The organism is Flavobacterium sp. FG68, from assembly GCF_057808895.1.
This window is the reverse complement of sequence record NZ_JBMDIY010000007.1, coordinates 1-115,343: the sequence shown is the minus strand read 5'-3', so window position 1 is coordinate 115,343 and position 115,343 is coordinate 1. Positions and strand designations below refer to the sequence as shown.

Genomic DNA, 115,343 nt, shown 5'->3' with positions numbered 1-115,343 from the left:
AAATTCAATCCTGAAACTAATTTAAATAATGTTGCAATCGCTATTACTTTTGCTAACGTACTCATTAAAGCAGTTGTTAAAGCTGGAGAACCTTCATAAACGTCTGGTGCCCAAAAGTGAAATGGTACAGCAGCAACTTTAAAGAACATTCCAATTGTCATTAAAATCATTCCGATAGGAAACCAGATTGGTAATTCAGCAGATAAAGAACTTTCGTGAATTTCTGCAATATCAAAAGTACCCATAGCTCCATAAATCAAACAAATACCGAATAAGATAATCCCAGATGCGAAAGATCCCATTAAGAAATATTTCATTCCCGCTTCGTTACTTTTAATATTTAAACGATCGCTCGCTGCAAGAACATATAATGCGATAGATAAAATTTCGATTCCAAGGAAAAACATCGCTAAGTTTCCGAAAGAAACCATAGCAACACCTCCGGCTAATAAAAATACTTTTATAGCGATGTAATCAGAGATTTTTGTCTGATGATTTTCGTAAAAATTATGGCTTAATGCTACAAGGAAAATAGTTAGAATAATAAACAATGATGAAAAAGCAGTCGAGAATTTACTCACTGTAATCATGTTATTGTAATAACTTGCTGTTGTTCCAAATTCGTAAAAGTTTAGTGCCAAAACTCCCAATAAACCTAAAATGGTAAACGGAACGATGCCTTTTCTAAAATTTAGAATTTCAAACAATAGGCAGAAAATACCCAATCCTGTTATAGCTATTAATGTATTCATTTTTGTTTTTTTGATTTAGGAAATCTAAAACGCCCTAATTTATTTTATTTAAAATATTAATTTTTATTGATAACGTTTAAAATCGTTTCTAAACTTGGAGTGATCAAATCTGTAATTGGTTTTGGATAAAATCCAAAGAAAATTAAAACAGCAATAATCGCAACTAAAGAAATTCCTTCGTTAACAGAAACATCTGCAAAAGTTTTTGAATTTGTTTCGCCCAACATTACATTTTGAAACATTTTCAACATATAGTAAGCTCCTAAAATAATCGTTGTTCCGCCTAAAACAGCAAACCAAATGTTTATTTGAGAAAGGCTGTATAATACTGTAAACTCTCCAACAAAGTTAAATGTAGTTGGTAAAGCAACAGATGCCAAAACCAAAATTAAAAACATTGAAGTGAATTTTGGAGATTGTGTACGGATTCCGCCTAACTCGCTAATATTTCTAGTTTCAAATCTTCTGTAGATAATTTCTGCAGCATAGAATAATCCAACAACCACAAAACCGTGAGCGATCATTTGTAAAACTGCTCCGCGGAAACCATCAAGGGTTAAAGTATAAGATCCCGCAGCAATTAATCCAACGTGAGCAAGAGATGAATAAGCTAATAATTTCTTTAAATCTTTTTGTCTCAAAGCTACAATTGAACCGTAGATAACACCTGCAATTCCTAAAGCAATAAAAATATTCATGTATTCTTTTGCAGCAAGAGATGCAATCGGCAACTGCCAGCGAATAACACTATATAATCCCATTTTTAACATAATACCAGATAAAAGCATTGTCCCAACAGTTGGTGCTTTTTGGTACACATTTGCCTGCCATGTATGGAAAGGAATAATAGGAATTTTGATTGCATAAGCAAGGAAGAAAGCAAGGAAAATCCAAAGCTGTTCGCAAGCAGATAATTGTACTTTGTATAAATCTTCAATTAAGAAAGAACCTGCTTTTTGGTATAAATAGATAAAAGCAGTCAACATAAACAATGAACCTGCAAGTGTATAAATAAAGAATTTAACCACAGCTTTTCTGCGTTCTTCAGCATCTCCGTTACCCCAAATAAGAGCAATAAAGTAAATAGGAATAAGAGCTAACTCCCAGAAAATATAATATAAAAGACCATCTGCAGCAAGGAAAGTTCCTGTCATAGCAAATGCCATAAATAAAATCAGAGCATAAAAAGCTTTTGAGTTTTTATATTCATTCCCGAAAGAAGAGAATATAATAATTGGAGTTAAAGCCGTTGTCAATAAAAGCATGGCAAGACCTAACCCGTCAGCATTTAGCGCAAAAGAAATTTTAGGCTGATTGATCCACGCATTGATAAGACTGATATTTTCTCCAGCATTAAAATGGTTTAACAATACAACCGAACAGCCTAAAGCTGCCAAACTAAAGAACAAAGCTACTTTTGAAGCGAGTTTGTCACCAGCAAAATAGGTGATAAATGCACCAACTAAAAGAATAATTAATATAAGAGAAACGTTCATAGTTATAAAATTATTGAGCTAAAAATATATAAGAAACAATCGCGCAAAGACCTAAAACGAAAGCAAAAAGATATAATCCAATACTTCCTGTCTGTAGTTTTTTACCCTGAAACGCCAATTCGTTTGCTGCTTTTCCTAATCCAAAAACAACTGCCGATAATCCCGTTTCAATATAGTCTCTAAAGAATCTTGATAATGCATTTACTGAGCGAACGAAAATCGCATCGTAAGCTTCATCTACATAATATTTGTTATACAACACTTTTGTTAAGCCTGTAATATTTTCGTCAGCTTCAGGAACATTGTCTTGTTTGAAGTATTTGATATAAGCAATTAAAATTCCTAACAATCCGCCTAAAACAGCAACTCCCATTAAAGTATATTCTGTTGCGCCCAAATGATGTTCTTCGCCAGCCACTTTTGTGAAAAGAGGTGCTAAATATTCATTTAACCAGCTGTTTCCAGGTAAACTAATTAATCCTCCAAAAGTTGCTAAAAGAGCTAAAATCATTAAAGGGAAAGTAATTAAACCGTCACTTTCATGTAAATGATGTTTTTGTTCTTCAGTTCCTCTAAAATCTTTAAAGAAAGTTAAGAACATCAATCTGAACATATAGAAAGCCGTCATAATTGAAGCAATAGATCCAACAACATATAATGGAATACTGTGGTGGAAAGCAGTCAATAAAATTTCATCTTTTGAGAAGAAACCTGAGAAAAACGGAACTCCAGAAATAGCCAATGAAGAAACCAACATTGTCCAGAAAGTGATTGGCATTGCTTTACGCAATCCTCCCATTTTACGCATATCCTGCTCACCGTGTAAACCGTGAATTACAGAACCAGATCCTAAGAATAAACAAGCTTTAAAGAAAGCGTGTGTGATTACGTGGAAAACTGCTACTTCATAAGCCCCAAATCCTAATGCCAAGAACATTAATCCTAATTGAGAAACTGTAGAATAAGCTAATACTTTTTTAATATCAGTTTGTACTAAACCAATTGTAGCAGCTACTAATGAAGTTATCGCTCCAATAATTGCTATTACAGTTTGAACGTCTGGCGCTAAATCAAAAACAAAGTTCAATCTCGTTACCATAAAAATACCAGCTGTTACCATCGTAGCAGCGTGGATTAATGCAGAAACAGGAGTTGGTCCCGCCATCGCATCTGGTAACCAAGTGTACAACGGAATTTGAGCAGATTTACCACAAGCCCCAATAAACAAACATAAAGCTGCTAAAGAAAGTAATGGTAAATTTAAATTTGTTGCTCCTGCGATTGCAGTTTTTAAAGTGGCATAATCTAAAGTTGAGAACATTGAACCAATAATGAACATACCAATTAAAAGACCTAAATCTCCAATTCTGTTCATGATGAAAGCCTTTTTTGCAGCATCGTTATAATCCTGGTTTTTATGCCAGAATCCGATCAATAAATAAGAGCAAAGTCCAACACCTTCCCAACCGATAAATAAAACTAATAAGTTGCTTCCAATTACAAGCGTAATCATAAAGAATACGAACAGATTTAAATACGCAAAAAACTTGTGCATATTTTCATCATCATGCATGTAACTGATAGAGTATAAATGAATCAAAGATCCAATTCCGGTTACGAATAATAACCACAGAACAGATAACTGATCTAATAAAAATCCAAGATTGATTTTTAGATTACTAATTTGAATCCAGTCAAATAAAGTAACTTCAATTCCTTTTCCGGTTGAAGTTATTTGATTAAAAAGAACTAGAGTAACTATAAAAGAAACAGCCACGGCAGCAGTTCCGATGATTCCCGAAACTGTTTTCCCCAAGCTTTTTCCAAAGAAAACATTGATTAAAAATCCTAAAAAAGGAGCTAAAACTAAAACTAAAGCTAAATTGGTATCCATTTCTATTTTATCCTTTTAAATTTTTTAAATTATCGATACTAATTGAACCGATGTTTCTGAAAATAGAAACTAAAATCGCCAATCCTACCGCAACTTCAGCAGCAGCAACCGCCATCGAAAAGAATACAAAAACTTGTCCTTGCGCATCCTGATGGTAAGTTGAAAAAGCCACAAATAAAAGGTTTACTGCATTTAGCATGATCTCGATAGACATGAAAACGATAATTGAATTTCGTCTGTACAATACACCAAAAACACCAATACAAAAAAGTACAACACTTAAAAAGATGTAATTTTCAATACCTATTTGATTTAATATATTACCCATTATTTATTTAATTTTTCTTTTTTAGACAATAATACAGTTCCAATCATCGCAACCAAAAGTAAAATCGAAGCAAATTCAAAAGGTACCATATATTCGTTCAACAATATTTTACCCAATACTTTAATAGATTGGAAATCTTCTCCGGTTGAATCATAATCTCCAACAATTGGTTTAGAATTGATGAAAATTGCAATTAAAACAATAACAATTAAACAGAAAGAAACAATCGCTCCTAAACGTGTAATCCTTGGTCGGTGCACATCTTTTTGTTCGTTAAGGTTCATCAACATAATCGTAAACAGGAACAAAATCATAATCGCTCCAGAGTAGACTATTATATGTACAACAGCTAAAAATTGAGAGTTCAATAATAAATAATGACCGGCAATAGAGAAAAAACAAATCACTAAATAAATAGCAGAGTGAATTGGGTTTCGGCTAAAAATGGTTAAAAAGGCAGTTATTACTGTAATAAACGCTAAAATACAAAATATAACACCTACAGGAGTTGCGTTTGCGAAATCAGGAATATGTATCATTAGTTAGCGTTATTAAGTTGTGAATTTTTAATAGCCATTTCTAAAGGCATCACTAATTTGTCTTTTCCAAAGATGAAATCTTCTCTTTCATAACTTGCAGGAACTAAAACCTTAGAAGTTGTCAAATAGATAGCATCTTTTGGACAAGCCTCTTCACATAAACCACAGAAAATACAACGAAGCATATTTATTTCATAAATCGAAGCATATTTTTCTTCTCTGTATAAATGTTTCTCGTCTGGTTTACGTTCAGCAGCTTTCATTGTAATCGCTTCTGCAGGGCACGATAAAGCACATAATCCGCAGGCAGTACAATTTTCACGACCTTGCTCATCACGTTTCAACATGTGCTGACCGCGATAAACCGGGCTCATTTCACGAACTTGCTCCGGATAATGAATCGTAATTTTTTTTCTAAAAAGGTGTTTAAGCGTAATCGCCAAACCTTTTACAATCGCCACAAGATACAATCGTTCAATAAAAGTCATCTCTTTATTAGAGACCACTTTTTTTCTACCCGATAATGATATAGTTTCTATTGACATTTTTTAATCTATGATTTATGATTTACAATTTGAGTTCAGTCAAATTCAAAATCTATTTTATTTTTATTTGAAGCTAATCCTGCTATCCGCTGTATCTTTAATTTTTCTAAAGAAAAAAATTAAAGGATGCCGCTTCTATCAGGGCTAGGGCATTACGGTTCTTAGAATCCTAAAGCGGCTGCGATATCGTGTCTTAAAATAACAGCGCCCGTAATCATAATATTAATAATCGAAAGTGGAATCAAAATTCTCCAGCCTAAGTTCATTAATTGGTCGTATCTAAATCTTGGAATTGTCCAGCGTACCCACATGTAAAAGAATATGAAGAAACATATTTTTACAAATAATACAGCAATTCCTAAAAGATTAGCAGTGTTTACTCCAACATTTTCTACCATCCACTGCATTCCAGGATAGTTATAACCTCCAAAGAATAAGACAGAAATAATAGTAGCAGAGATAAACATACTTGCATATTCAGCAAACAAATAGAATCCCATTTTCATTGATGAATATTCTGTATGATAACCTCCAATTAATTCGTTTTCACATTCTGCTAAATCGAACGGAGTTCTGTTAGTTTCTGCAAATGAACAAATTAAGAAGATTAAAAATGAAACTGGCTGATAAAAAACATTCCAGTTCATTCCTTGCTGTTGTAATGAAATCTCTTTTAAACTCATTGTTCCGGTCATCATCAACAATGCAATCATTGATAATCCCATAGCAACTTCATAAGAAACCATTTGAGAAGCTGCACGAACAGCTCCCATTAATGAGAATTTATTGTTAGAAGCCCATCCACCAATCATGATGCCGTAAACTCCAACAGAAAGAACTCCAAAAATGTATAATAAAGCAATATTTACATCAGTTGCCTGAAGAATAATGTCTCTTCCAAAAAGATGAAGTCTGTCCCCCCAAGGAATTACAGCACTTGTCATCAAAGCTGTACTCATGGCAATTGCCGGACCTACAACGAATAAAAATCTGTTTGGTGTGTTTGGGAAAAATTCTTCTTTAGAGAATAATTTCATACCATCGGCAAGCGGCTGTAATAAACCTCCCCAACCTGCACGGTTTGGCCCAACACGATCCTGAAGAAAAGCAGCAACTTTACGTTCTGCCCAGGTAGAATACATTGCCATAATCATTGTCACCGCAAAAACGACAACAATAACAACACTTTTTTCTATAATAAATGCACTTTCCATTTCTTAAGAATTTTTTTCATTAGTAGTTAATGGAATTGCAGCCATACTAATTTTTTTACGGTCGATATCGCGGCCTAAAAGAATATTCTTTTCAGTATCGATTTCAACTTTCTCTAATTTTTGAGTGTAGTTATTTTGATTGATAACAGAATCTTTTTCAAATTCTCTAGGTCCTTCAATAACCCAGTCATTTACATCTTTGTGATCAAAACGACAGCTGTTGCAAATGAATTCTTCTACTTCATGGTACTCATCTTTACGACCAGTTACACGTTGAATTTCTCCACCAAACATCCAAACTGTAGTTTTACCGCAGCATCCAGGAGTAGTACATTCTCTGTGTGCGTTATAAGGTTTATTAAACCAAACTCTTGATTTAAAACGGAAAGTTTTGTCTGTTAAAGCTCCAACCGGACAAACGTCAATCATGTTTCCAGAAAACTCATTGTCGATTGCTTTAGAAATTCCGGTAGAAATATTAGCGTGGTCACCACGATCTAATACTCCGTGAACTCTGTTGTCTGTCAATTGATCTGCAACTTGTACACATCTTTGGCATAAAATACAACGGTTCATATGCAGTTGAATATTTGGACCAATATCTTCTGGTTCAAACGTTCTTTTTTCTTCAATAAAACGTGATTTTGGGTTTCCGTGCTCAAAACTTAAATTTTGAAGATCACATTCACCAGCCTGATCACAAATAGGACAGTCTAATGGGTGGTTGATCAATAAAAATTCTGTTACAGATTTACGCGCTTCGGTAACTCTGGCAGAAGATTTACTGTTTACTTCCATTCCGTCCATACATCCTGTTACACAAGATGCCATTAATTTTGGCATTGGTCTTGGATCCGCTTCACTACCTTTAGAAACTTCAACTAAACAACAACGACATTTTCCGCCGCTGCCTTTTAATTTTGAGTAATAGCACATGGCTGGCGGAACCAAATCTCCACCAATCATACGTGCAGCCTGCAGGATCGTTGTTCCTGGCTCTACGTCTATACTTTGACCGTCTATGGTTACTTTCATCTCTTACTTTTGTTTTTTTAGTTTCAGGTTTCACGTTTCAGGTTTTCACTTGAAACCAAAAAAACTTGAAACTTGAAACTATTTTAAACTTTTTTGTTGAAAGTCGGAATATTTTAAAGAATTGCTGTCCTTTTTAATATTATGAACTTTATAACTTTCTGCTTTTTATTTTTATACGATTACTTTACCGCCTACTAAATGCTTCACTTGTGAAAAAGGTTCAGCAACAAAGTGATCTCTATTTTTGATTTTTTCAGGGAAACGAACGTGATATTCAAATTCATCTCTAAAGTGACGAATCGCTGCTGCTACTGGCCAAGAAGCGGCGTCACCAAGCGGACAAATTGTGTTTCCTTCAATTTTACTTTGAATACTCCAAAGCAATTCGATATCTTCTTCACGGCCTTGACCGTTTTCAATTCTCCATAAGATTTTTTCTAACCATCCTGTTCCTTCACGGCAAGGTGTACATTGACCGCAAGATTCGTGGTGGTAAAAACGTGCAAAGTTCCAAGTGTTTCTTACGACACAAGCAGTATCGTTGTAAACAATAAATCCTCCAGAACCTAACATCGATCCGGTAGCAAAACCACCATCACTTAAAGATTCGTAAGTCATTAAACGATCTTCACCATTTGCTGTTTTGAAAATCAATTCGGCTGGTAAAATTGGCACAGATGAACCTCCCGGCACAAATGCTTTTAAAGGACGACTTGAAGACATTCCTCCTAAATATTCATCAGAATTCATGAATTCGTCAACGCTTAAACCTAATTCAATTTCGTAAACTCCAGGATTTTTGATGTGTCCGGAAGCAGAAATTAATTTAGTTCCTGTAGAACGGCCAATTCCAATTTTAGCATAATCGTCACCAGAATTGTTTACAATCCACGGCACCGTTGCAATAGTTTCAACGTTATTTACCACTGTTGGGTTTGCCCAAAGTCCTGAAACTGCAGGGAATGGCGGTTTAATACGAGGATTTCCTCTTTTACCTTCCAAAGACTCAATAAGTGCAGTTTCTTCTCCACAGATATAAGCTCCGGCTCCACAGTGAACGTGTAACTCTAAATCATAACCCGTACCTAATATATTTTTTCCTAACCATCCGGCAGCCTTAGCTTCGGCGATTGCTCTTTCTAAAATTTTGAAAACCCACATATATTCTCCACGAATGTAGATATACGAAAGGTTAGCGCCTAAAGCGTAACTAGAAGTAATCATTCCTTCGATCAATAAATGAGGAATAAATTCCATCAAATAACGATCTTTGAACGTTCCCGGCTCTGATTCGTCGGCGTTACAAACTAAATGTCTTGGTTTTCCTGATTTTTTATCAATAAAGCTCCATTTCATTCCGGCAGGGAAACCCGCACCACCACGACCACGAAGACCTGACTTTTTTACTTCTTCAGTAACTTCATCCGGTGTAAGTGTTTTTAAAGCTTTTTCTACAGAAGCGTAACCACCATTTTGGCGATATACTTCGTAGGTTTTAATTCCAGGAATATTGATTTTATCTAATAATATTTTTTGTGACATCTTATTTATCGTGTAATATTATTTTATCATCTTTACAATCAGCGATTAACTGATCGATTTTTTCTTCTGTCAATTTCTCTTTGTAGAAATCACCTAACTGCATCATCGGAGCGTATCCGCATGCACCTAAACATTCTACACCAGCAATGGTAAACATTCCGTCAGCGGTTGTTTCACCCATTTTAATGCCTAATTTTTCAGAAGTATAATCCATTAAATTTTCGGCACCGCTTAAACAACAACAAGACGTCTGGCAAAATTCAAACATGTATTTTCCAATTGGTTTTTGGTTGAACATGGTATAAAAAGTAACCACTTCATAAACCTCAATTGGTTTTATCTGAAGAATTTCGGCAACCTTGTCCTGCAATTCAATGCTAAGCCAGTTGTTATGCGCGTCCTGCACTTCGTGCAAAACAGGCAGTAAAGCCGATTTTTGTTTGCCTTCCGGATAATGACTAATCAATTCATTGATACGAGCGATCAATGCCTCAGTCATATTTATTTCTTGTTTGTAATGTTTACGTTCCATTTTTTATTTTGGATTTTAGATTTTAGATTTTAGATTTTTCAATCTGGATCTATAATCGGCATTCTTTTTAAATTTTAGATTTCTGATTTTAAATTTTAGATCTTCCAATCTGCAATCTAAATTCTAAAATCTGCAATCTTTTTAGGCGTCTAATTCTCCTGCAATTACGTTTAAACTCGAAAGGATAACAATTGCATCAGAAAGTAACGCACCTTTAATCATTTCAGGATATGCCTGGTAGTAAATAAAACAAGGTCTTCTGAAATGTAATCTATATGGAGTTCTGCTTCCGTCTGTAACTAAATAAAAACCTATCTCTCCGTTTCCTCCTTCAACAGGATGGTAAATTTCGGCAACCGGAACAGGAACTTCTCCCATTACGATTTTAAAGTGATAGATTAAGGATTCCATCGAATTATATACATCTTCTTTTGGAGGAAGATAATAATCAGGAACCTGAGCATGGTATTCGTTTCCTTCTGGCATTTTTTCCAAAGCCTGACGAATAATGCTTAAACTTTCCCAAACTTCAGCATTACGAACACAGAAACGATCGTATGTATCACCTGATTTTCCAACAGGAACAATAAAATCAAAATCTTCGTAAGATGAGTAAGGCTGAGCCACACGAACATCGTAATCAACTCCGGCAGCACGTAAGTTTGGACCTGTAAATCCGTAAGCCATTGCTTGTTCAGCAGAGATTGCACCTACGTTTACAGTTCTGTCAAGGAAAATTCTGTTTCTTTCGAATAAGTTTTCGAATTCTTTCCAGGCTACTGGAAATTCTTCAAGGAATTTATCTAGTTTTTTGAAAGCTTCTGGAGACCAATCTCTTTCAAAACCACCAATTCTTCCCATATTTGTAGTCAAACGAGCTCCACAAATTTCTTCGTAGATTTCGTAGATTTTTTCTCTAAATTGAAAAACGTATAAGAAACCAGTATACGCACCAGTATCAACCCCAAGAATCGAGTTACAGATTAAATGGTCTGTAATACGAGCCAGCTCCATTACAATAACCCTTAAGTATTGTGCTCTTTTTGGAACTTCAACACCTAATAGTTTTTCTAGTGTCATCCACCATCCCATATTATTAATAGGAGAGGAGCAATAGTTCATACGGTCTGTAAGAGGAGTAATTTGGTAAAACGGACGATTTTCGGCAATTTTTTCGAAAGCTCTGTGGATGTAACCAATAGTTGGTTCGGCTTCCAGAATTCTTTCACCATCCATTAATAGGATATTTTGAAAAATACCGTGAGTCGCAGGGTGGGTAGGACCTAAATTTAGTACTGAAAGCTCGCTTCCGTCTTCGTTTAGTTTCTCCTTAATTATTTTAGCATAACGATGCTCTGGTGGTAATAATAGTTCTGACATTTTATAATGTTGAATTATTTATTTTTTAGCAATTTGTTGTTGTTCTTCCAAAGAATCTGTCGTCTTTATCAGTTCTTCCGCTGTCTTCCATTGGGAATTCTTTTCTCATTGGGAAAGACACCATTTCATCCATATTCAAAATACGTTTCAATTGCGGATGGCCAATAAAATTGATTCCGTAGAAATCGTATGTTTCTCTTTCCATCCAGTTTGAACTTAAAAAGATATTTGAAACAGTTTTTATTTCTGGTTTTTCGCCATTCAGATAAACTTTAATTCTAAGACGTTTGTTTTCGTACCAGTTGTGCAAATGATATACGATAGCAAACTGACGTTCTGAATCGTTGTCCGGGTAATGAACCCCGCATAAATCTGTTAAAAAGTGAAAACGTAGTTCAGAATCGTTTTTAAGGAATAAAATCAACGCTGTAATTTTATCAGCTGAAGCTTCTAAAGAAAAAATATCTCTTTCTTGCTGAAAGTTAAAAACATCGTTATTAAATGTTTCTGTAAGTTTATCTTGAATCAGGGTATTTTCTAAAGCCATCTTATGAGATATTATATGAAGCTAATAATTCTTGGTATTCTGGTGAACTTCTGCGTCTAACAGATTCGCTTTTTACCAATTCTTGTAATCTCATTACACCGTCAACAATCTGCTCTGGTCTTGGCGGGCATCCAGGAACGTAAACGTCAACCGGGATTACTTTATCAATTCCTTGTAAAACTGAGTAAGTATCGAAAATACCTCCTGATGAAGCGCAAGCTCCAACAGCAATTACCCAGCGAGGCTCAGACATTTGTTCGTAAACTTGTCTTAAAATTGGAGCCATTTTTTTAGAAATAGTTCCCATTACTAATAACATATCTGCCTGACGAGGAGAAAAACTCACACGCTCAGAGCCAAATCGTGCTAAATCGTAATGTGAAGCCATTGTTGCCATAAACTCAATTCCGCAGCAAGATGTTGCGAATGGTAAAGGCCAAAGAGAATTCGCGCGTGCCAAACCAACAACGTCATTTAGTTTTGTAGCGAAGAAACCTTCTCCTACAACCCCTTCCGGTGGCGCAACCATATTTACATTTGAATCGCTCATTTTATTTTAGATTTCTGATTTTAGATTTTAGATTTGTTGAAATCGTAAAAAGTAAAATCAATTTTTTTAAATCAGTATATTAATTCAAAGGAGTTTAAATTTTAAATTTTAATTCGAGACATAATCTAAAATCAGAAATCTAAAATCTAAAATCACATTTATTCCCAGTCTAAAGCTCTCTTTTTGATGATGTAGAAAAAACCAACTAAAAGTAAAGCCATAAAAACGACCATTTTAAGCATTCCTTCTATACCAAGATCTTTAAAGTTTACTGCCCACGGATAAAGGAAAATTACCTCTACGTCAAACAATACGAACAAAATTGCTACCAGAAAATATTTTACAGAAAAAGGAATACGGGCATTACCAACAGATTCGATACCGCACTCGAAGTTTTTATCTTTTACTTCAGAGGTTCTTTTTGGGCCTAATTTTCCAGAAATAATGATTGTTCCTACCACAAAACCAACAGCCAGAATGAACTGCATTAAGATAGGAATGTAACTGTATTGATCAGATTGCATAAGCTTAGCTTTTTTACTTAAAGAATAAGCCACAAAGATAACTTTCAACTATGTAAATCACAAACTAAAGGGAGATATAAGTACATCATGAAAGCGCGTTTATATGTAATTTTTATTGATTATAAATAACACGTGCTTTTTTTAATATTTTTTTAAGAAATGGACAAAAAAAAACGTCTCGAAATAAATCGAAACGTTTTTAAAACCATTCAGAGGCAAAAAAAATAAATTGCTATATTTTTCTTAGATTACTGCTACTTTAGCAGCAACTTTCCCTTTTCTTCCTTCTTCTTCTTCATAGCTTACACGGTCTCCTTCGCGTAATTCTTCCGCGTTAATTCCTGAAGCGTGAACGAAGATGTCCTTTCCTGTTTCTTCGTCTGTAATGAATCCATAACCTTTAGATTCATTGAAAAATTTTACTGTACCTGTACGCATTGTAATTGTAATAATAATTTATAATAAAGCAAATGTAATATATAAATTCATACAAAAGACATCTACCTGTTAATTTTTTGTAAAAATTATTGATTTCCAGTGTTTTTACGTAGTTTATTGCATCAAATTATATATGAAATACCATAATTTGAGAATCGTTAATTGTAAGAATATCAAAAAGATGAACTTGTAGGAATTTAATATTTGAATAAGTGTAAATCAGCCCATTATTTTTTGTGACTTAATTGCATAAAAAAACAGCTGAATTTTCAGCTGTTTTTAAATATTTAAATTTCTATTAATTATATAGAATCAATTTTAATGTGTAATTCTTTTAATTGCGATTCATCAATTGTTGATGGAGCATCGATCATAACATCGCGTCCTGAATTATTTTTAGGAAAAGCGATAAAATCTCTAATTGTTTCCTGACCGCCTAAAATGGCAACCAATCTATCCAGACCAAAAGCTAAACCACCGTGAGGAGGCGCTCCAAATTGAAAAGCATCCATTAAGAAACCAAACTGTGCTTTTGCTTCTTCTTCAGTAAATCCTAAATACTTGAACATTAACTGCTGTGTTGCTTTATCATGAATACGAATTGATCCACCGCCAATTTCGTTTCCGTTTAAAACCATATCGTAAGCATTGGCACGAACTTTTCCAGGTTCTGTTTCCAGCATAGTCATATCTTCTGGTTTTGGAGAAGTAAACGGGTGGTGCATTGCGTGGTAACGACCGCTTTCTTCGTCAAGTTCCAATAATGGGAAATCAACAACCCATAATGGAGCAAATTCTTCAGGATTACGCAATCCTAAACGAGTTGCTAATTCCATACGAAGTGCAGAAAGCTGCGCACGTGTTTTGTTAGCAGGTCCGGAAAGTACAAAAATCATGTCTCCAGGATTTGCTTCTGTAGCTTTTGCCCAGTTTGCTAAATCATCATTATCGTAGAATTTATCTACAGATGATTTGAAAGTTCCATCTTCATTGCATTTTACATAAACCATTCCAGACGCTCCAACTTGCGGACGTTTTACCCAGTCAATTAATCCGTCAATTTCTTTACGGGTATAATTTCCTGCTCCCGGAACTGCAATTCCCACCACTAATTCAGCTGAATTGAAAACAGGGAATTCTTTATGCTGTGCAAATTCGTTTAATTCACCAAATTTCATCCCGAAACGAATGTCCGGTTTGTCATTTCCGTATGTTTTCATAGCATAGTCGTAGGTAATTCTTGGGAATTTCTCTACTTCTATACCTTTAATTTCTTTTAATAAATGTCTTGTCAAACCTTCAAAAACATTCAAAATGTCTTCTTGCTCGACAAATGCCATTTCGCAGTCAATTTGTGTAAACTCAGGCTGACGGTCTGCACGTAAATCTTCATCACGGAAACATTTCACAATTTGGAAATATTTATCCATTCCACCTACCATCAATAATTGTTTGAAAGTCTGCGGAGATTGTGGCAATGCATAAAACTGTCCTTCGTTCATACGGCTTGGTACAACGAAATCTCTTGCTCCTTCCGGGGTTGATTTAATTAAATAAGGAGTTTCAACTTCGCAGAAATCTAAATCAGATAGATATTTACGAACTTCCATTGCTACTTTATGACGGAACAATAAGCTGTTTTTTACCGGATTTCTACGAATATCTAAATAACGGTATTTCATTCTGATATCTTCACCACCGTCAGTTTCATCTTCAATTGTGAAAGGAGGCGTTAAAGCAGCATTTAAAATCGTTAATTCAGAAACTAAAATTTCGATTTCACCAGTCGGAATGTTTTTGTTTTTAGCTTCACGCTCAATAACAGTTCCTTTTACCTGAATTACAAATTCACGACCAAGAGTTTTGGCTAATTCAAAAACAGTTTTATCGGTACGACTTTCGTCGAAAATAAGCTGTGTAATTCCATAACGGTCGCGTAAATCGACCCAGTTCATAAATCCTTTATCACGTGATTTTTGAACCCAGCCCGCAAGTGTAACTTCGGTATTAATATTTGAAGCGTTTAGTTCGCCGCAATTATGACTTCTATACATAATCTCAATTTTAGACTGCAAAAGTAAACACAAAATTCAAATTAATATAACAAAGTGTGCAACTAGATGATTATTAATTTAAAATATTTTGTTAATTCTGAAATTTTGAACTTGTAATTTCTTTAGATTTGATGTACTAAAAACAAACTTTAATACTATGAAGAAACTTCTTATTGCCGGTTTAGTGCTTTTCAGTGCTTTGAATATCAGCGCACAATCTAAAAAGTATGTAACTTTTGAAGCAAATATCGCCAACAGAAATACTGACATTATAAAGATTATTAATGAAGGCAGAGTAATCAAAACCATTTATGTTGATAAGAATGGTATTTTTAAAGATACTCTGTCTGTTGATGGAGGCAGAAGCCGATTATATGATGGTGTAGAATCGACAGAATTGTTTCTAAAAAACGGTTACGATATAAAACTGAAAATGGATGCCAAACAATTTGATGAATCTATTGTTTACACTGGTAAAGGAAGTGCCGAAAACAACATTTTAGCGCAGCGTATTTTAGCCGATGAAAAACTTTATGACAATAGTGTTGCTTCTCTGGACGATGCTGCTTTTAATAAGTTGGTCGATGCAAAAAAAGCCGGCGATGCTGCTCGTTTAAAAGATAAAAATCTAGATCCAGAATTTGTAAAAATTGAAACAGAAAATGGAGCTAACGCAATTGCAGAAATCTCTCAATATCGTAAGGAAGCTCAGGATATTGCAAAAATGAACAACAGACCTTCTCCAGGTTTTGATTATGAAAACCATAAAGGCGGTAAAACCAAACTTTCTGATTTAAAAGGTAAATATGTTTATATTGATCTTTGGGCAACTTGGTGCGGACCTTGTAGAGGAGAAATTCCTTATTTGCAAAAAGTGGAAGAAAAATATCATGGAAAAAATATTGAGTTCGTAAGTATTTCTATAGACACGCCAAAAGATCATGATAAATGGCAAAAGTTTGTAACCGATAAACAACTTGGAGGGATTCAGTTATTTTCTGATAATGAATGGAAATCGGAGTTTGTAACAAGTTATAATGTAACCGGAATTCCAAGATTCATTTTAATTGACCCAAAAGGTAATGTTGTCGATGCAAATGCATCAAGACCCTCTTCTCCAGACCTTGAAAAGCAGTTAGACTCATTATTGAACTAATTTATGCACTAAATTTATAACGTTATCGTAGTTTTAGTTTTTTGCTAAAACACCAGCAAAACCAATGCCTCAGCGTTGGTTTTTTTGTTTCTGGGAAATTTCCAATGTTAAGTTTTTATTCAATGTTACCAAATTGTTAAGTAAAAGTTTTTTTAATGTAAACATTTGATTATATTTGGTAATGATTTCTTAACATTAATACCTAAAGATATGAAAAAGAGTGTAATTTTAGCAGCGTTGTTGTTCTCTGGAATATTAGCTGCACAAGAAGTGAATCCTGAATTAGAAGCTGTTGGAAGCAAAGTAAAAGCTACTTATTATTATGATAATGGCAGAGTACAGCAAGAAGGTTTCTTTAAGGATGGTAAATTAGATGGTGTTTGGGTATCATATGATGAAAGAGGAAATAAAAAAGCCATTGGAGAATACACAGACGGAGTTAAAACTGGAAAATGGATTTATTTTAATGACAACAACAATTTAAGCGAAGTTGCTTATGTTGACAATAAAGTAGCTTCAGTTAAAAACTTACAGAAAAATGCTTTAGCAAACAGAAACTAATTAGTTTCGACGATTTATAACAAAGAGGCTGTCTCAACTTTTGAGATAGCCTCTTTGTTATTTTTACATGTTTCCTTGTTCTGTAGGAACATTTCATTGGTAGAAAATTATATTATTATAATGGATTACGTTCCGTAGGAATGTTTTATTTATACATTTTTAATAATCTGACCTATCAAACGTTCCTACGGAACGCAAATGGTGTTGGCCTTTTTTTTCTACCTACGAAACATTCCTATGGAATGATAATTAGGAGATCAACAAATAATTATAGTAAAAGGGCTGGTTCGACTTTTGATACAGCTTTTTTATGCCCGTTTTTTAGATTTTTTTCTTCTTCCAAACCAAATTATAAAACCGGTTACAGGTAAAGCCGAAGCTATTAAGCTTACTGTAAAAGCAATAATTTTTCCGAGTAAATCTAAAATTTGTCCCGTGTGAATTCCGTAATTCATTTCGACAACCTGCAGACCTAAACTTTTTGATTGATACGGGTCACTTTGAATTAATTTTCCGTCTTGCGGATGAAAATAATAATTGCTTTGATGATCGTATCGTAAGGCATGAGGGTATGCTCCGGTGTTGATGATATCGCCTTTTTGCTGTGGATATATAACAAAAAGCATTTCGGCTTTTGGCTGCAATTTCATGGTTTCAATAAAAGCCCGATCGACAGCTGTTATAGAATTAGAATCGAATTTTGTTGTGTCGATTACTGGCGCTTTTGTTTCTGCAGCTTTGTCTCCGCCAAAATTGAATGTTTTGTAAATTCCATCGCCAACCCATTCGTAGGTAAAAGTTAATCCGGTTATGGCAAGAATAAGTGCAATTAGTGCAATGTAAAATCCTGAAGTATTATGCCAGTCATAATTTACACGACGCCATCTTGCGGACCATTTTACGGTGAAACTTCTTTTAACATCGCTTCTTCGTTTTGGCCACCATTGAATAATTCCCGAAATCAGTAAAATAATAAAAATTAGGGTCGAAACGCCAATAATATGTTTTCCGATATAATCCGGCAGAAGCAAATACAAGTGAATATATTCGACAATGATGAAAAAATCGGTTTTGGGATTTTCAGTTTTTAGATATTCTCCTGTGTATGGATTAAAATAGAGATATAAATTTTCGGTATCAGAATAAGTGAAAACAATTGCCGAACGGTTTTTTCCATAATAAGAAACCATTGATTGTTTGTTCTTCGGAAGAATTTCTTTTGCCTTTTCCTGTAAAACCGAAGGCATTAAAAAGGGTTTGTTTTGAGGTTCAACCAAACGCCATTCTTTTCGGGTAATGTCTTTTATTTCGTCGTGAAAACAGAATATACAGCCCGTAATACAGACTATAAAAACAATAAGCCCGGAAATTAATCCGAGCCATTTATGTAGAAAACGTATTTGCGTTTTGAATCCCATTTTTTGATTAAAAGCGTAAAAGTAGACGCAAAATCAATAGAGGGCAAATAATTTATGCTAATTTTAAGCTATTGCTCAAAAAGTAAAAAAAGTTAGCCACGAATTTCACAAATTTCCACAAATTTAATTCGTGCAAATTCGTGAAATTCGTGGCGGAAAAATTTTAGACTTTTGTTTCTGCAACAACTTCTTTTTTAGGCTTTAAGTGATACGCCGTATAAAGTGTTATAGAAGCCAAAGCAATCCAGAAAACATCAATAAAGAAAATCTGAATTTTGTGTTCCATAAACGAAGTCCAAAACCAATCTCCGGAAACAATTCCGTTTGTTATTGGAATTAAAAATCCTAGAATACTTCCTGAAATTAAACAGAACTTATTCGTAAAATCATCATTCTTTTTAATGATGAAGAATACGGTTAATATAAGCCATCCACCAAAATATAAACTGAATAAGCTGGACTGGCTTAGCGGATAAAATATTTTTGAACCAATAAAAGCCAAAGCCGTAATAGGATACATACTCAAACAAATGGCCAGATAAATGCGCACAACGGCAGCGTTGAAACGTCTTTTCTTTTCAGGTAAATTATTCTTTTGTCTTGCTACCAACCAAATCATAACGCCGGAAATGATGACAAAACACGTTATAATTCCCAAAATGAAACTGACAATTTTTAGAGCATATCCGCCGTAATCACCAAAGTGAATTCTATATAAAACATTTTTTACAACATCAATATAGCCATTTTGAGTAATCGGGTTTTTGCGGGCGACTTCTTTTCTGTCAGCAATGCGATATACTACTTTTCCAATTCCGGTAAATTTTTTGTCACTCAATAATTCACCTTCAACTAAAACGTGCATGTTGGCATCGCCATAATTTTGAATAAAAACTCGGGTAATTTCAAAATCAGACCAATTACTTTTTGCTTTAGAAACTAACTGATTGATATTAAAAGGCGTCGCTAATTTTTTATTGTCAAATTTAAAATCAGGATCGTTGTATTCTAATTCTTTATATAATTTGTTTTCGTCACCTTTATACAAAGCCATCACAGCGGGCGCAACGATTAAAAGTTTAATCATGAAAAATGCTCCGGTTACAGCATAAACAAACTGAAACGGAAGTCCAATCATTCCTAATGCTGTGTGCGCATCTGTCCACAATGTTTTTAATTTTTCCTTTGGACGGAAAACATAAAAGTTAGAAACGATTTTTTTCCAATGCAATAAAAGTCCGGTTACAATGGCAAATAAGAAAAACAAAGCCGTAAATCCTGAAAGATAATAGCCAACCGGATACGGAATCTGCGCCAGAAAATGCAAACGATATAAAAATTCCCCTAAAGAATAAGATTCTTCGTAAGTGTAGGATTTGAATTTTTTGTTGTCCAGATAAAAGAATGTTCCTTCTTTTTGTTTGGCTGAAGCCAAAGTATCTTTGGTACCTTCCATATAAACGGCAACTCTGTTTTCTGTAGAAGGTTTAGATATGGTTATATTTCTTCCGTGTAAAACGTATTCTTTATCAAGATTTTTTAAAGCTTTATTGTAATCTAATTCAATTTCTTTTGTAATGGCGGTAGATTCGCTTCTTTCCCAATTGATAATTTCATCTCTAAAAAAAGAAAAAGACCCTGCAAAAAAGATCACAAAAAGTACAACACTAATTACAATTCCGCTAACGGTATGTGTATGAAAATAAATATTATAATGGCGATTATTCATAAGGATTACGCAACGGGATTATAAGTTTGACCAAGGTAAATAAGAGCAGAAAAAACTAAAGTAAGAAGAAGGTAAATTCCCCAAATTTTCAATCCGCTTTTGGATAGGAATGCCAAAACCATCAAAACAACCCAAAGTATAAATCCGCTAAAAGCCATTGTCATTAAAACTTCCGGACGATTAAACCAGGAAGCTAATGCTAAATGGAAAGTGACAGAAACAAAGTAACCGCCTAAAATTGCTGCGGTAATTTTGGCAAAACGAGGCCAAAAAGCTGGAGTTAAATATTTTGAATTTGCTGGCATTGGTCAAAAAAAGTTTAATTGTAATAAAGTTCTAATAAAGCAACAAGAATTAAGATGGTTAAAAGTGCTTTGCTATTTACTTTTTTTAATGGTCTAAGAATGATAATTAAACTCCCAATTGCCATTAGCTGAATAAAAAACATTAAAGTTCCGCTTCCTAAAGACTGCGTAAAAAGCCAGATGGCATAAGCAGCTACAAGAAGTGTTAAACCAGTAATTTTAGTTTGTTTTGGATTTTTCCGCATCCATTTTTCAAAACCAAAATCATATGATAATGCGGCTCTTTTTGAAGTGTAGTAAAGGGTATAAAAAGCTAAAAAAACGATAAGGCTTGCTATTGTTATCATGATTTTACAGATTGAATTAAATTATCGTCCAGTTTATGAGATGATAATTTTAAATTGTTTTTGATTCTGCAAATCTAAGTCATGAATGCCAACAATCCAAGCTATTTTTATTTATTCTAAATTAAATTTTAAAAATAAAATGATTTAATTCGATACTATAAATAAAAAAACCTGTTCAAATGAATGAACAGGTTCTGTGTATAATTGAAAAATTATTCTGATTACAATTCTAAAGCACGTTTAGCATCGCCATTCATCAATAATTCTAATGGGTTTTCTAAAGCTTCTTTCACAGCAACTAAGAAACCAACAGACTCACGTCCGTCGATGATTCTGTGGTCGTAAGAAAGTGCAACATACATCATTGGGTGAATTTCAACCTTTCCGTTTACAGCAATTGGACGCTCAATAATGTTGTGCATTCCTAAAATTCCTGATTGAGGAGGGTTGATAATTGGAGTAGATAACATACTTCCAAAAACACCACCATTTGTAATTGTGAAAGTTCCACCTGTCATATCATCAACAGTAATTTGACCATCACGAGCTCTTAAGGCTAATCTTTTGATTTCAGCTTCAATTCCACGGAAAGTTAATAATTCTGCATTACGAACAACAGGAACCATTAATCCTTTTGGTCCAGAAACTGCGATTGAGATATCAGCAAAATCGTAAGCAATTTTGTAATCACCATCCATCATTGAGTTAACATCTGGGTACAATTGTAAAGCTCTTGTAACTGCTTTTGTAAAGAATGACATGAAACCTAAACCTAAACCACCATGTTTAGTTTTGAAAGCATCTTTGTATTCATTACGAATTTGGTTAATTGGCGTCATGTTTACTTCGTTGAAAGTAGTAAGCATAGCTGTTTCGTTTTTAGCCGAAACTAGTCTTTCTGCTACTTTACGACGTAACATAGATAATTTTGTACGCTCAGTTCCACGGCTTCCACCAGTTGGAGTTCCCATAGAAGGTACTGCATTTACAGCATCATCTTTAGTAATTCTTCCGCCTTTACCAGTTCCAGAAACTGTAGCCGGAGCAATATTTTTTTCGTCTAATATTTTTCTTGCTGCAGGAGATGGAGTTCCAGCTGCGTAACTTGTTGCTGCCGGAGCTTGAACCGGAGCTGTTTTTGGAGCCTCAGCTTTTACTTCTGCTTTTGGAGCTTCAGCCTTTGGAGCCTCAGCTTTAGGTGCTTCTGCTGCCGGAGCGCCGCCTGCAGGTTTTGCTGCATCAGTATCAATTAAACAAACTACAGCGCCTACAGCTACTGTATCACCTTCTTCAGCTTTTAGTGTAATAACACCGCTCATTTCAGCAGGTAATTCAAGAGTAGCTTTATCTGAATCAACTTCAGCAATAGCCTGATCTTTTTCTACATAATCTCCGTCTTTTACTAACCAAGTTGCAATTTCAACTTCTTTTATTGATTCCCCTGGTGATGGGACTTTCATTTCTAAAATCATCTTTGTTTTTGTTTAAGGTTTTTATGGTTTCAATCCCGATAGCTATCGGGACTGAAACTTGAAACATTTTCTTTTTATCTGAATAAATTTTTATCGAATACCATTCTAATTGCATCTGCGTGACGACGTTTTGCACGTGTGTAACTTCCAGATGCCGGAGCAGCATATGCTTTTAATGAAGCCAATCTCCATTTTACAAGATCAAAGTTCATCAACATAAAGCTGTAAGCTCCCATGTTTTTAGGTTCTTCCTGAGCCCAAACATAATCATCAGCGTTTGGATATTGTGCGATAATTGCTTTTAATTGCTCAACTGGTAAAGGGAATAATTGCTCAATACGAACAACTGCAACATCATTTCTTCCGTTGTTTTCTCTTTCTGCAACGATGTCATAGTAGAATTTACCAGTAACAAAAACTAATGTTTTTACTTTCTTTTTATCTACTGTATTGTCATCAATTGTTTCCTGGAAACTTCCTGTCGCTAATTCTTCAACTGTAGATACGCATCTTGGATCACGTAATAAACTTTTTGGAGAGAAAACTATTAAAGGTTTACGGAAATTAGTTTTCATTTGTCTTCTTAACAAGTGGAAGAAGTTGGCTGGCGTTGTACAATCGGCAACATACATGTTTTGTCTTGCACAAAGTTGTAAGTAACGCTCCATTCTTGCAGAAGAGTGTTCTGCACCTTGTCCTTCATATCCGTGAGGCAATAATAAAACAATACCGTTTTGGTTGTTCCATTTGTCTTCACCACATGAAATATATTGGTCAATCATAATTTGAGCTCCGTTAGAGAAATCTCCAAATTGTGCTTCCCAAATTGTTAACGCTTTTGGATTTGCTAATGCATATCCGTAATCAAAACCAAGAACTCCGTATTCAGATAAAAGTGAATTGAATACACCGAATTTTCCTTTTTTGTTTTCGATTCCGTCTAATAGAATTACTTCTTCTTCAGAATCTTCCACTTTTACTACAGCGTGACGGTGAGAGAAAGTTCCTCTTTCAACATCCTGACCAGAAATACGAACATCAAATCCTTCTGTTAAAAGCGAACCGTAAGCTAATGCTTCAGCAGTTCCCCAATCAACAGTGTTGTTGTCATATCCAGTTTTTCTGTCCGTAACAATTTTAGTTATTTTACTGATGAATTTTTTATCAGCTGGTAAAGTTGAGATTGTATTGATGATAGAATCTAATCCTTTTTTGTCAAAAGTAGTATCTACTTTTTGAAGCATTTGTGTATCAGTTACCTGAACAAATCCATCCCATTCGTTTTTCATGAATGGAGTTATGATTGTCAAATCTTTTTTACGAGAAGCTTCTAAATTTTCCTCTAAAGCAGATTTGTATTCTTTTTCTAAAGCATTTACATAAGATGCATCGATTACGCCGTCTGACAATAATTTCTCTGCATAAATATCTCTTGGATTTTTATGTTTTGCGATGATTTTATATAAAACCGGCTGCGTGAAACGAGGTTCGTCACCTTCATTATGACCGTATTTTCTGTATCCTAATAAATCGATAAATACGTCACGTCCAAATTGCATTCTGTAATCTAATGCAAAAGATACTGCGTGTACAACTGCCTCTGCATCATCAGCATTAACGTGTAATACCGGAGATAAAGTTACTTTAGCAACGTCTGTACAATAAGTTGATGAACGAGCGTCTAAATAGTTAGTTGTAAAACCAACCTGATTGTTAATTACAATATGAATTGTTCCTCCAGTTTTGTAGCCGTCAAGCTGCGCCATCTGAATAATTTCATATAAAATACCCTGACCTGCAATTGCAGCATCTCCGTGTACAGCGATTGGCAATACTTTAGAGAAATCTTCTGGGAAATATTTATCTTGTTTCGCTCTTGTAATACCTTCAATTACAGCTCCAACCGTTTCTAAGTGAGAAGGGTTTGGTGCTAAATTGATGTTGATACTTTTTCCAGATCTTGTTTTTTTGTCGGCAGTAAGACCTAAGTGGTATTTTACGTCACCATCAAAATATTCCTGATCGTAATCTTTACCGTCAAACTCACCAAAAATATCCTGAGTAGATTTATTAAAGATGTTTGCCAAAACGTTCAAACGACCACGGTGAGCCATTCCCATTACGAATTGTTCAACACCTTTTTCTGCAGCCTGCTCGATCAAAGCATCTAAAGCCGGAATAATAGATTCTCCACCTTCTAGTGAAAAACGTTTTTGTCCAACATATTTAGTGTGAAGGAAGTTCTCGAAAGAAACAGCTTCGTTTAATTTATTTAAGATTGTTTTCTTTTCTTCTGTAGAGAAATTTGGCTGATTAACATTGATAGCCAGTTTTTCCTGAATCCATTTTACAACGCCAGGATTTCTGATGTACATATATTCAATACCAATATGCTGGCAGTAAATAGCTTTAAGACGATTTACGATAGCTTCTAATGAAGAAGGCGGGATTCCGATTGTCTGCGCAGCATCAAAAACAGTTGAAAGGTCAGCTGCTGATAATCCGAAATTCTCAATATCTAAAGTAGGAGAAGAAGTTCTACGGTCACGAACAGGGTTTGTTTTTGTAAACAAGTGTCCGCGCGTACGGTATCCATCAATTAATTTTAAAACATTAAATTCTTTTTGCAGTTTGTCTGAAACCTGACTGTAATCTGTGTTTGGGCTAGTCACATACTCAACAATCGTCTGCACAGGATTTTCGTCATTATAAGTCGTTTGTCCAAAGTCAAAACCTTGAAAAAAACTTCTCCAGCTTGGCTCAACGCTGTCTGGGTTAACTAAATATTGATCGTATAATTGTGCAAAGAACTCGGTATGCGCTGCATTTAAAAATGAAAACCTATCCATAATATTAGTGAATATACTTTTTGTTAAATAGAAAGGCAAAAGTACAACAATCGACTTTATTTAAACCTTTTTTTTACGTACTTTTACGTAAAAATTTGTTAAAATAAACGTTAACTATGAAGAAAAAACATTTTTCAATCGATTGCAGATCTTTTTTTGTGATTTTGACAGTCTTATTCTCATGTTACGCAAATGCGCAGCAAACGTATGTTATTGATAACAAAAACCATTTCTGGGATAAAGTGCAGTTTGGAGGCGGACTCGGTTTAGGAATTGGTTCCGGTTATACAGACATATCAGTAATGCCAAGCGCAATTTACAATGTTAACGAAATTGTTTCCTTTGGTCTTGGTTTACAATTTGGTTACTTAAACTCAAAGGACTATTATGAATCGTATGTTTATGGCGGAAGTTTAATTACGCTTGTAAACCCAATTCCCGAAGTTCAATTATCTGCTGAATTAGAACAAGTAAGAGTAGATACAAGATATGAAGCCAACATCAACAGACCTGCTTTTTCTGATAGTTATTGGAATACCGCTTTATATCTTGGAGCAGGTTACAGAACCGGAAATGTGACAATTGGCGCACGTTATGATGTGTTATATGATCCAGATAAAAGTCTTTATGGATCTGGATTTATGCCTTTTGTGAGAGTGTATTTCTAAAAGTTGCTATCCCGATAGCTATCGGGACTGAGATGTTGAGATTCTAAGTTTTTAAGTAAAATAAATATGTTTATTCCAATCATAATGATTTCAAGTTTACTCTTTCTGCTAATTTTTGGCACGAAATCTTTAAACAAAACTCGAGAACAGCAATATGAGTTTTTAATTGAAAACATTAAAGATGAAGTAGATTTCTATTGTGAGCAGGTTAGAACTTTTAATTTTACAATAGGATTAAGGAATACTAATTTCTTATTTAATCACTGTGATTTATATGTGACAAAAAATGCAATTATAATATTGGGATTTAAGAAAGATAGTTTTTTTAAGCAACTTTCATTTCCGATAATTTTAACTCGTGATATTGATTATTTTCTGAATAAATTTCCTTTTGCTTATGTTAAAAAGCCTGATAAAATTAATTTTAACAATGGTATAGTAAAAATTAATTTTGGTGAAAAAGGAATTACCAAAACGGATGTAGTTCTTAAATTAAAATCGTTAGATGATAATGAAAGAAATAAAATTAAAGAGTTAGCAATAAACAACAACTGGAATATAAATTCTATTTAGAAAAAACTTTCGTGATCAAAAAAATCTCAGAACCTTAGCATCTCAGCATCTTTTTTTACTTGTAATGATTTCTAAACCAAACCTTCTGCCATTCTCTTTTTAAAATTAAAAAAGCAACCTGTTCAGCTAAAATTACCAAATCTGATCCATCTAGTTTTTTGATTTCGATTTCAGAAACATCAATAATGTAAAGTAGATTCAAATATTCAGCAAATTTGTACTGAATCATTCTGTAGATTTTTTCGTGAAGCTGGATTTTTAATTCTTCGGGAGAAATGCTAAGCGGAAAATCAATTCCTTCATTGGCCAGATTAAAATCTTTATTGATTTGCTCAATCAGACTTAAATATAAATTTTCTCTTTCGGCATCAGCCAATAAAAAATCGGTATTTTCAGGAATTGGAAACATTGATGCTCTTTAAGAATTGAGGCAAAGTTAAAACTAAAAAATCATTTAACCGTTGATTCTCTTTCAATGATTCTTGTGGGAAGTTCTATAATTTGATGCGTTACCGGTTTGTGTTCTTTTATGTCGGCAATTTCATCAATTAAAATAGAAACCGCTGTGTGTCCCATTTCAAATCCGGGCTGATCAATTGTCGTTAATTTAGGAGAAATTACCGTACTCATAAACCAGTTGCTAAAGCCAAAAACCGCCACCTGATCCGGTGTTTTTATTCCAGCTTCATTAAAATATTTTATGATTCCGATAGCGACTAAATCTGTAATCGCAAAAATGGCATCAATATCCGGATGTTCGTTCATGATTTTTTGGGCATTTTCATAGCCGTCTTCAAAATCAGTATTGTTATCGCAAACGTAAACCAATTTCGAATCGTATTCAATTCCGTGAGCTTCGAGCGCGCGTTTATAACCTAAAAAGCGATCAATAGAATTTTGAGGAACATACGAACCTCTAAAATGAGCGATTTTTTTATACCCTTTATTAATAAGATACGTAACAGCATCATAAGCTGCTTTGGCATCATTAATAACTACTTTAGAACATTCTACTCTTTTGGCAATTTTATCAAACAAAACAACAGGTGTATTTTTTCGAATCGCTTCATTAATATGAGAGAAATCATCTGTTTCGTTTGAAAGTGACATTAAAACGCCATCAACCCGCTTTTGAATTAATAAAGCAAGTTGTTTTTTCTCCATTTCATATTTTTCGTTTGATTGCAGAATGATAACCAAATAACCTCTTTTTTCGGCTTCTTCTAAAATGCCGTTTAAAACGCTCGAAAAAAAGTGATGAACCGTTGCGGGGATAATGACACCAATGGTTTTGGTTTCGTTGGTTCTTAAATTAACCGCTACAGAATTAGGCATATAGTTCATCGTTTCGGCCATTTCGATAACTTTGGCGCGTGTCGATTTGCTAATGTCTGTATATCCTTTTAATGCCTTTGAAACCGTTGTAACCGATATTCCTAAGGCCGAGGCTATATCTATTAATTTTGTATCATTCATGAAATAAATGTAGTAAAAAATAAACTTCATTAATAAAAAATATATTTCCGAAAACGTTTTAGGTGATTTCGAAAACGTTTTCGATTTAGAATTGCTAAATTGTGTTTAATTAGTGTTTTAAGTTTACAGTATAAATGAAAAATTTACTAACTAAACCAAAAAAATCATGAAACAGAAACATTCTTATTTAGGTATATTATTTTTGATAATGTGCCTAATTACTGTTCCAAATAATTTATTTGCCCAGGCAAAAAACACGGTGTCTGGAAAAGTATTAGACGAAACCGGACAATCAATTCCGGGAGCAAATGTATCTTTAAAAGACACTGGAAAAAATACGATAACAGATGAAAACGGACGCTATGTTTTTACCGATGTCATTGCCGGAAATTATGTTGTAGAAGCAACAAATGTAGGTTACAAAACATACAGCAAAGAAATTTCGGTAAAAGAAGGAGAATCTGTAGTGGCAGATTTACTTTTAGAAACCGAATCTCAAAGCTTGAAAGAAGTGGTAGTAACAGGTTCATCTGCCCCAAGATCGAAACTTGAATCCAGCGTTGCCATTACGACAATGGGAGCAAAAGCAATCGAAGACAGAGCGCCATCAAGTACGGCGGCTTTATTGCAGACAATTCCGGGATTTGTGGTTGAAGCATCTGGAGGAGAAATTGGAAACAACCTTTTTGCAAGAGGAATTCCGTCTGCGGGAGCTTATGAATATGTACAAATTCAGGAAGACGGATTACCGGTTTTTGAAGATGGTGCATTACAATTTGCCAACGCCGATACTTTTTACAGATTGGACGAAACGGTGAGTAAAATGGAAGCTGTTCGTGGAGGTTCTGCCTCAATTTTCGCTAACAATGCTCCTGGGGGAATCATCAACTTTATTTCTAAAACAGGTCAAAATGATTTTCAGGGAAGAGCAAAATTCACTACTTCAGATTACGGAATGTTCAGAACTGACCTTAATTTGTCTGGCGCTTTAATTCAGGATAAATTATTTTTTAATGTCGGCGGATTTTACAGAGCTGACAATGGTGTAAGAAATACTGGTTTTACAGCTAATAAAGGCGGACAAATCAAAGGAAATATTACTTATAAATTTGATGACAGCGATTATTTAAGAGTTAACTTCAAACATCTTGACGACAGAAACACATTCTATTTGCCAATTCCTTTAAAAAGCAATAACGGAAAAATCGAAGGTATCGACGGATTTAATCCAAATTACGGAACGTTGACTTCAGTAAATTTCAGTCATTTAAATGTTCCTCAATATGGAGGCGGAACTTTCAGCGCAGATTTAGAAGATGGTTCTCATCCTGTAATCAACTCAATTGGAGCTGAATTCAAAAAGAAAATTTCAGATAAAGTTACTTTCAAAAATGCCTTTAAACAAACGAGCATCGATTTAAATTACAATGCTATTTTCCCTAATGGCGGACCTTGGACACAAGATGCTTACGCAACAAGCGTTCAAAATACAACGGCTAGTAATTTGACGTACAGTTATGTAGATAACGGAGCTACTCTTGATCCAAATGCTTTAATCATGAGAGCAGACCTTTGGCACATTGAAAAGAAAATGAACAATTTTGCGAATAATTTCTCTTTTTCTTTTGATTTAGATCCTGTGAAATTAACGGCTGGTTACTACTATTCTAACTGGAAATCAAATCAATATTGGAACTGGAATTCCTATTTAGTAGGCGTTTCAGACAATCCAAGATTATTAAACGTAAAAGATAATACAACTGGAGTTGATCATACCTGGAATGGAGTTGAAAGAATTACTTGGTTAGAAAGAGATGCACAAACAAAAGGACTTTTGAATGATATTTATGCTGACGCAGAAATTAAAGCGACAGATAATTTGACTTTCAACGCAGGTTTAAGATACAACAAAGACAAATATTCCGGATACAGAGACAACGCTAGATTTTTCTCGGAAGATTTAGGAATTTTAGACAACAACACGGCCGATGATGCAGTAACAACTGTAAAAGGAAATCCGTACACCTATTGGAGATATGATGTAAGCGAATGGTCGTATACTGCCGCTGGAAACTACAAATTCAACGACAATATGGCTTCATATGTTCGTTACAGCCACGGATTTAGATCTCCAATTGAAGAATCATTTTATGATAATGCAGCCGATTTAAGCAAACTGGAAAATACTGAAGTAAATCAGTTTGAATTGGGTTATAAATATTCAAGTTCTTTCTTCTCTGTAAATGCGAATTTATTTCACATGAATTTGAAAAACGTTGCTTTCACGGATATTTTATCTGATGGATCTTCAGAAAATAAATTTGCCGACGTAAACAACATCGGTCTTGAAGTAGAAACCAATGCGAGATATGAATTCGTAAAACTGAACTTTACATTCACAGTTCAAAAACCAGAATACGATAATTTTACTGGAACAAATGCCGACGGTTCTACTTTTGATTTCAACGGAAATACAGCAAGAAGAATCCCTAAATTTTTCTGTAACCTAAGACCAGAAGTTGATATTACAAAAGATTTTACAGCTTACGTTCAGTTCTCTTATTACGATAAAAAATTCACGAATCAGGATAACAAACAAGTTTTACCGGCTTATAAAGAAGTTGGAGCAGGTTTAAATTACACGTATAAAAACCTTCGTTTTGCAGTCGATGCATCGAATTTATTCAACGAAATTGGTTTAACAGAAGGAGATCCAAGACAAACAACATCTGCAGCAAGCGATGTGTTCATGGCAAGACCTATTTTAGGACGCGCCTTCAGATTTTCTGTAGCCGTTAATTTCTAAATCTAATATACGCAAAGCTACTGTAGAGGCGCACAGCAGTGCGTCTCCACACAGTAACCACAACGAATAAAAAAATATTAAACACATAGAAACATAGATTTTTATACGCTAAAAAAAGAGCAAAAAAGAAACTAGTTTCCACACATAGCTATGTGAATTAATGCAAGTGAAACGCCTTTTGAGTTCAATCTAAGCTATGTTTCTATGTGTTAAATTTAATACACGTACAGTTACTGTAGAGGCGCACAGCAGTGCGTCTCCGAACAGTAACCACAAAGAAAAGCATAGACAAAACAAATAGAAAAATGAAAAACATAGGAATTAAAATCTCACTTTACCTCAATTATTTTGTCTTCGCTATTTTATTAAACAGCGTAGGAATTGTGATTTTAAAATCGCAGAAAAATTACGGAGTCGATGAAGTTCAGGCGAGTATTTTAGAGGCTTTTAAAGACATGCCAATTGCTATTGTATCCTTCTTTATAGCCTCTTTTCTGCCCCGAATAGGCTATAGAAAAGCTATGTTAATAGGATTGGCTTTAGTGACTTTAGCCTGTATTTCTATGTATTTTGGAAATTCATTTGACAATGCTAAAATCCTTTTTGCAACCGTTGGAGTTTCATTTGCCCTGATAAAAGTTTCCGTTTACTCGTTAATAGGAACCGTAACCGAAACCAAAAAAGAACACAACGCTTTAATGAGCAGTATTGAAGGTTTTTTTATGGTAGGAATTGCGCTGGCTTATTTTTTATTTCCGGCTTTTAATAACGAAAACGATCCAAATTCATGGTTAAATGTATATTGGTTATTGGCGGGATTATCATTTTTATCATTTCTGTTTTTACTATTTGTAAAATTTGAAGAAGCCGAAGTTTCGGCAGGAGTAAATCTAAAAGATGATTTTCTGCAGATGTTCAAATTAATGGCAAAACTGCTAACCGTTATTTTTGTTATTAGTATCTTTTTATTTGTAATGATCGAGCAGGGAATACTTTCATGGTTACCCACATTCAATACAAAAGTGCTTCATCTGCCGGAAAATATTAGTATTATGATGGCCAGTATTTTGGCCATTTCATTAGCAATTGGAAGATTGATTGCCGGAATTGTAACCAAAAAAGTAAACTGGATTTATGTTTTAAGTGTCTGCATTATTTCGGCCATGTTAATTGTTGTTTTTGTACTTCCAAAAACAGTTGGGCTAGAAGTAAAAAATATTAATACACTTTCAGATATTCCGTTAATTGGTTTTGCATTTCCTCTAATCGGATTATTTATTGCACCTATTTATCCGTTATTAAATTCGATTGTATTAAGTGCTTTACCAAAGAATTTACAAAGTTCCATGACCGGATTAATCGTGATTTTTTCTGCTCTTGGCGGGACATTAGGATCCAGAATAACAGGCTGGCTTTTTAAAAATGAAGGACCGGAAAAAGCTTTTTATTTCACCTTAATCCCAATGACTTTATTACTGATCTCATTTTTTATTCTTAAAAAAATAACTGCAAAAGATGAAATTTAAATTACATATAACCCAAACCATCGAAAAATTATTGGCTCAGGAAGATACTGACGGCGATAAAAAAATTACGATTGATGATAACGGTCCAAAAAAGTTTTTGCTGTACGATCTAGATGGAAATCCCGCAGATATTAAAGGAACTTATCAGCTTTCGAATTTATTGCAGGAATTGGCTTTGGCTAAAAAAAACAATACCGAATTTGCAGTAATCGATTTAAATGAAATTACCGAAGATCCTGTAAAACGTATTTCAAGAAAAATAAAAGATTTATATTGGAATGGTCTTACGCGAACAATTGATGCAACGGGCGTAAAGAAAATCCTGGAAGACGATAAAATCGAAAACGAATTTGCCTATCTATATGTGCCTTTTGGCGACGAAATTGTTTTTGATTATTTCAAGAAATTAGAAGCAACAACTCCAAAATTAAAAGTGGTACAGCTGCCTAAAAACATTTCACCTGAATATGTTTTATCACTGAATAAAAAACCGGGAATTCTGGCTTTGGCACTTCAAATAAAGAACAATGAAATTTTGGGTGTTCCGTTTGTGGTTCCCGGCGGAAGGTTCAACGAAATGTACGGTTGGGACAGTTATTTTATTGCCAAAGGACTTTTGATTGATGATAAAATTGATCTTGCTTTAGGAATTGCCGAAAACTTTAAATATCAAATTGATCATTACGGAAAAATTCTAAACGCCAACCGCAGTTATTATTTAACCCGCACACAGCCGCCGCTTTATACGTCTTTAATTATGGATGTTTTGGAAAGGTCTAATCCTGATATTTTTTGGATTGAAAGACATTTAAAAACCGCCATAAAAGAATATCTAACGGTTTGGATGGAAGAAGGAAAACGACTTACTGCAAATGGTTTAAATCGTTATAAAGCAGAAGGAATCGGACTTCCGTTTGAAGTTGAAGAAGGACATTTTGATGATATTCTGGAACAATATGCGCCAAAATATAATCTCTCAACCCGCGAATTCGAAAAGAAATATCTCGAAAGAGAAATTGTCGATCCGGAACTCGATAAATATTTTACACACGATCGAAGTATGCGCGAAAGCGGTCATGATACAACACATCGATTGGTTGGAGTCTGTGCTAATTTAAATACCGTCGCAATAAATAGTTTACTTTATAAATACGAAACTGATATTGCTTTTTTGATTAAGAAATACTTTAAAAACGAATTTCAATACTTTGAAGATAAATCTTTTTCAAGCGATTATTGGATTTTAAAATCATCAGAAAGAAGAGAAAAAATAAACAAATTGTTATGGAATCCTGAAAACGGAATTTATTTCGATTATGATTTTGTGAACGAAAAACAGCATGTTTTTGACGCTGCGACCACTTTTTACCCGCTTTGGGCAAAAATAAGCACGCAGGAACAAGCTGATATTTTGGTTAAAAAAACGCTTCCAAAGTTTAAAATGAAAGGCGGAATTGCCGGAAGCACCAAGGAATCAATTTCAGGTTTTGACGATAATTCGCCAACAAGACAATGGGATTATCCGTTTGGCTGGGCACCGCATCAAATGCTTTTGTGGGAAGGTTTATTAAATTATAATTTTAATGAAGAAGCGCAGGAAATGGTTTATCGCTGGCTTTGGCTGATTACCAGAAACGCGGTAGATTACAACGGAACAATTCCGGAAAAGTTTGATTTATCAATAAGTTCGCACAAAATTTTCGCCGAATACGGAAACGTAGGAACCGAATTTAATTACATAACCGAAGAAGGTTTTGGATGGATGAATGCTTCGTATCAATTTGGTTTAACCATTTTAGAAGATGATTTAAAACAAAAATTATCAGATTTAGTTGATCCAGATGATTTATTTTCATAAGCCTTCGACTTCGCTCAGGATGACACTCCGTTCTATAATAACGTTTGTCAGGCTGAGCGAAGTCGAAGCCCTTTTAGATGATACTGTAAATGACAAACCCGACAGGTTTTTAAAACCTGTCGGGTTTACTATGTGTAGATTTTTTCGCCACCAATTACACGAATTTTCACTAATTTAATTACAATGAATAATTCGTGGAAATTAGTGTAATTGCTTCGCCTATTCGCTATCGCTCGGGTCGTGGCAAACAAAAAAAATCTATATAATCCTTTTAATCTGTGGCAAAAAAACTAAACTTTCCTTCCCATTAAATTCTCACCAAAAGTTCTCAAAACATCTTTTTTCTCAGCGCTAATATCCATTTTATCTAAAGTATCAAAAGCTTTAAAAGTATACATTTCAATCGCTTCCTGAGTTGCTTTTGAAGCTCCAGATTCGTTAAAAATAGCTTTTGCAGTTTCTATTTTTTCTGAATTATCTTCTAATTGTAAGCTGAATAATTTTTGTAATTCTGAAGCTTTTTCAGCAGAAGAAAATTCTAAAGCTTTTAAGTATAAATAGGTTTTTTTGTTTTCGATAATATCACCGCCAACCTGTTTTCCAAAAGTTTCCGGGTCTCCAAAAGCATCTAAATAATCATCTTGTAATTGAAAAGCCAATCCTAAATTTAATCCGAAATCATAGATTAAATCGCCGTCTTTTTCAGAAGATTTGGCCACAATTGCACCCATTTTCATGGCAGCAGCAACCAAAACAGCAGTTTTATATTCTATCATTTTTAAGTATTCAGGAATCGTAACATCTTTGCGCGTTTCAAAATCAACATCCCATTGTTGTCCTTCACAAACTTCAAGAGCCGTTTTGCTAAAAAGTTTTGCTAAATCTCTAAAAACTGCCGGTTCGTATTGTTCAAAATATTGATATGCCAAAATAAGCATAGTATCACCAGAAAGAATTCCGGTGTTTAAATTCCATTTTTCATGAACCGTAACCTGACCTCTTCGCAAAGGCGCATCATCCATAATATCATCATGAACAAGCGAAAAATTATGAAAAACTTCAACTGCCATTGCCGCTGGAAGTGCCACTTTATAATTAGTATTAAAGACTTCTGCGGCCATTAAAGTAAGTACCGGACGCATGCGTTTTCCGCCAAGCCCTAAAATGTATTCAATAGGTTCGTAAAGATTTTTAGGTTCTTTATGTATGTCTTGTTTATTTAAATATTCAATAAAAAAATCCTGGTACTGACTAATATCGTGCATAAAATGAAATTCTGATTTACGAAGCCCAAAGATACGATTCATAATGAATTATTTCTTTCTTAAAATTAAAAGATAGTTTCCGCTTAAAATTGTCATTAAATCATCTAAATCTTAAGAAGTTAAAATTATTTTGAAAAAAACTTGGAAACTTTTTTGGTGTTTAGAGTTTCCTTTCTATATTTGCGCCATTAAATGGAAACTTAGAACACTAAAAAAGTTTCCGCGAAGAGTTTGAAAAATTTATAAACTCATTAAAATTAGGTATTTATGAAAACAACATGGACTATAGATTCTACTCAATCTGATGTTTTAATCAAAATGAGACATTCTATAATTGCTTATTTAGGAGGAACAACAAATAAATTTGACGGTTATGTGAATATTGAAGACAATGAAATTGAAGATGCATCGGTTGAATTTTCATTGGATATTAATAATAAAAAAGAAAGCTTTCAGCAAATCGATACGAATTTACAGCTTCAGGATTTCTTTGATGTAGACGAACATCCAATTATTAGTTTTAAATCGACTTCATTTCAAAAAATAAACAATAACATCAATTTCTTTAAAGGCGATTTAACGATAAAAGATGTAACAAGAGTGGTAGAACTTGATGCAGAATTTATTGGTGTTAACACTTACAACGGAGAAAAAAAGGTTGCTTTTGAGATTAAAGGAGATATCAAACGTCAGGATTTTGGTCTGGACTACAATTCTTTCCATCATAATGGAGGTTTAGCTCTTGGAAAAGATATTAAACTGATAGCCAATCTGGAATTTAGTATATAAATCTTACACAATGAATAATTTAATGTAAAATTATTACAAAAATGACGGAAACTATTTTTTTGATTTTAGTTTCCTAATTATATTTGTAATGCAATTGGAAAAATTAAAATGAAAGAGAAAATTATATCAAAAGCAAGTGAGTTGTTTTTAAGACTTGGTTTTAAGAGTGTTACAATGGATGATATTGCTGGAGAAATGTGTATCTCAAAAAAAACGATCTATAAATATTTTTGTAATAAAGAAGTTTTGATCGAAGAGAGTACCTCATCAGTTCACAGACAAGTACACGAAGTTATTGATACCATCGTAGCTAAAAACTACAACGCAATTCATGAGAATTTTGAGATTAGAGAAATGTTTCGCGATATGTTTAAAAACAGCACCGACACCTCTCCTTTATACCAGTTAAAAAAGCATTATCCTGAAATTTATCAAAATGTAATGACACACGAAATCGAACAGTGTAACCATTATTTTAGAGATAATATTTTAAAAGGCATTCGTGAAAATTTATATCGACCTGACATCAATATAGATTTGTATGTGAAATTTTATTACACCTTGATTTTTCACATTAATGAAACAACCATTTCTGAAAGAGAAGCGCAAAAAATAGAATTAGAAGCTTTAGAATATCATACCAGAGCGATGGCGACAGAAAAAGGTATAATCGAACTCGAAAAGCAGCTTGAAAAAATTAAAGAATAATCATAATCATCAATCTCTAAATAATATTTAACTACATATGAAACGAATAGTTCTTATATTTTTGTGCACAATTGGTCTGTCGGCCAACGCGCAAGTAACCACCTTAACCTTAAAAGACGCCATAAACTACGCGCTTCAAAATAAAGCCGATGCTAAAAAAGCAAAACTGGAGGTTGAAAACAGTGAATACAAAATTCAGGAAGTGCGTTCAAGAGCATTGCCTCAAATTAGTGCAAACGGAAACATAACATACAATCCGGTTATTCAGACAACAGTAATTGACGGAGCAGGATTTGGTGCGCCGGGAACTACAATCCAGGCAGCATTTGGTCAAAAATGGACATCAAACGCAGGGCTTTCTTTAACTCAGGCAATCTTTGATCAATCTGTTTTTACAGGTTTAAGAGCAGCAAGATCGACACGTGAATTTTATCAAATTAATGATCAGTTAACAGAAGAACAAGTTATTGAAAGAGTTGCAAATAACTACTATTCTGTATATGTACAAAAAGAAAGATTGGTTTTGTTAGACAGCAATTATGTAAACACAACAAAAGTTCGTGATATCGTAAAAGGCCAGTTCGATAATGGTTTAGCAAAAAAAATCGACCTGGATCGTATCATTGTAAAAATGTCAAATATTGACACGGAGCGTCAGCAGATTAAAAACCAAATTACTTTACAGGAAAATGCATTGAAGTTTTATATGGGAATGCCTATCGAAACTGTAATTGATATGCCAAAAGAAGAATTTGATGTTGTTCCTGCTGCCTTAACAGAACAGCCAAATGTTGAAAACAGAACAGAATATCTGCTTTTGAAAAAACAAGAAGAGCTTTTAGTATACAATAAAAAAGCAGTTGAAGCTGGATATTACCCTACACTTTCATTAACAGCTGGTTACAATTATATTGGTCAGGGACCTCAATTTCCTTGGTTTGCAAAACCAAAAGATGGAGTATATTGGTCAGATTACTCTGCAATTGGATTAAACTTACACGTACCAATTTTTACAGGTTTTGGAACTCGTGCAAAAGTTAGACAAGCAGATGTTCAAATCAGATCACTTCAGGAAGATATCAAAGACACGAAACTTTCTCTTGATTTAGATTACAGAAATGCAATCGCTCAAATCGAAAACAATCTTGTAACGATCGAGAATCAAAAAGAAAATATGCGTTTGGCAACTGAAATCTTAAGCAATACAAAAAACAATTACCTTCAGGGGTTAGCATCTTTAACAGATTTGTTAGATGCTGAAAATGCATCACTTGAAGCACAAAATAATTATACAAGAGCAGTTTTAAATTATAAAATTGCCGAAATATCTTTAATCAAATCAAAAGGCGAACTAAAATCTCTTATTAAATAACTAATTACAATGAAGAAAACTATTACAACAATCGTAATCATAATTGCAGCCCTGGGTGTAATTGGATATGTCTTAAATAATAATAAGAAAAAGAACAAGGCAAAAACTGATATCGTAGCAGAGAAAAATGCTGCAGTTTCAGTAAAAATATCTCCGGTAAAAACAGAAGAAGTTTCATTAGATTTTGTTGCAAACGGAAACTTTCAGCCAATTCAGGAATTAACTTTCTCTGCAGAAAAATCTGGAAAAGTAATCAGCGTTTTAGCTAAAGAAGGGGACTACGTAAGAGTAGGACAGACATTATTAACTGTAAGAGGAGACGTTATTAATGTAAGTGCACAACAAGCTCAGGCAGCTTTTCAAAATGCAAAATCAGATTACAGCAGATATGAAAACGCATTTAAAACAGGCGGTGTTACAAAACAACAATTAGATCAGGCAAAATTAGCTTTAACAAATGCAGAGTCTAATTTAAAACAAGCGAACATCAATGTTGGAGATACTAAAGTAAAAGCGCCAATCAATGGTTTTATCAATAAAAAATACATTGAGCCGGGATCTATTTTAGCAGGAATGCCAGCTACAGCTTTATTTGATATCGTAAACGTTTCTAAATTAAAATTAGTAGTTACAGTAAACGAAAATCAGGTTGCAAGCTTAAAAGTAGGAAACCATATTAATGTAACGGCTAGTGTTTATCCTGATAAAAATTTCTCTGGAAAAATTACGTTTATCGCTTCAAAAGCAGATGAGTCTTTAAATTTCCCGGTTGAAATTGAAATCCAAAACAATGCAAACAACGATCTAAAAGCAGGTATGTACGGAACTGCAAACTTTGCATCAAACCAACAAAAACAAAACTTGATGGTTGTACCTAGAAATGCTTTCGTAGGAAGTGTAAACAGTAACGAAATCTTTGTTGCTGAAAACGGTGTTGCAAAATTAAGAAAAGTTGTTGCTGGAAGAATTTTGGGAGATAAAGTAGAAGTTATCAAAGGTTTATCTGATGGTGAAAAAGTAATCGTTACAGGTCAGATTAACCTACAAGACGGAAACACAGTAGAAATTATTAAATAATTATTTGGCTATAAGCCGTAAGCTATAGGCTATAAGCAAATTCAAAGCTTAAAGCCTACTGCCTACAGCCTAAAGCATAAAGAAAAAATATATGAAATTAGCCGAAATATCCATAAAACGTCCGTCGTTGGTAATTGTATTGTTTACAATTCTGACACTTGGTGGATTGTTCAGCTACAGCCAGTTAGGTTATGAGCTGATCCCAAAATTTGAACAGAACGTTATTACAATTTCTACTATTTATCCGGGAGCTTCTCCAAGTGAGGTAGAAAATACAGTGACAAAGAAAATTGAAGATGCGATTGCCTCTTTAGAGAATGTCAAGAAAATCGATTCGAAATCATACGAAAGTTTATCTATTGTTTCGATTACACTGACATCAAACGCAAAAGTCGATTTCTCTTTAAATGATGCACAGCGTAAAATCAACGCGATTATTAGTGATTTGCCAGAAGATGTTAAAACTCCGGCATTAACTAAATTCTCGCTGAGTGATTTACCAATTATGACGCTTGGTGCAAACGGAAAAATGGACGAAGCAGAGTTTTATGACTTAATTGACAAAAAAATTGCTCCTATTTTATCTCGTGTACAAGGTGTTGCTCAGGTAAATATTATTGGTGGTTCTGAACGTGAAATTCAGGTAAATCTTGACGCTGTAAAAATGCAGGGTTACAACTTATCTGTTCCTCAGGTACAGCAAAACATTTTGACTTCGAACTTAGATTTCCCAACAGGAAACATCCAGACTCGTAATCAAAAAATATTAATTCGTTTAGCGGGTAAATATAAAAGTGTTGAAGAATTAAGAAACCTTGTAGTTTCTTCTCAAAACGGAATCCAAATACGTTTAGGTGAAATCGCCGACGTTCAGGATACACAAAAAATTGCCGAGAAAATCTCTCGTGTAGATCAAAAAAGTGCGATTGTTTTACAAATCATCAAACAATCTGATGCAAATGCCGTTGCGGTAAGTGAGCAGTTATTAAAAACAATTGCACAGCTTGAAAAAGATTATAAAGTAAATCAGTTAAAACTTGAAGTTGCAAAAGATAGTACAATCTTTACTCTTGAAGCAGCAGATTCTGTAGTACACGATTTATTGATTGCGGTAATTCTGGTAGCATTTGTAATGTTGTTCTTCCTTCACAGTATTAGAAACTCATTAATCGTAATGGTTTCGATTCCTGCATCGTTGATTGCAACTTTCATCGGAATTTATTTAATGGGGTATACATTAAACTTAATGAGTTTATTAGGATTATCTCTGGTGGTAGGTATTCTTGTGGATGACGCGATTGTGGTACTGGAGAATATTTACAGGCACATGGAAATGGGTAAAAGCCGAATTCGTGCATCGTATGACGGTACAGCAGAAATTGGTGGAACTGTAACTTCGATTACATTAGTAATTGTGGTTGTATTCTTGCCGATCGCGATGAGTTCTGGATTGGTATCTAACATCATTACACAATTCTGTGTTACGGTAATTATCTCAACGATGTTGTCGCTTTTAGCTTCGTTTACTATTATTCCTTGGTTATCTTCTCGTTTCGGGAAATTAGAGCATATTGAAGGAAAAAATTTATTTGGAAGAATCATTCTTGGCTTTGAAAGCTATTTAACACGTTTCACTGACTGGGTTTCTCATTTATTGACTTGGTGTTTAGATCATTATATTAAAACTTTTGTTGTCGTAATTATATTATTCTTTGCTTCAACAATTGGATTAATGGGTGGAGGTTTCATTGGAGGAGAGTTCTTTGCTTCTTCTGATAGTGGAGAGTTCTTAGTTCAAATTGAGATGCCAAAAGATGCTTCGTTAGAGCAAACTAACTTTATGACGCAAAAAGCAGAAGCGTTCTTAAAATCTCAGGAATATGTTCACAGTCAAATTACAACAGTAGGACAAACCAGTGAAGGTTTTGGAGCATCGCAAGCTACAGCTTATAAAGCTGAGATTGACGTAAAAATGATCGAACAAAAAGATCGTACGGATGATGCGAATGTTTACGCAGCAAAAATCAAACGTAAACTTGAAAAAGTATTAGTTGGGGCAAAAGTAAAAACAGTTCCGGTTGGTATTTTAGGAACTGCAGAAGATGCTACATTAGGATTAATCGTAACAGGACCTTCAACAGATGCGGCGATGGCTTTTGCTAAAAAAGCAGAAGCAGAATTACGTACAATTCCTGGAACAACAGAGATTAAATTAACGGTTGAAGACGGAAACCCGGAGATTAACGTAAAAGTAGACCGTGATAAAATGGCTGCTTTAGGATTAACACTTCAAACAGTTGGTTTAACAATGCAGACTGCTTTTAGTGGAAATACTGACGGTAAATACAGAGCTGGTGAATATGAGTACGATATCAACATTAGATATAATGCTTTTGACAGAAAAAGTATTACTGACGTAAGTAACCTTATTTTTGTAAACTCAGCCGGACAACAAATTAAATTGTCTCAGTTTGCAGATATTACAGAAGGTTCTGGACCTAGCCAGTTAGAGCGTAGAGATAAATCTGCATCTGTAACTGTAAAAGGACAAAACGTTGGGGTACCTTCAGGAACAATCGTGCAGCAATGGCAGGCTAAACTTGATAAATTAGATAAACCAGCCGGAGTAAATTATATTTGGGGTGGTGACCAGGAAAACCAATCTGAAGGATTTGGTACTTTAGGAATCGCTTTACTTGCCGCTATTATTTTAGTTTACCTTGTAATGGTGAGTTTGTACGACAGTTTCGTTCACCCTTTTGTTGTATTATTTGCAATTCCGCTTTCGTTTATTGGAGCGATGTTAGCACTGGCATTAACAAACAACTCATTAAACATCTTTACCATTTTAGGTATCATCATGTTGATTGGTCTGGTGTGTAAAAATGCGATCATGCTTGTCGATTACACCAACCAAAGAAGAGCAGCAGGAGAATCAATCAGAACGGCATTAATTCAGGCAAACCACGCTCGTTTACGTCCAATCTTGATGACAACAATTGCGATGGTATTTGGTATGTTCCCAATTGCATTAGCAAAAGGAGCAGGAGCTGAGTGGAAAAACGGTTTAGCTTGGGTAATTATCGGAGGATTAATTTCTTCTTTATTCTTAACCTTGATTGTGGTTCCTGTAATTTATAATATTATGGAGAAAATTATTCATAAATTCTCTAAAGGAGATAAAATCGATTACGAAGCTGAAATGGTTGCTGATTATGAGCACACAGAATTAAGCGAGGACGGTTTTAACCCTAAACATACCCATTAATTTTTGATTTAATTTTAGACGAAAAAATCCCAAGTTCCGAAAGGAAGTTGGGATTTTTTAATTTTAGATTTATGAGTTTAGATTTTAGATTCCAATTGGAATTTAAAAATTTGGAATTTTGTTATTTAAGGTACAAATAATGATTATAATAATCAATAATCGCCTTTCCTTCAAGCAAAACATCCGCACCAATAATACCATGAACAGGCTTAGCTTTATAGGATTGTAAAGCCTCATTTACATGCGAAAGATCAAAAATTACAATAGTGAAACCTTTATTTTTCCAACTTCCCAATTGTAAAGTATTCTGCGAAGAAATTTGGGTTAACATCCCAGTTCCGCCCGCTCCGGAAGCTTTTGTTTTAGACTTTTTTGCAGATAATTCAAAACGCTCGATGCTTTCAAAACCAATGCAGGTATTTGATGCGCCCGTATCTAAAATGAAACTTCCCGAAACGCCGTTTATTTTTGCTTTTATAGAAAGATGCTGTGTTTTAGTAACCTTGAATTTTATTTTTTTGTATTTCTCTTTTTTGAGAACCTCGTGAAGATTTTCCATTTTCATAATGATTGAATACCAAAAATAAACCAATTACAATCAAAAAGCTAATTACATAATAGATATAATTTCCGGATTTTTCTTCTGCCGAAATCGAGCCATAATACACAAATGAACTCCAATAATAAGGTGATTTCTTAGCATTTGGAATTGATTTATCGTTTAAATATTCTAATTTGGCGTTTGAATTCGCCTCAAAATAAGAAACATCATTTTTGATATTTTTATAAAAATCAGACATAAAAACCGAAGTTGTAAAATCGTTTACTTTCCATAAAGAAAACAATAAATTCTGCGCGCCCGCAAACTGAAAGCCTCTTGCAATGCTCATTGCTCCTTCCGCTTTATATAATTTTCCAATTCCGGTTTCGCAGGCACTTAAAACCACTAAATCAGGATTTATATGTAGATTATACAATTCAGAATATAAGATTTCCTGATCGTAAAATTTAATACTTGCTGGAGTTTCAATATCGCCAGATGACGCGTGTGTACTCAAATGCAAAACAGAATAATGGGAAGCATTATTTTTAAAATTAGAAAAACTCGCACTCGAATTTTCTAAATATTTCCCTTTAAAATTACTTCGAATCGATTCTAATTCTTTCTTAGAATAACTCAATTCAAAAGCTGTTTTTTCGAAAACCGGAAAAACTCCCAAAACCGTTTTCTCTGATTTTGAAACAGGTTTTGAATTCAGATAAATATTAGCTGAGGTATTATAAGCAATTCTAAAATCATTTAACAAATAATGCATTTTAGCAAAATTCGTTGTTTTTGATTCCTGAGTAATTAATGCTTCAAAAGGAAGGAAATTTAAAATTCCGTCAGGAACAATTATTAGATTTTGATAAACCGAATTAGTTGGCAGGCTTAATAAATCGTAAGCCGCTTTTCCAGAACGATTATATCCTGTAATATCGTTTGTAATTGAACTGGCGTCATTAAAATAATTTATAAAAAAAAGAATATTCACTATTTTTCCATCTCCAATAGGAACTTGATTTAATGAAATTCGATTGTGTTGTAAAGTAAAATAATACAATTTTTCAGAACCCATAAAATAATAAACCATCATCGCTTTGTCATTTTCTAATTTTGAAAACATAGCTTTTAAATCGCAATTCTCCGGAAGATAATTTTGATTTTCAGACTGAATTTTTTTCAGCGAAAGAATCAATTCATTTTGCTTTTTTATAAGATTATTTATTTCTGAAATATCCGCTAAATCTCCTTTTTGCTGTTCTTTTAAAATCGCATTATTTAGATTTTGAAGTTCTTGTAAAAGTTGTTTTTCTTCCGCGGATGCGTTTTTAATATTCGAACGATAACGTTGCAAAATTCCCGATTTTGTTCTTTCAGATAATTGAAAAGCTTCTTCCAAATATTGAACTTTTCTTTCCGTTTCATATAAATTACTGTAAATCGAAATACATTTTTCGGTACGATTACGAGATCGTAATTGAGATATAATTTTTGAGTTTTCATAAACCAATGAATTCATCAATAAATCTTCAATGTGAAAGGAAAGATGAAAAGCATCAAGCGCTTTTTTTGGCTGATTTTGTCGAATAAAAATTTCTGCTTGTAAATCTAGTGCATCAATTAAAACCGTTTCGGCGTATAATTCAGTTTCATTTGGCAAATTACTTTTTGATTTGTAATTCGGAATTAAAACTTCAAAAATTGAATTAATTTGTTTAGAACATTCGTCATATTTGTGTTCAGCAAAAAGTAATAAAGCTTTTTCATAATACAATTTTGCTATTTTTCTTGGCTGAATATCCGGTGTTTCTAAAAACAATTTCTCGGCTTTTTTCAAATAAGAATTAGCAGTTTCATATTGTTGCCATTGTCTGTTCATCGAAGCTAAATTTCGATAAGCATTAGATAAAGTTTCTGATTGATTTTTTTCGTTTTGTAAATATTTAATAGAAGATTTAAACGCACTTTCGATATCTGGGGGTGATTTCACAATCCATACCCTCTTTTGAGAATCTAATAAATAATTATTCCCCAAATTATTCCATAAAATTCCCTTTTGCAAATTCGATAATTGCTCTGTTTTTAGAGTATTTTCTAAAAGCTCAATTGCCAAAGAAATTTTCCCCGAACTTTGATAAACATTAGATAAATTCAGAATCGCAGCAAATTTTTGCTTTTGCGCATCAGGATAATTTTTAGAAGTATTTACAATAAAAAAGTATTGTTTAATAGTATTTTCGGCACTATCATAATCGCCCAAAACCGTATATAAATTCCCCAAAGGTTTTAAGCAGAATTCAATAATATCGTAATTGCTGAGTTTCTGTTTTTGATAAATCTGCCAGGCTTTTTCGTAACTTGAAATCGCATTTTGTGTCTGCCCAAATTGATTTTCATAATACGCTTTATTGCAGTTTAAAACCACAATTGCTAAAAATTCATCTTTTGTTTTAGATTTAGGATTTCTCCAAAAACTAGCTTCTGCAGCGTTTAAATTTTGTAACGCTTTCGCGGAAGGATGAGCAACAAAACTATCAACAGCATTATATATTTTATCTTCCTGATTCTGCCCAAAAACATTCAGATTTATGAGGAGGAAAATTAAACCATATAAGTTATATAAGTTCATATTAAATTTTATTCCACAGAGATTCGCAAAGATTTTTCGCAGAGATACACAAAATATAAAAATCTTAGTGTATCTCTGTGCATCCTTTGTGTGTCTCTGTGGAATAACCTTAAAATTTCCATATTCCATAAACTTGAAAGTAATTAAAATTCTGTTCAAAATTAATTACGTAGCGCGCGCCTAAACTTGGTCCAATTCTCGCGAAACCGGCAGTCAAATCAAATAAAAGCCCCGTTTTAATATCAGTAAAAGAAGTTTTCATATTGTTGGTTTCAGTTTTTGTGCCAATTAAAAAACTTTCCTTATCGCCTTCATAAGTATCAATGGTTAAATTTTGATTTTGTTCTTGCGAAACATTTATATTCGCCTGAATTCCCGCACCAATTCCGATATAATTATTAATGTTGTACCGAATCAAAACAGGAACTTCCCAATTAATATTTTTATTTTCGGTTGCTGTAGTTGTGCGTATCAATTGCCTTACTCCGTTTGCATTTGTATTTATTTGATCAACAACTGTAACCGCACTATTATATTGATTTAATGCATTTACCCATTCAACCTGCCAGTAAAAACGATACGATTTAAAAGGCGAAATTGTCGCGCCCAAAAAATAACTTGTCGATTTATCTAAATCAGGATAAAAGTTGTAACCCGCTTTTACACCAATCGAAATTCCCGGCAAAAATCGAGTAGTAGCATAATTGGTAATAATAGGTTCATTTTTGTCGAAAATAATCGAAGTTCGGCTTTTGGTTTTTACCTTATGAAAGTCTTCTCCAAACTTCATCGAATATTTTACAAAACCTTTTGTACTATCTTTTTCGTGAACATTTTTTTGTTCTGTTCCCGGAAGATAAATATTCTTAAACGTAAAAATAATTTGTTTTTGCTTGATAATCGTATCGAGACAGCTTACGGTTGGTTCTTCGCCTTTTGGACAAATCGGACATTCTGGATACATACTTTCGATCTGGAAAGTTTTTTTGTCAAACATATCCGGGACATCGGTTTCTAAACGAATCTTTCTCGCTGGACCTTCGCCATTATTTTGGAAACGGGTTTTAAAATTTACCCTTTTAAAACGAACCAATCTGTAATTCATAAAACGTCCGTTAGAACCCATTTTATTTGGATCGTGAGACGTTACAATTTCCATTTCGAGATTTTTAATCTTATGGTTTTTATAGCTTCGATTCGGAACAAAAATACCACGCATCGTAACCGTTGCGCTCGTATCTTTTATCATTTCGGGCGTTGTTTTAAACGTATAAAAAACATTACGTGTTTCTCCCGGATTTGCATCGTCAAATTCTAAAACAGAAACATTATGATAGGTTTTATTGGCGTCTAAAAGCGAAGCGTCGAGATCTTCTTCAGTAGTTGTATTTCGGTATTTTTTAAGTTTGAAACTGTTTTCGGCGGAAGCCACAAAATTATTCGAATCGTCAAGATCATCGACAGAAGCCACTAAGTTTTCTTTTACTTCACGCTCGTTTGCATAGGTTCTAAAATCACTTAATTCGAAGTTATTATGTTTGAATTGCTTTTCATTATAAAATAAATAAAGCTTTCCGCTGGAAACATAATTCTCTAAGTTTTGATAACTTACTACGACTACCATTTCCTGTTCCGGAATAGGATCACAATTTTTGAGAATCGCAAAACCATTTTGATCTGCAATAGAAGCAATGTCTTTATAATTTGTATCTGTAATATCATTTACAGCCACTTTTTTCGGGCGTGTTGCAGGAGGTTTTCCGTTGTCGTAATTGTTGGTTACGGCAAGCCTTGTTGTATAAGTTCCTTTGTTCTTATAGACATGTTTTGGCTCTGCTTCTTTGCTGTAATGTCCGTCGCCGAGTTCCCATAAATAAGAATAACTTGGCTTTGGCGCACCTGCAATTGGAATCAGCGGCGGTGTTTCGGGTTTAAAAGAAACGGCATTTCCGTTTTGGATAAATCCAATATTGGCTCTTCGGGTTATGGTGTCTTTTACTTTGGTTTGTCCTATTGAGAAAATTGAAAATAGAATAAAGAAAATAGACAGTTGTGGTTTCATAACTAGACAGTTTTTAGTCTTAAAATCATCAGAATCAATTTTAAAACAGGATTAAATGTAAAAAAAAGTGATGAGCAAATCATCACTTTCTCTTAAAAAAGCATTTATAAGTTACTGAATGGCATTAATTGCAGCAACAAGTTGAGCTTCGGTACCGACTGTTGTTTCGGCTAGTGTAAAGGTGTAAACAGCATTTGCAGTTGTTGTCACTCCTTTTATGGCATATCTCCAGTTACCATTATCTTCGGTAGCGAAAATAATGTGACAAGCAAGACCAATTGGAATTTGTCCGTAGTGTTCGCTGAACAATCCTTCGGCAGTATACGTATCCAGTTTTGCAAGAGCATTTGTACCTTCTCCATCATAAGAAAGATATACAGCACTGTTTGTATTGTTATATCCGTCTGGAACATCAACTAAAATAGTGGTTTTAGGTCTAGGATCACTGTAAAAACGGTCAACATTTGTCCATCCAAAGTTTCCAAAAGTTACATAATAACTGTTTCCTTCGCCCTGAACGCCGCCTTTTCCGTCAGCACCTCTGGCATCTTTCCATGCTAAATCACCGTCTTCCTCAATTACACCAGTCCACAATGTCATGGCATTGTCATAACCGTCAGTCAGCGCAGTTGGAACCACTAAACTTAAATAACAAGATGTTTGTAATTCAACACCGCCTTGAGTTGCTTTAATAAAGAATTCTCCGCCCGAAATTAAAAGGTTTTTCTTTCCGTCTGGCGTAATTCCCATTGTTGGTTTGTTGGTAACCAGCATATTTCCTTTATCAAAAAGTTCGATATATTCGATATTAACTTCTCCCGTTACAGCATTTCCGTTTTTAGTAAGACAGTTTCCGTTGATATGTAATTTTACACCTTTTGCAGACGTAAGCGTTACCATACCATCTCCAGCCGTAATGGTAAAGTTTTGTGTATTTCTTTTTACTCCTTTTTCGCTTATGCTTTTAAAAGCTGCTGATGTTGGAGGCAGAATAACATTGCTTGTGTCATCGCCATCGCTCGTGTCGCAGCTTACAAAAGAAACTAATAATAGAAATAAAAGTCCGATAGTTTTAAAATTTGTGTTCATAATTTCTAGTTTTTATAAATCTGACTTGATTGTCAAGTGGTTTTCAGATTCTGGTTATTAATTACAATCTTATATCAATTAGGGTTTGATATTGTTACCCCTGTTTTTCAAAAAATATTTTTATGGCGCTTATAAGGTTATATCAACTTGTAGTTTTATTTGTTACCCCTGTTTTTATTTTTTTGATTTATGCCGAAAGACATTTGTCTTCAAAGAGGTTTCCGTCTTCATCAACAGCCACGAGAATGTTTTGCTTCCGCGAAAGCGTAACAATTAAATAGATCCAGACAATTGACCACAGTCCTAAAGTGAGACAGGTAAGAAATAAGTGCAGAAAATGTTTGATAACTTTTTTTTCTCTGCATAAAACAACATAGGGTAATTTCTCGTTATGTTCTACGATTACAAAGCCATTACGGGTCTTGGCAGAGATCATTTTGTAAAATTGATCTAAAGTCTTGTCGTTGGTAAATTGATAAGTTTCCATTTTCTCTTAATTTTTAACTCTTTTAAAAGATTTTTGTTTCCTTATATCAACTGCAATTGTTAATTGTTACCCTTTTATTTGAAATTTTTTGAGATTCTTTTTTAACTTTATCTGATTAAAAGTTTTTTTATGAGTAAAACTAAAGTGCATGCTGACCAAAAATATATTGACGGGCTTGCTGCAAACGATTCGTTAGTGATTCAATCCATATATAAAAAGTATGTTCCTAAAGTCGTAATGTTTATTATGAACAATTCTGGCGACAGAGACCACGCTCAGGACATTGTTCAGGAAGTATTGATTTTGCTTTTTAATCAGGCCAAAGCCAATTCGCTGCAATTAACCTGCCCGTTTGATGCGTACTTTTTTCTTTTGTGTAAAAGAAAATGGCTCAACGAATTGAAAAAAACATCCAACAAAGGGGTAACAATTATTGAAGATGCAGTATCTATGAATGAATCTGCATTAGAGCTGATTGGACAAACAGAAGAATTTGATGAAAAACAACAGCTTTTTGACACCATGTTTCAGAGATTAGGAGACAAATGCAAAGAGTTATTAAAGTTGAGTTTTGAAATTAAATCAATGGAAGAAGTGGCCGAAAAACTAAACGTAACATACGGTTATGTTCGTAAAAAAAAGTCGCTTTGTGTTGGCCAGTTAACGCAATGGATTCAGGAAGCAAAAAACTTTAATTCTTTAAAAAACGATTAGTCATGAACGAAGAACGCTATATATTATTTGATGAATATCTTCAAGGCGAATTAACGATTGAGGCAAAAAATGATTTTGAAAAACAATTGTTAGAAGATCCTGAATTTGCTTCGGAATTTGAGACTTTTAAAAACATACAATTTCAATTGAACAATAAATTTGGATTTGAGCAGGAAAGAGAAATTTTTAAAGAGAATTTAAGTCAGATTTCTGAAAGACATTTTGATAATAAACCAAAAGTAATTGGCTTAAAACCTTGGTATCTGGCAGTTGCAGCTTCGGTTGCCGTTTTATTCGGATTGTTCTTTTTTAATTACAACCAAAATCCTGTTTATGGAGATTACAATAATCCGGAACACGCTTCTTTTACCGAAAGATCTACTGCCGATGAAACTTTAAAAGAGGCAGAAAAAGCATTTAATCATAAAACATATAATAAAGCAATTCCGCTTTTTGAAACGATTTTACAAAAAAACAAAACAGCAGAAATTCAGTTTTTTTATGGAGTTTCTCTTTTAGAAGAAAGCCATTATATAAAAGCCGAAGCTATTTTTAACGAATTAAAAGCTGGAGGTTCTGCCTATAAAGACAAAGCAGTTTGGTATTTAGCTTTATCTAAATTAAAGCAAAAAGATTACGAAGGATGTAAAAAAATCCTTGAAACCATTTCAGAAGATTATGAAGGTTACGATCAGGTGGAAGAGCTTTTGCATCAATTGGATTAGTTATTTCACAAAGAAACACAAAGATTTTATACAGAGATTCGCAGAGTTTAAAAAGCTTTGCGATTTTTCTTTCTATAAGATCAACAAAAATCCGCTTTCATCCGCACTTTCACGAAGTGAATTCGTAAAATCCGCGTGCCAACAAGCAATTGCTATTCTTTTAATATTGTCGTAATTTTGACAACTTTAAAATTAGACCATTGAATTCAACACCTATTATTACCGATACACACACGCACTTATATTCTGAAGAATTTGATCAGGATCGTGACGAAATGATTCAACGCGCCATCAATGCCGGAATTACCCGCTTTTTTATTCCAGCAATTGACGCTGCTGCGACACAATCCATGTATGATTTAGAGAAAAATTATCCGGAGAATATTTTCCTGATGATGGGTTTACATCCCACTTATGTAAAAGATAATTATGAGGAAGAATTAGCGCATGTAGAAACCGAATTATCAAAGCGAAAATTCTACGCTGTGGGCGAAATAGGAATCGATTTGTATTGGGATAAAACGCATTTAAAAGAACAGCAAATAGCTTTTAAAAGACAAATTCAGCTGGCAAAACAATACAAATTACCTATCGTAATTCATTGTCGCGAAGCTTTTGATGAAATCTTTGAAATTCTGGAAGAAGAAAAATCTGAAGATTTATTTGGGATTTTTCATTGTTTTTCCGGAACTTTAATACAAGCACAGCAAGCGATTTCTTACAATATGAAATTAGGAATTGGAGGCGTGGTAACATTCAAGAACGGAAAAATCGACCAGTTTTTAAATCAAATCGATTTAAAACATATTGTACTGGAAACAGATTCGCCTTATTTGGCGCCAATTCCATACAGAGGGAAAAGAAATGAGAGCAGTTATTTAGTTAATGTAATTTCAAAGCTGGCAGACTTATATGATGTGTCTGAAGAAGAGATTGCAGCAATAACAACTCAAAATTCAAAAGACGTTTTTGGGATTTAACCAAAGCCTTACAAAACTTTAATTTTTTTTTTGTTCTTTTGCCCACTTAAAACCAATATAAATAATGCAGAAATTTGATGCCATTCGACCGTTTTATGATTCCGAAATAAATGAAGCACTTCATGATGTTGTAAATCACCCTATGATGAAAACCATGATGAACTTTACTTTTCCGGAACTAGAAGATGAGGTTTGGAAAAATCAATTAAGGAAAACGCATTCGATTCGTGATTTTCAATGCAATTTTATTTATAACACCATACAAAAGGTTCTGGAGAAAAGTTCTGAAGGCTTAACAACTTCGGGATTTGAGAAACTGGAACCAAATACTTCTTATCTATTTATCTCCAATCACAGAGATATTTTATTAGATACAACTTTGCTGAATGTTTGTTTGTTCGAACATGGTTTGGTAATGACAGCATCTGCAATTGGAGACAATTTGGTTAAAAAAGCTTTCCTGGCAACTTTAGCGAAATTAAACAGAAACTTTTTGGTTTTAAGAGGATTAACGCCTCGTGAAATGTTACAAAGTTCTAAACTGCTTGCCGAATATATGGGACAGTTATTGCTTCGCGAAAATCGTTCGGTTTGGATTGCACAAAGAGAAGGAAGAACGAAAGATGGAAATGATGAAACCAATCCAGGCGTTTTAAAAATGATTGGAATGGGTTCTGACGAAGAAAACTTAATGGATTATTTTAAGAAATTAAAAATCGTTCCGGTTTCTATTTCGTATGAATATGATCCTACAGATGTTTTGAAAATGCCGCAATTAATGGCAGAATCAAAAAACGAAGTTTACGTTAAAGATAAAAATGAAGATTTCATGACCATTTTAAGTGGTATCATGGGAACTAAAAAAAGAATACATATTTCTGTTGGCGATGTTTTAGATACTGAAATTGATAAAATCGTAGCAGAAAATGACAACGTAAACAAACAAGTTCAGGCTTTGGCACAAGTTATTGATGATACCATTTTGACAAATTATCAATTATGGCCAACTAATTTTATTGCTTACGATATTTTAAACGAAACAACAAGATTTGCTCATTTGTATAAAGAAAGTGAAAAATCACTTTTTGAGCGTCGTTTAGAAATGCGAATCGGAAGCGATAATCCTGTTACAAGACAAGGATTTTTGGCAATGTATGCTAATCCGGTTGTCAATAAATTAAAATACCAAGATGTCATCTAAAGCAAAAATACTTTTGATTTATACCGGAGGAACTATCGGTATGAGCAAAGACTTTGAAACTGGCGCGCTTAAAGCATTCAACTTTAGTAAACTAATACAGAAGATTCCCGAAATCAAACAATTAGATTGTGAAATCGAATCTGTTTCGTTTGAAAATCCGATAGATTCATCAAACATGAATCCGAAAATGTGGACTAAGATTGCCACAATTATAGAGGAAAATTATGCTTCTTATGATGGATTTGTCGTGCTGCACGGTTCAGATACTATGTCATATTCGGCTTCGGCATTGAGTTTTATGCTGGAGAATTTAGCTAAACCAGTTGTGTTTACAGGATCGCAATTACCAATTGGAGATTTGCGCACCGATGCTAAAGAAAATCTTATTACAGCAATTCAAATTGCTTCTTTACAGGAAAATGGAAAACCTGTTATCAATGAAGTTTCTTTGTATTTTGAATATAAATTATATCGCGGAAACAGAACTTCAAAAGTAAATGCGGAACATTTTAGAGCTTTTACAGCGCCAAATTATCCTGAATTGGTAGAATCTGGCGTACATTTAAAATTGAACTCGCATTTATTTCTTCCGATAAAAGAAGGTGCAGATTTGATTGTTCACAAAAACCTAGACAATCACGTAGCAATTATAAAAATGTTCCCGGGAATGAGTGAAGTTGTTTTGGCTTCGATCCTTTCAACTCCGGATTTACGTGGTATTGTTTTAGAAACTTACGGTTCAGGAAATGCTCCAACCGAAGAGTGGTTTTTAAACTTAATTGAAAAAGCAATTAAATCAGGAATGCACATTGTAAACGTAACGCAATGTTCTGGCGGAAGCGTAAACATGGGACAATACGAAACTAGTACAGCCTTAAAATCTCTTGGTGTTATTTCTGGAAAAGATATTACTACAGAAGCCGCAATTACAAAATTGATGTATTTGCTTGGGCATAATATTCCGCAAAACGAATTTAAAGACGTTTTTGAAACTGCTTTGCGAGGGGAAATTTCGTTATAAAATTCCAAATTCTTAAATTCCAAATTCCAAAACTGATAGATGTTTGTCATTTCGAGGAACGAGAAATCGCACTAGAAATTCGACAAAGATTGACGCTTTTAGGAACGGAGTTACTTGTGCGATTTCTCGTTCCTCGAAATAACAAAATTGTATACAATTGGAATTTGGAATTTTTTTATTGGAATTTATTAAAATTCTGAATCTTTATAAGGAACCGGACAAGTCTCTAAATCTTCTTGAGAACTACGATTTTTATAATACACATAAACGATCACAGAAAGAATACAAATAATTCCCTGAATAGCAACCGTATGTCTAGTTCCGATAATGTGCGAAACGTATCCGATAATTAAACTTCCCACGGGAATCATTCCCTGATAAGCCATTAAATAATAACTAATACTTCTTGATCGCATATTTACAGCACTTTGTGTTTGCACATAAATGTTTATAGATGAAGTTTGCGCCATCATTCCTATACCGCTCAGAGCCATGCAAATAAGCGCCACAGTCAAATTATTTGAATACGCTAGTATAATGATGCTAAAACCTAATAATAAGCTCGCAGCGATCATTATTTTACTCATATGATCTGATTTTTTAAGATTTGCCAAATAAATCGCAGATAAAATCGAACCAATTCCGGCAGCGCTTTCAAACCAGCTGAAAGTTTGTGCGTTTCCGCTAAAAATATCTTTGGCAAAAACCGGCATCAGTGTATTAAAAGAAATTACAAATAAACTGCTGCACATTAACATTAAAAGCATTTTAGCCATTTCGGCTTCTTTTTTTACGTAATCAAAACCTTCAATAAAATCTTCAAGCATTTTAAATTTATCAACAGCTTTAATGTGCGGCGTAATTTTCATCATTAAAAGCGAAATTAAAACTGGAATATAGCTCAGGAAATTTCCAATAAAACAAATGTCTTCACCATAATTGTGCAGAATAATTCCGGCTAGTGCAGGACCTGCAATTCGGGCAAAATTATTTAAAGTTGAATTTAGTGCAACGGCATTTGGGAGATCTTCTTTGTTATCAACAATATCAATCATCATCGTTTGTCTGCAGGTCATGTCAAACGCATTTATAATTCCCTGAATAAGGCTTAAAGCGAGGATAAAGTTAATATTGTAAATTTTAAAATAAATTAAAATTGCCAAAGCTCCGGCTTGAAGCATCGCTAAGGACTGCAATAAAAGCATTGTTTTGTGCCTGTCGTAACGTCCAATAATACTTCCTGCTAAAGGTGCCAGAAACAAAGACGGAATCATGCTTAAAAAAGTAGTCAATCCTAATAAAAATACAGATCCCGTTATGCTGTAAACCATCCAGCTTATGGCAGTTTTCTGCATCCATGTTCCAATAACTGAAACCGATTGCCCGTAGAAGAATAACTTGAAATTTTTAGATTTTAACGCTTTAAACATGATCTTAAATATTTAATACAAAGGTCGGGATTATGATTTCATTAGAAAAATTAATAATTTTACTGATAATAAGTATTAAAACTTATCAATATGGAAATTTATCAACTCGAATACTTTATTAAAACGGCTGAGGTTCTTCATTTTACAAAAGCTGCAGAATTGTGTTTTGTAACGCAGTCCGGGCTTTCGCAGCAAATAAAAAAACTGGAAGAAGAACTCGGACTTCCTTTGTTCAAGCGGATTGGCAAGAAAGTACAGCTTACAGAAGCGGGTTCTGTTTTTTTAATTCACGCCAAAAAAGTAGTAGAAAATGTTGAAAACGGAAAGCAGGCAATTGAAGATTTAAACGAAATGATTGGCGGCGAATTACGAATTGGTGTAACTTATGTTTTTGGTTTATTAATTCTTCCTATTGTCAATACATTTGCTAAACAGTACCAGAATTTAAAAATTGTTGTTGAATATGGAACTACAGAAGCTTTGGAACAAAAACTTCTTGATAATCAATTAGATGTTGTTTTGGTTGTTTCATCGCACGAAATTGAACTTCCCATTCAAAAAGTACCTTTGTTTACTTCTTACATGGTTTTGGCTGTTTCAAAAAACCACGCTTTAGCAGATTTGGATAAAATAGCTTTTAAAAAAATAGAAGAAATTCCGCTGGTATTGCCCGGAAAAGGATCGAATTCGAGAGAATTTGTAGAAGAGTTATTTCAAAAGTTTAATATGAAACCTAAAATCTCAATAGAGCTTCATTCTATACACGCTTTATTGCAAATGGTAGAGAACAGTGACTGGGCGACGATCGTGGCCGAAAAGGCTTTAAAAGGATGGGATCAGCTCAAAGCGATACAAATTACCGGTGTTGCAACCAAAAGAGAATCTTTTATGCTAACGATTGGAGGTTATCAAAAAAAAGCAGTAAAAATATTCATGGAAGAATTTAAAAAAAGCATTTAAAAGTAAATCTTAGATTTTATTTTTGAAACTCGATTTTTTTTGTGTTCTTTGCAGACCAATAATAGAAAGGTGTCCGAGTGGTTTAAGGAGCTAGCCTGGAAAGCTAGTATATGGGTAACTGTATCGAGGGTTCGAATCCCTTCCTTTCTGCAAAATAAAAATGCAATTTCATTTAAAATGAAATTGCATTTTTTTTGGTTTTAAAAATGGATTTATCTGGAAATCTAAGAAAAAATAAAGGCACTTTATTTGTGTTGAAATAAAAAACAATAAGATGCTTTTTTATCAGCATTAAAAAATAAATTAACTTTTTTGGGCAGGATTCAGCCAGACCACATTTTGTTCTGACTCATGATTTTGACCAATAATATCTTTGTACAGTTCTGGTCTTCTAGCTTTTATGTAACGACTTCCTCCTGCTTGAGTGCATTTTTCTGAGGTAAGTACAGCCGCTGCAAAAGAATCGTCAAAAGTTCGGCATTCTGCCAGAATATCTCCAAAAGGATCAATGATCATAGAACAGCCGTTTTTTAACTGATCGTCGTCCATGCCAATTGGGTTTGAAAATATCGCATAAATGGCATTGTCATAAGCTCTTGCCGGAAGCCATTTCATTAACCAGCTGCGGCCTTTCATTCCGTCAAATTCTAATCGTAAAGAAGTTGGATCATCTTCACGGTTTTCCCAAAGCTGCGGCGCGACAAAACCAGCACCTGGTCTGGTAGAAGGTGTGCACATTGTTACGTGTGGCATAAAAATAATATTGGCCCCTAAAAGCTTTACAGCGCGAACATTTTCTATAATATTATTGTCGTAACAAATTAAAATGCTGCATTTCCAACCGTTGATTTCAAAAATACAGTAGCTGTCACCAGCCGTTAAATAAGGATTTATAAATGGATGTAGTTTTCTGTATTTAGCCACTAAACCATTTTTGCCAACGCAAACCTGTGCTTTGAATAGATTGTTGTTTTCATCCTTTTCAAAAAGTCCGGCTAAAATTATGATGTCATTTTTTTTCGCAATTTCAGTCAGTTTTAGAATGCTTTCTCCATTAGGAATAATTTCTGCCAAATCCAGCATTTGTTCTTTTGATAAATGCATTGCAAATGTATATCCGGTTATAGAACATTCATGAAACGAAATTACATCGCAGCCTTCGGCAGATGCTTTTTGAGAAAGTTTTTCAATTACAGATAAATTATAGTTTTTATCGCCGCTTTTGTTTTCAAACTGAGCAGTAGCAATTTTTAAATTTTTCATATTGTATGCTATTAATTTTAGTCAAAAATAGCATGAGCAATATTTTATAAATTGTACAAAACCGACATTTTAGAATGATGAAGAAGAAAATCTTTTGATAAGATTATTGGTTAATTTTCCGGTACTGTATATATATTCGGTTGGAGTTATGCCGGTATGTTTTTTAAAATCTTTTATTAAATGTGATTGATCCGAAAATCCGGCATCGTAGCAAATTGTTGTTAGATTACTGTTTTCAGGTTTTTCTTTTAATAATTTTAGGAAATGATGCAGTCTTACAACATTCCCAAATTTCTTCGGATTTAATCCGATGCATTCTTTGAATTTTCTTTCTAAATGTCTTTCGGTATATCCGGTATATTCAACTAATTGTTTTATAGAGAAATCACCTTTTTTGTTGATAATAAAGTTTAATGAATGATCTATTATGAACTGACTTGAAAAAGGTTTTGTAACAATCATTGATTTAAAAAAATGATTTAAAAGTTCAATTCGAGTTTGATTATTTTGTTGAGATAATTTTTCCTGAAGCGCTGTAATTTTTTGATCAAATATATCTTCAACAGGAATAATAGAATCGTGAAATTCACTGGCAGGAATTCCTAATAATTGATTTATTCCGCTGGGTTGAAAAACAACAATTATTAGTGTTATTTCATTTTCAGAATAAAGATCTTTAAAACCATTAAGTTGTCCGTATAAAAACGAAGTGGGCAGATATTCTTTGACTTCGTATTTATTAATTCCAGAAATGAGTTTGCTTTTTACCGAGAAAACAAGCCCGGTATTTCCGTCAGAAAACAGGCGGAATTTTTGCACAGCAGTTTCGGTATTATCTAAAAACAGATAATGCTTAATATAATGTGATAACTCTTTTGATGGTGAAACTTGCATGGTTAAGCAAAATTAAATATATTTTTTCTTAGAAAATGAAAATCCTTTTCTAACTCAATAAAGATGAAGTAGTAAATAGAAGATAGAATTATAAATGCAAAAAGAGGTCTCAAATTTTGAGACCTCTTTTTGTAATAGATTATATTTTATAAAAGAATTATTTCTCTTTTAATAATTTCTCCAAATATTCATTTTTATCCTTTTCTGCCTGAACTAAACGCTCATAAAGTTCAACAACTTTATCTAAAGGATTAAAAGTACACTCATTATAGTGTTTGTTAAAAGCTGCATTATCGTAAATATTATTAAAGTAATTAATTACAGCTTCTTCCGAGAAGTTTTTAATTGCTTCAACAGTCATTCCAAGTACTTTTGCGACTTCTTTCAGTTTGTCTTCGTCTATGGTTTCGCTGTTTTCCATAGCCGAAACAGTTTGTTGACTCATTCCTAAAGCTTGTGCCAAAGCTTCTTGTTTCATGTCTTTTAGTTCACGAATACGGCTAATTTTTCGCCCTATATGATATGGTTTTGTTGCTGTGCTCATGAATCAAAGGTATTTAAAAATTTTTAAAGAAAAATAGATTTTAGTAAAAAACAGGCTCGTTTTTGTAAGATACGGTTTTCATTATTGAGGTAAATCTGTTGGAGAGTTTTATCTGAAAATCTAAACTACAAGGCAAAAGGTCTTAAAAGAAATAAATTTCTAAATTAGCCCCGATAGAAACGGTATCCATTTGTGGGCTCGTTTCTTTAACGAGGCCACAAAAGATAAAGTGTATAGCGGGACAATTGTTTTTTTGAAAATTAAATTTCTGCTTCTTTAAAAGAAAAAATTAATCCTGTAAAGCCATTTTTACCTTTGGCAAAATACGCTCCACAAACATTGCATAAGCAGATTCTGAAGGATGTAAACCGTCACTCGCAACAAGGCTTGTATTGATTAATCCGTTTCTGGTAATATCTGTAATAGAAACAAATGTTATGTTATTGATCATACAGTAATTTTCGGCAAAGGTTTTGTATTTATTAATTTCTTCGGTGATTTTCATTCTGCCGTCGGTTCCAAACATCATTCCGAAAGAAGTGTAAGCGTAATCAGGAATAGAAAGTACAACCACATTTTTTTTGTCGCCTTTGGCCAATGCAATTGCTTTTGTAACTAATTCGGGAAATTCTTTTTCGTATATAGAAAAATCTCTTCCCTGATATTGATTGTTTACACCAATTAATAAAGTTACCAAATCATAATTTGAGTCTGGATTTTGCTCTTTTATCGCAGTAAGTAAATTATTAGTGGTCCAGCCTGTTGTAGCGATTACTTTTAATGAAAAACTGGTTTCAGGATAAATTGCCTTTAAACTGGTTTTGAGCTGTTCTGGATATCTGCAGGTTTCGCAAACGCTTTGGCCAATGGTATAACTGTCTCCTAAGGCCAGATAATTTACGGATTTAGAGATAGGCGTTGTGGGAATTTGTGTTGTTGGAGGAGGAGTTACAGGTTTTGGCGAAACAGGAGTTTCTGAAGAAGATTCTTCTGGACTGCAGCTTAATAGAAATGCTGAAAGAATAACGGTAACTATTTGTTTGAATTGCGGTTTCATAATTTGTTTAAATTAATTTGGCTGGTTTAAACAAATAGTTACGTTAAATATGTTGTTATGGTTTTTAGACCATTTCTGTTTTCATTAGAATTTGTTCTTCAATGGCATTCCAAAGTCCGATGCGTTTTTCCAGAGCAAGAATAGAAACTTCTTCAACTTCTTTCCATTTTTGCGCGTCGTCTTCACATAAATCCGTAATCATTTGCATTGCCATTGGGCCGTGCTCATCGGCATCCAGTTCAATATGTCTTTCGAAATAATAAAGCAATTTGCTTAAATCTGTATCTGGAAGATTTTTTTGAAAGTTGCCTAGGATTTCGGTAAACATACTCGGAATCAAGTCTTCTCTTCCAAAAGTAAATGCTGCGGCAATTTGATGCGGTTTTCCTTCTTCGATAACTTTAAAAGTAAAATCAAGAAAAGCTTTAATTTCTGGATGAAGTGAACTTTGTTTAATAGCAACAAAAATGTTGTGAAGTGAATTTACCGAAGCTAAAAATTTATTGATTTCTGTAGTGTCTGCACCGCAGTCTTCCATTGCTTCAAGATACATTTCATAATGACTTTGTCTTCTTCCGTCGATGCTTAAATCTGTTTCTTCGGCAAGAACAATTTCGTTTATTAAATATCTTGTTTCTGGGTTTTTAGTAGCAAACCAAGGTGTTGTAGTACAAGTAAGTTTGGCTTGTAAAGCTTTTAATAAAGACATAAAATCCCAAACTGCAAAAACGTGATTTTCTACAAAGCTGTGTAAGTCATCAATCGTTTGGATTTTATTGTATAATGAATGTTTTAAAAGCTGTTCTTTTTGAGGTTGAATGCTATTGTTTATAGTTTCAATATTCATTTATGTAAATTTTGGGGCAAATATAAAAAGCTTCTCGGTTAGAAGAAGCTTTTTTATATTGTTTTTATATATATTTTAATAGATGTTTATGATTTAAATGCTGGAATTCCAGTTACATCCATTCCGGTAATCAATAAATGAATATCGTGAGTTCCTTCGTAAGTTATAACACTTTCCAGATTCATCATATGGCGCATAATTGAATATTCACCGGTAATTCCCATTCCGCCTAACATTTGTCTGGCTTCGCGGGCAATTTGAATCGCCATATTTACATTATTACGTTTTGCCATCGAGATTTGAGCTGTTGTAGCTTTTCCTTCGTTTCTCAAAACGCCTAAACGCCAGGTTAATAATTGTGCTTTTGTGATTTCGGTAATCATTTCGGCTAATTTTTTTTGCTGTAATTGAGTTCCTCCAATTGGTTTTCCAAACTGAATTCTTTCTTTAGCATATCTTAAAGCTGTATCGTAACAATCCATTGCTGCTCCAATTGCTCCCCAGGCAATTCCGTATCGTGCTGAATCTAAACAACCAAGCGGAGCTCCTAAGCCAGATTTATTTGGTAAAAGGTTTTCTTTTGGGACTTGTACATTATCAAAAATTAATTCTCCGGTTGAAGACGCACGAAGCGACCATTTATTATGAGTTTCTGGAGTTGTAAAACCTTCCATGCCGCGTTCTACAATTAAACCGTGAATTCTTCCTTCTTCATTTTTTGCCCAAACAACAGCAATATCTGCAAAGGGAGCATTTGAAATCCACATTTTGGCACCATTTAAAAGATAATGATCTCCCATATCTTTAAAATTGGTAATCATACTTCCCGGATCAGAACCGTGATCTGGTTCTGTTAATCCAAAACATCCTATATATTCACCAGTAGCCAGTTTTGGTAAATACTTCATACGTTGTTCTTCGTTTCCGTATTTCCAAATTGGGTACATTACTAAAGAAGATTGTACTGATGAAGTTGATCTTACACCAGAGTCTCCTCTTTCAATTTCCTGCATAATTAAGCCGTAAGAAATTTGATCTAAACCGGCACCTCCATATTCAACAGGAATATACGGCCCGAATCCGCCAATTTCTCCAAGTCCTTTTATAATTTGCTTAGGAAATTCTGCTTTTTGAGCATATTCTTCAATAATAGGAGAAACTTCTCTTTTAACCCACGCACGTGCAGATTCTCGAACTAATTTATGTTCGTCTGTTAACAAATCGTCAAGGTTGTAATAATCTGGAGCTTGAAATAAGTCTGGTTTCATTTTTGAGTAATTTTACAAAACAAATTTACGCAATAAAAATATAACAAAACAAAGTTAAATTGTTATATTTTTATACATTAGTTAAAAAATAATCACAAATAAGGTGAATTAATTTTAGTTTATTGATAATTTATAACCTAATTTTGAGATTCCAAAAAAACATAAATTGAATGAGGCTGATCATCTCTTTTGTACTTTTTTTTGTTATTAATACTGCATTTGCACAACACATAAATGCACTGACTGAAGAGGAGTATCTTATATTGCAGGATAAAATTCGACTAAACTTTAATGCAAATGTCGATAGCGCCCTTGTATACGCTAATCAATTAGCACGATCTAATAATAATAAACATTTAGCTTTTGCAAATGCAGCGATATCAAGCCTGCTGCAAATGAAAGGAGATGTAAAACAATCTCAGGAAAAATATAAAAAAGCATTTTTTTACTTAGAAAAAATGCCTGAATCCCGAGATAAAACACAACTAAAGTCCTATATATACAATTATGGAGGCTTATCTGAATGGAAAAGAGGGAATTTTAGCAAAGCTCTTGAAATTTATCAGCAGGGAATTAAGCTTTCTATGCAGATTAATGATGTCAAACAGATATTTAAATTCAAAGCTAATATTGCATTAATTAATGAAGGAGTTGGGAATTATCAACTGGCCATCAGGAATTTAAAGCAGCTTAATGATTTTATTGACCAAAATGAAAGTGTTTTTACCAAAGAGCAACTGTTGAATTATAAAAGTAATGTCAATACTGGTTTAGGAAGCTCTTATGAAAGCTACTACATGAAAAATGTAAGTAAAAAACACTTGCTGGATTCTGCAGAATATTTTTATAAAAAATCTATAAATTACTCCCAAAACTTTGCTGAAAATAAAATAAAGGCAAAATTGAGCCTAGGTAATATCTATAATTGGAAAGGAGATTACAAAAACGCAGAAAAAACTTATTATGATGTTGTGTTTTTGTCGAATCAAAACAATCAAAAAGACATTTTATGCGTTGCAAATTATAATCTGGGAGATGTTTATTTCACTACAAAAAAGTATGATAAAGCACTTGTTTTCTTTAAAAAATGCGATTCACTTTCAGAAATAACAAAAGTCAATGAAATAGATTATCTCAAATCTAATTTTTATCAGGCCAAAATTTATAACATTCAGAAAAAACCGGAACTTGCTTATAAGCATTCGAGAATTTATTTGGATAATTATGAAAAATTTGAAGCAAAGTTAAATACAGAAGCACTTGAAGTTAACTATAAGCAAGGTGTAGATGATTTGACGGATGAAATGGTTAGTATAGAGAAAAAATATAAAAATGAAGTTTTTCTAAGCAGAGGTTTAAAAGTTTTTTATGTCTTATTATTTGTGGCAATTGTCTTTTTATTAATTAAAAATATAAGGGATAAAAACAAAGCACATAAAAAAATGAATGCTTTAATAGAAGAATTTAAAGCAAATATTGAGAAGAAAAATAATTCTGAGATTCTGCCGGAAGAAATACTTGAAGAGGAAATGTTTGAGCTGGAAGAAATTCATCTCAAAAAAGAGAATTTTACCCTAAGTATTGATGAGGCAAAAGAGAATAAAATAGTAGAAAAACTATTAGCTCTTGAAAATAAACTAGAATACTTAAATGCCGATTTTACGCTGTCGTATGTTGCAAAAAAGATAAAAACAAATACAACCTATTTATCTTATGTTGTAAATAAGAGATTTGGTAAATCATTTGGGGAATATTCAAATGAATTAAAAATCAATTATGTGATTAATGAGATGATCACAAACCATATGTATCGAAAATATTCAACACAAGCTATTGCCGAAAGTGTGGGCTTTAAAAATGCAGTATCTTTTGCTAAGTCATTTCGCAAAAGAACTGGAGTATCTCCAGCTCAATTTGCGAATAACATTTAGAATTTATTTATTAGTGATTTACACTTAATAATAAGGTACGAATTTTATGTAGTACCACTTCCTCCACCTTTTCCAGGATCAACAGGTGCACTACCCGGCGGTATTGGATCTCCTCCTACTACCATTTTTTGTTGATTTTTTGATAACTTTTCTGTCTCAAAATCTTCGAAATTTAATTTAATATTTGCCATCTTTTTACATGTTACGGTTACTGATTTATCAAAACTAAAGAAAATGCAAACCTCTTGATCGAGAATTGGGTTTTGAACTCTTTTTTGAAACCAATAAAAGATTAATTAATTGTAAATCAGTTATTTATGATTAGATTATAACTACTATAATTTATAAATTGTATGTAGTATAATATATAAAATGTGTGCTTTGAGCAATTTTTTTCGAATAAAAACAGCAATATTTGTACTGTAATTCGATTTAAAACAGGTTTCAAAGATGCTAAAACTTATCCAAAAATTTCTACAAATAAACAGATATTCGGATGTGAAAAACGAGTTTAAAGACTTGTTTCTTTCACACCCTAATTATCCAAGTTTATTTGCGATCACAGATTCGTTTGATTTGTTGTCGATTGAGAATGCTGCAATAAGAGTTCCAAAGGAACAAATAGTTGATTTACCAACAAACTTTTTAGCTTATTTTAAAGAGGAATTAATCTTAGTTGAAAAGGCAAAAGATTTTGTTAGAATCAATACAATTAAAAAAGGTGTTCAAAAAATTTCATACGAGAAATTTCTTTTAGACTGGAATGGAGTAATTGTTGCAATCGAACCGAATAATGTAGTAGCAAGAGAAAATTTAAAAGTTGAATTAAACTGGTTAAAATATCTTATACCTTTTATACTAGTAGCAGGATTATCATTTTTTTACAGTTCATACAGTATTTTTAGCACTGTGTTTTTGCTGACATCAGCCTTAGGATTAATTGTGAGTATTTTAATTGTTCAGGAAAAACTTGGTTTTAAGAACAATCTTATTACAAACTTTTGCAATTTAAGTACAAATTCTTCTTGTAACTCTGTTTTGAGTTTTAGCGAGAATTATGAAAATAGATGGATTAGTTTTTCAGACTTACCGCTTTTGTTTTTTGGAGCAAGTTTTATTTCAATATTAGTACAACCTGCTAACTCGTCAATTTTTGTTGGGTTTTTAAGTCTATTAGCGATTCCAATAATTGTATCGTCAATTTGGATTCAAAAATTTGAACTTCAAAGATGGTGCGTAATGTGTTTAATGGTTTCCTTTTTAATATTTACACAAAGTATAATTTGGTTTTCATCAGACTTGTTTACGTTAAGTTTTAGTTTCAGTACCATTTTTCCGTTTTTGTTTTCTTTAATTCTTTTAATACCAATTGCATTTGTTGTAAAATCAATTGCTAAAGATGTTCTAAATAATGAAAACTCTTTAAAGGAGCTTAAAAAATTTAAAAGAAACTATTCACTGCTGAATTTTTTATCAAAAAAAGTTTCGCATCAAAATGGATTTGAAGATTTAAGAGGATTAAATTTTGGAAACAGAAGTGCTGTTGTAAAACTGGCCATAATTATAAGTCCGAGTTGTGTTCATTGTCATAAAACGTTTCAGGAAGCTTTTGACTTAGTTTTAAAATTTCCGGATAAAATATATTTAAGTGTTTTATTCAACATTAATCCTGAAAATGCAGACAATCCATATAAAGCAGTTGTTGAAAGACTTTTAACAATAAACAGATCAACTCCGGGAAAAACAGTTGAAGCCATTTCAGACTGGCATATTAAAAAAATGAGTTTGAAAAAATGGTTAAAAAAATGGAATGTTGATAATGTCAGCATGATGATAAATCAGGAAATAAACAAACAATATGAGTGGTGTTCTAAAAACAACTTTAATTACACTCCGATAAAAATTGTTAACGAAAGATTGTTTCCTAATGAATACGAATTAAGCGAATTGAAATACTTTTTAAACGATTTTGTCGAGGAAAAAGAAACAACAGTACTAGAAAGAATTGCCTAGTTTGACATTTGATAAATTCTCTAACAATTAAAAATTTACAGTTATGCTAAAAAATATATTAAACCTGGAAGGCACACAAGAAATAAGTGCTAGTGAGCAAAAAACTATCATTGATATCTTTAGTAAAGAAATATCATCTAAATGTGATGCAAATTCGATAATAGCTTATGATGATTGTACAGATTATTTTTCAGAATTAAATTATTCTGGAACAAATTAAAAAACTGTACGGTTATTGTTAGAGTAGAATCCAGCAGAGAATTTTGCAATTATTTTTTGCTGTCAATTTTTTAAATTATTTAAAGTAATATACAATAAAGCCTTTTTAAAATTTAGTCATGTTTTTTTTAATTTGTAGGCGCTCGATCGTGGAACATTGAGCAATCTATCCCAACATTGATGATTGGTGTCGGGATTCTCAGGATAATTGGTCACTTGGATCGGTTTTATTTGGTTAGGGCTGATCAAGTGCCATCTCCTAGAGAAATTGGTATTACTAAAAATATATTGAATATTTAAGAGAGAAGAAATTCTCTCTTTTTTTGTCACAACATTTAACAAGTAGTAAAATTACTACGCTGTTTTTTAATATAGACATAAGCTTCAAATGTCTTGAAATGATTGGAGTAATAACAAATCAAAAAACCTAAATTATGTTAAAGAAAATTTTAAAGTTAGAAGGAGCTCAGGAATTGACTAGAAAACAGCAACAATTAATTAGAGGAGGAATAGCTTGTGGTCCTGGTCTTCCGACATGTAGGCCTGGTTCGCACTGTGTAATACCTGATGATCAAGAAGGATATTGCAAAAGCAACTAGTGATTTACAGAATAAGTTTATAAAGAATTATTGTCAAGCCCTAAACAAAAACCATTATGAAAAAATGAAAAAATTTAGCTGGAGTTCACGTTTTAACCAATTATGAAAAGAAAAGTATTGTTGTAGGAGGCGGACCGATCGTATGCTATTGCCTCGGAACAGATAATTGTAGTTGGTATTGTTCATGATGGTGAAGACTGCAGCGGACTGATTGATCATAATTGTCCTCTTGACTTTTAGGGTTTTACATAAGTATTAAATATAGAAAGCTTTGTTGTTTGTAACAAAGCTTTCTTGTTTTACATAAAATTCAATTGTAAAAATCCATCACTAACCTATTTAATTAAAACTTCATTTATATTTTTAAGAAATTTTGTATAATATTGCTATGAATAAACCCAAATATCAGAATTGAAAAAATTCATCAATTATAAGCAGGCAGATTTTAAAGATTGCGGACCAACATGTTTAAAGATCATAGCCAAACATTACGGTAAAACAATCAACATTCAGGAGTTGCGCGACAGCAGTGAAACAACTCGTGAGGGAAGTAATTTGCTTTTTTTAAGTGATGCTGCCGAGAAAATTGGTTTTAGGACTCTGGGGGTAAAGTTAAATGCAGAAAGACTTGAAGAAGCACCACTGCCATGTATTCTGCATTGGAATAAAAATCATTATGTTGTACTTTATAAAATAAAAAAAGGAACTTATTATATTTCAGATCCCGGTTTTGGATTACTTGAATATAATAAAAAAGATTTTCTAAAATTCTGGATTGGAAACAATGCCGATGATTCTACTAAAGAAGGTATTGCTTTACTTATAGAACCCACACCAAAATTCTTTCAGTCAGAATTTGATAAAGAAGACAATAAAGGTTTAGGGTTTGGATTACTATCACAATATGTGCTTCGTTATAAATCATTTTTGATCCAGCTGAGTATCGGACTTTTGGCCAGCAGTTTACTGCAGCTTATTTTTCCTTTTTTAACTCAGAGTATTGTTGATGTCGGAATACAGAACCAGAACATTCATTTTATATATCTAATTCTTTTTGCACAGCTGTTTCTCTTTGCCGGAAGAACAGGCCTGGAGCTTATCAGAAGCTGGATTTTGCTGCATCTTTCAACCAGAATCAATATCTCCTTAATTTCAGATTTTTTTATTAAATTAATGAATCTGCCTATTTCCTTTTTTGATGTGAGAATGACAGGAGATATCATGCAGCGTATTAATGATCACCGCAGAATCGAAAAAATACTGACTACATCATCTTTAAATGTGCTGTTTTCTGTAATCAATATGGTTGTTTTGGGCGGTGTTCTGGCTTATTTTAATCTAAAGATATTTCTGGTGTTTTTTGCAGGAAGCATTCTTTATTTTGGATGGATTACATTGTTTTTAAAACGAAGAGAAGTTTTAGATTACAAACGTTTTGCCGAAGTTTCTCAGGAACAAAGTAAAGTAATGGAACTCATTAACGGCATGCAGGAAATTAAACTTCACAATGCCGAAAAACAAAAACGCTGGGGCTGGGAATATGTTCAGGCAAGATTATTCAGGGTTTCGATAAAAGGATTGGTTTTAGAGCAGACACAATCTATAGGATCTTCCGTAATTAACGAGTTAAAAAATATCTTTATCATTTTTTTATCTGCAAAATTGGTAATCGACGGCTCGATAACGTTAGGAATGATGCTGGCTATAAGTTCAATAGTAGGAAGTTTAAATGGCCCAATTACACAGCTTATTGAATTTGTGCGAGAATTGCAGGATGCTAAAATATCTCTGGCAAGATTATCTGAAATTCATGAAAAGGAAGATGAAACCCAGCAGGAAATTCATCAAACAAATGATGTTCCGTATGATTCTGATATTGAAATTAAAAACCTTTCATATCGTTATTTAGGATCGGATATTCCGGTTTTAGATGATTTAAGTCTGGTAATTCCAGCCAATAAAGTAACCGCAATAGTGGGCGTGAGCGGAAGCGGAAAAACTACTTTAATGAAACTGCTTCTTAAGTTTTATGAACCTGAAAAAGGAGAAATTAATATTGGCAGCTCACAGTTGAAAAACATTTCGCAGAAAGCCTGGCGATCCAATATTGGAGCTGTAATGCAGGAAGGTTATATTTTTAGTGATACAATCGCTAATAATATCGCTTTTGGAGTAGATAAAGTGGATAAAGAACGATTGGTTTATGCCGCAGATGTTGCCAATATTAAAGAATATATTAGCGAACTTCCTCTTGGGTACAATACTAAAATTGGAGCAGAAGGAACAGGAATGAGTACAGGACAAAAACAAAGACTTTTAATTGCGAGAGCGGTTTACAAAAATCCGGAAATATTATTTTTTGACGAAGCCACATCAGCTTTGGATGCCAATAATGAAAAAGAGATTATGCGGAAACTGGACATTTTCTTTAAAAACAAAACTGTAATTGTAATTGCGCATAGGTTAAGTACTGTTATGAATGCGGATCAGATTGTGGTTTTACAAAAAGGGAAAATTATCGAAATAGGCTCGCATTCCTCATTGGTGGAACAGAAAGGAAATTATTTTGAATTGGTTAAAAATCAATTGCAGTTAGGAAATTAATCATGGAAGAAGATAATAGTACATTCGAATTAAGAAGTGAGGAAGTTCAGGACATTCTCACCAAAGTGCCGCACTGGATGATCCGCTGGGGAACGGTTTTGATTTTCGTAATCATACTGATGCTCTTTTTTGTTTCCTGGTTTATAAAATACCCGGATGTTGTCAATACGGAAATTGTGATTACAACTAATATTCCGCCAGAGAAAATTGTTGCCAAATCATCTGGACGTATTGAAGCTATTTTAGTTAAAAATAAATCGATTGTATCTAAAAACAGTACACTCGCCATTATAGAAAATACGGCAAATTACAAGGATGTTTTTCTTTTGAAAAGTATCGTTGATAATTATAATATTAATGACCCAAAAGCAGAATTTCCGTTTTCAAAATTAAAAAATACACAGCTGGGAGAAATAGAAAGTGCCTATGCTGTTTTTCAAAAAGATTATCAGGCACAGGAATTAAATCATGACCTGCAGCCTTTTGCAATTGAAAACAGAGCGCAGATCTCTGAAAAAATCCAAATAAAAGAAAGATTAGAAATTTTGCAGCAGCAAAAAACACTTAACGAAAGTGAACTCCAGCTTCAAAAGAATGAAGTGGTCCGTTTTGAAATATTATTTAATAAAGGTATCATTTCGGCTCAGGAAATGGAAGTTAAAAAACTAAGTTTTCTTCAAGCGCAAAAGAGTTATAGAGGCTTATTATCCTCCATTTCTCAATTGAGGTCTTCTCTTATAGATAATACAAAATCGAGTCAGAGTTCGCAGGCAAACAGTACTAAAGAAGAGGTTAATCTGGGGAGAAACATGGCGCAGTCGTTTTATCAGCTAAAAAAAGTGATAAAAGACTGGGAACTGGCTTATGCCTTAAAATCTTCCATTAGCGGGAAAGTTACTTTTTTACAGGTTTGGACAGAAAACCAAACCATAAATTTGGGAGATAATGTCTTTTCGATTATTCCCGATGCTAAAAATGGTTTTATAGGAAAAGTAAAAGCTCCGGCTTTAAACTCAGGAAAAATAAAAACAGGACAAAGGGTCAATATTCGATTGGCTAATTTTCCAGACAGGGAATTTGGTGTTTTAAAAGGAAAGATTCAGAATATTTCTTTAGTTCCGGACAAAGATGGAAATCTACTGATAGATGTTGCTCTGCCAGATGGATTAAAAACTTCTTATAACAAACAAATTCTGTTTCAGCAGGAAATGAAGGGAAGTGCCGAAATCGTAACCGAAGATTTACGCTTAATAGAAAGAATTTTGTATCAGTTTAAAAGTATTTTTGAACAAGTTTAGAATTTCAAATAAAAATCCTTCGTCAACTCAATATATTCTGGTGTATAAACATGTCTGTCAATTTCGATTGTTAATTCGTCGATTTCGATTTCGTCAGTTTCATTTCGGCTAAAAGCCAATAGGCTTCTTTTAATTGATGAAGTTGGAGTTCCTTTTACACGTGTAATTTTTATGGGATATAATTCAGCTTCTTTTGCTAAAGCGATAAATTTCTCTTCTTCTTTGTAAGGAAGAATTATAGCTAAAATTCCGTTTTCAGATAAAAGCAAATCAGCAGCTTCGACGATTTCTTCAAAAGGCATTGCATCCTGAAAACGTGCTAAATCTCGCTGTTCGTTTTCTGTTTTATAATCTTCAGCATAAAAAGGCGGATTTGAAACGATCAAATCATATTCATCTTCCGGTTCTTCAATGAATTCATCTAATCCGGCATGAAAACAAAATAAACGATCACCCCAAGGTGAATTTTCGAAATTTTCTACAGCTTGTTCGTATGCATCTTCATCAATTTCAAGAGCATCAATTTGTTCAGCATCAGTTCGCTGTGCAAGCATTAAAGCAATAATGCCAGTTCCTGCGCCAATATCTAAAACACTAAAAGGATTATGGTGAACGGGAGTCCAAGCACCCAATAAAACACCGTCAGTTCCTACTTTCATTGCAGTTTTGTCTTGTTTTACAGAAAATTGCTTGAATGAAAACATTGCGGTATATAATTAAAATTAAGATTTATTCAGATAGAAAACTGAATACTAAAAACTGTAAACTGAATACTTTTTTAAAGGTACATCTCAACCAATCCTTCAGGAAGGTTCATGATAACCTTTTTATTTTCTCTGTCAATCTTAACCAGGAAATGATCAATCATTGGGACTAAGATTTCTACTTCACCATTTAAAACTTCGAAAAGAGGCTGAGCAGAAGAATCATTAATTGAAGTAATTTTCCCGAAAACACCTAAACGCTGGTCTTCGATTTCGAAACCAATAACTTCGTGGAAATAAAATTTGTTGCCAGAAAGTTTTGGCAGCATTGATAAAGGAAGATAAATAGCATTGCCAACAAGTGCATCAGCTTCTTCCTCATTATTTACATCTTCAAAACGAACCCTAAGAAAGTCGTTTTTATGTAATGAACTTGTTTCAATAAAAAAAGGAACCAAGTGTTTGTTGTGTTCAACAAACACTGATTCCAGATTTTCGTATAACTCAGGTTCGTCTGTGTCTAAATAGATCAGAACTTCACCTTTGAAACTAAATTTTTTAGCGATTTTACCTAAATAAAAACATTCTTCTTTACGCATTATCGCCAAGTAAAATTATGCTTCAGTTGTTTCGTTATTCTCTTCAGCAGCAGGAGCTTCTTCAGTAGCAGTTTCAGCTTCTACTTCAGTAACTTCTTCTTCAACTGCAGGAGTTGCAGCAGCGATAGCATCAGCTTCAGCCTGAGCTGCAGCAGCTAAACGTTTAGCGTTAACTTCTTTTTCTGCTTTTAAAGCTTTTGCTTTAGCATCAGCTTGCGCTTTTGATAAACCGTCTTTTTTAGCATCAACTTTTCCAGATTTTGCCTCTAACCAAGCAGCTAATTTAGCATCAGCTTGTTCTTGAGTTAAAGCTCCTTTACGGATACCTCCATCTAGGTGGTGTTTCAATAAAGCACCTTTGTAAGAAAGGATTGCTCTTGCAGTATCAGTTGGTTGTGCACCATTGTGTAACCATTTAACTGCGCTGTCAAGGTTTAACTCAACAGTTGCTGGGTTTGTGTTTGGATTGTAAGTACCGATTTTCTCTAAGTATTTACCATCTCTTTTTGAGCGTGCATCTGCAGCTACAACCCAGTAAAAAGGTTTTCCTTTTTTACCGTGTCTTTGTAATCTAATTTTTACTGACATAATCTTATGATTAAATTTTGAGGTACTCGACCTCTGTTAATTAAGGGCGCAAAGATATAATTTTTTTATCAATTATCCGTTTCAAAAAGTATTAAATATATTTAAGACAGATTTTTAGCTTTTTTTTGACTTTAAAATTTAAATATTTACCTCATAATGCGATACTTTTGCATTAAATTCATCTTAATATATGAAAAAATATTTTTACTTCTTATCTTTTTTAGTACTGCTTACATCTTGTACAGAAGATATAAAATTCAATAATCCTGCTTTTCAAACGCTGAAAAATAATGTTTTCTGGAGAGCTCAAACTTATAAAGCTTATTTTGGTACAAACGGGACTGTTGTTATTGAAGGTTCTTTAGGATATGAAAATGTTATTTTGCAAACGGCTTCTTCTGCAGAACAAACTTTTATTTTAGGAGTTAATGAAACTTCAAAAGCATCTTACGAAAATACGCTGCCGGCTGAATTGTCTTCATTTTCTACAGGAACAAATATTGGTAACGGACAAATTGTTATTACAGAGTACGATACGGATAACAATACTATTTCGGGAACATTTAAATTTACGGGAATAAATGAAGATGAAAGCGATACCGAGAATCCGAAAATTAACTTCACAGAAGGTGTTTTTTATAAAGTTCCAATTGAAGCAGCTGGTCTTTTTCACGATGATGTAGTAGAAAATTAGTAAATACGATGTTTTTACCAGCTGATTTTCAAAATCAAAATAAAAACATAAATAAACTAATATATAGTAGATTACAGAAAAATAAGACTACATTTGCTACATTATTATAAATAAGTACATATGAACATTTTTGTTGGAAGCCTTCCATTCAGTATTGAGGAAGCAGATTTAAGAGAGTCTTTCGAGGCTTACGGAGCAGTAGATTCAGTTAAAATTATCACTGATAAATTTACTGGAAGAAGCAAAGGTTTTGGTTTTGTTGAGATGCCAAACGATGCTGAAGCTCAAAAAGCAATTGATGAATTGAACGGAGCTACTGTTCAAGGTCGTTCGATTGTAGTTAATAAATCTGAACCAAAACCTGAAGGTGAAAGAAGAAGCTTCAACAATAACAGCCGTGGTGGAGATTCACGCGGAGGTTATGGTGGAGGAAACAGCCGTGGTGGAAATGACCGTGGTGGTAACAGAGGAGGATATTAATATTTTTTTCTAAATATATAAAAGGGATCAACGAAAGTTGATCCCTTTTTTTGTGATATTTTTTCTGTAGAGGCGCACAGCAGTGCGACTAAGATACCGAGAAGACGCACTGCTGTGCGTCTCTACGATTAACATTATTACAAATTAGCAACTAACCAGTCACCAACTTCGCTTGTTTTGTAAGCTTTTGATCCTTTTGAAGCTAAATCTTCGGTAACAACTCCTTGTTCTAAAGATTTGTTTACAACAGTGCGAATAGCTTCAGCTTCATCTTTTAATCCGAAAGCATCTTCGAACATCATTGCCGCAGATAAAATAGTAGCTAATGGGTTAGCAATATTTAATCCTGTAGCTTGTGGATAAGATCCGTGGATTGGTTCGTATAATGAAGTATGTTCTCCAACAGAAGCAGACGGCATTAATCCCATTGAACCTGAAATTACAGAAGCTTCGTCAGTTAAGATATCTCCAAATAAATTTTCGGTAATTAATACATCATAAGAATTTGGCCATTGAACCAAACGCATTGCTACAGCATCAACAAATTCATAAGAAACCGTAACCTCTGGATAATCTTTTTCCATAGCCTGAACAGTTTCTCTCCATAAACGTGAAGTCTCTAAAACGTTTGCTTTATCAACGCAGCATAATTTTTTGCTGCGCGTCATTGCCAATTCAAAACCTTTTTTAGCTAAACGCTGTACTTCTGCACGTGTATAAACACAATTGTCAAAAGCAGTATCTCCGTTATCTTTTCTTCCTTTTTCACCAAAGTAAATTCCGCCAGTTAATTCTCTTAAGAAAACTAAATCAGTTCCTTCAATTCTTTCTCTTTTTAAAGGTGAATTATCAATTAAAGAAGGAAAAGTAAAAGTTGGACGTACATTAGCAAATAAACCTAATTTTTTACGCATCAACAATAAACCTTGCTCTGGACGAACCGGTGCACTTGGATCGTTATCATATTTTGGGTGACCAATTGCTCCAAATAAAACGGCATCAGCTTTCATACAAACTTCGTGTGTTTCATCTGGATAAGGAACTCCAACTGCGTCAATTGCGCAAGCTCCAGTCAAAGCAGGAGTCCATGTGATTTCGTGATTGAATTTTTTTGCAATAGCATCAGATACTTTTACAGCTTCATTTATTACCTCAGGACCAATTCCGTCTCCTGCTAAAAGGGCTATGTTAAATTTCATTTTTTAAGTATTTATTATTTTAAGGTTCTAAGGTTTTGAGTTGCTAAGATTCTAAGTTTTTTTTCTTAGTATGTTAGTAACTTGGTGTTGATTTTTTTTAAGATTCTGAGTTTTTAAGGTTCTAAGCTCAAAGAAAAAAAATCTCAGTAACTTAGAATCTTAGCAACTTAGTGCCTTAAGCTATTACATTTAACATTTTTTGCGTTGCGATAATCGCTGCAACAGTTTGATCGGAATCTAATCCTCTTGTTTTAAATTCTTTTCCGTTGTTTACCCAGGTGATAATAGTTTCGCACAAGGCATCAGAACTACTTCCCGGCGGGATTCTTACTGCGTAATCAATTAATTTAGGAAGCGTAAGTTTTTTACTTTTATAAATCTTTGATAAAGCATTCATAAAAGCATCAAACTGACCATCGCCTTGCGCATTTTCTTCGATGATTTCACTTCCAAATTTTAAGCATAAGGTCGTTGACGGACGCATTCCTTTTGAGTGTACTAATATATAGGACTCAATTTTTATTTTTTCTTCGTAAGTATGACTGTCCAAAACATCTGAAATAATGTATGGAAGATCTTCCTTAGTAACAGTTTCTTTTTTATCGCCTAATTCAATGATTCTTTGTGTAACCAATTTCAAATCTTCCTGATTTAGTTTTAAACCTAGTTCCTGAAGATTCTTTTCAATATTAGCTTTTCCAGAAGTTTTTCCTAAAGCGTATTTTCTTTTTCTTCCAAAACGTTCCGGAAGCAAATCATTAAAATATAAGTTGTTTTTGTTGTCACCGTCGGCGTGGATTCCGGCAGTTTGCGTGAAGACATTATCGCCCACAATTGGTTTGTTCGCAGGAATTCTGTATCCGGTAAACGTTTCCACTAATTTGCTTACCGTATATAAAGAAGTTTCTTTAATATTGATGCTTACTTCTGGCAGATAATCGTTTATAACAGCAACCGTACTTTCAAGCGGTGCATTTCCGGCACGTTCTCCCATTCCGTTTACCGTAACGTGAAGTCCGTTTATACCCGCTTTAATAGCTTCCATAACATTGGCAACACTTAAATCGTAATCGTTATGAGCGTGAAAGTCAAAATGGATGTTTGGATATTTTGCTCTGATTTTAGAAATAAATTCAAAAGCCAAAGACGGAATTAAAACTCCTAAAGTATCCGGAAGTAAAATTCTTTTTATTGGCTGCGTAGATAAGAAATCCAGAAATTGAAATACATATTCAGAAGAATTTCGCATTCCGTTGCTCCAGTCTTCTAAATAAACATTCGTTTCAATATTGTTTTCTTTTGCTAAAGCAATGATTTGAGCGATTTCAGAAAAATGCTGTTCAGGTGTTTTTTTTAACTGATGTGTTAAGTGATTCATTGAGCCTTTGGTCAACAAATTCTGCACTTTTGCACCGGCTTTTTTCATCCAGTCAATTGAAACGCCGCCGTCAACAAACGAAAGGACTTCAATTCTGTTAATATAACCGCGTTCTTCAGCCCAAGAAGTAATGCCTTTTACGGCTTGAAATTCTCCTTCGCTCACGCGTGCCGAAGCAATTTCGATTCTATCAATATTTAATTCCTCCAACAACAATTGCGCAATGGTTAGTTTTTCTGCAGCAGAAAATGAAACTCCTGAGGTTTGTTCACCATCGCGGAGTGTCGTATCCATTATTTCAATTTTTCTTTTTTCCATATTGATATTGTAATTTCTAACGTTGGATTTTTATTGATATCCATGTTTAATTTTGACGCTGATTTTACGGATTCGCTTTGCGAAGACGCTGATAAAAACGGATTTTTAGTATTAAGTAAAATAAAAATCCGCGTTAACCTGCGTTTTTGCGATAGCAAATCTGTTTCATCCGCGTTCTATTTTTTCTCATTTAATTTAGAAAGACCCGACTGGTTTTTGAAACCTGTCGGGTCTAATATCCTGAATGAGATTTCTATTAGTAAGGAAGTTTATCGGCGAAAGCCACAATCTCTTCTTTAATATTTTGTAAATAATCAATGTCGTCAAAACCATTAATCATATTGTTCTTTTTGTATCCGTTGATAGCAAAAGATTCTTGCTGACCAGTTGACAATAAAGTAATAGTTTGGTTTGGAAGATTGATTTCTAATTCTGTTTTAGGATCAGCCTCAATTGCTTTGAAAATAGTTTCAGCAAACTCCGGGCTGATTTGTACTGGCAAAACACCAATATTTAAACAGTTTCCTTTAAAGATATCAGCAAAGAAACTAGAAACCACAGCTCTAAAACCGTAATCGTAAACTGCCCAAGCAGCGTGCTCTCTTGAAGATCCAGAACCGAAGTTTTTTCCTCCAACAAGAATTTTTCCAGAATAAGTAGAATCGTTTAAAACGAAATCTGCTTTCGGAGTATCATCTCCATTGTATCTCCAGTCTCTAAAAAGATTGTCTCCAAAACCTTCACGTTTTGTAGCTTTTAAGAAACGAGCCGGAATGATTTGATCTGTATCAACGTTCTCAATTGGCAGTGGCACTGCACTGCTGGTAAGTATAGTAAATTTATCGTATGCCATTTTTTGGAATTTTAGATTTTAGATTTTAGATTTTAGATTTTCTTTTGAAAACTTAAAATGTTAGAACCTTAAAATGTTTTGTATTAAATAATGTTGATCAATTTTATTTGAAGAAGTTTAGATTTCAGATTTCACAAAGTGAGAAATCTGAAATCTAAAATCTCCAATCTAAAATAATTCACGCGGGTCTGTTAGTTTTCCTGTAACAGCAGCAGCAGCAGCCATAATTGGACTTGCTAAAAGCGTTCTTGAACCAGGACCTTGACGACCTTCAAAGTTTCTGTTTGAAGTACTTACCGCATATTTTCCCGCAGGAACTTTATCGTCGTTCATTGCTAAACAAGCAGAACAACCCGGCTGACGTAATACGAAACCAGCTTCAGTAAGAATATCTAAAATACCTTCTTCTTTAATCTGAGCTTCAACAACGTGAGAACCCGGAACTAACCAAGCCGTAACATTATCTGCTTTTTTTCTTCCTTTTACAATTTCAGCGAAAGCTCTAAAATCTTCAATACGTCCGTTTGTACAACTTCCCAAGAAAACATAATCAATTTGTTTTCCAATCATTACGTCGTCTTCGTGGAAGCCCATGTAAGCCAAAGATTTTTTGTAAGTTTCCTCACCACCTTCAACTTCTTTTGCACTTGGGATATGTTTTGTGATACCAATTCCCATTCCAGGGTTAGTACCATAAGTAATCATTGGTTCGATATCTTCAGCTTTGATGTTTAATTCAGCATCAAAAACAGCATCTGCATCCGTTTTTAGAGTTTTCCAGTATTCAACAGCTTTTGTCCAGGCTTCACCTTTTGGAGCGTATAATCTTCCTTCAAGGAAATCGAAAGTAGTTTGGTCAGGAGCGATCATTCCTCCACGAGCACCCATTTCGATACTTAAATTACAAACCGTCATACGACCTTCCATAGTCATGTTTTCAAAAACATCACCAGCATATTCAACAAAATAACCTGTTCCTCCAGAAGTAGTTAGCTGAGCAATAATATAAAGCGCAACGTCTTTTGGACCAACACCTTTGCTCAATTTACCATTTACGTTAATACGCATTTTCTTTGGTTTAGGCTGCATAATACATTGAGTAGAAAGCACCATTTCAACCTCAGAAGTTCCGATACCAAAAGCAATTGCTCCAAAAGCACCGTGAGTAGACGTATGTGAATCACCACATACAATAGTAGCACCTGGCAAAGTAATTCCATTTTCAGGACCAACTACGTGTACAATACCATTTTTTTGATGACCTAATCCCCAGTGTGAGATTCCGTATTCATTAGCATTGTCTTCAAGAGCCTGAAGCTGATTTGCTGATAAAGGATCCTGAACTGGTAAATGTTGGTTTATGGTTGGGGTATTGTGATCTGCAGTTGCAAAAGTACGTTGTGGGTATAAAACGTTAACGCCTCTTGATTTTAATCCTAAAAAAGCAACAGGACTCGTAACTTCATGAATGAAATGGCGGTCAATAAAAAACACATCTGGTCCATCTTCAATTTTACGCACTACATGTGAATCCCATACTTTGTCAAATAATGTCTTACTCATTTTTTATTTTTTTTAATTGTAATTTCTATAACCACAGCAATTTCCTGTTCATTATAATAGCAAAACAAAAGTAAAAAAAGATACAAAAGCGTCAATTTCGATATTTCATTATATACGATACCCAAACTAAAATACAAATTGCTAAACCGCTTTTGCAGCTTCAATTTTGGCAGAAAAATGATTTACAAAATGACTTTGTTTTTCTTTTTCAACTTTAATTTTCTTTGATTGTTTTTTGTTTTAATAGTTTGCAAATTTATTTTAAAATCACTATAAAATATAAGAATTTAATTGAAAAAATCTAACAAAATGAATAAAAATAGTAATAATTGTTAGTTTTGATTTCTTTGCAAAAAGAATGCTTTGGTTGTTTTTGAAGGCTTTTAAAAGAGTTTTTAAGACGTTATTTAGATTCAATAAATCATCTAAATACTACGACATCCAAGAAGTGTATTTTTATGAAATTTTATGCTTTTTTAAGACAAAAAGGGCTTTTTGAAGAGAATAATTTTAAAGACTAATTCAATGAGTTTTTAAACTCTAATGGAGTAAGGTTGGTTTTCTTTTTAAACAGTTTGCTAAATGACTGAGGATATTCAAAACCCAATTGATAGGCAATTTCCGCCACTGAAAGATTGGTAGTCATCAGGAAATCTTTTGATTTTTCTATTAGTTTCGAATGAATGTGCTGCTGAGCATTTTGCCCTGTTAAATTGCGAAGCATATCGCTTAAATAATGACTGGAAACATTGACTTGTGAAGCAAGAAAATCGACTGAAGGCAAACCTCTTTTTAGGGTTTCGGCGTTATTGAAATAATCATTTAAAGTATTTTCTACTTTAAGTAATAAATCATTGCTGACCGTTTTTCTGGTAATAAATTGGCGTTTGTAAAAACGATTACTGTAATTCAGCAAAACATCAATATATGAAATGATAACATCCTGGCTCATTTCGTCAATAGCCGTATGAAGTTCATTGTCAATGCTATTTAATAAACCTATAATAGTTGTTTTTTCGCTGTCAGAAAGATGCAGTGCTTCATTAGTATCGTAGGAGAAGAAACCATACTTTTTGATATTTTTCCCTAAAGGATAATTTCTAATAAAATCAGGGTGAAAGAACAAAGTATAACCGTGATATTCGGTTCCTTCTTCATTATCAGTAAAAATCAATTGGTTGGGAGAAGTGAACATTAAACCGCCTTCGTTAAAATCATAATAACCCTGACCGTAACCCATTTTACCATTCGTAGAATATTTATAAGATATTTTATAAAAATCGAGTAAAAAAGAGTTGTTCGTTTCTGTTTTAACAGCTAATATTTTATTGTCAACCAAACTGATCATAGGATGCAGCGGTTTTGGCAGATCAAACAAAGTATGAAACTGCGAAACAGAGGAAATTTTGGTAGGAGTATTGTTTTTCTTTTCCATGATATAAAGGTATAAAAAATGAAAATTAATACCGCACAGATCATCAAAACCTGAGCGGTATTAGTAATAAATTAGGCTCCCAAAAATTGTTTACCAAAGGAAGCGCGAAAAACTTCGTCACCTTGTTCCAGTCTTTGCTGGTAAAGTGCTTTTGCATCTTCTCCCGCCACGTATCTTAGTTTTGTTTTTCCGTCTGTAGCAGCTTCATAAACAACATCGGCAATATGTTCTGGAGTCGATGCCATTTCAAACATTACATCTACATTTTCAAACATTTTGTCTGCCATTGCTTGGTATTCAGGTTTAACTCCAGTATCAAGTGAACCGTGTAAAAATTCTGTTTTAATGCCGCCTGGAGAAACTGTTTTAATATTGATTCCAAATTGATTCAATTCATAAGCCATACTTTCGCTCCAGCCTTCTAATCCCCATTTTGTTGCGTGATAAACAGAACCTAAAGGAAAAGAAATCAATCCACCAATTGAAGTAGTTGAGATAAATAATCCATTTCTTTTTTCTCTGAAATATGGAATAAAAGCATTCGTTACGCGAATGGTTCCTAATAAATTAGTGTTTAATTGTTTCGTGATTTGGTCATCGTTAAAACTTTCCAAAGGGCCAATTAATCCATAACCAGCATTATTAAAAACGATATCAATATCGCTTAATGCAATAGCTTTTTGAACCGTGCTTTGTATTTGATCATAATTTGTAACGTCTAATGGTAAAAGGGTTACGTTTTCTAAACCAGCAAGTTCAGTTTCCTTTTCTGGAGTTCTCATTGTTGCAATTACATTCCAGCCTTTTGCCTGAAATAATTTTGCTGTTGCTTTTCCTAAACCTGATGATGCGCCTGTGATAAAAATTGTTTTCATGATTATTATTTTTTAATTGTTATAATTTGATGAAGCAAAGTTCAGCATACAGTACAGCTTAAAAGTGTTCATTTTGGTGTAATGAGTATCCAAAATGAATAATCGGAGTTTTTTAAGAAAAAAAGAATCAAATTCGGTTCTTTTTATGTTTAGAAAACAAAGATGTTAATTATGCTTTTGTTGATAACTTCGTTTTTCATTCGCTTAAAAAAAAGCGTAAATTTGAACTTCTTCCATTTTTCATTTCGCATTTTGTTATGTTTCATATTGTCAATGTGTTGCAATATGACAGACTTGGAATTTGGACACGAGCGAAGCGAACTGGCGAAGCAATTTTAAAATTTGACTTTTTACAACTCTATGTATTTAATATTCGATACCGAAACAACCGGATTACCAAAACGTTGGGATGCCCCAATAACCGATTCTGATAACTGGCCTCGCTGTATACAAATTGCGTGGCAGCTTCATGATGAAATGGGACAGCTTATTGAGCATCAGGATTACTTGGTAAAACCAGAAGGATTTAATATTCCGTATGATGCCGAGCGTATTCACGGAATCTCAACTGAATTGGCTGAAGCCGATGGAATCACTTTGGCCGAAGTTTTGGAGAAATTCAATATCGCATTAAGCAAAACCAAATTTATTGTTGGACAGAATTTAGGTTTCGACGTTAATATTATGGGAGCCGAATTCCATAGAATGGGAGTGGATTCTCAAATGAGTTCAATGCCAGTTTTGGATACTTGTACCGAAGTTACCGCTTCTTTATTACAGCTTCCCGGAGGTCGTGGAGGAAAATTCAAACTTCCAACTTTGACCGAATTACACAGCTATCTTTTCGACCAGCCTTTTGCGGAAGCGCACAACGCAACTGCCGACGTTGAGGCAACTACGCGTTGTTTCCTGGAATTGGTTAGAAGAGAAGTTTTTACAAAAGAAGAATTAGACGTTCCGCAGGGTTATTTCAAAGACTTTCAGGAAAGAAATTCGGATCCGTTTAAGCTTATTGGTTTAAAACACATCAACTTAAAAGCAGCTTCTGATAAAATCAGAGAACAGCTTAAAGCTTTACAAGTTGACGATAATCAAACTACCGTTTCAGAATCTGATAAAGCAGATTTTAAAGCGGCAAAATTTGCACATTTACATAATCATACGCAGTTTTCGGTTTTACAATCTACTATCGGAATTGGAAATATTGTTGCGGCTGCAGCCAAAAACGGAATGCCGGCTGTTGCCATGACCGATACCGGAAACATGATGGGAGCTTTTCACTTTGTGAGCGCCGTTATGAACCACAACAAAGCAGCATCAGGAAAAAACAAAGCTTTGGTTGAAGCCGGAGAAGAACCGACAGAAACAGAAGTAAAACCAATTGTAGGCTGTGAATTTAATATTTGTGAAAACCATTTAGACAAAAGCAAAAAAGACAACGGTTATCAGGTTGTTTTATTGGCTAAGAACAAAGCCGGTTATCATAATCTGGCTAAAATGGCTTCGATTGCTTATACCGAAGGATTTTATTATGTGCCGAGGATTGACAAAAATATAGTCGAAAAATACAAAGAAGATATTATGGTTTTGTCTGGGAATTTATACGGAGAAATTCCGAGTAAAATCCTGAACATTGGTGAAAACCAAGCCGAAGATGCTTTAATTTGGTGGAAAGAACAATTTGGCGAAGATTTCTATCTGGAAGTAATGCGCCACAATCAGGAAGATGAAAATCGTGTCAACAAAACCCTGATTGAATTTTCGCAAAAACACAATGTCAAATTAATTGCAACTAATAATACTTACTATTTAAATAAAGAAGATGCCAATGCGCACGATATTTTACTTTGTGTAAAAGACGGTGAAAAGCAGGCAACACCTATTGGACGTGGGCGTGGTTACCGTTACGGACTTCCAAATCAGGAATATTATTTTAAGTCGGAAGAGGAGATGAAAAAACTCTTTTCTGATCTGCCCGAAGCGATTATCAACATTCAGGAAATTATTGATAAAGTTGAAGGATATTCGCTTTACCGAGATGTATTGCTTCCGAAGTTTGATATTCCGGAAGAATTTATAGTTCCTGAAGATGAAGCAGACGGTGGGGTTCGAGGTGAAAATAAATACCTGCGACACCTTACAATGGTTGGTGCCGCAAAACGATATGGAGAAATTACAGAATCGATTCAGGAACGTCTGGATTTTGAATTATTGACGATTTCAAATTCAGGATATCCGGGTTACTTTTTGATTGTACAGGATTTCATTGCCGAGGCCAGAAAAATGGACGTATCGGTTGGTCCCGGACGTGGATCTGCAGCGGGTTCTGCCGTTGCGTATTGTCTAGGGATTACCAATATTGACCCCATTAAATACGATTTACTTTTTGAGCGTTTCCTAAATCCTGACCGTGTATCGATGCCCGATATTGATATCGACTTTGATGACGAGGGTCGTGGACGTGTAATGGATTATGTAATTAATAAATACGGCCAAAAGCAGGTAGCACAGATTATCACTTATGGTAAAATGGCAACCAAATCAGCTATTCGTGATACGGCTCGTGTATTGGATTTACCATTATTTGAAGCCGATAGAATTGCGAAACTGATTCCGGGAATGATGCCGTCAAAATGGAATTTGGCGCGTTTTATTTCAGAGAGTGAAGAGGAAGTTAAAAAAGCCCTTCGTTCGGACGAATTTGATAATGTAAAAGAATTAATCGCCATTGCCAATGAAGGTGATTTGGCAGGAGAAACCATTCAGCAGGCAAAAATCCTTGAAGGATCGATGCGTAATACGGGAATTCACGCCTGTGGGGTAATCATTACACCGTCGGATATTACGAATTATGTTCCTGTAACAACAGCAAAAGATTCGGATTTATATGTAACACAGTTTGATAACTCGGTTGCAGAAAGTGCCGGATTGCTGAAAATGGACTTCTTGGGTCTGAAGACCCTTACGCTGATAAAAGACACCGTTAAACTGGTAAAATATAGAACGGGAATTGATCTGGATCCCGACACGTTTCCTATCGATGATGAAGAAACGTATGCGCTTTTCCAAAGAGGTGAAACCGTTGGAATCTTCCAATACGAGTCACCCGGAATGCAGAAATACATGAAAGACCTTAAACCAACGGTTTTCGGAGATTTAATTGCCATGAATGCACTTTATCGTCCGGGACCTTTGGAGTATATTCCATCTTTCGTTAGAAGAAAAAATGGCGATGAGGAAATCAAATACGATTTAGATGCCTGTGCCGAATATCTATCAGAAACCTACGGAATTACGGTTTACCAAGAGCAGGTAATGCTTTTGTCTCAGTCTTTGGCAGGATTTACAAAGGGTGAGGCCGACGTTTTGCGTAAAGCGATGGGTAAGAAGCAAAAAGACGTACTGGATAAAATGAAGCCGAAGTTCGTTGAACAAGCAGCACAAAAAGGTCACGATGCCAAAATTCTGGAGAAAATCTGGAAAGACTGGGAAGCCTTTGCGAGTTACGCCTTCAACAAATCACACTCGACTTGCTATGCATGGATTGCGTATCAAACAGCATATTTAAAAGCGCATTATCCGGCCGAATATATGGCAGCGGTACTTTCGAATAATATGAATGACATCAAACAGGTTTCGTTTTTTATGGAAGAATGTAAACGTATGGGATTGCAGGTTTTAGGCCCTGATGTAAACGAATCATATTATAAATTTACCGTAAACGATAATTATGCTGTTCGTTTTGGAATGGGTGCAATTAAAGGTGTTGGTTCCGGAGCTGTTGAAACTATTGTAGAAAACAGAAAAGACGGAAGATATAAATCAATTTTTGATTTGGCGAAACGAATTGATTTGCGTGCAGCTAATAAAAAAGCAATTGAAAATTTAGCACTTGCTGGAGGTTTTGATTCTTTTGAAGGAACAACCAGAGCGCAATATTTTCATGATGATGGCGACGGAATTACATTCTACGAAAAAGCGATGCGTTACGGATCGAAATTTCAGGAAAATGAAAACTCATCGCAGGTAAGTTTATTTGGAGAAACCAGCGAAGTACAAATTGCAGAACCTGTTGTACCGCCATGTGAAGACTGGAGTACAATGGAAAAACTGGCCAAGGAAAAAGAGGTTGTAGGGATTTACATTTCCGGACATCCGCTTGATGATTTTAGATTTGAGATGAAATACTTCTGCAACGCCCGATTAGAAGCGTTGAAAAGTATGAATGAATATGTAGGTAAAAATCTAAACTTTGCCGGAATCATTAATAACGTACAGCATCGTGTAGCCAAAAACGGAAAAGGCTGGGCCGTATTTAACTTAGAAGGCTATGACGAAAGTTTTGAGTTTAAGATTTTTGGTGAAGAATACTTAAAATTCCGCCATTTCCTGATTCAGAATAATTTTGCATACCTGAAAATTTTGATAAAAGATGGCTGGGTAAATCATGATACAGGTAAAAAATCAGAACCCAGAATGCAGTTTGTTGAGGTACGACAGCTTCAGGATATTTTAGAAGCTTTTGCTAAAAAATTGATTCTTTTATTAAATATCAAAGATCTTCAGCCTGACTTTATTCATAAATTAAGTCATTTATTTAATGAAAATAAAGGCGAAAATACCGTGAGTTTTGACATCATGGAAATCGAAAATGTCAAACGTTTAGTTGAGGTTGAAACAACAAGTGAATTTGAAGACAGTGAAGATGCTGTTTTTGAAGATGAAAATGATGACAATGAAGCGGTTGCCGGAGAAGCTAAAATGCAGGAAGTAAAAGAAGTCGAAGAAGTGAAAGTTGTAACCAAATTAACGATGCCAAGCAGAAGGTTAAAAATTAGGATTTCAGCAGAACTTCTTCAGGAATTAGAGAAAATGCAGATAAATTTTAAGCTGAACTAAATTTTAACAGTTAAAATTTAAAAGAATATAAAATTTTAGTGTTAAAAATATGCATGCATAATACTTTTTTAGTAATATTGCCCGAAATTACAACGATTTCGTTCCAAGTCTAACAATGCAAACTATAAGGATATGTTAAAAAATTCTAAGTTTGTATAAATTAATTAAATCAGAATTATGAAAAAGAACCTATTTTTATTAGGACTATTAGTTTGCTCTATGGTTACTATGGCGCAGACAGAAAAAACAGACAAACCAGAAAGCTGGTACTTTAAATTGGGTGGGTCATATTTCATCCAAACTGCTGCTGCTGAATTCCCAACTGTATCTGGGGCATTACCTAATACTGATGTTTATGGGCCAGATGGTACGACTTTAATTTCTAGAGAAACTAATCATGGTTCTTTCGGACAAGGATTCCGTACAGGTTTAACTGCTGGATATCGTTTTACGCCGCGTTTAGGTGTTGAGTTAGGATTTAACTATTTTAATAGTGCAGATAAAACTATGGTTGAAACAACTCATAGATTAGTAGCTGCCGGACCAACTTTTGCAACTGGTAAAGCAGTAGGAAAACTTGAAGCTTATGATATTGCTCCTGCAATCGTTTTGTTTTTAGGAGAAACTCATGGTTTTGAGCCTTATACTAAAGTTGGAGTTATTGTTCCTGTTCACGGTACATTAGATATCGAAACTACTAGAACATATACAAACCCAGCGGGAGTAACAGAAACTTATTCAAAAGATGTAATTAAACCAAACCCAACTGTTGGATTTACTGCAGCATTAGGAACATCTTATAAATTAGGAACACACATTTCTCTTTTTGCTGAATTAGAGTACCGTAACTTTACAGTACACGGAAAAACAAAAGAAACAGAAATATATACTGAAAACGGTGTAGATAAATTAAACACACCTACAGCTTTCCGTCAAGATGCATCATATTCTGCAAGCCATACTAAGTATGTAAAACAAATTAATACTACTTCAAACAGTAAAGTAACTAATGCAGCTGGTTTTGACAATACAAAAGCAACTGATGATATTAGTTCTTACGTTGGAATTTCTGGTTTAGGATTTACTTTTGGTCTTAAATACAGCCTATAATTTTTTATAGAAGTTTTATAGTTTTTTGAAGAAAAGGATATTCGAAAGAATATCCTTTTTGTTTTTTGTCATTTCGACTGAAAGGAGAAATCACACTCGGGAATCCACAAAGAGAATCGCCAATCTTTGTCGAGTTTCTAGTGTGATTTCTCTTTTTAGTCGAAATGACAAGATTTATTCAATTGCCTCCAGCTTTAGCTGGAGGTTGATAGGATTGATGAATTTAAAAAGGCTTTAGCCAAACAAACGTTTTTGGCTAAAGCCTTTATCTATTTTAATTTTTATTCTCCAGCTAAAGCTGGAGGCAATTGATTATTTAGAATTTCTAAACTCCTTCAAAACTTCATCAATAACCCAGGTTGTTCTTGCTCCTGAAATTCCTTTAGATGGAGAAGCACCTTCTTTACCTAAAAGTTCAGCCATAACAGTTTCTATAAACGGCTGTTGAATATGAAGTGGATTTTCTATCGTAATACTTTCTTTTTTTCCATTTGCATACTGAATATGAATTGGATCATTTCCGAAAGTTGAAAACGAGATTTTACCTTTATCGCCCACAATTTCAGTATTGTCATAACGTTCAAAACTGGCGAAATTCCACAAACCAGATCCGTGAATTCCGTTTTCAAATAAAAACGACATCGAAACCGAATCTTCTGCAGGATAAGCTTGCAATTGAGAAGTCGCATGTCCGCGAACAGATTTTATCGGGCCTAAAACAAAATCCAGAAAATCTAACGTATGACAAGCCAGATCAACGAAAATTCCACCACCTGAAATATGCGGTAAAACGGTCCACGGAAGATTAATTTCGTCGTCGTAACGAGCTTCAAAAGGATGATATAAAACAGTATTTACATGACGTATGTTTCCTAATTTTCCTTTGTCGATTATTTCTTTTATTTTTAAAAAGCGCGGTAAACCTCTTCTGTAATAAGCAACAAACAAAGGAACATTATGTTCTTTGCAGGCGCTGATCATTTCATTACATTCTTCAAAAGTCAAAGCCATAGGTTTTTCAACATACACAGGTTTTCCGGCTTTGGCACACAAAAGAGTATATTCTTTATGAGAAGATGGCGGAGTAGCAATATAAACCGCATCGACTTCAGGATCGTTTATTAAATCGACTGCATTCGAATACCATTTCGGAACGTTATGACGTTTGGCGTAATCTTCGGCAAGCTTTGCATCTCTTCGCATCACAGCAACCAAAGCAGAATTCGGAGCCCTCTGAAAAGCTGGTCCGCTTTTTACTTCCGTTACGTTCCCGCAGCCTATAATTCCCCATTTTATAATTTTCATCGTTTGGTTATTTTAGTTATTCAAATTTAAAAAAGGTTTGCCACGAATTACACTAATTTCTACGAATTTATTTTTTTAGTTTTTGCCACAGATTAAATAGATTTTCACAGATTAATAATAAAAGCATATATAATAATCATTTTAATTCTTTTAATCTGTGGCAAAAAATAGCCACGAATTCATGAATTATTTTTTCCCGCAGATTTAGCAGATTCCACAGATTTATTTTACACATAGAATCAGCTTAATCTGCAAAATCTGCGTGAAACAAATTAATAAAGCCACAGATTAAAAAGATTCACACAGATTTTAAAAATCCATCTAATCCTTTTAATCTGTGGCAAAAAAAATAACCACAAATTCACAAAATTAAATTCGTGAATTCGTGGCTATAAAATTTTAACTTAAAGTCTTACTTCTTAGGCAAAGCTTTAAATCCCATATTGTAAAGAGTGAAAGCCTGAATGTCTACATTTTCCTGAATTGTAGCTGCAACAGATTTCCCTGCACCGTGACCCGCTTTTACATCAATTCTAATTAAAACAGGATTTTCTCCTGCTTGTTTGTCTTGCAATTCAGCAGCAAATTTAAAACTGTGCGCCGGAACAACACGATCATCATGATCCCCGGTTGTAACCATAGTTGCCGGATATTTAGTACCACTTTTAACGTTTTGAACAGGCGAATATCCTTTTAAGTATTCAAACATTTCTTTATTATCCTGAGCCGTTCCATAATCATATGCCCAACCCGCACCAGCAGTAAAAGTGTGATAACGAAGCATGTCCATAACACCAACCGCAGGCAAAGCAACTTTCATTAAATCAGGGCGCTGCGTCATTGTTGCACCCACTAATAAACCTCCGTTAGATCCTCCGCGAATCGCTAAATAATCAGATGAAGTATATTTTTGAGCAATTAGGTATTCTGCAGCAGCAATAAAATCATCAAACACATTTTGTTTTTGAAGTTTTGTTCCCGCATCATGCCATTTTTTTCCGTATTCACCGCCGCCTCTTAAATTGGCAACCGCATAAACACCTCCGTTTTCCAACCAAACCGCATTCGAAATACTAAATGCAGGAGTCAAACTAATATTAAACCCGCCATAACCATAAAGAATCGTTGGGTTTTTACTGTCTAATTTTGTTCCTTTTTTATACGTAATAATCATAGGAACTTTTGTGCCGTCTTTTGAAGTGTAGAAAACTTGTTTAGATTCATAATCTTCACTTTTAAAATCAACTTTTGGTTTTTGATACACTTCTGATTTACCAGATTTTGGTTCAAAAGAAAAAATGGTTCCCGGAGTTGTATAGTTTGTAAAACTGTAGTATAAAATCTTTTCTTCCTTTTTTGCGCCAAATCCTCCGGCAGTTCCAACAGCAGGAAGCTTAATTTCGCGAACTAGTTTTCCGCTGTAATCGTATTGTAAAACCAATGAAACAGCATCTTTTGTATAATTGGCAAAGAAATAGCCGCCGCCTGTAGATGGAGATAAAACATTCTCTGTTTCTTTAATAAAATCTTTCCAGTTTTCCTGTTTTGGATTACTGAAATCTACCGAAACCACGCGTCCGTTAGGAGCGTTATAATCCGTTTGTATAAATAATTTACTTCCTTCGTTTTCGATAATATTATTATCACTATTGAAGTTGTCTACAATAGTAATAATCGGACTGTTTGGCGTTTTTAAATCTTTAATATAAAGTTCATTTCCGTAAGTCGAATTAGCAGCAGTAATCACTAAATAATGATTGTCTTCGGTCACATAGCCGCCAACATATCTTCTTTTTTGATCTGCGCCAAAAATCACTTTATCTTCTTTTTGAGAAGTTCCCAACTTATGAAAATACAATTTGTGCTGATCTGTTTTTGCAGAAAGTTCACTTCCTTTTGGTTTATCATAACTAGAATAATAAAAACCTTCATTTCCAAGCCATGAAATACCGCTGAATTTTACATCAACAAGAGTATCTTCCAGAACTTTTTTAGATAAAGCATCAATAATAATCACTTTTCTCCAGTCGCTTCCTCCTTCAGAAATAGAATAAGCTGCTTTATTTCCGTCTTTAGAAAAATCTAATCCGCCAAGCGAAGTAGTTCCGTCTTTTGAGAAAGTATTCGGATCCAGAAAAATCTCTTCTTTTTCACTTTGATCTTTTCTGTAAATAACAGATTGATTTTGAAGTCCATTATTTTTAGAGTAATAAGTAAACTTTCCTTCTTTTGATGGAGCGCCTATTTTTTCGTAGTTCCAAAGTTTCTCCATTCGCTTTTTAAGATCTTCGCGAAACGGGATTTTATCTAAATATCCATAAGTTACTTCGTTTTCAGCTTTTACCCAAGCACCAGTTTCAGCAGATTTATCATCTTCAAGCCAACGATACGGATCGCTTACTTTCGTATCAAAATATACGTCGACAGTTTCTCCTTTTTTAGTTTCCGGATACTGAATTTTGTTTTGTCCAAATGAAATTCCTGCAGTTGTAATTGCCATTATAAGAAAGGTTTTTTTCATAGTTTTTGATTAACAGTTGTAGCAAAAATAGCACTTTTTGTGAGATATTTTTTAACCGCAAAGACACAAAGTCTTTTCGCAAAGTACGCAATGTTTTTAATCTCGCAAAGACGCGAAGTCGCAAAGAATTTTAAAACTTTGCGTCTCTGCGTCTTTGCGAGATTTTTTAAGTACTAAGGATATTTTCTAATCACAAAGCTTAAATAAAACCTTGCGAACTTTGTGAAAACTCCTTGCGCTCTTTGCTGTTAAATAAAATTATAAATTGAAATTAACGCCCAGAACGATGTTTCTTCCAATATTTGGGATTCCGTCTGTTTTTAATCTTGAAAGGTGTGCAATGTATTTTTTATCGAATAAATTGTTTCCGTTCAGGTTGATATCAAAAGCAGTTTTACCCAATTTTACTGTTCCTCCAAAACCTAAATTAACCAAAGTATACCCTTTAGAAGCCGTTTCAAAACCGCTCACATTATCCTGGCTGAAAGTTGAAGATACGTTTAATGAAGCAAAACCTTCACTTAACCAGTTTTTGATATTAAATTCAGTTCTAAGCGTATTATTCCAGTTGTTTGCAGGAATTAACGGTAAGTAATCATTATTATCTTTTTTCCCCGTTACAGTTTCAAAACTAGTTTCAAAATGCAACCAGTCTAAAGGATGCGGGTGAAAGTGTAAACCAACTTCACCTCCGTACAATTGTGCATTATCCTGAATATCAGCAAAAACATCATTATCGTCACGCGTTTCCCCAGTTGGCGAAGTATAGATATAATTGTTTACGTGATTGTAAAATCCGTTTACGAAGAATTCGAAGTGCGTGTTTTTGTATTCTAAATTCAAATCAGTCTGAACGTTTTGTTCCGTTTTCAAATCAGCATTTCCAATTTCATAGCGATTTGTTCCTTCGTGAACCCCGTTTGAAGTTAACTCCGCTAAGTTTGGCGCTCTAAATCCGGTTGCAACATTTAAACGAAGTGTAAGCGGTTCAGCCAGTTTTGTTTTATAACCTAAAGAAGCATTAAAACTGTCAAAAGATTTGTCAAGAGGTAAAAAATAACCTTCTTCGCCTTCAATTCCGTGCGCATCAGAAGTAACGTTTCTGTTGTCAAAACGTAATCCGGCTTGTAAAACGCTGTTGTCCCATTCGTAATTTGCAGTTCCAAAAACACCAAAATCATTTGTTGTCGCATCTGGAATTAAATATTCTTCACCCGAATTTTTATTCGTTTGATGCATTCCCTGAACACCTACAATCGTTTCAATTTTTCCGAATTTAGGAAAATGATATTTTAAATTGTAATTCAAAGTATTCAGTTTCATGTGAAGTGAAGCATTGTTACTGTCTTCAAACTCACTTCTGTCATTTGAAATATAACCTAAATCAACATCAAGTTTCGAGTTTTCAAAAAAGATCACATTGTTTAAACTCAATAAATGATTAAAAATTCCCTGTCTCGGAAACTGCGTGTCTTTGCTTGAAGATTGTTCTGCAATTCCATCTTCAGGAATCCCAATATCCAGTTTGTTGTAATTGTATCTTAAAACACTTGAGAAACTTGAATTACTATAACCAATTCCAGTTTTAAAATCCGTTTCATTGTAACGAGAGTTTGTTACGCGGTCGCCATCAGCAATTTTATAATCAGAATGAGTATTATAACTTCCACGCGCCAGAAATTTCCAATTGTCAGTAGACGTTTTTAATCCAATAGAAGAATTACTTCCTTCTGTATTCGTAAAATATTTTTGACTGAAATTAGCTTTAAAAGTACCGGCATCAGCAAATTTTTCAGGATTAAAGTATAAAACTCCTCCTAAAGCATCAGAACCGTACAATAGCGATGCCGGGCCTTTAATAACTTCAACACTTTCAATTCCGGCGTCGTTTAAACCTAAACCATGCTCGTCTCCAAACTGCTGGTTTTCGATACGAACGCCTTGAGAATATACTAAAACACGGTTTCCGCTCAATCCGCGAATAACCGGTTTACCAATAGATGTTCCGGTAGAAATTTGCGAAACTCCGGGAATTGTAGCCAAACCTTCAATTAGAGTTGAAGTCCCTTTTTGCTGTAAAGTTTTAATGCTTTCATGCTCGATTTTCATTACGTTTTGCGATTGCAATTTGTTGAAAGGCGTAGAAACGACAACTTCATCCATTTCTAAAATAGATTCTTCGAGTGTTACGTCAACAGTATTTTGTTTTACTAATTTTAAGATGTTTTTATTTTGAGTGGCATATCCAACATAAGAAAAAGACAGGCGTAAATTCCCGTTTGGAAGATTGTTTAATTCGTATTTTCCGTTTGCATCAGTCGTTGTTCCTTTATGCAATTCTTGAGCGTAAACAGAAACGCCCGGTAATGGCTGGTTTTGATTATCAGTTACTGTTCCTGAAACCGAATTTTGGGCAGAAAGCAAGCCCGAAAACCCTAAAACAAGGGCAATTATTAATTTTTTCATTTGAAAATTTTGCTATAGTTAAATGGATTTTCTTCTTTTAAATGAAAAACTTAAACGAACAGTAAAGTATTCTAATCCCAATTTAATAAACAGGATTAGGAAACTCAAAGTTGTTTTGAATTTAGATTTTAAAAAAAGAGATGTTGAATTATTAAGAAACTATAGCAGCGGGAGGGCCTCGTAATAAATACGAAGTGGTTGAAACGGAGAAAATCTTTTCTGACAGCGGGAAAAAATAAGGGATTTCGCTGCTGAAAGAATGAAATTGAAAAGAAAAAGTTTCAGGAACAATATAACTTCCAAAAGCAAAATTACAAACATAACAAAGGTCGTAATTATGGTGCTGATGCGTTATTTCGCCACTTGGATCATTATAATTGTGGTGACATTGTTTTTCTGAAAGCTGTTTTACAATATGCTCATAACTGTGTATGGACTGAAACAATATCGAGAACAATATTGTGACAGCAAAAGAGAAACTTAATATGAGCTGTTTTTTCTTCATACAGGACAAAGGTATAAAAGATCAAATTCATTTTTTGAATTCTAATGCAGATTCTTTGAAAAAAGTTCAGCAAACACAAATATTCGTCATCAAAAACAGAATAATTGCTTTCTAATCGCTACCTGAACTATCATTATATTATATTTGTAAGTGAAATAAATCGATTCAATTAAGCGTTTATTTTACAGAACCTCTTTTAAACTCAAAAAATTATATGCGATTTCTATTTAGCTGTTTGTTTTTAGTTTCATTTTTTAATGCTTTTTCGCAAGAAGATGTCAAAGCAGAAATAAAACCTATAGTTAAAATAGATTCTTTGTACAGAGAAGATCAGTTTTATTTTTCTGTAACCTATAATATGTTTACAGATATTCCTCAAAAATTCAAACAGAACAAATTTTCTCTTGGACTTTCGGGCGGATTTTTGCGCGACATGCCAATCAATAAAACCAGAACAGTTTCTATTGCAGCTGGTTTAGGATTGAGTTACCAAAATTACTATCAAAATTTTGGTATTTCAAAAGATGGAAACGGAGCCGTAGTTTATAATGTTGTAGATGCCGGAGAAATTTCTTCAAATCGATACAGACAATATTCTGTAGAACTTCCAATAGAATTTAGATGGCGTAATTCGACCTATGAAAGCACAAAATTCTGGAGAATTTATGGCGGAGTAAAATTAAGTTATATCTTTTCTAGTACTTCTATTTTAGACGATGGGGAAAATACATATCGTATAAATAATAATGATGCCATTAATAAATTCCAATACGGGCCTTATATTTCTGCGGGTTACAATACCTGGAATGTTTATTTGTATTATGGTTTGAGTCCGCTGTTTAAAGATGGTGTTACCACATTAACCGGAGAAAAAGTAACCATGAAAACGCTCAACGCAGGATTGATATTCTACATTTTATAACCACAAATACAAAAATAATACCTGAGGCAAAACACCAATTAACAAACCAATTGATATTTCTTTTGGTGTATGAGCATTCATTTCTAATCGGGACGAAGCCACAATTCCAGACAATAAAATTAACAACGCGCCCCAATACGGATTGTGCATTTGTAAATGAATATTTAATCCAATTGCAAAGATTGTAAACCCTGTAATAGCGGTCATGTGCAGACTGGCTTTAATTTTAAAAAGCGAGCATACCAAGGCTAATATTGTACTAAATAGCGCACCCAGAAAAAAGAAATGCAATTCAGGATAACGGGTAATTACAATACTTCTTTTTACTAATAAAATATATAAAAAGCATTGTAAAATAAGCGGAATGCGACGTTGAGAGTTTTCCGGAAGCATCATCGATTTTACGTGTCCGGTTGAGCGTAACAGCATGAAAAACAGAATGGGAACAATAATGGTAATAACCAAAATTTGAAACAGAACAAAGTATTTTTCCTGCGTTGTAAAAATATCATCCTTACAATAAAGGTATAATAATGTAGCGTACATCGATATAAAAATCGGATGGAGTATATAGGAGAATAATGGAAGTATTTTTTTCAAAACGTATTATTTTGTGGTATTGAACAAATATAAGGAATTAATGTTTTTTGCAATTAACTGCGTAAATTTTCACAAATTATTAGCATTTTTTTCTCGCCACGAATTACACTAATTTCCACGAATTATTTTTTTAATTTTTTGCCACAGATTAAAAGGATTAAAAGGATTTCTAATCTGTGAGAATCTTTTTAATCTGTGGCTAATATTTGAGCATTCAACAAATAATATAATTCGTGGAAATTAGTGTAATTCGTGGCAAACTCTTTTTTACATCTAAAAATGAATTCATGGCAAACCTTTTTTTAAATTTGACAAAAAGAAATTACTAAATGAGCATAAATTTAAAAAGCCTAATCCCAGTTTTTAACGCCGAATGGATAGGTTCAGATTCTGATATTTTTGTTGATCATATTTCGATCGACAGCCGTTCTTTACAAAACGGGTCTAAAACATTGTTTATTGCTCTTTCCGGGGTTAATAACGATGCTCATTTGTATATTTCAGAGTTGATAGAAAAAGGCGTTCAGAATTTTGTCGTTCAGTATATTCCCGAAAATGTAAAAGGAAAAGCTAATTTTTTTGTCGTAAAAAATACCCTCAAAGCACTTCAGGAATTAGCGGGTTATTATCGTGATTTATTTGATTTTCCTATAATTGGTTTAACCGGAAGTAACGGAAAAACCATCGTAAAAGAATGGCTTAATTTTCTTTTAAGTCCCGATTATAATATTATCCGAAGCCCAAAAAGTTACAACTCACAAGTTGGCGTTCCGCTTTCTGTTATTGCCATAAATGAAAAACATAATTTAGGAATTTTCGAAGCCGGAATTTCAACGGTTAACGAAATGGTTAATCTCGAAAAAATTATCAAACCCAATATTGGCATTTTAACCAGTATAGGTTCTGCGCACGATGAAGGTTTCGAAAATCTGACACAAAAAATCAAAGAAAAATTACTGCTTTTCAAAAATTCAGCCGTAATAATCTATCAAAAAAATGAATTGGCAGATCAATGTCTTTTAGATTTTTCTGCCGAATATCCGCTTCAAAACAGGACGTTATTTTCATGGAGTTTTACAGATGCTTCTGCCGATGTTTTTATTCTGATCAAAGAAACTAAAAATGATTCGACAGTAATTAAATATCAATATAAAGACGAGGTTTTCAATTTAGAAATTCCGTTTAGTGATTCTGCTTCTATTGAAAATACCATTTCCTGTTTATTGGTTTTACTGCGTTTTAATTATGATTTTGAGGTTATTCAAAATCGTGTAAAACTGCTTTATCCGGTTGAAATGCGTTTGGAAGTTAAAAATGGAATTCACAATTGCAGCTTAATTGACGATAGTTACAGTTCCGATTTTCAATCGCTGAAAATTGCTTTAGACTTTTTAGAAAGTCAGAAAAAGAACGCTTCAAAGGCTGTCATATTATCAGATATTTTTCAAAGCGGATTTTCAAATGAAGAACTCTATTCTAAAGTTGCACAGTTAATTTCGGATAATAAAATCAACCGCGTTATCGGAATTGGAACTACGATTTCATCTTTTGCAGATAAATTCCCAAACAGTACGATGTTTCAAAATACGGCAGAATTTATCGCCGAAATTGAAAACTTGAATTTCAATAATGAAACGATTTTAATAAAAGGAGCAAGATCGTTTCAGTTTGAAGAAATTGTTTCGCTTCTTGAAGAAAAAACACATGAAACGGTTCTCGAAATTAACCTTGATGCCATAAACCATAATTTAAATTATTTCAAATCAAAACTTGCCGACGATGTAAAAATCATGGTTATGGTGAAAGCTTTTGGTTATGGAAACGGCGGACTTGAAATTGCAAAATTACTCGAACATAATAAAGTAAATTATTTAGGTGTGGCTTTCGCCGATGAAGGAATTTCGCTGAAAAACGGCGGAATAAAACTGCCAATTATGGTTTTAAATCCAGAATCGACCAGCTTTCCTTCGATAATTCAATATAAATTAGAACCTGAAATTTACAGTATAAAAGGATTAAATGCCTTTTTGAAAATTGCCAGAGAAAAGAATTTAAAAGATTTTCCAATTCATATCAAAGTCGACACCGGAATGCATCGTTTGGGTTTTGAAGACAATACAATCGATGAATTAATTGCAACTTTAAAAGGAAATTCAACCGTTCGTGTTCAGAGTATTTTATCACATTTGGCAACAAGCGACGATTTAAACCATTATGATTTTGTCATTAAACAGATTAATTTATTCGAAAAATTATCTTCAAAATTAATGACAGAATTAAACATAAACCCAATCCGTCATATTTTAAATACATCGGGAATTAGTAATTTTCCAGATGCACAATATAATATGGTTCGTTTAGGAATTGGTTTATACGGCGTTTCAAATGATCCGTTAGAGCAGAAATATTTGGAAAATGTAGGTACATTAAAATCTATTATTTCACAAGTTCGCACTATTCCAACTGGCGACAGCGTAGGTTACGGGCGTCGTTTTATGGCCGAAAAAGAAACCAAAATTGCCACAATCCCAATTGGTTATGCAGATGGAATTTCGAGATTATGGGGCAATCAGGTTGGTTTTGTAACCATTAAAAATCAAAAAGCCTATATCGTAGGAAGCGTTTGTATGGATATGTTAATGGTTGATGTAAGTCATATTGATTGTAAAGAAGGCGATTTGGTAATTATTTTCGGCGAAAGCCCAACCGTTATCGAAATGGCCGAAGCTTTAAAAACCATTCCTTATGAAATAATGACAAGTATTTCGCAACGTGTGAAACGAGTATTTTTTAGATAGATTTTGGAAACTCTAAAGAAAATTACGTATTTTCGGTATAATTAATTTATAAACTAAAAGAAATAATTATGAGTGTATTTTCAGAATTTAAGGAATTTGCAATGAAAGGCAACGTAGTCGATTTGGCTGTCGGTGTGATTATTGGAGCAGCTTTTGGTAAAATTGTAAGCTCATTAATTGAAAATGTAATAACACCATTGATATTGAAACCGGCATTAGACGCGGCGCATTTATCAACTATCGAAGAACTGACGGCTTTTGGAGGTGTCAAATATGGTTTGTTTCTATCGGCAGTAATTAACTTTATAATCGTTGCTTTTGTTTTATTCTTAATCATTAAAGGAATAAACAATCTTAAAAAGAAAGAAGATCCTGCTCCCGCTGCACCAGCCGGACCGACTCAGGAAGAACTGCTTACTCAAATTAGAGATCTTTTGAAAAATAAACAATAATACAATATACCGCTACACTAAGTCTAACTTAACCGCTTCTTGATTGGAGCGGTTTTTTTATACTTTGTTTAATTTATAACATTTTGTTATTTTTTGTGAAGCATGTTGTTTTCGTTTTTATTATAACTATTTTTGCAGAGTAAAATTAGATTAATAGCTATTTAAAAATATAAATAATGAGAATTGCAGTTGTAGGTGCTACCGGAATGGTTGGCGAAGTAATGCTGAAAGTTTTAGCAGAAAGAAATTTTCCTGTTACAGAATTAATCCCTGTTGCATCTGAAAGATCAGTAGGAAAAGAAATTGAATATAAAGGAACTAAATATAAAGTTGTTGCTTTACAGACTGCTGTAGATATGAAAGCTGATATTGCGGTTTTCTCTGCCGGAGGTGATACATCTTTAGAATGGGCTCCAAAATTTGCTGCTGCCGGAACAACTGTTATCGACAATTCATCTGCATGGAGAATGGACCCGACTAAAAAATTAGTAGTTCCAGAAATTAATGCATCTGTATTAACAAAAGAAGATAAAATTATTGCAAATCCAAACTGTTCTACTATTCAAATGGTATTAGCTTTGGCTCCTTTGCATAAAAAATACAACATTAAAAGAATCATCGTTTCTACTTACCAATCTATTACCGGAACTGGTGTAAAAGCTGTGAAACAATTAGAAAATGAATACGCAGGAATTCAGGGTGATATGGCTTACAAATATCCAATTCACAGAAATGCAATTCCACACTGCGATAGTTTTGAAGATAACGGATACACTAAAGAAGAAATGAAATTAGTGCGTGAAACTCAAAAAATTCTTGGTGATAACACCATCAGAGTTACAGCTACGGCAGTTCGTGTACCAGTTGTAGGCGGACATAGTGAGGCAGTAAATGTTGAGTTTACAAATGATTTTGAAGTAAATGAAGTTCGTGAAATTCTACACAATACTGATGGAGTAGTGGTGCAGGATAATTTAGATACATTTACTTACCCAATGCCATTATATGCAGAAGGTAAAAATGATGTATTTGTTGGAAGAATCCGTCGTGATGAAAGCCAGCCAAACACATTAAATATGTGGATCGTTGCAGATAACTTAAGAAAAGGCGCAGCAACAAACACTATTCAAATTGCTGAATATTTAATTCAGGCAGGTTTGGTATAATTAGAGATTAAAGAAAATTGTTATAAAGAAAAAGCCGTAATTGCAGTAATGTAATTACGGCTTTTTTGATGCCTTTTGTTTGTGTATAGAGAACAGAAACCTGTCAGGTTTAAATCGTAACGATAAAAAAAGCGAGAACTAATTTGATTCTCGCTTTTGTATTTTTTAATATTCCGGAGCCAGTTCTAATTCGAGTCCTTCTAATTCTTCAGTAATTGGGATCTGACAGCCTAAGCGGCTATTAGATTTAACATAAAACGCTTCCGAAAGCATAGCCTCTTCTTCATCTCCCATTTCTGGTAACGCAACATCATTTAGAACATAACACTGGCAGGAAGCACACATGGCCATTCCTCCACAGGTTCCTTCAACAGGAAGTTCGTATGCCTTGCATAACTCCATTATATTCATTGCCATATCAGTCGGAGCCTGTAATTCGTGTATAACTCCTTCTCGATCTTTAATCTTTATTAATACATCCATTTATTATTGGAATTTTATTGGTAGGATTTTATAACGTGAAAAAATCCTCGTATTTATACTAACTCGTAGGTTTTGTACTAAAAGCGTATTCTTTTCCGTTGCTTTCTTTAAGACGCATTTTTACGCCTAAAATAGTATCGCTTTTCTCAAGAATTGTAATAACAGCAACTACTGAATAATAATCTCTGTCAGATTGAAAAATTAATGTGCCTTCGTAAGTAGAGTTTAAAACTCCTTGTTTGTCTGTCGTTGCAGAAACTTTTCTCGGATTCAAAAACTGAGCTGAGCTGTACGTTGCTTTGTTTGAAAATTTTCCCTTTCCATCAACAAAATCGTATAAGAAATCATAATTTCCAATACTTAAAGTTCCAGGTGCGTCAGCAGGGTTAATTGAAAATACAATTTTTCCTGAGTATGTAAAATCTGACCATTCTTCGGCTTCGCTTATCCAAGCTTTGTCAACAACAACTGTTTTATTTTGCCCATAAATGCCTGACGCAAAAAACACTAACAAAAATAGAGTGTAAAATTTCTTCATAAAATATAAGATTAAGGGTTATGTCACAAATTTAAGTTAAAAATGCAACAAATAGTTAACTAAAACTCTTAAATCTTTATATTGTTTTTTATGAAATCCTCAAAAAACCACAATAATCGAGCTGGTTTATTGAATTTTTATAAATCTTTCCACTTAAAGGCCTATTATTCTTGTTAATTCAACAAATCAAAAGCAACAGGAAAAATATCGTTTTTTGTTACATGATATTTACCACAGTTTCAATTTGCGGTGCATATTTTTTTATAGTAGTTTCTACTCCGGCTTTAAGTGTCATCTGGTTTACGCTGCAGCTTATGCATGCGCCTTCCAGACGAACTTTTACATGTTTATCGTCATCTATAGAAATTAGCGAAATATCTCCGCCGTCAGACTTTAAGAATGGCCTGATTTCGTCTAAGGCCAATAAAACATTATTTGTTAATTCTTCTGTTGTCATAATTAATGTGTCAATTGTGAAAATGTGCCAATTAGATAATTACCTAATTGCCGTATTATCTCATTATCTAATTATTTAATTTTTTTTAACTGCAGAGCAGCCTGCCATAGTTGTAATTTTAATGGCTTCAGTAGCAGGAAGACTTTCGTTTCTGTTTACTACTTCCTGAACTACGTTTCTGGTGATTTCTTCAAAAACAGCTTCAATAGGCGAAGCAGTTTGTAAAGCTGCAGGACGTCCATAATCTCCCGCTTCACGAATAGACTGTACAATTGGAACTTCCCCTAAAAACGGAACATCTAAATCTGCTGCAAGATTTTTTGCACCTTCTTGTCCAAAGATATAATATTTATTATTTGGCAATTCTTCAGGTGTAAAGTAAGCCATGTTTTCGATAATTCCCAAAACAGGAACATTAATATTATCCTGCATAAACATCGAAACTCCTTTTTTAGCATCGGCAAGAGCTACAGCCTGCGGTGTACTTACTACAACAGCTCCCGTAATAGGTAAAGACTGCATTATAGAAAGGTGAATATCTCCAGTTCCCGGAGGTAAATCAAGAAGCATAAAATCTAATTCTCCCCAGTCTGCATCAAAGATCATTTGGTTTAATGCTTTTGCAGCCATTGGACCTCTCCAGATTACTGCCTGGCTTGGTGCTGTAAAAAATCCAATAGAAAGCATTTTAATTTCATAACTTTCAATTGGTTTCATTTTCGATTTTCCGTCAACAGTAATCGAAACAGGTTTTTCATTCTCAACATCAAACATAATTGGCATAGAAGGCCCATAAATATCGGCATCTAAAACTCCAACTTTAAAACCCATTTTTGCAAGCGTAACGGCAATATTTGCAGTAACGGTTGATTTACCAACTCCTCCTTTTCCGGAAGCAACGGCAATAATATTTTTAATTCCCGGAATAGCACGACCTTTAATTTCGGCTTTCTCCGGAGTTTCAACTTTAATATTTACTTTAATTTTAGCATCGGGAGATATTAATTCGTGAATCGTTTTTTTAATATCGTCTTCAGCTCTTTTTTTAATATGCATCGCTGGCGTATGCAATACTAAATCAACAACAACTTCGTCGCCAAAAGTAAGTACGTTAGCAACCGCACCGCTTTCGACCATATTTTTTCCTTCTCCCGCTATAGTGATTGTTTCTAAAGCTTTAAGAATTTCTTTTCTATCTAATTTCATTTTATTGTGCTATTATATATGGAAAGAAACCGATTTAAAAATCTATATTAATTTAAACTGATTTCAGACTGCAAAGATAACAGATTAAGTTCGGATTTAAACCCTTTTAAATTGTATTTATTGATATTGAGATTAGCCAAAATGATGAATCCTGATTATTTAAAACCATTACAATTCAAAAATAGGTTTTGAAACCTTATTCTGTAATGATTTCTTATAATTACAGCCAACACAAAAATGTATGAAATTTACGGCAGTAAATGTAAGAATTGTCAAATATCTTGATTAAATTTGAGTGCCTTAAATCTAAGATTTCCAAATAGTACAAAAAAGTATGAAAACTTATTTTTGGAGCTTCGTTATGAGTTTTCGATATTTTTTAAATGATTTAATATTAAAAATTTAAACCTTAAAAATATGCGAAATTTTACTTCTCTTACTGTAATTATTGCTTGTAGTTTTTTAATGTTTTCTATTAATGCGGCAAGCCATACATCGAAAATTAAAAATGAAAATTCTGAGTTTGAAAACATTTTTAAACTCAAAAACAAATTCGTTTTAGGAACAATTGATGCCGCTTCAATAAATAACTTTTATGCGAAGTATCCCAAACTAAAAAAATATCAAAAAGACGTTGAAGATCTTTATAAAAAGAAAGCATATAACACGATTTGGTATGATGATAAAAGTGTCAGCGAATTTGGCGCCTTATTATATCATAAAGTAAGCCTTTTAGAAGAGCAGGGAATCAATGCCGAAATGCCTTATATGGACTTGGTTGATAATGTTTTTAATGAAAATGTTTCAAATAAACTGCCGCAAATAGACACAGAACTGCTGTTGTCAAATATGTATGTATTTTATGCCAGTAATGTATATTCTGGAGTGGATGCAGAGACTTTGAAAAAAATTGGCTGGTATCTTCCAGCCAAAACAATTTCGTACGATCGAATTTTAGATTCGTTAATGGGGGATCCCAACCGATTGAATAAGGATGAAAACCTTCTTTTTGGCCAATATTATAAACTTCAGGATGTATTACAGAGATATCGAAATATTGAAAAAAACGGTCTTTGGAAAAAAATTGACATTGACGAAGCAAACTTTAAGGAGCTAAAACCTTTAGACAGCGGAAAAGTTATCCAGCAAATTAGAGAACGTTTGTTTGTAGTTGGTGATTTAAAAGAAGATTCTAAAAGTCAATATTATGATCAGGAAATGATGGACGCCGTTTTAAAATACAAAAAACGATATGGACTCAAACTGAATTATACTTTTACAAAAGAACAAATTGATCAGATGAACGAGCCAATTGGAAACAGAATCCGCACCATTATGCTGAACATGGAACGCTGCAGATGGATTCCCACTAAACTGGCAAAAGCAGATGAATATGTAATGGTAAATATTCCGTCGTTTAGACTGGTTTATGTAAAGAATGGAAAATATGATTTGGTTTCGGATGTTTTTGTGGGAACGCGAATGACAGAAACGGTGATTTTTAGTGGTAATATCGACCGAATTGTTTTTAGTCCGTATTGGTATGTTCCAACAAGTATTATTCAAAATGAATTAAAACTGAAAATAGCCGAAGATAAAAACTATCTCGCTGATCATAATATGGAATGGAACGGAGGTCACGTAAGACAAAAACCCGGTCCGGACAATTCTTTGGGATTAGTCAAATTTATGTTTCCAAACCCAAATGATATTTACCTGCACGATACACCTGCAAAAAGTTTATTTGAATTTGAAAAACGAATTTTCAGCCACGGCTGTATTAATGTAAAAGAAGCCAAACAACTGGCACTAGAAATTTTAAAAGACAATCCTGAATGGCCGGTTGATAAAATTAATCAGGCGATGAGCGGCGAAAAAGAAACTACCTGCATGCTCAAAAATAAAATTCCAATTTATATAGGATATTTTACCGCCTGGGTAAACGATGACGGCGAAATTGGCTTCTATCCAGATGTTTATGACCGCGATAAACGTTTAGATAAACTGCTGTATGCTGATCCGGTTGCCTTAAAATAAAAAACAAATCCCCGTCAAGATTCTAATATCTGACGGGGATTCTTTTAAAAAAATGGTCTACAAGCTTATTCGTATTTTAAATATTTTAAAACGTCTATTTTGGTTACCTGATACGCTTTTGCCAAAACAATCAGCAAAGTAAGAACTAACAGCGAAACAAGCGCAATACTAAACGGAACGGGCGAAACATTAATTCTGAAAGCAAAATCCTCCAGCCATTTTTGCAATAAAATATAAGCCGGAACAATTCCAATTCCAAATCCCATTAAACAGAAAAGAATATATTGTTTAGATAATTCTTTCAGTAAAACATCAGTTTCTGCGCCAAGCGTTTTTCTAATCGCAATTTCTTTAAGTCTTCTTTCCATCGAAAATGATGCCAAAGCAAACAATCCAAAAACAGCAATTGTGATTACAACCAGATTCAGGATAAAAAACAAATCTTTTTGTTTGACTTGCTGCTCATAAGTTTTTGCAAATCCTTTGTTTACAAATTCATAATCAAAAGGATAATCTGGATTTACATTTTTCTCCCAATATGTTTTTAATTTTTCTAATGTTTCAGATAAATTATTTGGAGAAACTTTTATATATACATTATCAAAGTTATTCCATTTCAATGTTTTAAGATTAACAAAAATCATTGGCGGAACTTTATTCTGCAATCCCGTAATGTGAAAATCCTTTACAATTCCAACAACTTTAAACTTTAAATTTCCCTTTTCATCTCCCCAGCCGGAAGTGATCACCGTATTTATAGGACTTTTAAGTCCTAATGATTTAGCCAGTGTTTCATTTATAAGCCAGTTGCTAACAGTATCTGATGCAAATTTTGGAGATAAATCACGACCTTCAACCACTTTAATTTTCATCATATCAAGAAAACCAAAATCCATTTCAACATTTCGCGGCTGAACAAAAACACCATTGTGCGTAAAACCCGAACTAGAATTAGTACTGTTACCAAATGTACCGGCAAAAGTAGAAACGTCCTGAACGCCTGATATTTTAAGAACTTCTTGTTTTGTTAATTGATATTTTTCACCCTTTGTTTTATAATCGTTATGATTAAATGGAACTCTGATAACCTGATTACCATTAAAACCAAGATCTTTATTCATCATATAATCTACCTGAGAATTTACGATCAAAGCACCAATGATAAAAAATGTTGCAATTCCGAATTGAAAAATAAGCATCGAATTTCGAATCCAGATACCGCTTTTACTTCTGGAGAAATTACCTTTTAAAACTTTTAAAGTTTCGAAATTTGAGATATAAATGGCAGGGAATATACCCGCAAGAATGATTACTAATCCAAAAATCAAAATGAGCTGCAGGTAAAATTCACCGCCATTCATAGTCAAAGTCTTTCTTAAAAAAGAATTATAATACGGAAGAGAAAGTTCAACAATTGCCAAAGCAAACAAAATAGACAACATTACAATTATTGTTGTTTCGAATATAAACTGCGCTATAATTTGGTTTTTTGAAGCACCAACAATTTTACGAACACCAACTTCCTTAGCACGTTTTATGGCAGAAGCTGTGGCAAGATTAATATAGTTTACCAATGATAAAACTAAAATTAATATTGATAAACCAGCCATAATATAAATAAGCTGTAGGTTTCCTTTAAACTCCGGAGTAGCAGATCCCGAAGTTTTTGTGCCATGTAAATGCAGCGTTTTCAGCTGGTCAAGTATAATCTCTATTTCTCCATTTTCTTTGATGTACTGCTCAACGGTCTGTCCGCTTTCTTTAGCATCTTTTAGAGTTCTGTTTACATAATTTACGTTATGCATTTTCTTCAAAACCGAAACAGGATCAGCACCTTTTTTAATTTTAATCATCAAACCATAATTAAAATTTCCCCAGCTGTTAATGTCACTTTCACGCACAATATCACCAAAAACATAGTTAGGTTCAATAGAAGAAGGTGTCACAATGCGATAAACAGATTTTACGATATAGGACTTATCATTGTAAGTAATGGATTTTCCAATAGGATCTTCATTATTAAAAAGCAGTTTAGCCTGTTCTTCAGAAATAGCAACGCTGTTTTTATCTTTTAAAATATCTTTTTTAGCACCTTTTATAATTGGAAAAGGAAAAAAATCAAAAAAGTTATTATCCGTTACTGTTATCTTTTTATCGATTACTTTTTTGTTCTGATACTTTATAGCAGCTTCGTTATACCAATTATGCATAAAGGAAATCTGCTCAATTTCAGGAATTGTTGCCTTGCAGGTTTGTCCAAACGGAATTGAACTTGTAGCCCAGGTGTCTCCGGTTCTTCCTATTTTATTCAGAACCTGATATACATTTTCTTTCTCCGGATTCCATTGATTGTAAGCATGCTCATTATTCCAGTATAAAATGGCAAAAATCACGCTGGCAACCCCAATGCTTAATCCTAAAACATTTAAAAGCGAAAACAATTTGCTTTGTCTTAAATGATAAATAAATATTTTAAACCAGTTAAAAATCATGGTATAAGTTTTATAATTACGTTAGTTATTTTTTGGTCTAAAGGCTGTTTTGCCTTTTATAGAAGGGTAAAAATTTTGCAAACAAATCCCACCAGAACTAAGATTGCAGTAATAACAAATTTTATCATTTTTTCGATTATTTAGCGTCCATAAAAACATCAACATTGCGTTGATTTAATTTTTCAGAGAATATAACACCGTCTTTCATATGAATCGTTCTTTGCGAAAAAGAAGCGTCATAATCAGAGTGGGTAACCATCAAAATTGTAGCACCTTTAGCATGTAAATCAGTTAAAAGTTCCATTACCTCATTACCATTTTTACTGTCCAGATTTCCTGTTGGCTCATCGGCAAGTATAATTTTAGGATCATTAACCAAAGCTCTTGCAACCGCAACCCTTTGCTGCTGACCTCCTGAAAGCTGCTGCGGAAAATGTTTCAAACGATGTGAAATATTTAATTTCTCAGCAATAGCTTCAATTTTTTGTTTTCTGTCTGATGCTTTTACATTATTGTAAAGCAAAGGCAGTTCGATATTATCATAAACCGAAAGTTCATCGATCAAGTTGAAGTTTTGAAAAATAAAACCAATGTTTTCTTTACGAACAGCAGCTCTTCCTTTCTCCTTTAAACCAATCATTTCCTGATCCAGTAATTTATAACTTCCAGTAGAAGCGCTGTCTAAAAGCCCGATAATATTTAATAAAGTAGATTTCCCGCAGCCAGAAGGCCCCATAATAGTTAAAAAATCCCCTTTTTTAATTTCTAAATTAATACCGCTTAAAGCAGCAGTTTCAACTTCTTCTGTTCTAAATACTTTGGTTAAATTTTGTATCGTTATCATATTTTAAAAGATTAGTTATTAATTACGTTTTTTGATTGATGATTGATGTTTTTATATTTTGGTTTCGCCACGAATTCCACGAATTTTCACGAATTAATTTTTCGTAATGCGTATAATAATTAGTGTAAATTCGTGGTAGACATTTGCTAAACTGCGACTGAACACCGCGACTGTAAACTAATTACTGCGGCTGAATCGAAAGTTCCTCAATGTCCTTATAATCTGAATAAGAAGAAATAATCACAGATTCGCCTTCTTTCAAACCTTCCAGAACTTCATAATACGAAGGATTTTCTCTTCCTAATTTTATATTTCTTCTTTCGGCTTTATTTCCTTTTACTACAAAAATCCATTTCCCCGCAGTTTCCTGATTAAAACTTCCTTTTTGTACCACCAGTATTTTATTTTTCTCAGATAAAATCAGCTTTACGCCAAAACTTAAACCGTCCTGCAAAGCAATCTCTTCTTTAGATGTAAAAGCTAATTCTACAATAAAATGCCCGTTTTTAACTTCCGGAATTACTTTAGTAACAATAACTTCCAGCGTTTTCCCTTTAAATTCAACCTGACCTTTTAAACCTTCGCGAATTTTTTCCAAATAAAACTCATCAACATCGGCAGATAATTTATAGCCTTTTTTAGAGTCAATTTTTCCGATGCTTTCCCCAGCCTGAAACGTCTTTCCTAAAACCGGTTCAAAAGAAGTCAGTCGGCCAGATTCTGGAGCAGTAATCAAAAAATTCTTTTTGTTATTTCTTAAGATCTCCAAACTCATTTCCATTGTTTGAATCGAACGGTTAATTTGAGAAATCTGCAATTGATTTGATTGTTTTTCCTTTTGAATACTTTGCTGAATTGTTTTTTTACGTTCTTCCTGAAAACGAAGACTTTCCTTAAAAGTATTCCAGTCGTTTTTTGAAATCACATCTTTGGCAAACAATTTTGCATTTAAATCATACAATCTTTTAGCATCATTATAATCATGTTCGATTAAAACATAATCTTTAGTCAAATTCAATTCCTGATTTCTAATATTCAGTTTTCCCGTATTCAAATTGTTGATCTGCTCGATAATAGCAGTTTCCTGAGTCAAATAATTCAATTCTGTATTCGGGTTGTATAAACGAGCAAGCGATTGTCCTTTTGTAACCATTGCGCCGTTTTCTACAAAAATCTCTTTTACAGATCCTCCTTCTGTAACGTTTACAAGCATTACGTTCAACGGTTCAACTTTTGCCTGAAAAACCACAAAATCTTCAAAAAAAGCTTTTTCAACTTTATGAATTGAAAGTTCCTCGGCTTTTACATTTAAACTTCTTTTTGAATTAAAAGAAAAAAAGAGAATTGCGGCCAAAGCTAAAAAAACTCCAATTGCTATTGTGAGATATCTAAATTTTCTATTTTTACGAGGAATTATTGTGTCCATTTTTTTAAATAATTTGCTGATAATCAATAGGTAAATACTGTGCCATAAAATTTATTTTTTGCAAAGCCCTGATTTTAAACAGGCTTTAAAAAACATCCAAAAACAAAGTGTTCGATAATGAACAGTTGACCGTTCAAAATCGGACAAAAAATATCAGTATGAGAAAAAAGCAAGCCCAAATATTAGTCGTTGACGATCAGGAAGAAATTCTTTTTTCGGCAAAAATGATTCTTAAAAAACATTTTGAAACGATTTTTACAACAAACAATCCCAAAAAAATCATTTCAATTTTGAGTGAAAACGAAATTAATGTCGTTTTGCTGGACATGAATTATAGAATTGGTTTTGAAGACGGACGCGAAGGAATTCATTGGCTGAAAGAAGTAAAAAACCTTTCACCAAATACAATTGTCATTTTAATGACCGCTTTTGGAAAAATTGATACAGCGGTTGAAGGAATAAAAATTGGCGCTTTTGATTATGTTTTAAAACCCTGGCATAACGAAAAATTACTGGAAACAATTGATAAGGCTGTCGCCGAAAGCCGAAAAAACAGCAAAAAACAAATTGTTGAAAAAACAGAAAAAAGGTATTTTGTAGGCACATCTCAAAAAATAAAACAAGCGTATTCTATTGCCGAGAAAGTAGCCAAAACAGATGCAAACGTTTTGATTTTAGGAGAAAACGGAACCGGAAAATATGTTTTTGCAGAGTTTATCCATCAAAATTCGGTACGAAAAAAAGAACCTTTTATTCATGTTGATTTAGGATCTTTAAGTGATAATTTATTCGAAAGCGAACTTTTTGGATACGCAAAAGGCGCTTTTACAGATGCCAAAACCGATACGCCCGGAAGGTTTGAAATGGCGCAAAACGGAACCATTTTTCTGGATGAAATTGGGAATATTCCGCTTCATTTACAATCCAAATTATTGCACGTTCTGCAAACTAAAACCGTTACACGTTTAGGCGAAAGCAAACCAAGACCTTTAAATGTCAGAATAATTTCGGCAACAAATAATGATATCAAAGCTGAGGTAAAAAATAAAACCTTTCGAGAAGATTTACTGTACAGAATTAATACAATGGAAATAAATCTGCCTTCGTTGCGCGAACGAAAAGATGATATTGTTCCGATGGCTAATTTTATTCTTGAAAATATTGCCGAAAAATACAATCATGGTCCCGAAGCTTCGGGATGGCATTTTGAAGAAAATGTCGCGCCATATTTAGAAAAATATCCGTGGAAAGGAAATGTCCGTGAAATGGAAAACAAAATCGAACGCGCCCTTATTTTAGCTGAAAACAACACGATTTCTGTAACCGATTTAGATATTCTCGATTTTGAAGAAATTCAGGAAAATGATGATAATCCGTTATCTGAAATGGAAAAAACAGCAATCGAGAAAGCGCTTTTTAAACATCACGGAAACATCTCAAAAACCGCCGAAGAATTAGGTTTATCAAGAGCTGCTTTGTACAGAAGAATTGAAAAATACGATTTGAAAAACTAAGATAATTTTGGCCACAGATTTTACAGATTAAAAAGATTTTTCTTTTACCTAAATTTTAGTTTCTCGCAGATTCTGCAGATTTAGCTGATAAAAATGAATTATAATTAATCCCCAAAATCTGCAGAATCTGCGGGAAATTAAAAATTTCATGACAAAGTATAAAAAATCATTTTAATCCTTTTAATCTGTGGCAAATAAAAAATAACAATGAAAAACTGGAAATTTTATAACGCTTTATTTGTGAGAGTCTTGTTTGTAATGATTCTCTTTTTTGTCTGCGTTTTTCTAATTTATAAAATGTTCTATTACAACGCACTTTTGGTTGGTTTTTTCGTTTTTATATTCTTAGCCGAAATGTATCTTTATGTAAAAAAACAACTCCAGTTTTACGACAGAACTTTGCTTTCGATTCTTCAGAATGATTTTTCTACCAATTTCCCCGAAGAGAATAAAAAAGACAATTTTAAAAGCCTGTATCTTTTATATGAAAATTTAAAAGTGCAACAGCAAGAACAGACATCAAAAGAAATGATTTATCATTCGCTTTTAAATAATATTGACACCGCAGCTTTAATCCTTGAAAAAGGAAACGAAGACTGGGATATATTTTTGATGAATGACTGTTTCTCTGATTTATTTAAAGTTCCAAAAGTAAGCCATTGGAAATATCTTAAAAATTACCTGCCCTCACTTTGCAATGAAATTGAAAAAACGGATTTCAGCGAATTAAAATCGGCAATTTCGATTAAAATTGAAGAACAGGATTTGCAGACTTTTATGCTGCAGACTTCCCGAACACAAACCTATAACAAAGAATATTATATCATTTTATTAGACAGTATTCAGCGTGTTATTGAGAAAAAAGAAAAAGAAGCGTGGATTAATTTGATGAAGATTATTTCGCATGAATTAATGAATTCCTTAACGCCAATTCGTGCGCTTTCGCAGAATTTACTTCATATTGTTGATCAGGAAAGTTTAGAAGAAGATGATTTTGATGACATTAAAAGCAGTATTTCGACCATAATAAACCGAAGCGATCATTTGCAGGTTTTTGTAGAGAATTATCGTAAACTCGCCATGCTGCCCACGCCAACGAAACAAATGACACCAATCAACGCTCTTTTCGAAGACTGCCTGCGAATTATGAGTCCGATTTTGAAAGCAGAAAATATCGAATTGATAAACGATATTCACAGTTCACGTTCTATTATGATTGATAAAAACCAAATGGAACAGGTAATTATTAATTTGATTACTAATAGTGTTTATGCTTTGAAAGAAAAAAGCGAAAAGAAAATGTATGTTTCGAGTTATACCGAGAACAATCGCTTTTTCATTTCAATTTCGGATAACGGAAAAGGAATCGACCCTGAAATTCAGGACAAAATATTTCTTCCTTTTTTCACCACCAGAAAAGACGGCGCCGGAATTGGTTTAACGCTTTCTAAAAACATTATCGAAGCACACGGCGGCTACCTAAGCTACCAAACTGATGAAGATAAAACGAGCTTTGTGATCTGCCTTATTTAATATGAACCATATAAGTTATATAAGTTCATTTAAAAAGAAGTATTAGTATTCAACTTTGACAAAGTTTCCTTCGCGTCTCCTGCAAGGTTTCTAAAACCTTGTAGGTGTTTTATAGTTACCAATTATAGGTAATTAGTTAAAAGATATTTATACCTACAAGGTTTTAGAAACCTTGCAGGAAGCTCTAAAATGAACTTATATCACTTATATGGTGAAAAATTTTAGTACTGCACTTCAGGTTTCCAAAAGTGTTTTTCGAAATCGACAATTTGATTGTTTACTACTTTAATACCTTCGTTTTCTAAAAGCTGCTGCATTAAATTAGTTCCGTCAAAATGATGTTTTCCTGTCAAAAGCCCTTTTTGGTTTACGACTCTATGTGCAGGAACATCGTCCATATTATGGCACGCATTCATTGCCCAGCCCACCATTCGTGCCGAACGTGCGGTTCCTAAAGCCTTTGCAATTGCACCATAAGAAGTTACCCTCCCAAACGGAATTTGTCTGGCAATTACATAAACTCTTTCGAAAAAATTTTCCTCAGCCATAATTATTTTTTTGCCACTCCCGATAGCTATCGGGATACACGGATTAAAAGGATTTTTCTTTGTCTATAAAAAATTAAGTTTCCCGCAGATTTTGCAGATTTAAACAGATTATTTTTTTAAAATCGTTTAGATCTGCTAAATAAATCCGTGTAAAACATTTAACCACAATGTAAAAAAATCATTTTAATCCGTATAATCTGTGGCCTATAAATTTTACCCGAAATAGTAATTCAAAATATTAAAAAGTGTCACAACGGCAACTAAACCTGTAATGCTTCCAATAATAGTATTCATGTTTCGCATTAAATAATCGGTTTTCTTTTCGATCTTTTCAAAGAAACCAATATAGCTGTACAAAACAGCAAACGAACCCAAAATAGATCCTAAAACAAAAGTGAAAATAATGCTGTTTTCAAACACAAAAAGATTGTACGATGCCAAAGTCACACTTACCACAACATAATACGGAATAGGGAAAAAGTTTAATGCAGAAAGCAGCATTCCAAGGAAGAAACGGCTTTTTTTACTGCTCTTTTTAATCTTTGATTTCTTTTTGGTTTTTGGCTCTTTCGCAATAAACAAAAAGTATATTGTTAAGATCGAAAAAATAACAAAACCTATTTCACGTAATAAAGTAACAACATCCGGGCGATTGTCGATTACCTGCGCAAATAATACCGCAACGTAAACCTGAAAAAAAATCACTAAAACAGCACCAATAACAAACCATAAAGCATTCTTTTTTCCTTCTTTCAGGTTTATTTTGGCTGCCGTCATATTGATTAATCCCGGCGGAATAATCCCAATTGCAGCGGCAATAAAGCCTGAAAGTAATGGAGTAAGATATACCATTCAGTTGTTTAAGCGATTAAAAGATTTTTTTAAAATTAAATTAGTCTTTAATTTTAAAACGAATATACGTAATTGCCTTGTTAATTTCTAAATATTGTTTTTCATAAAATGTTTGAAAAGCAGTAACTTCTTCCGGGCTTCCTTCGTTTCTGTATACATTATGGTTTGCATACAAAACTTCGTGGCCTTCTCCGTGAAGCAGTCCAAGCGTATAACCGTGCATAAATTCACTGTCGGTTTTAAGATTTACGACACCGTCTTTTTTAAGGATTTTTTTGTATAATTTCAAGAACTCAGAATTCGTCATTCTGTGTTTTGTTCTCTTGTATTTTATCTGTGGATCCGGAAAAGTAATCCAGATTTCATCCACTTCATTTTCAGCAAAAATATGATTGATAAGTTCGATTTGAGTACGAACAAAAGCAACATTATGAAGACCGGTTTCAACAGCAGTTTTAGCACCACGCCAGAAGCGCGCACCTTTAATGTCAATTCCGATAAAATTTTTGTTGGGATATTTTTCTGCTAATCCAACTGAGTATTCACCTTTCCCGCATCCTAATTCTAAAACCAGAGGATTATCATTTTTAAAGAAATCCGAATTCCATTTTCCTCTCAAAGGCATTAAATTGCCTACAACTTCTTCTCTTGTTGGTTGAAAAACGTTTTGAAATGTTTCGTTTTCTCTGAATCTTTTTAGTTTATTTTTACTTCCCACTTTTTACAAAAATTTTCAGCAAAATTAAGGAATATAAACGAATGAAAATAGCTGAATTAGGTTTAAAATAAGTTTGCCACGAATTGCACGAATTTTCACGAATTAATTTTTGCCACAGATTATTAGGATTAAAAAGATTTATCTAAACACTAATCTTGTATATCTCGTAGAGATTATATATCGGTAGAAAAAATGTGATAGCAATAAAAATGTCCCGTAGGGACTTATCTTTTAGATTGTTTGCCACGAATTGCACGAATTTTCACGAATTAATTTTTGCCACAGATTATTAG

96 protein-coding genes and 1 tRNA gene (1 of these 97 running past the window's edge) are annotated in these 115,343 nt (G+C 33.7%); 35 read left to right on the top strand and 62 right to left on the bottom strand.

What is annotated here, in order from left to right:
• The 16 genes from ACODSB_RS06600 to aspS all read right to left on the bottom strand — a co-directional run.
• Positions 1 to 752: the 5' portion of an NADH-quinone oxidoreductase subunit N gene (locus ACODSB_RS06600; protein WP_488936443.1), read on the bottom strand. The gene continues 640 nt to the left of window position 1, outside the view; the window shows 752 of its 1,392 coding nt (coding positions 1–752); its start codon is at positions 750 to 752; the stop codon falls past the left edge of the window.
• A gap of 56 nt (positions 753 to 808) precedes the next feature.
• Positions 809 to 2,248 (bottom strand): complex I subunit 4 family protein, encoded by a 1,440-nt coding sequence (locus tag ACODSB_RS06595; RefSeq protein WP_488936442.1) that lies wholly within the window; start codon positions 2,246 to 2,248, stop codon positions 809 to 811.
• 10 nt (positions 2,249 to 2,258) lie between these two features.
• Positions 2,259 to 4,142, bottom strand: a complete 1,884-nt coding sequence (gene nuoL / locus ACODSB_RS06590; RefSeq protein ID WP_488936441.1) for an NADH-quinone oxidoreductase subunit L — start codon at positions 4,140 to 4,142, stop codon at positions 2,259 to 2,261.
• Between the two features lie 7 nt (positions 4,143 to 4,149).
• Positions 4,150 to 4,470 carry an NADH-quinone oxidoreductase subunit NuoK gene (gene nuoK, locus ACODSB_RS06585; RefSeq protein ID WP_012023318.1) on the bottom strand — a complete coding sequence of 107 codons (321 nt, stop codon included), beginning with the start codon at positions 4,468 to 4,470 and terminating at the stop codon, positions 4,150 to 4,152.
• Positions 4,470 to 5,009, bottom strand: a complete 540-nt coding sequence (locus ACODSB_RS06580) for an NADH-quinone oxidoreductase subunit J family protein (protein ID WP_053471552.1) — start codon at positions 5,007 to 5,009, stop codon at positions 4,470 to 4,472. The genes nuoK and ACODSB_RS06580 overlap by 1 nt, the downstream gene beginning before the upstream one ends.
• Positions 5,009 to 5,554: a NuoI/complex I 23 kDa subunit family protein gene (locus tag ACODSB_RS06575; RefSeq protein WP_053471551.1), complete on the bottom strand. Its 546-nt coding sequence runs from the start codon at positions 5,552 to 5,554 to the stop codon at positions 5,009 to 5,011. Before ACODSB_RS06575 ends, ACODSB_RS06580 begins: the two co-directional genes overlap by 1 nt.
• 161 nt (positions 5,555 to 5,715) lie before the next feature.
• Positions 5,716 to 6,768, bottom strand: a complete 1,053-nt coding sequence (nuoH, locus tag ACODSB_RS06570) for an NADH-quinone oxidoreductase subunit NuoH (RefSeq protein WP_073483760.1) — start codon at positions 6,766 to 6,768, stop codon at positions 5,716 to 5,718.
• A 3-nt stretch (positions 6,769 to 6,771) separates the two neighbouring features.
• Entirely contained in the window at positions 6,772 to 7,803 is a 1,032-nt protein-coding gene (locus tag ACODSB_RS06565) for an NADH-quinone oxidoreductase subunit G (protein ID WP_053471549.1), read from the bottom strand.
• 171 nt (positions 7,804 to 7,974) lie between these two features.
• On the bottom strand, positions 7,975 to 9,345 hold the full coding sequence (nuoF, locus tag ACODSB_RS06560; RefSeq protein WP_072955480.1) for an NADH-quinone oxidoreductase subunit NuoF: 1,371 nt from the start codon (positions 9,343 to 9,345) through the stop codon (positions 7,975 to 7,977).
• A gap of 1 nt (position 9,346) precedes the next feature.
• Entirely contained in the window at positions 9,347 to 9,877 is a 531-nt protein-coding gene (locus tag ACODSB_RS06555) for a complex I 24 kDa subunit family protein (protein WP_035646225.1), read from the bottom strand.
• A gap of 141 nt (positions 9,878 to 10,018) precedes the next feature.
• Positions 10,019 to 11,257 carry an NADH-quinone oxidoreductase subunit D gene (locus ACODSB_RS06550; protein ID WP_053471547.1) on the bottom strand — a complete coding sequence of 413 codons (1,239 nt, stop codon included), beginning with the start codon at positions 11,255 to 11,257 and terminating at the stop codon, positions 10,019 to 10,021.
• 25 nt (positions 11,258 to 11,282) lie between these two features.
• The gene (locus ACODSB_RS06545) at positions 11,283 to 11,804 is read right to left on the bottom strand and encodes an NADH-quinone oxidoreductase subunit C (RefSeq protein WP_053471546.1); all 522 of its coding nucleotides are present in this window, start codon (positions 11,802 to 11,804) and stop codon (positions 11,283 to 11,285) included.
• Position 11,805: 1 nt separating this feature from the next.
• Positions 11,806 to 12,354, bottom strand: coding sequence for an NADH-quinone oxidoreductase subunit B (locus ACODSB_RS06540; protein ID WP_053471545.1), 549 nt, complete (start codon positions 12,352 to 12,354; stop codon positions 11,806 to 11,808).
• Between the two features lie 158 nt (positions 12,355 to 12,512).
• Positions 12,513 to 12,878 (bottom strand): NADH-quinone oxidoreductase subunit A, encoded by a 366-nt coding sequence (locus ACODSB_RS06535; protein WP_053471573.1) that lies wholly within the window; start codon positions 12,876 to 12,878, stop codon positions 12,513 to 12,515.
• Between the two features lie 243 nt (positions 12,879 to 13,121).
• Complete coding sequence (locus tag ACODSB_RS06530) at positions 13,122 to 13,316, bottom strand: cold-shock protein (protein ID WP_007137066.1); 195 nt, start codon at positions 13,314 to 13,316, stop codon at positions 13,122 to 13,124.
• Between the two features lie 302 nt (positions 13,317 to 13,618).
• On the bottom strand, positions 13,619 to 15,370 hold the full coding sequence (aspS, locus tag ACODSB_RS06525; RefSeq protein ID WP_488936440.1) for an aspartate--tRNA ligase: 1,752 nt from the start codon (positions 15,368 to 15,370) through the stop codon (positions 13,619 to 13,621).
• Between the two features lie 157 nt (positions 15,371 to 15,527).
• Here aspS and ACODSB_RS06520 point away from each other — a divergent pair, with 157 nt between their 5' ends.
• Positions 15,528 to 16,526, top strand: a complete 999-nt coding sequence (locus ACODSB_RS06520; protein WP_488936439.1) for a TlpA family protein disulfide reductase — start codon at positions 15,528 to 15,530, stop codon at positions 16,524 to 16,526.
• 210 nt (positions 16,527 to 16,736) lie between these two features.
• Entirely contained in the window at positions 16,737 to 17,087 is a 351-nt protein-coding gene (locus ACODSB_RS06515; protein ID WP_488936438.1) for a toxin-antitoxin system YwqK family antitoxin, read from the top strand.
• Between the two features lie 308 nt (positions 17,088 to 17,395).
• On the opposite strand, the gene ACODSB_RS06510 is transcribed toward ACODSB_RS06515, so the two are convergent.
• The 6 genes from ACODSB_RS06510 to ACODSB_RS06485 all read right to left on the bottom strand — a co-directional run bounded on the left by ACODSB_RS06510 (position 17,396) and on the right by ACODSB_RS06485 (position 25,207).
• The gene (locus tag ACODSB_RS06510) at positions 17,396 to 18,505 is read right to left on the bottom strand and encodes a PepSY-associated TM helix domain-containing protein (protein ID WP_488936437.1); all 1,110 of its coding nucleotides are present in this window, start codon (positions 18,503 to 18,505) and stop codon (positions 17,396 to 17,398) included.
• Between the two features lie 163 nt (positions 18,506 to 18,668).
• A complete protein-coding gene (locus ACODSB_RS06505; protein ID WP_488936436.1) occupies positions 18,669 to 20,234 on the bottom strand; it encodes a PepSY-associated TM helix domain-containing protein in 1,566 nt (521 codons plus the stop codon).
• A 5-nt stretch (positions 20,235 to 20,239) separates the two neighbouring features.
• Positions 20,240 to 20,539, bottom strand: a complete 300-nt coding sequence (locus ACODSB_RS06500; protein WP_488936435.1) for a hypothetical protein — start codon at positions 20,537 to 20,539, stop codon at positions 20,240 to 20,242.
• A gap of 14 nt (positions 20,540 to 20,553) precedes the next feature.
• Complete coding sequence (locus ACODSB_RS06495) at positions 20,554 to 20,886, bottom strand: hypothetical protein (protein ID WP_488936434.1); 333 nt, start codon at positions 20,884 to 20,886, stop codon at positions 20,554 to 20,556.
• Between the two features lie 221 nt (positions 20,887 to 21,107).
• The gene (gene odhB, locus ACODSB_RS06490; RefSeq protein WP_488936433.1) at positions 21,108 to 22,358 is read right to left on the bottom strand and encodes a 2-oxoglutarate dehydrogenase complex dihydrolipoyllysine-residue succinyltransferase; all 1,251 of its coding nucleotides are present in this window, start codon (positions 22,356 to 22,358) and stop codon (positions 21,108 to 21,110) included.
• A 74-nt stretch (positions 22,359 to 22,432) separates the two neighbouring features.
• Positions 22,433 to 25,207 (bottom strand): 2-oxoglutarate dehydrogenase E1 component, encoded by a 2,775-nt coding sequence (locus ACODSB_RS06485; RefSeq protein WP_488936432.1) that lies wholly within the window; start codon positions 25,205 to 25,207, stop codon positions 22,433 to 22,435.
• A 116-nt stretch (positions 25,208 to 25,323) separates the two neighbouring features.
• On the opposite strand from ACODSB_RS06485, the gene ACODSB_RS06480 reads away from it, so the two are divergent.
• On the top strand, positions 25,324 to 25,875 hold the full coding sequence (locus ACODSB_RS06480; RefSeq protein WP_180857163.1) for a hypothetical protein: 552 nt from the start codon (positions 25,324 to 25,326) through the stop codon (positions 25,873 to 25,875).
• An 84-nt stretch (positions 25,876 to 25,959) separates the two neighbouring features.
• Positions 25,960 to 26,448, top strand: a complete 489-nt coding sequence (locus ACODSB_RS06475; protein ID WP_488936431.1) for a hypothetical protein — start codon at positions 25,960 to 25,962, stop codon at positions 26,446 to 26,448.
• 55 nt (positions 26,449 to 26,503) lie between these two features.
• On the opposite strand, the gene ACODSB_RS06470 is transcribed toward ACODSB_RS06475, so the two are convergent.
• Positions 26,504 to 26,857 (bottom strand): hypothetical protein, encoded by a 354-nt coding sequence (locus tag ACODSB_RS06470; protein ID WP_053471534.1) that lies wholly within the window; start codon positions 26,855 to 26,857, stop codon positions 26,504 to 26,506.
• A gap of 41 nt (positions 26,858 to 26,898) precedes the next feature.
• Complete coding sequence (locus tag ACODSB_RS06465) at positions 26,899 to 27,924, bottom strand: LacI family DNA-binding transcriptional regulator (RefSeq protein ID WP_291151119.1); 1,026 nt, start codon at positions 27,922 to 27,924, stop codon at positions 26,899 to 26,901.
• A 166-nt stretch (positions 27,925 to 28,090) separates the two neighbouring features.
• On the opposite strand from ACODSB_RS06465, the gene ACODSB_RS06460 reads away from it, so the two are divergent.
• From ACODSB_RS06460 to ACODSB_RS06450, 3 genes are all read left to right on the top strand, one after another.
• Positions 28,091 to 30,730: a TonB-dependent receptor gene (locus ACODSB_RS06460; protein WP_488936430.1), complete on the top strand. Its 2,640-nt coding sequence runs from the start codon at positions 28,091 to 28,093 to the stop codon at positions 30,728 to 30,730.
• A gap of 305 nt (positions 30,731 to 31,035) precedes the next feature.
• The gene (locus ACODSB_RS06455; RefSeq protein WP_488936429.1) at positions 31,036 to 32,256 is read left to right on the top strand and encodes an MFS transporter; all 1,221 of its coding nucleotides are present in this window, start codon (positions 31,036 to 31,038) and stop codon (positions 32,254 to 32,256) included.
• Positions 32,246 to 34,114, top strand: coding sequence for a trehalase family glycosidase (locus ACODSB_RS06450; protein ID WP_488936428.1), 1,869 nt, complete (start codon positions 32,246 to 32,248; stop codon positions 34,112 to 34,114). The genes ACODSB_RS06455 and ACODSB_RS06450 overlap by 11 nt, the downstream gene beginning before the upstream one ends.
• A gap of 290 nt (positions 34,115 to 34,404) precedes the next feature.
• Here ACODSB_RS06450 and ACODSB_RS06445 read toward each other — a convergent pair whose 3' ends face one another.
• A complete protein-coding gene (locus ACODSB_RS06445; protein WP_488936483.1) occupies positions 34,405 to 35,379 on the bottom strand; it encodes a polyprenyl synthetase family protein in 975 nt (324 codons plus the stop codon).
• A 267-nt stretch (positions 35,380 to 35,646) separates the two neighbouring features.
• Here ACODSB_RS06445 and ACODSB_RS06440 point away from each other — a divergent pair, with 267 nt between their 5' ends.
• From ACODSB_RS06440 to ACODSB_RS06420, 5 genes are all read left to right on the top strand, one after another.
• The gene (locus tag ACODSB_RS06440; protein ID WP_053471529.1) at positions 35,647 to 36,168 is read left to right on the top strand and encodes a YceI family protein; all 522 of its coding nucleotides are present in this window, start codon (positions 35,647 to 35,649) and stop codon (positions 36,166 to 36,168) included.
• Positions 36,169 to 36,276: 108 nt separating this feature from the next.
• Positions 36,277 to 36,876, top strand: coding sequence for a TetR/AcrR family transcriptional regulator (locus ACODSB_RS06435; RefSeq protein WP_180857169.1), 600 nt, complete (start codon positions 36,277 to 36,279; stop codon positions 36,874 to 36,876).
• Positions 36,877 to 36,913: 37 nt separating this feature from the next.
• Positions 36,914 to 38,248: a TolC family protein gene (locus ACODSB_RS06430; RefSeq protein WP_180857170.1), complete on the top strand. Its 1,335-nt coding sequence runs from the start codon at positions 36,914 to 36,916 to the stop codon at positions 38,246 to 38,248.
• Positions 38,249 to 38,257: 9 nt separating this feature from the next.
• Positions 38,258 to 39,325: an efflux RND transporter periplasmic adaptor subunit gene (locus ACODSB_RS06425; protein WP_053471526.1), complete on the top strand. Its 1,068-nt coding sequence runs from the start codon at positions 38,258 to 38,260 to the stop codon at positions 39,323 to 39,325.
• A 91-nt stretch (positions 39,326 to 39,416) separates the two neighbouring features.
• On the top strand, positions 39,417 to 42,593 hold the full coding sequence (locus ACODSB_RS06420; RefSeq protein WP_488936427.1) for an efflux RND transporter permease subunit: 3,177 nt from the start codon (positions 39,417 to 39,419) through the stop codon (positions 42,591 to 42,593).
• A gap of 121 nt (positions 42,594 to 42,714) precedes the next feature.
• Here ACODSB_RS06420 and ACODSB_RS06415 read toward each other — a convergent pair whose 3' ends face one another.
• From ACODSB_RS06415 to ACODSB_RS06395, 5 genes are all read right to left on the bottom strand, one after another.
• Entirely contained in the window at positions 42,715 to 43,152 is a 438-nt protein-coding gene (locus ACODSB_RS06415) for a retropepsin-like aspartic protease (RefSeq protein WP_488936426.1), read from the bottom strand.
• Positions 43,088 to 45,766, bottom strand: coding sequence for a CHAT domain-containing protein (locus ACODSB_RS06410; protein ID WP_488936425.1), 2,679 nt, complete (start codon positions 45,764 to 45,766; stop codon positions 43,088 to 43,090). Before ACODSB_RS06410 ends, ACODSB_RS06415 begins: the two co-directional genes overlap by 65 nt.
• Before the next feature lie 109 nt (positions 45,767 to 45,875).
• Positions 45,876 to 47,828, bottom strand: coding sequence for a PKD domain-containing protein (locus ACODSB_RS06405; protein WP_488936424.1), 1,953 nt, complete (start codon positions 47,826 to 47,828; stop codon positions 45,876 to 45,878).
• A gap of 111 nt (positions 47,829 to 47,939) precedes the next feature.
• Positions 47,940 to 48,917, bottom strand: a complete 978-nt coding sequence (locus ACODSB_RS06400) for a hypothetical protein (RefSeq protein ID WP_488936423.1) — start codon at positions 48,915 to 48,917, stop codon at positions 47,940 to 47,942.
• A 187-nt stretch (positions 48,918 to 49,104) separates the two neighbouring features.
• Entirely contained in the window at positions 49,105 to 49,404 is a 300-nt protein-coding gene (locus ACODSB_RS06395; protein ID WP_488936422.1) for a hypothetical protein, read from the bottom strand.
• Between the two features lie 129 nt (positions 49,405 to 49,533).
• On the opposite strand from ACODSB_RS06395, the gene ACODSB_RS06390 reads away from it, so the two are divergent.
• From ACODSB_RS06390 to ACODSB_RS06370, 5 genes are all read left to right on the top strand, one after another.
• Entirely contained in the window at positions 49,534 to 50,118 is a 585-nt protein-coding gene (locus ACODSB_RS06390) for an RNA polymerase sigma factor (protein ID WP_488936421.1), read from the top strand.
• Positions 50,119 to 50,120: 2 nt separating this feature from the next.
• Positions 50,121 to 50,843 carry a tetratricopeptide repeat protein gene (locus ACODSB_RS06385; protein ID WP_488936420.1) on the top strand — a complete coding sequence of 241 codons (723 nt, stop codon included), beginning with the start codon at positions 50,121 to 50,123 and terminating at the stop codon, positions 50,841 to 50,843.
• 200 nt (positions 50,844 to 51,043) lie between these two features.
• Entirely contained in the window at positions 51,044 to 51,823 is a 780-nt protein-coding gene (locus ACODSB_RS06380) for a TatD family hydrolase (RefSeq protein ID WP_488936419.1), read from the top strand.
• Positions 51,824 to 51,887: 64 nt separating this feature from the next.
• Positions 51,888 to 53,024, top strand: a complete 1,137-nt coding sequence (locus ACODSB_RS06375; RefSeq protein WP_488936418.1) for a 1-acyl-sn-glycerol-3-phosphate acyltransferase — start codon at positions 51,888 to 51,890, stop codon at positions 53,022 to 53,024.
• Positions 53,014 to 54,045 (top strand): asparaginase, encoded by a 1,032-nt coding sequence (locus ACODSB_RS06370; RefSeq protein ID WP_488936417.1) that lies wholly within the window; start codon positions 53,014 to 53,016, stop codon positions 54,043 to 54,045. Before ACODSB_RS06375 ends, ACODSB_RS06370 begins: the two co-directional genes overlap by 11 nt.
• A gap of 188 nt (positions 54,046 to 54,233) precedes the next feature.
• On the opposite strand, the gene ACODSB_RS06365 is transcribed toward ACODSB_RS06370, so the two are convergent.
• Positions 54,234 to 55,475 carry an MFS transporter gene (locus ACODSB_RS06365; RefSeq protein ID WP_488936416.1) on the bottom strand — a complete coding sequence of 414 codons (1,242 nt, stop codon included), beginning with the start codon at positions 55,473 to 55,475 and terminating at the stop codon, positions 54,234 to 54,236.
• Positions 55,476 to 55,565: 90 nt separating this feature from the next.
• Between ACODSB_RS06365 and ACODSB_RS06360 the strand changes: the two genes are divergently transcribed.
• Positions 55,566 to 56,435: a LysR substrate-binding domain-containing protein gene (locus tag ACODSB_RS06360; RefSeq protein ID WP_256636671.1), complete on the top strand. Its 870-nt coding sequence runs from the start codon at positions 55,566 to 55,568 to the stop codon at positions 56,433 to 56,435.
• Between the two features lie 63 nt (positions 56,436 to 56,498).
• Positions 56,499 to 56,585, top strand: a tRNA-Ser gene (locus tag ACODSB_RS06355).
• Between the two features lie 153 nt (positions 56,586 to 56,738).
• Here ACODSB_RS06355 and ACODSB_RS06350 read toward each other — a convergent pair.
• From ACODSB_RS06350 to ACODSB_RS06325, 6 genes are all read right to left on the bottom strand, one after another.
• Complete coding sequence (locus ACODSB_RS06350; RefSeq protein ID WP_488936415.1) at positions 56,739 to 57,698, bottom strand: nitrilase family protein; 960 nt, start codon at positions 57,696 to 57,698, stop codon at positions 56,739 to 56,741.
• A 69-nt stretch (positions 57,699 to 57,767) separates the two neighbouring features.
• Positions 57,768 to 58,592 (bottom strand): AraC family transcriptional regulator, encoded by an 825-nt coding sequence (locus tag ACODSB_RS06345; protein WP_488936414.1) that lies wholly within the window; start codon positions 58,590 to 58,592, stop codon positions 57,768 to 57,770.
• 157 nt (positions 58,593 to 58,749) lie between these two features.
• Entirely contained in the window at positions 58,750 to 59,136 is a 387-nt protein-coding gene (locus tag ACODSB_RS06340; protein ID WP_488936413.1) for a helix-turn-helix domain-containing protein, read from the bottom strand.
• Between the two features lie 289 nt (positions 59,137 to 59,425).
• A complete protein-coding gene (locus ACODSB_RS06335; RefSeq protein WP_488936412.1) occupies positions 59,426 to 60,193 on the bottom strand; it encodes an SGNH/GDSL hydrolase family protein in 768 nt (255 codons plus the stop codon).
• 64 nt (positions 60,194 to 60,257) lie between these two features.
• The gene (locus ACODSB_RS06330; RefSeq protein ID WP_488936411.1) at positions 60,258 to 61,040 is read right to left on the bottom strand and encodes a DUF3050 domain-containing protein; all 783 of its coding nucleotides are present in this window, start codon (positions 61,038 to 61,040) and stop codon (positions 60,258 to 60,260) included.
• 86 nt (positions 61,041 to 61,126) lie between these two features.
• Positions 61,127 to 62,308 carry an acyl-CoA dehydrogenase family protein gene (locus ACODSB_RS06325; protein WP_488936410.1) on the bottom strand — a complete coding sequence of 394 codons (1,182 nt, stop codon included), beginning with the start codon at positions 62,306 to 62,308 and terminating at the stop codon, positions 61,127 to 61,129.
• Positions 62,309 to 62,478: 170 nt separating this feature from the next.
• Between ACODSB_RS06325 and ACODSB_RS06320 the strand changes: the two genes are divergently transcribed.
• Entirely contained in the window at positions 62,479 to 64,239 is a 1,761-nt protein-coding gene (locus tag ACODSB_RS06320; protein WP_488936409.1) for a helix-turn-helix domain-containing protein, read from the top strand.
• Positions 64,240 to 64,283: 44 nt separating this feature from the next.
• On the opposite strand, the gene ACODSB_RS06315 is transcribed toward ACODSB_RS06320, so the two are convergent.
• The gene (locus ACODSB_RS06315; protein WP_088636405.1) at positions 64,284 to 64,430 is read right to left on the bottom strand and encodes an rSAM-modified peptide; all 147 of its coding nucleotides are present in this window, start codon (positions 64,428 to 64,430) and stop codon (positions 64,284 to 64,286) included.
• A 259-nt stretch (positions 64,431 to 64,689) separates the two neighbouring features.
• Between ACODSB_RS06315 and ACODSB_RS06310 the strand changes: the two genes are divergently transcribed.
• The 4 genes from ACODSB_RS06310 to ACODSB_RS06295 all read left to right on the top strand — a co-directional run bounded on the left by ACODSB_RS06310 (position 64,690) and on the right by ACODSB_RS06295 (position 70,972).
• A complete protein-coding gene (locus tag ACODSB_RS06310) occupies positions 64,690 to 66,252 on the top strand; it encodes a vitamin K epoxide reductase family protein (RefSeq protein ID WP_053471502.1) in 1,563 nt (520 codons plus the stop codon).
• Positions 66,253 to 66,295: 43 nt separating this feature from the next.
• Positions 66,296 to 66,472, top strand: a complete 177-nt coding sequence (locus tag ACODSB_RS06305; RefSeq protein ID WP_488936408.1) for a hypothetical protein — start codon at positions 66,296 to 66,298, stop codon at positions 66,470 to 66,472.
• A 1,009-nt stretch (positions 66,473 to 67,481) separates the two neighbouring features.
• Positions 67,482 to 69,674, top strand: a complete 2,193-nt coding sequence (locus ACODSB_RS06300; protein WP_488936407.1) for a peptidase domain-containing ABC transporter — start codon at positions 67,482 to 67,484, stop codon at positions 69,672 to 69,674.
• A 2-nt stretch (positions 69,675 to 69,676) separates the two neighbouring features.
• Positions 69,677 to 70,972 (top strand): HlyD family secretion protein, encoded by a 1,296-nt coding sequence (locus ACODSB_RS06295; RefSeq protein ID WP_488936406.1) that lies wholly within the window; start codon positions 69,677 to 69,679, stop codon positions 70,970 to 70,972.
• On the opposite strand, the gene ACODSB_RS06290 is transcribed toward ACODSB_RS06295, so the two are convergent.
• The 3 genes from ACODSB_RS06290 to ACODSB_RS06280 form a co-directional block, all read right to left on the bottom strand.
• A complete protein-coding gene (locus tag ACODSB_RS06290; protein ID WP_488936405.1) occupies positions 70,969 to 71,676 on the bottom strand; it encodes a tRNA1(Val) (adenine(37)-N6)-methyltransferase in 708 nt (235 codons plus the stop codon). The genes ACODSB_RS06295 and ACODSB_RS06290 overlap by 4 nt on opposite strands.
• A 74-nt stretch (positions 71,677 to 71,750) precedes the next feature.
• The gene (gene rimM / locus ACODSB_RS06285; RefSeq protein WP_180857194.1) at positions 71,751 to 72,275 is read right to left on the bottom strand and encodes a ribosome maturation factor RimM; all 525 of its coding nucleotides are present in this window, start codon (positions 72,273 to 72,275) and stop codon (positions 71,751 to 71,753) included.
• Positions 72,276 to 72,290: 15 nt separating this feature from the next.
• On the bottom strand, positions 72,291 to 72,863 hold the full coding sequence (locus ACODSB_RS06280) for a 30S ribosomal protein S16 (RefSeq protein ID WP_256636680.1): 573 nt from the start codon (positions 72,861 to 72,863) through the stop codon (positions 72,291 to 72,293).
• Positions 72,864 to 73,053: 190 nt separating this feature from the next.
• Here ACODSB_RS06280 and ACODSB_RS06275 point away from each other — a divergent pair, with 190 nt between their 5' ends.
• Positions 73,054 to 73,557, top strand: coding sequence for a DUF6252 domain-containing protein (locus ACODSB_RS06275; RefSeq protein WP_488936404.1), 504 nt, complete (start codon positions 73,054 to 73,056; stop codon positions 73,555 to 73,557).
• A 120-nt stretch (positions 73,558 to 73,677) separates the two neighbouring features.
• A complete protein-coding gene (gene rbp, locus ACODSB_RS06270; RefSeq protein WP_053471494.1) occupies positions 73,678 to 74,037 on the top strand; it encodes an RNA-binding regulator in 360 nt (119 codons plus the stop codon).
• A 137-nt stretch (positions 74,038 to 74,174) separates the two neighbouring features.
• Here rbp and leuB read toward each other — a convergent pair whose 3' ends face one another.
• The 6 genes from leuB to ACODSB_RS06240 form a co-directional block, all read right to left on the bottom strand.
• Positions 74,175 to 75,236 (bottom strand): 3-isopropylmalate dehydrogenase, encoded by a 1,062-nt coding sequence (leuB, locus tag ACODSB_RS06265; RefSeq protein ID WP_488936403.1) that lies wholly within the window; start codon positions 75,234 to 75,236, stop codon positions 74,175 to 74,177.
• Between the two features lie 175 nt (positions 75,237 to 75,411).
• Positions 75,412 to 76,932 carry an alpha-isopropylmalate synthase regulatory domain-containing protein gene (locus ACODSB_RS06260; protein ID WP_488936402.1) on the bottom strand — a complete coding sequence of 507 codons (1,521 nt, stop codon included), beginning with the start codon at positions 76,930 to 76,932 and terminating at the stop codon, positions 75,412 to 75,414.
• Positions 76,933 to 77,188: 256 nt separating this feature from the next.
• Positions 77,189 to 77,785 (bottom strand): 3-isopropylmalate dehydratase small subunit, encoded by a 597-nt coding sequence (gene leuD, locus ACODSB_RS06255; RefSeq protein WP_053471491.1) that lies wholly within the window; start codon positions 77,783 to 77,785, stop codon positions 77,189 to 77,191.
• Between the two features lie 168 nt (positions 77,786 to 77,953).
• Positions 77,954 to 79,348 (bottom strand): 3-isopropylmalate dehydratase large subunit, encoded by a 1,395-nt coding sequence (gene leuC, locus ACODSB_RS06250; protein WP_488936401.1) that lies wholly within the window; start codon positions 79,346 to 79,348, stop codon positions 77,954 to 77,956.
• Positions 79,349 to 79,865: 517 nt separating this feature from the next.
• Positions 79,866 to 80,783: a helix-turn-helix domain-containing protein gene (locus tag ACODSB_RS06245; RefSeq protein WP_488936400.1), complete on the bottom strand. Its 918-nt coding sequence runs from the start codon at positions 80,781 to 80,783 to the stop codon at positions 79,866 to 79,868.
• 71 nt (positions 80,784 to 80,854) lie between these two features.
• Complete coding sequence (locus tag ACODSB_RS06240) at positions 80,855 to 81,658, bottom strand: SDR family oxidoreductase (RefSeq protein WP_488936399.1); 804 nt, start codon at positions 81,656 to 81,658, stop codon at positions 80,855 to 80,857.
• Between the two features lie 360 nt (positions 81,659 to 82,018).
• Between ACODSB_RS06240 and dnaE the strand changes: the two genes are divergently transcribed.
• Together dnaE and ACODSB_RS06230 are read left to right on the top strand one after the other, a co-directional pair.
• Entirely contained in the window at positions 82,019 to 86,557 is a 4,539-nt protein-coding gene (gene dnaE, locus ACODSB_RS06235) for a DNA polymerase III subunit alpha (RefSeq protein WP_488936398.1), read from the top strand.
• A 177-nt stretch (positions 86,558 to 86,734) separates the two neighbouring features.
• Complete coding sequence (locus tag ACODSB_RS06230) at positions 86,735 to 87,667, top strand: outer membrane beta-barrel protein (protein WP_180857201.1); 933 nt, start codon at positions 86,735 to 86,737, stop codon at positions 87,665 to 87,667.
• A 312-nt stretch (positions 87,668 to 87,979) separates the two neighbouring features.
• Here ACODSB_RS06230 and ACODSB_RS06225 read toward each other — a convergent pair whose 3' ends face one another.
• The 4 genes from ACODSB_RS06225 to ACODSB_RS06210 form a co-directional block, all read right to left on the bottom strand.
• On the bottom strand, positions 87,980 to 88,972 hold the full coding sequence (locus ACODSB_RS06225) for a Gfo/Idh/MocA family protein (RefSeq protein WP_488936397.1): 993 nt from the start codon (positions 88,970 to 88,972) through the stop codon (positions 87,980 to 87,982).
• Positions 88,973 to 89,384: 412 nt separating this feature from the next.
• Complete coding sequence (locus ACODSB_RS06220) at positions 89,385 to 91,493, bottom strand: prolyl oligopeptidase family serine peptidase (protein WP_488936396.1); 2,109 nt, start codon at positions 91,491 to 91,493, stop codon at positions 89,385 to 89,387.
• A gap of 258 nt (positions 91,494 to 91,751) precedes the next feature.
• On the bottom strand, positions 91,752 to 93,959 hold the full coding sequence (locus ACODSB_RS06215) for a TonB-dependent receptor (RefSeq protein WP_488936395.1): 2,208 nt from the start codon (positions 93,957 to 93,959) through the stop codon (positions 91,752 to 91,754).
• Between the two features lie 151 nt (positions 93,960 to 94,110).
• Complete coding sequence (locus ACODSB_RS06210; RefSeq protein WP_053471482.1) at positions 94,111 to 94,464, bottom strand: hypothetical protein; 354 nt, start codon at positions 94,462 to 94,464, stop codon at positions 94,111 to 94,113.
• A gap of 214 nt (positions 94,465 to 94,678) precedes the next feature.
• Between ACODSB_RS06210 and ACODSB_RS06205 the strand changes: the two genes are divergently transcribed.
• Complete coding sequence (locus ACODSB_RS06205; RefSeq protein ID WP_180857205.1) at positions 94,679 to 95,386, top strand: porin family protein; 708 nt, start codon at positions 94,679 to 94,681, stop codon at positions 95,384 to 95,386.
• Here the strand turns inward: ACODSB_RS06205 and ACODSB_RS06200 are convergent.
• Positions 95,381 to 95,986 carry a hypothetical protein gene (locus ACODSB_RS06200; protein WP_256636692.1) on the bottom strand — a complete coding sequence of 202 codons (606 nt, stop codon included), beginning with the start codon at positions 95,984 to 95,986 and terminating at the stop codon, positions 95,381 to 95,383. The genes ACODSB_RS06205 and ACODSB_RS06200 overlap by 6 nt on opposite strands.
• 329 nt (positions 95,987 to 96,315) lie before the next feature.
• Between ACODSB_RS06200 and ACODSB_RS06195 the strand changes: the two genes are divergently transcribed.
• The 3 genes from ACODSB_RS06195 to ACODSB_RS06185 all read left to right on the top strand — a co-directional run bounded on the left by ACODSB_RS06195 (position 96,316) and on the right by ACODSB_RS06185 (position 100,402).
• A complete protein-coding gene (locus tag ACODSB_RS06195) occupies positions 96,316 to 98,784 on the top strand; it encodes a bifunctional UDP-N-acetylmuramoyl-tripeptide:D-alanyl-D-alanine ligase/alanine racemase (protein ID WP_488936394.1) in 2,469 nt (822 codons plus the stop codon).
• A gap of 68 nt (positions 98,785 to 98,852) precedes the next feature.
• Positions 98,853 to 99,236, top strand: coding sequence for a large conductance mechanosensitive channel protein MscL (gene mscL, locus ACODSB_RS06190; protein ID WP_180857207.1), 384 nt, complete (start codon positions 98,853 to 98,855; stop codon positions 99,234 to 99,236).
• Between the two features lie 176 nt (positions 99,237 to 99,412).
• Positions 99,413 to 100,402 (top strand): aspartate-semialdehyde dehydrogenase, encoded by a 990-nt coding sequence (locus ACODSB_RS06185; protein WP_488936393.1) that lies wholly within the window; start codon positions 99,413 to 99,415, stop codon positions 100,400 to 100,402.
• A 165-nt stretch (positions 100,403 to 100,567) separates the two neighbouring features.
• Here ACODSB_RS06185 and ACODSB_RS06180 read toward each other — a convergent pair whose 3' ends face one another.
• From ACODSB_RS06180 to ACODSB_RS06165, 4 genes are all read right to left on the bottom strand, one after another.
• Entirely contained in the window at positions 100,568 to 100,885 is a 318-nt protein-coding gene (locus ACODSB_RS06180; protein WP_012023404.1) for a 2Fe-2S iron-sulfur cluster-binding family protein, read from the bottom strand.
• A 58-nt stretch (positions 100,886 to 100,943) separates the two neighbouring features.
• Positions 100,944 to 101,423 carry a hypothetical protein gene (locus ACODSB_RS06175; protein ID WP_488936392.1) on the bottom strand — a complete coding sequence of 160 codons (480 nt, stop codon included), beginning with the start codon at positions 101,421 to 101,423 and terminating at the stop codon, positions 100,944 to 100,946.
• A 217-nt stretch (positions 101,424 to 101,640) separates the two neighbouring features.
• Positions 101,641 to 101,880: a NifU family protein gene (locus tag ACODSB_RS06170; RefSeq protein ID WP_053469915.1), complete on the bottom strand. Its 240-nt coding sequence runs from the start codon at positions 101,878 to 101,880 to the stop codon at positions 101,641 to 101,643.
• Between the two features lie 75 nt (positions 101,881 to 101,955).
• Positions 101,956 to 103,086 (bottom strand): Mrp/NBP35 family ATP-binding protein, encoded by a 1,131-nt coding sequence (locus ACODSB_RS06165; RefSeq protein ID WP_488936391.1) that lies wholly within the window; start codon positions 103,084 to 103,086, stop codon positions 101,956 to 101,958.
• A gap of 417 nt (positions 103,087 to 103,503) precedes the next feature.
• Between ACODSB_RS06165 and ACODSB_RS06160 the strand changes: the two genes are divergently transcribed.
• Complete coding sequence (locus ACODSB_RS06160) at positions 103,504 to 105,123, top strand: L,D-transpeptidase family protein (RefSeq protein ID WP_488936390.1); 1,620 nt, start codon at positions 103,504 to 103,506, stop codon at positions 105,121 to 105,123.
• A gap of 65 nt (positions 105,124 to 105,188) precedes the next feature.
• Here the strand turns inward: ACODSB_RS06160 and ACODSB_RS06155 are convergent, their stop codons facing one another.
• The 3 genes from ACODSB_RS06155 to ACODSB_RS06145 all read right to left on the bottom strand — a co-directional run bounded on the left by ACODSB_RS06155 (position 105,189) and on the right by ACODSB_RS06145 (position 109,885).
• A complete protein-coding gene (locus tag ACODSB_RS06155) occupies positions 105,189 to 107,615 on the bottom strand; it encodes an ABC transporter permease (protein ID WP_488936389.1) in 2,427 nt (808 codons plus the stop codon).
• 136 nt (positions 107,616 to 107,751) lie between these two features.
• The gene (locus tag ACODSB_RS06150) at positions 107,752 to 108,459 is read right to left on the bottom strand and encodes an ABC transporter ATP-binding protein (protein WP_180857211.1); all 708 of its coding nucleotides are present in this window, start codon (positions 108,457 to 108,459) and stop codon (positions 107,752 to 107,754) included.
• A gap of 181 nt (positions 108,460 to 108,640) precedes the next feature.
• On the bottom strand, positions 108,641 to 109,885 hold the full coding sequence (locus tag ACODSB_RS06145; protein WP_488936388.1) for an efflux RND transporter periplasmic adaptor subunit: 1,245 nt from the start codon (positions 109,883 to 109,885) through the stop codon (positions 108,641 to 108,643).
• Between the two features lie 158 nt (positions 109,886 to 110,043).
• Between ACODSB_RS06145 and ACODSB_RS06140 the strand changes: the two genes are divergently transcribed.
• Both ACODSB_RS06140 and ACODSB_RS06135 read left to right on the top strand, forming a co-directional pair.
• Positions 110,044 to 111,399 carry a sigma-54-dependent transcriptional regulator gene (locus tag ACODSB_RS06140; RefSeq protein ID WP_488936387.1) on the top strand — a complete coding sequence of 452 codons (1,356 nt, stop codon included), beginning with the start codon at positions 110,044 to 110,046 and terminating at the stop codon, positions 111,397 to 111,399.
• 207 nt (positions 111,400 to 111,606) lie between these two features.
• Positions 111,607 to 112,932, top strand: a complete 1,326-nt coding sequence (locus ACODSB_RS06135) for a sensor histidine kinase (protein WP_488936386.1) — start codon at positions 111,607 to 111,609, stop codon at positions 112,930 to 112,932.
• Between the two features lie 221 nt (positions 112,933 to 113,153).
• Here the strand turns inward: ACODSB_RS06135 and ACODSB_RS06130 are convergent, their stop codons facing one another.
• From ACODSB_RS06130 to trmB, 3 genes are all read right to left on the bottom strand, one after another.
• Positions 113,154 to 113,480, bottom strand: a complete 327-nt coding sequence (locus ACODSB_RS06130) for an MGMT family protein (protein WP_053469923.1) — start codon at positions 113,478 to 113,480, stop codon at positions 113,154 to 113,156.
• 213 nt (positions 113,481 to 113,693) lie between these two features.
• Entirely contained in the window at positions 113,694 to 114,332 is a 639-nt protein-coding gene (locus ACODSB_RS06125; protein WP_053469924.1) for a LysE family transporter, read from the bottom strand.
• A gap of 40 nt (positions 114,333 to 114,372) precedes the next feature.
• A complete protein-coding gene (gene trmB / locus ACODSB_RS06120) occupies positions 114,373 to 115,050 on the bottom strand; it encodes a tRNA (guanosine(46)-N7)-methyltransferase TrmB (RefSeq protein ID WP_053469925.1) in 678 nt (225 codons plus the stop codon).
• Between the last annotated feature and the right edge of the window lie 293 nt (positions 115,051 to 115,343).

Coding starts and splice junctions, on each gene's coding strand:
- ACODSB_RS06210 (WP_053471482.1), bottom strand. CDS start 94,464: ATGAAGAAAAAACAGCTCATATTAAGTTTCTCTTTTGCTGTCACAATA.
- ACODSB_RS06540 (WP_053471545.1), bottom strand. CDS start 12,354: ATGAGCGATTCAAATGTAAATATGGTTGCGCCACCGGAAGGGGTTGTA.
- ACODSB_RS06195 (WP_488936394.1), top strand. CDS start 96,316: ATGAGCATAAATTTAAAAAGCCTAATCCCAGTTTTTAACGCCGAATGG.
- ACODSB_RS06205 (WP_180857205.1), top strand. CDS start 94,679: ATGCGATTTCTATTTAGCTGTTTGTTTTTAGTTTCATTTTTTAATGCT.
- leuD (WP_053471491.1), bottom strand. CDS start 77,785: ATGGCATACGATAAATTTACTATACTTACCAGCAGTGCAGTGCCACTG.
- ACODSB_RS06220 (WP_488936396.1), bottom strand. CDS start 91,493: ATGAAAAAAACCTTTCTTATAATGGCAATTACAACTGCAGGAATTTCA.
- ACODSB_RS06150 (WP_180857211.1), bottom strand. CDS start 108,459: ATGATAACGATACAAAATTTAACCAAAGTATTTAGAACAGAAGAAGTT.
- ACODSB_RS06360 (WP_256636671.1), top strand. CDS start 55,566: ATGGAAATTTATCAACTCGAATACTTTATTAAAACGGCTGAGGTTCTT.
- ACODSB_RS06185 (WP_488936393.1), top strand. CDS start 99,413: ATGAGAATTGCAGTTGTAGGTGCTACCGGAATGGTTGGCGAAGTAATG.
- ACODSB_RS06505 (WP_488936436.1), bottom strand. CDS start 20,234: ATGAATAATCGCCATTATAATATTTATTTTCATACACATACCGTTAGC.
- ACODSB_RS06130 (WP_053469923.1), bottom strand. CDS start 113,480: ATGGCTGAGGAAAATTTTTTCGAAAGAGTTTATGTAATTGCCAGACAA.
- ACODSB_RS06275 (WP_488936404.1), top strand. CDS start 73,054: ATGAAAAAATATTTTTACTTCTTATCTTTTTTAGTACTGCTTACATCT.
- ACODSB_RS06405 (WP_488936424.1), bottom strand. CDS start 47,828: ATGAAACCACAACTGTCTATTTTCTTTATTCTATTTTCAATTTTCTCA.
- ACODSB_RS06290 (WP_488936405.1), bottom strand. CDS start 71,676: ATGTTTTCATTCAAGCAATTTTCTGTAAAACAAGACAAAACTGCAATG.
- ACODSB_RS06425 (WP_053471526.1), top strand. CDS start 38,258: ATGAAGAAAACTATTACAACAATCGTAATCATAATTGCAGCCCTGGGT.
- ACODSB_RS06515 (WP_488936438.1), top strand. CDS start 16,737: ATGAAAAAGAGTGTAATTTTAGCAGCGTTGTTGTTCTCTGGAATATTA.
- ACODSB_RS06370 (WP_488936417.1), top strand. CDS start 53,014: ATGTCATCTAAAGCAAAAATACTTTTGATTTATACCGGAGGAACTATC.
- leuB (WP_488936403.1), bottom strand. CDS start 75,236: ATGAAATTTAACATAGCCCTTTTAGCAGGAGACGGAATTGGTCCTGAG.
- ACODSB_RS06580 (WP_053471552.1), bottom strand. CDS start 5,009: ATGATACATATTCCTGATTTCGCAAACGCAACTCCTGTAGGTGTTATA.
- ACODSB_RS06315 (WP_088636405.1), bottom strand. CDS start 64,430: ATGGCAAATATTAAATTAAATTTCGAAGATTTTGAGACAGAAAAGTTA.
- ACODSB_RS06125 (WP_053469924.1), bottom strand. CDS start 114,332: ATGGTATATCTTACTCCATTACTTTCAGGCTTTATTGCCGCTGCAATT.
- nuoF (WP_072955480.1), bottom strand. CDS start 9,345: ATGTCACAAAAAATATTATTAGATAAAATCAATATTCCTGGAATTAAA.
- ACODSB_RS06535 (WP_053471573.1), bottom strand. CDS start 12,878: ATGCAATCTGATCAATACAGTTACATTCCTATCTTAATGCAGTTCATT.
- ACODSB_RS06500 (WP_488936435.1), bottom strand. CDS start 20,539: ATGCCAGCAAATTCAAAATATTTAACTCCAGCTTTTTGGCCTCGTTTT.
- mscL (WP_180857207.1), top strand. CDS start 98,853: ATGAGTGTATTTTCAGAATTTAAGGAATTTGCAATGAAAGGCAACGTA.
- ACODSB_RS06165 (WP_488936391.1), bottom strand. CDS start 103,086: ATGAAATTAGATAGAAAAGAAATTCTTAAAGCTTTAGAAACAATCACT.
- nuoK (WP_012023318.1), bottom strand. CDS start 4,470: ATGGGTAATATATTAAATCAAATAGGTATTGAAAATTACATCTTTTTA.
- ACODSB_RS06230 (WP_180857201.1), top strand. CDS start 86,735: ATGAAAAAGAACCTATTTTTATTAGGACTATTAGTTTGCTCTATGGTT.
- odhB (WP_488936433.1), bottom strand. CDS start 22,358: ATGATTTTAGAAATGAAAGTCCCATCACCAGGGGAATCAATAAAAGAA.
- ACODSB_RS06215 (WP_488936395.1), bottom strand. CDS start 93,959: ATGAAAAAATTAATAATTGCCCTTGTTTTAGGGTTTTCGGGCTTGCTT.
- ACODSB_RS06310 (WP_053471502.1), top strand. CDS start 64,690: ATGCTAAAACTTATCCAAAAATTTCTACAAATAAACAGATATTCGGAT.
- ACODSB_RS06240 (WP_488936399.1), bottom strand. CDS start 81,658: ATGAAAACAATTTTTATCACAGGCGCATCATCAGGTTTAGGAAAAGCA.
- ACODSB_RS06410 (WP_488936425.1), bottom strand. CDS start 45,766: ATGAACTTATATAACTTATATGGTTTAATTTTCCTCCTCATAAATCTG.
- ACODSB_RS06510 (WP_488936437.1), bottom strand. CDS start 18,505: ATGGGATTCAAAACGCAAATACGTTTTCTACATAAATGGCTCGGATTA.
- ACODSB_RS06400 (WP_488936423.1), bottom strand. CDS start 48,917: ATGAACACAAATTTTAAAACTATCGGACTTTTATTTCTATTATTAGTT.
- ACODSB_RS06390 (WP_488936421.1), top strand. CDS start 49,534: ATGAGTAAAACTAAAGTGCATGCTGACCAAAAATATATTGACGGGCTT.
- leuC (WP_488936401.1), bottom strand. CDS start 79,348: ATGAGTAAGACATTATTTGACAAAGTATGGGATTCACATGTAGTGCGT.
- ACODSB_RS06175 (WP_488936392.1), bottom strand. CDS start 101,423: ATGAAGAAATTTTACACTCTATTTTTGTTAGTGTTTTTTGCGTCAGGC.
- ACODSB_RS06420 (WP_488936427.1), top strand. CDS start 39,417: ATGAAATTAGCCGAAATATCCATAAAACGTCCGTCGTTGGTAATTGTA.
- nuoH (WP_073483760.1), bottom strand. CDS start 6,768: ATGGAAAGTGCATTTATTATAGAAAAAAGTGTTGTTATTGTTGTCGTT.
- ACODSB_RS06430 (WP_180857170.1), top strand. CDS start 36,914: ATGAAACGAATAGTTCTTATATTTTTGTGCACAATTGGTCTGTCGGCC.
- ACODSB_RS06555 (WP_035646225.1), bottom strand. CDS start 9,877: ATGGAACGTAAACATTACAAACAAGAAATAAATATGACTGAGGCATTG.
- ACODSB_RS06295 (WP_488936406.1), top strand. CDS start 69,677: ATGGAAGAAGATAATAGTACATTCGAATTAAGAAGTGAGGAAGTTCAG.
- ACODSB_RS06385 (WP_488936420.1), top strand. CDS start 50,121: ATGAACGAAGAACGCTATATATTATTTGATGAATATCTTCAAGGCGAA.
- ACODSB_RS06365 (WP_488936416.1), bottom strand. CDS start 55,475: ATGTTTAAAGCGTTAAAATCTAAAAATTTCAAGTTATTCTTCTACGGG.
- ACODSB_RS06280 (WP_256636680.1), bottom strand. CDS start 72,863: ATGTCAGTAAAAATTAGATTACAAAGACACGGTAAAAAAGGAAAACCT.
- ACODSB_RS06550 (WP_053471547.1), bottom strand. CDS start 11,257: ATGTCAGAACTATTATTACCACCAGAGCATCGTTATGCTAAAATAATT.
- ACODSB_RS06450 (WP_488936428.1), top strand. CDS start 32,246: ATGAAATTTAAATTACATATAACCCAAACCATCGAAAAATTATTGGCT.
- ACODSB_RS06545 (WP_053471546.1), bottom strand. CDS start 11,804: ATGGCTTTAGAAAATACCCTGATTCAAGATAAACTTACAGAAACATTT.
- ACODSB_RS06395 (WP_488936422.1), bottom strand. CDS start 49,404: ATGGAAACTTATCAATTTACCAACGACAAGACTTTAGATCAATTTTAC.
- ACODSB_RS06155 (WP_488936389.1), bottom strand. CDS start 107,615: ATGATTTTTAACTGGTTTAAAATATTTATTTATCATTTAAGACAAAGC.
- ACODSB_RS06565 (WP_053471549.1), bottom strand. CDS start 7,803: ATGAAAGTAACCATAGACGGTCAAAGTATAGACGTAGAGCCAGGAACA.
- ACODSB_RS06475 (WP_488936431.1), top strand. CDS start 25,960: ATGATTTCAAGTTTACTCTTTCTGCTAATTTTTGGCACGAAATCTTTA.
- ACODSB_RS06260 (WP_488936402.1), bottom strand. CDS start 76,932: ATGGAAAAAAGAAAAATTGAAATAATGGATACGACACTCCGCGATGGT.
- ACODSB_RS06455 (WP_488936429.1), top strand. CDS start 31,036: ATGAAAAACATAGGAATTAAAATCTCACTTTACCTCAATTATTTTGTC.
- ACODSB_RS06225 (WP_488936397.1), bottom strand. CDS start 88,972: ATGAAAATTATAAAATGGGGAATTATAGGCTGCGGGAACGTAACGGAA.
- ACODSB_RS06330 (WP_488936411.1), bottom strand. CDS start 61,040: ATGAATATTGAAACTATAAACAATAGCATTCAACCTCAAAAAGAACAG.
- ACODSB_RS06160 (WP_488936390.1), top strand. CDS start 103,504: ATGCGAAATTTTACTTCTCTTACTGTAATTATTGCTTGTAGTTTTTTA.
- ACODSB_RS06245 (WP_488936400.1), bottom strand. CDS start 80,783: ATGGAAAAGAAAAACAATACTCCTACCAAAATTTCCTCTGTTTCGCAG.
- ACODSB_RS06485 (WP_488936432.1), bottom strand. CDS start 25,207: ATGGATAGGTTTTCATTTTTAAATGCAGCGCATACCGAGTTCTTTGCA.
- ACODSB_RS06575 (WP_053471551.1), bottom strand. CDS start 5,554: ATGTCAATAGAAACTATATCATTATCGGGTAGAAAAAAAGTGGTCTCT.
- ACODSB_RS06350 (WP_488936415.1), bottom strand. CDS start 57,698: ATGAAAAATTTAAAAATTGCTACTGCTCAGTTTGAAAACAAAAGCGGC.
- ACODSB_RS06375 (WP_488936418.1), top strand. CDS start 51,888: ATGCAGAAATTTGATGCCATTCGACCGTTTTATGATTCCGAAATAAAT.
- ACODSB_RS06325 (WP_488936410.1), bottom strand. CDS start 62,308: ATGAAACCAGACTTATTTCAAGCTCCAGATTATTACAACCTTGACGAT.
- ACODSB_RS06180 (WP_012023404.1), bottom strand. CDS start 100,885: ATGGATGTATTAATAAAGATTAAAGATCGAGAAGGAGTTATACACGAA.
- ACODSB_RS06335 (WP_488936412.1), bottom strand. CDS start 60,193: ATGAAACCGCAATTCAAACAAATAGTTACCGTTATTCTTTCAGCATTT.
- ACODSB_RS06435 (WP_180857169.1), top strand. CDS start 36,277: ATGAAAGAGAAAATTATATCAAAAGCAAGTGAGTTGTTTTTAAGACTT.
- ACODSB_RS06145 (WP_488936388.1), bottom strand. CDS start 109,885: ATGGACACAATAATTCCTCGTAAAAATAGAAAATTTAGATATCTCACA.
- dnaE (WP_488936398.1), top strand. CDS start 82,019: ATGTATTTAATATTCGATACCGAAACAACCGGATTACCAAAACGTTGG.
- rimM (WP_180857194.1), bottom strand. CDS start 72,275: ATGCGTAAAGAAGAATGTTTTTATTTAGGTAAAATCGCTAAAAAATTT.
- ACODSB_RS06135 (WP_488936386.1), top strand. CDS start 111,607: ATGAAAAACTGGAAATTTTATAACGCTTTATTTGTGAGAGTCTTGTTT.
- rbp (WP_053471494.1), top strand. CDS start 73,678: ATGAACATTTTTGTTGGAAGCCTTCCATTCAGTATTGAGGAAGCAGAT.
- ACODSB_RS06470 (WP_053471534.1), bottom strand. CDS start 26,857: ATGTTTCCAATTCCTGAAAATACCGATTTTTTATTGGCTGATGCCGAA.
- ACODSB_RS06465 (WP_291151119.1), bottom strand. CDS start 27,924: ATGAATGATACAAAATTAATAGATATAGCCTCGGCCTTAGGAATATCG.
- ACODSB_RS06480 (WP_180857163.1), top strand. CDS start 25,324: ATGAAGAAAAAACATTTTTCAATCGATTGCAGATCTTTTTTTGTGATT.
- ACODSB_RS06320 (WP_488936409.1), top strand. CDS start 62,479: ATGAGGCTGATCATCTCTTTTGTACTTTTTTTTGTTATTAATACTGCA.
- ACODSB_RS06170 (WP_053469915.1), bottom strand. CDS start 101,880: ATGACAACAGAAGAATTAACAAATAATGTTTTATTGGCCTTAGACGAA.
- ACODSB_RS06445 (WP_488936483.1), bottom strand. CDS start 35,379: ATGCACGATATTAGTCAGTACCAGGATTTTTTTATTGAATATTTAAAT.
- ACODSB_RS06415 (WP_488936426.1), bottom strand. CDS start 43,152: ATGGAAAATCTTCACGAGGTTCTCAAAAAAGAGAAATACAAAAAAATA.
- ACODSB_RS06530 (WP_007137066.1), bottom strand. CDS start 13,316: ATGCGTACAGGTACAGTAAAATTTTTCAATGAATCTAAAGGTTATGGA.
- ACODSB_RS06595 (WP_488936442.1), bottom strand. CDS start 2,248: ATGAACGTTTCTCTTATATTAATTATTCTTTTAGTTGGTGCATTTATC.
- ACODSB_RS06460 (WP_488936430.1), top strand. CDS start 28,091: ATGAAACAGAAACATTCTTATTTAGGTATATTATTTTTGATAATGTGC.
- nuoL (WP_488936441.1), bottom strand. CDS start 4,142: ATGGATACCAATTTAGCTTTAGTTTTAGTTTTAGCTCCTTTTTTAGGA.
- ACODSB_RS06340 (WP_488936413.1), bottom strand. CDS start 59,136: ATGAGCACAGCAACAAAACCATATCATATAGGGCGAAAAATTAGCCGT.
- ACODSB_RS06495 (WP_488936434.1), bottom strand. CDS start 20,886: ATGATAACAATAGCAAGCCTTATCGTTTTTTTAGCTTTTTATACCCTT.
- ACODSB_RS06440 (WP_053471529.1), top strand. CDS start 35,647: ATGAAAACAACATGGACTATAGATTCTACTCAATCTGATGTTTTAATC.
- ACODSB_RS06520 (WP_488936439.1), top strand. CDS start 15,528: ATGAAGAAACTTCTTATTGCCGGTTTAGTGCTTTTCAGTGCTTTGAAT.
- aspS (WP_488936440.1), bottom strand. CDS start 15,370: ATGTATAGAAGTCATAATTGCGGCGAACTAAACGCTTCAAATATTAAT.
- ACODSB_RS06305 (WP_488936408.1), top strand. CDS start 66,296: ATGCTAAAAAATATATTAAACCTGGAAGGCACACAAGAAATAAGTGCT.
- ACODSB_RS06345 (WP_488936414.1), bottom strand. CDS start 58,592: ATGCAAGTTTCACCATCAAAAGAGTTATCACATTATATTAAGCATTAT.
- ACODSB_RS06140 (WP_488936387.1), top strand. CDS start 110,044: ATGAGAAAAAAGCAAGCCCAAATATTAGTCGTTGACGATCAGGAAGAA.